The sequence below is a fragment of the Mucilaginibacter sp. CSA2-8R genome, from assembly GCF_038806765.1.
In the GTDB taxonomy this organism is placed as follows: Bacteria; Bacteroidota; Bacteroidia; order Sphingobacteriales; family Sphingobacteriaceae; genus Mucilaginibacter.
Genome location: NZ_CP152389.1, coordinates 5,186,486 through 5,301,828 on the forward strand (window position 1 = coordinate 5,186,486; position 115,343 = coordinate 5,301,828).

A 115,343-nucleotide genomic window follows, 5' to 3' on the forward strand; every position below is an offset into this window, starting at 1 on the left:
GCCTGCCTTGTTTTTTTGATAATATGACATGGATGAAAGCCAACGGCACCGTGGTATACATTAAGCTGATGCCTAAAGTACTGGCTAACCGCCTGGAACACGGTAAAGAAGAACGCCCCTTACTCCGCCACAAGCATGGCGATGAACTGGTAACTTTTATTACCGAAAAACTGGCCGAACGAGAAAACTTTTATTTGCAGGCCCAGGTTATTGCCGACGGGTTAAGCCTTACTGCCGATAAACTCGTGGATATCCTTAACGTTGATAAGGCTGCTGATACCAAGCTGTAATTATTGTAACAAAAATTACCCGAAGGCCTGCAATTATTAGAATACCGTTAAAAATTTTTAATCCTATAATAAAGCAGCTTTACAGTCGTATTATATCCAGTACTTCAATAAATATAGGGGCACCATTTTATAGGCTAAAATAGTGCCCCTAAACTAATCTCTCCCTTTTTCCTACTTACGTACATCTTTATCAGCGCTAACATTAACTAACTTTGTGCAATGATGTTAGCGAGAACTTATTTGATTAGCGGCGCCGGCAGCGGTATTGGCCGTGCTATGGCAATGCAACTGGCCGAGCAGGGCCATCAATGTATATTACTGGGGCGTACCCAGCATCACTTACAAGACACCTTGAAAACTTTGCCGGGTAGCGGCCATCAACTCCTGGTGGCTGATGTTAGGCACGCCGAAAGCCTGCAACAAGCAGCTGCAGTTTTAGGGGAGAGACCCTTGAACGGATTATTAGCCAACGCAGGCATTGGCGGCGAAAACTATTGGGGTGAGACCGACCGCTGGGATGACATCATCAGCACCAATCTTACCGGTACCTACAACTTTGTAAATACCTTTCTGCCGCATCTGCATAAAGCAGAAGGTATCAGGCATATTTTAATTACCTCATCAGTATTGGCACGTTTGGGCGTGGCTAATTATTCGGCTTATTGTGCATCTAAAGCGGGCCTGCTGGGTTTAATGCGCTCTTGGGCGGTGCAGTATGCTCCTGAAGAAATACTGGTAAATGCCATTTGCCCCGGCTGGGTCGACACCGAAATGTCGCAGGATGGTTTGCAGGGCATTGCCGACAGCATTGGCATCACCAAAAACGAGTTTTACAATATAGCCATGCAAAGCGTGCCCTTAAAACGCATGAGCAAACCCGAGGAAATTGCCGCTTTGGCCGCTTACTTACTCAGCCAGCGCTCCATCACCGGGCAAACGCTGGATATCAATTGCGGCGCTATCATGAACAGCTAAAATTACTGGTACGGCACTGTTATCGTAGCCGCCTCGCTTTCGTTTTTCATACGGTCGATGGCGGTTACATAATACACATAATGCTTGCCCTTTTGCACCGTCGTATCTTCGAAAGAGTTAGCCGTATTGTATTGGATATGAATGATGTGTTCCGGGTTAGATAAATCGGCCTGTTCGCCTTGGTAAAAGCGGTAAATTACATAACCGTAAACGGCCTCTTTATCTTTAGCCAATATGGGTATTTGCCAGCTCAGCATCAATCCGCGATCGGTACGGCCAGCCAGCAACTGGCGTGGTGCATTTGGCGCTACCGAGTCGAGCCATAGCATCAAAGGTGGCAATGCCGGCGTACGGTAATAATGATTGCGCAACGAGTCGTTTAGTCCGCCGTAATTGCGCCTTAACGAGGCTGAGCTAAAATAAACGCTGCCTTGTATTCGCGGATTGTTACGCAGGTAACGTATTTGTGCCGGTACCTGGTCCGGATTTTTAAATGCACTATTTCGTGGTTCGCCAATACGGTAGGCTCCCTGCCCTATGTATAAGTGATGGTTAAAGGCATTATCACTCCACCAGTCGGTTAGTTTTTCAAAAGCTGCCGCGCGGTTACCGAATTGCCAATAAATTTGCGGGTTAATATAATCCAGCCAGCCTTCTTCAATCCATTTACGGCTATCGGCAAACTGCTCATAATAAGATGAGCCACCACTGGTTTCAGAGCCTTCTTCATCCTGGCTTACATTTTTCCAGATACCAAACGGGCTGATACCAAATTTAACATGCGGTTTATACTTATGTATACTATCGGCCAGGGCATGGATAAGTGTATCCACGTTGTTGCGGCGCCAAGCGCGTATATCAGTAAATTTATCCTTCCCGTATTGCTCAAATGCAGCCTGGTCGTTAATGCGCTGACCGGCAATAGGGTAAGGGTAAAAATAATCGTCCATGTGTATGCCGTCCACATCATAGTTTTTTACCACGTCCAGTATCACCTGGATAATGTATTCGCGCACATCAGGCAAACCCGGATTAAACAGCTTGCGGCCGCCGTAAATAAAAAACCAGTCGGGGTGTATGCGGGTAACGTGCTGCGGGCTCAGGCTGGCATAATTGGCGTCCATGGTTGCCCGGTAAGGGTTAAACCAGGCATGCAATTCCATATTGCGACTATGAGCCTCATTGACGGCAAACTCCAGTGGGTCGTAAAACGGATTTGGAGGTGTGCCTTGCGGGCCGGTTAACCATTTAGACCACGGTTCGCGGCTTTTGGCATAAAAGGCATCGGCAGCAGGGCGTACCTGTAGCATAATAGCATTAATACCGGCTTGCTGATGAAAGTTAAAAATATTAATCAACTCAGATTTTTGCTTGTCTGATGACAGCTTAGGCGAACTCGGCCAGTCGATATTAGTAACGGTAGCTACCCAAACACCTCTAAACTCACGTTTAGGTGCAGGTCTAAGTTGCTTAATAGTATCGGTTTGTGCATGCAACTGTAAGCAAGTAAGCCATGCGGCAATCATCAGCACAAATCTGTAAGTCATAGGCGGCAATACACTTATTTGTTAAGGGTGGCAAAGATACATAACTTCAATTATCCCCAATTAGTATAACCTTAATTTGAATGCATATTTTGCGTTTTAAGGTTATTGTAATTAATTTTAGCGCATCGGCGTGTTTGGGTTAGTGTATACGCTAACCATAATAAAATGGTTTTATAAACTGTAAATCAATGGCTTGGTGGCGGTTGCAAAATGTTTTAGCGTCAATTATCACTTTTTTAAAAAAGCGGCGTTATAGAATGTACCCAAAGCCTGTAATTATTTTAAAGTATGGAAAACAAATCTGAACAAAATTCCAAAAAGAACTCGAATGTTATATACTTCCTCATTGTTGTGGTAGTGGCCTTGTTGGGTACAGACGTTTACCTGTACCTGCAAAAAAAGAAAGACGTAGCCAAAATTGTATACCAGAGTGAGGATGAAAAGCACCGTTTACAAACAGAACTGGATAGTTTAGAGGCACAAATTGAGCAGGTTAATACCGGTAAGGCTAAGCTTTCGGCAGAAATGCAGGCCCGTACCGACTCATTGCAGTCTAAAATTGTAGTGCTTAAAAGAGCATTAGCCAAAGGCCAGCTTACCGTTAGTGAACTAAAAAAAGCCCAGGAAGACATTAAACAACTACGTTACTTTGTAACTAAATATACAGCTGATATTGAAGAACTGCGTCAGCAAAACGAATCGTTAACTACCGAGCGTGATACCCTGAAGCATCAGGTAGCAACGGTATCTCAAAAAGCAACAACTTTAGAGCAACAAAACCAAGAACTGAGCGGCAAGGTAAAAGTAGCCTCAGCTTTAAAAATGGGCGCTGCAGAAGTAGTAGCCTATAAAGTAAAAGGTAGTGGTAAAGAAGTGGATGTAAGCCGCGCTGGTCCGGCTAAAAAAATAAAGGTAAATTTTACTATTGCCAGCAACCCAGTAGCCGAAAAAACAATGCATGACATTTATATGCGTGTAATAGACCCGGCCGGCAATTTATTGGTAATGAGCGATAGCGGCGTGTTTACTGCCGATGGCCAGGAGTTGCAGTATACCTACAAAACCTCGGTTGATTACAAAGACGACGGTACTACCTATACCATTGACTGGACAAACCCGAACAAGTTTGTTAAAGGTACTTATACCGTATTACTGTACTCTGATGGAGCTACTATGGGTAAAACAGAATTCAAATTAAAATAATTTAACCTGATTAATAGTTATCCCCGGTTGCTAAGCACAGCCGGGGATTTTTTATGCACAGTTGTTAACTAACGGCAGGCAAAAATTTATTATTGACCTTATCTTGCTGTAACTTAAACGCTGAATGATTTTACAGGTCAAAAACATACCAAAAAACAACAATGAAAAAATACAGCATCCTTATTATTACCTTATTCATGTTTACAGGTGCGTGGGCGCAGGTTAAACAAACCGTTTCCAAAGCATCGGTTACTTACGAGATTAAAAACATGGGCATTAAAACCAATGGGAAATTTGGCGGAGCACAGGCTGACATTAATTTTGACAAGGCCAACCTTGCCGGCAGCAGCATAGAAGCGAGTATTGATGTAAACACTATTGACTCTGACAATGCCATGCGCGACAACCATTTAAAGGGCGAAGATTACTTTGATGCAGCCAAATATCCACGCATTATCATGAAGTCAACATCCTTTAAACAGAAAGGTGGTAACAACTTTGTCGGAATGTTTAATATCACCATAAAAGGAAAAACAAAAGCTGTTGAAGTACCTTTTACTTATACCGATAGCGCTAACACCGCATTATTTAAAAGCATCTTTAAAATTAACCGTCAGGACTTTGGCGTTGGTGGTAAAAGCATGGTGCTGGCCGATGATGTTAACGTTATGCTTGCGGTAGAAACCAGCAAATAACGTTAACACCTTTTATGGGCAGTTGTATAAGTGCCATAGGCACTGCTAATCCAAATAAAAAAGTTACCCGGCACGAGGCCTACCAGTTTATGGTGGATGCATTTGGCTTAAGCCCCGACCATGCTCTACGGCTCAAAAGCATTTATGATAATTCGGGCATTGATTACCGGCATACCGTAATAGATGACTTTGGCGCAGACCGCGCCGACTACACTTTTTTTGAGCCAACACCCGATTTAGAACCCTTTGTAACTACAGAAAAGCGACTGCAGTTATACCAAGAAAAAGCAATACAAGTGGCCTTAAATGCCGTAAAGCATTGTTTGTCGGGTTTTGAGGCTGACATGACATCTCAAATAACCCACTTGGTAACGGTAAGTTGTACAGGTATGTATGCGCCGGGTATTGATATTGATTTGGTAGAACAACTGGGCTTACCACGTACCACCGAGCGTATTTGCATTAACTTTATGGGCTGCTACGGCGCCATTAACGGCTTAAAAACAGCCGACTATATTTGCAGGGCCAACCCCGAAGCTAAAGTATTGGTAGTGAGTGTTGAGCTTTGTACACTGCATTTTCAAAAACATAACACCTTGGATAATTGGGTGGCCAATTCGCTTTTTGCAGATGGTGCTGCCGCGGCATTGATAGAGAACACCACTCAAAAAACGGACGCAAGGCCGGGACTGGAGCTGTCAAGCTTTTACTCTGAGTTTATGCCCGAAAGCCGGAACGAGATGGGCTGGTTTGTGGGTAACACCGGGTTCGAGATGAAGTTAACCTCCAAAGTATCCAAGCAAATTAAAAAGCATATTAAAGGTGTAACCGATCGCTTGTTACAACACGCCGGTTTAACGGCTGCTCAGATCGGTACTTACGCCATTCACCCCGGAGGAAAAAAAATACTGGAGGCGGTTGAAGAAGCCCTGGAACTGCCCGAGGAAACCAATGCCTTTGCCTACGAGGTATTGCGCGAATATGGTAACATGTCATCAGCTACTATTTTATTTGTACTGCAAAAAATCATGCAGGCAGGTAAGCTTTCCGGCTCTAATATTTTAAGCTACGCCTTTGGGCCGGGGCTTACGGTTGAGGGAATGGCGCTTAAAATTCAGTAAAGCTATGATTGATGTGGTGATTGCAGGCGGGGGCTTGGCCGGGCTTTTTAATGCCCTATTGCTTAACCGCGCCGGTTTACAGGTCACTGTCATTGAAAAAAAATCCTACCCGTTTCACCGGGTTTGCGGTGAGTACCTGTCCAACGAAATCCTGCCTTTCTTAGATACTCTGGGTATTAATGTGTTTAGTTTAGGAGCTTCGAGGATTGACCGTTTAGAGGTTACTGCTACATCGGGTGCCCGGTTAACACAAAAGCTTGATTTAGGCGGCTTTGGCCTGAGCCGTTATAAGCTTGACCATTACCTTTATGAGCAATGCACTCAGCAAGGTGTCAAGTTTTTGTTAAATACGCAGGTTGATGATATTACTTTCGCTAACAATAAATTTACCGTTACCACACGTGATGCAGTTTTAGAAACACCGCTGGTAATTGGCGCTTTTGGTAAACGGTCTAATTTAGATAATAAACTGAATCGAGCCTTTTTTCATCAGCGGAGCCCTTATGTGGGCATCAAGATACACGCACGGCTAAACTTTCCGGATGATGTAATCCAGCTAAACAGTTTTAAGAATGGCTATTGCGGGGTATCAAAAATTGAGGATGACAAGTACTGCATCTGCTCACTGGCACACCGCAATGATTTACGCAGGCAGGGCAGCCTGGAGGCCTTGCAGGAAAACATAATTAATAAAAACCCCTACCAGAAAGAAATTTTTGACCAGGCCGAATGGTTAATGGACAAGCCGGAAGTAATAAACGAAATATCTTTCCGGAAAAAATTACCGGTTGAACAGCACATATTGATGAGCGGTGATACTGCCGGCATGATTGCGCCGCTGTGCGGTAATGGTATGACTATGGCCATTCATTCGGCCAAAATATTATCCAAAATAATTTTACAATACTACCGGCCCAAACGAGCGTTTCCATTGGAGCAGCGGCTGGCCTTAGAACAAGCTTACCGTAATGCCTGGAATGCACAGTTTGCCCGCCGGCTATGGGTAGGACGGCAGTTGCAGCGGGCATTTGGCAACAACCAGGTGATGCACTGGGCCGTTCAAACATTTAACCGGTTGCCACGCGCAACCAACTGGCTGGTGCAGCAAACACATGGGCAGGCCTGGGAATAATTGCAGCGTTAATCTGGAAGTAACAACTTAAAAAATGAAGAAAACGATAGCCATAGATATGGATGGCGTATTGGCCGATATAGAAATGCAGTTTTTAAACTGGTACGAGCGCGATTACGGCATTAAACATGGCCGCGATTACCTTGTTGGCCGCTCGTCTGACACATTTTTTCCGGAAGCCGGCCTGGTGAAAAAATATATTTATACGCCGGGCTTTTTTCAAACCATTCCTTTGATGGAAGGTGCAGTTGAGGCTGTACAGAAACTGATGGAAAACTTTGAAATTTATGTGGTATCTGCCGCTATGGAGTTTCCGTTGAGTTTGCCGGAAAAACTGCATTGGCTTAACGAGCATTTCCCTTTTATCAGTTGGCGTAACATTATTTTTTGCGGCGATAAAAGCATTATCAATACTGACTATATGATTGATGACTACCCTAAAAATCTCGACTATTTTAAGGGAAAGCCAATTATGTTCACCGCTTATCATAACACTACCCTTACCCATCATCAGCGGGTAAACAACTGGAACGAAGTTATTACTTTATTAGAAGCCGAAGCTTAAACCATGGCCAACCTGCGCAAACGCATTACCGGTGTAGACGAAATTATGGACGACTTTGCCCTGCCGGCCGATGAACTTGATCCGGTGCTGAAAGGTTTGGGCGATTTAAATGCATGGTTTGGCGGGCATAAGGCACTTATTAAAGCGTTACAGCAGTTTCCGGTTGCGGCAAACAACCATATCAGCGATTGGGGCTGCGGTGGTGGTGATGCCTTGCAGGCTATTGCCGATTGGGCACAACAAACGCGCTTACCTTTGCAGTTAACCGGTGTAGATGCAGCACCCGCTGCTGTAACTTATGCAAGGCGGGCAACGGCAGCCTATAAAAACATTGATTACGTGCAGACGGATGTGATGAGCCCGGACCTGCGGACCAACCAGTTCGACATTGTTTTGTCCAGCTTGTTCTCTCACCATTTTGAGGATGATGCCTGGATTGCGTTAGTACAAAAAATGCTCGACTGTTCCAGGCGCGGCGTTATCATCACCGATTTGCACCGGCATTGGTTGTTGTACTATTCTTTAAAGTTTATATTCAGGTTTATTATACCCAATCCTATGATGGCGCATGACGGGCCGTTGTCGGTAAAACGAAGTTTTAAGCGAAAAGAGCTTAAAGCATTACTGGAACGGGCCGGAGTTAAGCGTTACCACATCACCTGGAAATGGGCTTTCAGATGGCAGCTTATCATATATAAAGATTAACTTTGTGCTATGAAACTCAGTGTGCTGGTATTTATTAATGCACTGGCGGTAGCCTTAGCCTTATCAGGAGTCAATTTTTATTTCCAGCACAAATGGTATGATGTTACTATTACGTTTGTGGTAGGTTTTATTACCAGCTACATCGTTTTTTACTATCTCATCGAAAAATATCTTTATTCAAAAATCAAGCTCATTTACAAGCTCATTCACAACCTCAAACTGGGCCGCGATCTGCGCGATGCCCTGGGCGAGTCAACTAGTGTTGACCCGATTGGTGATGTGGAGAAAGAAGTAAAAGACTGGGCCCGTGAAAAAAAGGTAGAAATTGAAGAGCTGCGCCGGCAGGAAAAATTCCGCAAGGAATTTTTATCTAACATCTCCCACGAGTTTAAAACACCCCTGTTTGCTATACAAGGCTACATTGAAGCCATCTTAGATGACGAGGCCGATGATAAAGATATGACCCTGCAGTTTTTGAAAAAAGCACAGCGGAATGTTGACCGGCTTAGCTACCTGATAAACGACCTCAACGAAATCTCCAAGCTCGAAACCGGCGAAATTCCTATTAATTATACCAAATTCAGGATTAACGATTTGATTAAGGAGGTGTTTGAACAGTTGGAACTTAGAGCCAAACAGCACCAGATAAAGCTGATATTTAAGCAAAAATATGATGAGGCGTTTTTAGTAAGGGCCGACCGCGATAAAGTATGCCAGGTGCTTATTAACCTGATTGATAATTCTTTTAAATACGGTAAGCACGGCGGCAGCACTTCGGTTAGCTTGTTTGAACTACACGATCAGATTTTAGTGGAAGTGACCGATGACGGTGCCGGCATTAGCGAAAAATATTTATCCCGTTTGTTTGAGCGCTTTTTTAGGATAGACAGCAGCCGTTCGCGCGAGGTTGGGGGGTCGGGACTGGGACTGGCTATTGTTAAACACATTATTGAGGCCCACCAGCAAACTATTAATGTGCGCAGTACTGAGGGTGTAGGCTCCACATTTGGTTTTACTTTACAAAAAGTGAAACAGTTGCCGTTTCAAATGTTACCAGTGTTAAAGAGTTAACATTAATTTAACATAATCGAGTTACCTTTGCCTAAACTATTGAATCAAAATGTCATTAAATAGCATATTCCAGTATTTTGTTCCAAAAGACAAGAAAGTGTTCTTTCCGTTGTTTGAACAGGCTGCCAACAATGTGGTAGCTATGGGTGCGGTTTTGGTAGAAGCTGTTAACTCTAAAAACGTTACAGAGCGTACCGAAATGTTTAAACAAATAGACAGACTGGAAAGCAAAGGTGATGAGTTAACCCACCAGATTTATCTGGAATTAGGCAAAAACTTTATTACGCCTTTCGACCGCGAAGATATTCATGCTTTAGCAACTGCTATTGACGACGTTGCCGATTACATCCAAGGCTCGGCCAATCGTATGCTGTTGTACAATATTGAAGAATATACTGAACCTATTATTAAATTATCAGAACTGATTCATCAGGGTAGCGTTGACCTGGAAAAAGCGGTAAAAGAACTAAAAGATTTAAAAAACGTACGCAATATTGCCGATTCATGTATTCGCATCAATAGTGTTGAAAACCAGGCAGATTATATATTTGACCGTGCCGTTGCCGACTTGTTTTTGTATGAGAAAGATGCCTTGCGCCTAATCAAGTACAAAGAGATATTAGCAGCGTTAGAAACCGCAACCGATATGTGTGAGGACGCTGCCAACGTAATGGAATCTATCTTAGTTAAAAACGCTTAATTACTTTAACCCTCACCTACATGGTTACCACCCTGCTTGTTGTAGTAGTTTGTCTGGCGTTGATATTTGATTTCATAAACGGTTTTCATGATGCAGCCAACTCTATTGCCACCGTTGTATCTACTAAAGTACTCACTCCATTTCAAGCTGTAATTTGGGCAGCAGCCTTTAACTTCCTGGCTTTTTTCTTGATTAAAGAGCATAAGGTGGCTAACACCGTGGCCAAAACGGTGCATGAGCACTTCATCACTATGGACGTAATTTTGGCCGGTTTAGTTGCCGCCATTGCCTGGAACCTGCTTACCTGGTGGTTTGGTATACCCTCCAGCTCATCACATACCCTAATCGGAGGTTTTGCCGGCGCTGGTATGACCAACGCCTTATTTTTAGGCGTTAACCCGATTACTGCTGTTGATGCCAATTCGATATTAAGAATTGCAGCCTATATATTTTTAGCTCCGCTGATTGGCTTGTTTATAGCCTATGTCATTACCATCATCATACTGCACATATTTAAAAACTTCAGGCCGGCTGTTGCCGAACGCTGGTTCAAAAGTGTACAGTTAATCTCATCTGCAGCTTTGAGCTTTGCCCACGGTGGTAATGATGCGCAAAAGGTAATGGGTATTATTTATGTTGCGCTGTTTACATCAGGTAATATTACCAATGGCGATAAAATGCCCGACTGGATTCCGCTAGCTTGTTACAGCGCCATTGCACTGGGCACCATGTCGGGCGGTTGGAAAATTGTAAAAACCATGGGCAGCAAAATTACTAAGGTTACACCCCTTGAAGGGGTAAGTGCCGAAACTGCCGGTGCCATTACCCTGTTCATGACCGAGCGTTTGGGTATACCGGTATCTACTACACATACCATCACTGGTTCAATCATTGGTGTAGGCCTAACCAAAAGAGTATCTGCTGTACGCTGGGGTGTTACCATTAACCTGGTTTGGGCATGGATCATTACCATTCCTATCTCGGCACTGGTGGCTGCACTGGTATTTACTATCATGCATTACGTATAGGTTTTAAACTTTTGGGCCTCCCGGTTGTCCTATCTGTACTTATGAAAAAGCTTGTGTTATTAACTCCGTTGCTGTTAGTATTTACTGCCAATGCCGGTTGTGATACCTTAACTGCAGCAACCAGTAATCAGGGTAGTATTTATAGTAACAGCCCTGCGCAAACTATACCATCTAACTTAGAAATGGTAAGCGGCCTTAAACAGGCTTTAGAGTTAGGTACCGACAAAAGCACAAGCCAGCTTTCGGCCGTTAACGGATTTTTCGGCAATGCAGCCATAAAACTGTTGTTTCCGCCCGAGGCACAAAAAGCCGAGAATACATTGCGCAAACTTGGCTTTAATAAGTTGTGTGATGATGTAATTCTTTCGCTCAACCGCGCTGCCGAAGATGCCGCCGGTAAGGCAAAACCGATATTTATCTCGGCCATTAAGCAGATGAGCGTACAAGACGTCACTAATATTTTGTTAGGCAGCAGTAAGGATGCTGCTACCCAATATTTCAGACGTGCAACTACCGATCAGTTAACTGCAGAGTTTGTACCTGTAGTGCACAACAGCTTATCAAAAGTTGGTGCCACACGTTATTACAGCCAGCTGGCTACACAGTATAACCGGATACCGCTAACATTTAACAAGATAAATCCCGATTTGGATGCTTACGTAACACAAAAAGCTATTGAGGGCTTGTTTTACCGTATAGCGCTCGAAGAGTTAAATATCCGCAGCAACTTCTCATCACGTACTACACCACTGCTGCAAAAGGTATTTGGTTACGTACAGAAAAAAACGAACAGCTAACCACTTTGTATATAAAGCAGAAAAGTCCGGTTGTGCCGGACTTTTCTGCTTTATTGGATATCACTAACATAAAAGGCGGCAAAAAGATTTGCTCAATACCCGTCATAATTATTCGAAGCCAGACTACTGAAGCGTGTTAACTCCCGGTCCAGAAAATGTACCCATGCCGCTTGTTGTTTGCGGTTTTGCATGTGCTGCGTGTCTTCATCATAGTCTTCGTTCATTTGCCGGTACTTATCATCAATGCGTTTAAAAATAGCATTAGCCTGCCGCTGGTAGTCGCCCGTATAACGATAAGCATTCAATTCCCTGATCATCTCTTGTTGCATGAGGTAAGCAATCTGGTAATGGCCTTGCTCGTGCCTCAACACTTGCGCCATAGCCTCGGGCGTGTTGGCCACTTTACGGTTAAGCCATGAGCGGTCACGGTTAAGTTTAAGCTGAATGTCGAAAGTAAGATAATAATTGCTGCGCGAATTACGCACATTATAATTCATGAACACATTGCAACTGGTATGAGCAACATAAAAGCCGCTGTTAGGCGGGATGTCTCCGGTAAAATCATCGGCTGTGAGCTGCCGGTAAGATTGTGCATTTACCACACTACTGCCCAGCATTAATCCTACCAAAGCAATTATCAATCGCACGTATCGGTATTTCATCAAAAGGAATATAATTGTAATTTTTCTTTTGATGACAATGCACCCTTAAGGTTTAATTAAACACGGCAAATATTTAACTATTGTTTGTATTTTATTTCGTCAGTTTTCAGTTGTTGCAAACTCATCATTTCTTTCATGGTTTTCTGCATACTGTCTGCCGAACCATCCAGGAAAATAACATTACCCTTAGAGTTTTCAGAAAAGTGCTTAATGGCCTCAGTCCACATGGTAAACAAAATTACAGAGGTATCCATATCAGCCTTGTGCATTTCGTTGGCAGCAACGGTCATGCCTTTAGCTACTTCTGCACGAAACAGTGCTACACCCTGACCGCGTAATTGCGATGCCTGCCGCTCGGCCTCAGCTGCAATCTTGATAGCGTTACCTTCAGCTTCGGCTGCTTTAGTCTTTGTAATCAGCAAAGCCTGGCCTTCATTCTCAGCAGCAGCTTTAAGGTTGTTTGAGGCTACTACTTGGCTCATTGATTTCATAATCACGTCATCGAAGGTTATGTCGTTAAGCTGCAGGTCCTGCAGGTGGTACCCCCATCCTTCCAGAATATTGTCAATCTGGTCTTTTACATGCTCTACAATTTCGCGGCGCAATATCAGTACATCACTTTGGCGTTTGGTAGCTACGTAAGCCCGGATGGAGCCCTCAACTGTACGTACCAGTGCCTGCATCAGGTTGCGCTCGTCAACAAACTTAAACGCTACGGCTTTAATAGCTTCTTCGCTTTGGTTAAGCACCGAGTAAAGCAGCATGGCTTTAAAGTATACATTGGCCTGGTCAACCGTTACCGCCTGAAATTCGAGCTCGACAGAGCGGTTTTGAATTGAAATACGTGAATGTAAAACTTCGATTAGCGGAAGCTTAAAATTAAGCCCTGGAAGCAAAATACGGCGGTATTTGCCAAATACAGTAACAACGCCAATGGTGCCTTGCTTAATAGTGACAAACGAAGAAAATAAAATAATTAGAAAAATCAGCAGAATAATCCAAACGGCAATCATAAAATAATGTTAAGTGATTAAATATATCACTTATTACAAACTCTTAGTCAACCTCTAAATAAATTGTTATGAATTTAAAAAGGACTTTCGGATTTATACTTACCGTATTGGGTATTATCGGATTAATTTACACTGGCTTGCAGGTAATACAGCGCAGCGGTAACACCACTAATTTGCTGGTGATTGGCGTTATTGCGTTATTATTCTTCTTTTCGGGTATTGGCTTGGTAAAAAACACCAAAGACGCCGAGTAAGCGCATAAAAAAAGCTCCCTTTTGCAAGGGAGCTTTTAAAAGAACTTTTATATGTTAGTTATTTTGAGGGACATCTGCTAATAAACGACCGCCTTTATAATAGTAACGTGTCCAATAAGGATCGGCCAGGTAACTAATCATTACGCCTTTGCTCGACGAGGCATGGGCAAATTTACCATTGCCGATATATACACCCACGTGGGTAATAGCACGGCTGTGAATCTTAAAGAAAACCAAATCGCCTTCTTTCAATTCTTCTTTGCCAACCGGGTTAACCATGCTAAAAATATTACGGCTGTTATTACCAATGGCAGTGTTAAATACTTTAGTATATAACTGATAAGCGAAGCCCGAGCAATCAACGCCACTTTTGTTATCGCCACCTAAATGGTAAGGGGTGCCAATCCAATCATACACAAACTGGAATAATTTTACGTTTGAGGTAGCGGACATTGCTACACCCATAATTTGAGAAAAGTAATCTTTAGCTAAACTCTTATCTTCATCACTTTCCACCTCTGCCTGGTTTGGAACACTTTTTGTTTGAGCTTGCGAGCTCAAAACACTCAAAAACAAGGCAGTAGCTAAAAACAGTTTCTTCATCTAATTAACAGTTATCAGGGTATAATTTCAGTACTTGTTTATTAAAATGGACACTGGTGTCTATTGTTAAAGACAAAGCTATATAAACTTTCTATATATCCAAGCCAGCAAACAAATTATTTTTAAATTAACTGTTGTACGCCAGAAGCAAATAAAAGTTTCTTTTGCGGTGCGCAAGATAAAATATTTCTAAAGATTGTGTCCTACAATCCTTTTTTTTCAAGGATATAATTAGATTTGCGAATCCTAAAAACAGAAATTGATTGTTTAATAAATGAGTTCAATCGCAATAACTAAAGACACCTACCTGATGTGGTACGAACTGATGCTTTTAATGCGTAAGTTCGAAGAAAAGACAGGACAGTTATACGGACAGCAAAAAATCAGAGGATTTTGTCATTTATACATCGGTCAAGAGGCCGTATTGGCCGGGGCCGTATCTGTATTAAAGCATGAAGACAGTTTGATTACTGCATACCGCGATCACGCTCATGCATTGGCTAAAGGAACGACTCCAAAATCAATCATGGCCGAAATGTATGGTAAAGCAACCGGTTGCTCTAAAGGCAAAGGCGGCTCTATGCACATGTTTGATAAAGAAAATAATTTTTACGGCGGACACGGTATTGTAGGCGGCCAGATACCACTGGGTGCCGGTATTGCTTTTGCCGAAAAATATAAAGGTACCGACCACGTTTGTGTTTGTTACATGGGTGATGGTGCCGTGCGCCAGGGTGCCTTAAACGAAACCTTTAACATGGCTGCTTTATGGAAGCTACCCGTAATTTTTGTTTGCGAAAACAACGGTTACGCCATGGGTACTTCAGTAGCACGTACTACTGCCGAGGTTGATATCTATAAATTAGGTATTCCTTATGGTATTCCGTCATCACCAGTTGATGGTATGGATCCGGTAGCTGTACATAATGCAATGGACGAGGCCGTACAACGTGCCCGTTCAGGCGAAGGCCCAACTTTCCTGGAAGCGCGCACTTATCGTTTTAAAGGTCACTCCATGTCTGACCCGCAAAAATACCGTACTAAAGAAGAAGTAGAAAGCTACAAACTAAAAGACCCTATTGAGATAGTAAAACAAGCTATTGAAAAAGAGGGTTATGCTGATGAAAAATGGTTTGAAGATATTGCAGCTAAAGTAAAAGCTCAGGTTGACGAAGCTGTACAATTTGCAGAAGAGTCGCCATGGCCGGAAGCTTCTGAACTATACACTGACGTATATGTACAGAACGATTATCCTTACATCCGCGACTAACCTATTATAAACATATTTAAACCAAACTATTCATCAATACAATATGGCTGAAGTAGTTAAAATGCCCAAAATGAGCGATACTATGACCGAAGGGGTTATCGCTAAATGGCATAAAAAAGTTGGCGATAAGGTAAAATCTGGCGACTTGCTTGCCGAGGTTGAAACCGACAAAGCCACAATGGATTTTGAATCGTACCAAGACGGCACTTTACTGTATGTTGGTATTGAGGAAGGTAAAGCTGCTCCTGTTGACGCTGTTATTGCCGTTATTGGTAAAGAAGGCGAAGATTATAAATCAGTATTAGAAGGCGGTGACGCTCCTGCTACTGCATCAAAACCTGCTGAAGACAAAGCACCTGCTGCTCCAAAAGAAGAAAAAGCTGCCGAACCAGCTGTTGATACCTCAAACATTCCTGCCGCTGTTATCCGGATGCCGCTATTAAGCGATACCATGACTGAGGGCGTGATTAATAAATGGAACTTTAAAGTAGGCGATAAAGTTAAAGCCGACGACTCGCTGGCTGACGTGGATACCGATAAAGCTACCATGGAAGTGGTAGGTTATGAAGATGGTACTTTACTTTACATTGGTGTTGAAGAAGGCCAGGCTGCTAAAGTAAACGATATTATTGCCATTGTTGGTAAAGAAGGTACTGATGTTACTCCTTTATTAAAAGGTGGCTCGGGCGCTCCTGCCGCTAAAACAGAAGATAAACCTGCCGAAGAAACTAAAGCAACTGAAGAAAGTGCATCTGCCTCATCATCATCTGATGATGACAGCCGCGTAAAAGCTTCTCCTTTAGCCCGTAAAATTGCTAAAGATAAAGGCATTAACCTTAACGAAGTTAAAGGCAGTGCCGAAGGTGGCCGTATTGTAAAGAAAGATGTAGAAGGCTTTACACCATCTGCTAAATCTGCTGATAAAGGTGCTACTGCAACTACTGAGCAAGTACAAGCTGAACAGGCTGCAAGTGCCAACGCTAAAGAAGGTGCAGCTAAAGCCGGCCCAACCATCACTTTGGCTCCGTTTGTAGGCGAAGAGAAATTTGCCGAGAAACCGGTAACACAAATGCGTAAGGTAATTGCCAAACGCTTAAGCGAGAGCTTGTTTACAGCACCGCATTTCTTTGTAACCGTTTCTATTGATATGGATGCTGCTATTGTAGCCCGTACCAAAATGAACGAGGTTGCTCCGGTTAAAATATCATTTAACGACTTAGTGGTTAAAGCTTGTGCTGTTGCCTTAAAACAACACCCTGCCATTAACTCATCCTGGTTAGGCGATAAAATCCGCTTTAATGAGCATGTTAACATCGGTATTGCCGTTGCAGTAGACGAAGGTTTGCTGGTACCTGTAGTACGTTTTGCCGACGGTAAATCATTAAGCCGCATCAGCGCTGAGGTTAAAGATTTTGCCAAGAAAGCGAAAGACAAAAAACTGCAGCCATCTGATTGGGAAGGTTCAACCTTTACTATCTCTAACTTAGGTATGTTTGGTGTAGATGATTTTACTGCTATCATCAACACGCCTGACTCTTGTATTCTGGCAGTTGCCGGTATACAACAAGTGCCTGTTGTTAAAAACGGCGCCGTAGTACCTGGCAATGTTATGAAAGTTACTCTGAGTGCCGATCACCGCACTGTTGATGGTGCAACTGCAGCAGCTTTCTTAAACACTGTAAAATCATTGCTGGAAGAACCGGTAAGATTATTGATATAATAAGATAAGCTCTTAGTATGGAGAAGCCCTTTAGTGAAAACTAAAGGGCTTTTCTTATCAGCAAAAAATTTAGCCAATGAGAACATTTATAACCTATCTGCTGATATTCTGTTTTGCCTGGTGTGCCTTTGGGCAGGCGCAGGATCCGCAACTTAAAAAGCTGCTGGAACGTAATGTGCCCTGTACGTTTGAAGGAGACAGCATTAAGTTAGATAGTTCTTATTATGCGCTTAACCGTAATGTATCTTACAGCTACTCTTATTACTACCCTAAGTATTTTAAAGAAATCTGGCCTAAAGAAGAAGTGATAAGTGAGATGCGCAAAGTAACCAATGCTTACATAGATACTTTAACTTACATCAGCCCTGATAAGCAGGCCTCATTTAAGCTGTTTGCAGGGCAGGTAGTACCCTTTCCGTTGGGTAAACGGCGCGGTGTTAAGGCTGGCGATATCATGGCAGTAGAGAAAGCGATTGACGATTACATCAAAGTTATTAAGGCCGGTAAAGACAAAGAACTGCGTAAGGTTAATATTACCTCACTTTGCAAGGGTGTAAAGGGATATAATTTCAGCATCGGTGTTAGGGCCAACAAAGGCAACCTGCAATACCTGTACAAAATCGTAGTAGCCGAACTACCGGCCACCGGCGAACTCATCTTTTCACATTTTTTGTATCAATACCCGGCAGCAGCTAAAGAAAAGTATGCGGCCTTGGGTACGACGCTGGCCAACGCATTTAAGGCCGACGAGTAGATAAAAGCCTGCCGACTCATTTTATTTAATTATAATAGGTAGCATTTTATTAGAGGATATGTTAACGGCGGTTAACTATTGCGGCTGGTGGCGCTTTAACGATTAATATTATTGATAAAGTTATTTATTTCACTTTGCTAGGACGATCTTGTACAAAATACGGTAACACGGTTGTCTGCCCCACATATGGTCAGTTAACTTCTGAAACCATTGTTAGAGTCTTCTTCATTTAGCATTCGGTTTTCACAAGCAATTAAGAGGATCGGCTATGCTTGTTGGCTTAACTTCAAGTTGCAGCTTTACATCATTATTTACAGAAAACAGTGTACTACCAAACTCACTTACCAATTTCCATAAACCGGATAAAAAAATTATTTTAATGGCCTTGCATGGGGTGGTTCAACAAAAAGCATAAGGCCGACACAACAGACGACGATGCGCTGTTGCAGCAATATCGCCAAACAGGCGATTTAGCTGTGCTTGGCCGTTTGTATGAGCCGTATATACCCCTGGTGTTTGGTGTATGCCTTAAATACCTGCAGGATGAAGAGCAGAGCAAGGATGCCGTAATGCAGATATTTGAAGAGCTGGTTGTAAAGGCCACCCGGCACGACATCAAACAGTTTAAAAGCTGGTTATATGTACTGAGCCGTAATTTTTGCCTAATGCAGCAGCGCGCCAATAAAAAAACGGAAGTTATCAGCATTGATGAGTTTATGGAATTACCGTTTGTTTTGCATCATGAAGAAGTGAGCAATGAACAAAGCCTTACGGCGTTAGAAAAATGCATGCAAACGCTATCGGCCGAGCAGCAGCGCAGCGTGGAGTTGTTCTACATCAGAGAAAAATGTTACAAAGAAGTAGCCGAGCTAACCGGCTACAGTTTAAACGAGGTAAAAAGTTATATACAGAACGGTAAACGAAATTTAAAAATTTGTTTAGAAAAGCAAGGTGAGCGTTAACAAGCCCGACATATCGCTGATTGAAAAGTACCTGAATGGCGAACTGGATGCCCGTGCCATGCACGAGCTGGAGCGCCAGGCACTTGACGACCCGTTTTTAGCGGACGCGTTGGAGGGCTATGCTCAAAAGCCAGTATCGTCAGCGGCTCATTTAAATGATTTACATAAACGCTTACAGCAGCGTATACAACCTGAAAGAAAACGTTTAGAATTATTCGCCAAGCTAAGCATCGCCGCTACCGTGTTAATTGTTATTGGGGTGGGCAGCTGGTATTGGTTGTTTAATCAACCTTTGGCCTCTGTAAAAGATATGCCTGTTGCCGATAAGACTGCCGTAGTGAAAACACCGCCAGCGCGCATAGCAAAGCCTGCTCCACAAGTTATACAACCGGAGCTTAAGCCGACTACACCCCAATGGGGAGCAACTAAACTGAGTTTAAAAACTAAACGGGCGAAGACCCATTTATTGGCTGATGCAAAAATGGATAGTACAAGCGCGGTTTTGGCAAAACTTAAAGCTGATTCAGGAAATAATGTTTTACCCGGCCGTGCTAACTTGGTTGCTGCTAATAGTAAAGTTAAACAGAAGGACAAAACAAATTTGGGCCGCCGCTTAGACGAGGTGGTTGTAGTGGGATATGGCACGCAACGCAAACAAACTATAACGGGTGCAGTATCGACGGTGCAATCGGAAACGATGAATGCTTCTGTGGCATCAATGGAACCCCAAAATATTGAGGCGGCGCTGGCAGGCAAAGTTGCTGGCGTAGCAATATCACCTTCCCGGAAGCGGAATTCACCCGAAAAGATTCAAATTCGTGGGCTATCTTCAATTAATAAAAACCAGCCGCCGCTGTACATAGTGGACGGAAAACTGGTTGATAAAATTGATGACATCAACCCGGATCATGTTGCTTCTATAAACGTTATAAAAGATTCGTCCGCAACAGCCATCTATGGTTCCAGAGCTACAAACGGCGTAGTCATCATTAAAACGAAATCAACAAGCTTAATTAGGGGGCAGGTAGTATCGGCAGATGACCAATTGCCTTTACCCGGCGTAATGGTAAAAGTTAAAGGCACGAATAAGGCCGTTGCTACAGATATTGAGGGTAAGTTTAAAATTGATGCGGATAAAAATGCAGCATTGGTTTTTACCTACATCGGTTTTGACACCCAGGAACAAAAGGTAAAGGAAGCTAAAAACCTAAAAGTAGCGTTGAAGGCCAATACCAAGACATTGAGTGAAGTAGTTATAACCACTAACGAAAACAATACAGAAAGATACGAGAAAGCGCAACCCGTGAACGGCTGGAAAGCATTTCATAATTACTTAAAAGAGAAAGCACAAAGCCCCGATAGCAAAACCGGCGTGGTTAAGGTTAGCTTTACCGTGAATGCTGATGAGACAGCTTCTGACATCAAAATCACCAAAAGTCTGAGTGCTGAGGCCGATGCAAAAGCGATAGAACTAATTAAAAATTATCAGGGTTGGACCGCTAACAGTGATGGCAAACCGGAAACCGTTAAAGTAAAAGTACGCTTTAACAAACCGTGAGGTCTTTTTGGTTAATCATGCTCAAAATGCTGTCAACATATTCGCGGTTATTGGCCAGGCGTGGTACCTTATGTTGACCGCCTAACTTTCCCCGAAGTTTCATCCATTTCACAAAGGTGTTTTCGGGCACGGCATGTACCTGCGGGCGGCGCAGGGCCATATCCTTAAAGCGCTTGGCATCATAGTCAGAATTTACCTTGCGCAGGGTTTCATCCAACAGGTCTATAAAGCGTTCAAACTCGTCAGGCTTTCTTTCAAATTCAATAATCCACTCGTGGCCTCCGCATTTGCTGTCGGTAAAGTAAATGGGGGCGGCTGTGTAGTCACGTATTACAGCCTCGGTTTGGCGACAGGCCTCAGCCAGGGCACGTTCGGCATTATCTATAATCACTTCTTCGCCAAAGGCGTTAATGTAATGGCGGGTACGGCCGGTAATTTGGATACGGTATGGGTTAAGCGAAGTAAATTTAACGGTATCGCCAATCATGTACCGCCATAAACCGGCATTGGTACTGATGATTAACGCATAGTTTTTATCTAACTCCACCTCATCCAAGGTAAGCGTTTCCGGATTTTCGTCGTTGAGGCGCTCCAAAGGCAAAAATTCGTAAAAAATGCCGTAATCAAGCATCAGCAGCATATCACCGGGCTCTTCCCGGTCCTGTATCCCAAAAAAGCCTTCTGATGCATTGTAGGTTTCCAGGTAATACATGTCATCCTTAGGAATGAGCTTTTTAAACTGCTCGCGGTATGGCGTAAAATTCACCGCACCATGAAAATATAGTTCCAGGTTGGGCCATATCTCGAGCAGGTTATTTTTGCCGGTAATTTCTAACAGGCGTTTAAATAGTAAAAGGTTCCAGGTAGGCACGCCGCTAATACAGGTTACATTAACATTTTTGGTAGCGTGCGCCATCTTCTCAATCTTTTCCTCAAAGTTCTCGAGCAGGGCAATAGTCAGGTCGGGCGTGCGGTAAAACTCAGCCCACAAAGGCAGGTTTTTCATAATCACGGCCGATAGGTCTCCAAAAGAAATATCTGTGTTAAGCTGGCCGATTTGATGGCTGCCCCCTAGGGTAAGGCTCTTGCCAGTAAACAGCAGGGCATCAGGCCGGTTATTGCAATAAATAGTCAGCATATCTTTGCCGCCCTTAAAATGGCATTCTTCCAGGGCTTCTTCGCTTACCGGGATAAACTTGCTGCGGTCGCTGGTGGTGCCTGATGATTTAGCAAACCAACGAATTTCTGACGGCCACAGCACATTTTGTTCGCCTTTAAGCATCCGCTCAATATAGGGCTTAAGCGTATCGTAATTTTGTAAGGGAACGTGTTGCTTAAAATCGGCAAGGGTATTAATACTGCGGTAATGGTGCTTGCGGCCCCACTCGGTATCCTGTGCGTTGTTGATGAGCTGATTAAACCATTCATCCTGAACTTCATTGGGATATTTCATGAAAAGCTCAATCTGATGAATGCGCTTTTTCATGAGCCAGGTAGCAACAGAATTTATAATGGTCATATTGTTGCTCCGAAATTAAACAAAAGTTTTTCTTTTAAGTACAAAGTTTGCGCCCAAGTATACTTTGCGTACCATCTCGTTAGCGGCCAGTACTTCGGGCACACCCGACTCTAAAATTTTACCTTCAAATAAAAGATAAGCCCGGTCAGTAATAGATAAGGTTTCTTGTACGTTGTGGTCAGTGATCAGGATGCCGATGTTGCGGTGTTTAAGCTTAGCAACCATGCTTTGAATTTCTTCAACAGCAATAGGGTCTACACCGGCAAAAGGTTCATCCAGCAAAATAAAGTTAGGCTCTGCAGCCAGTGCACGCGCTATCTCTGTACGCCGGCGCTCACCGCCCGACAGTAAATCACCTCGATTTTTACGCACTTTATGCAAACTGAATTCATCAATTAGTTCTTCCAGCTTGTCTTTTTGCTGTTGCTTAGCCATACCGCCCATCTCGAGTACGGCTTTGATATTGTCTTCTACCGTAAGTTTCCGAAAAACAGAGGCTTCCTGCGCCAGGTAGCCGATACCTTTTTGCGCCCGGCGGTACATGGCATCGGTTGTAATTTCTTCGTCGTCTAAAAAAATACGGCCTTCGTTGGGCTTAATCAGGCCCACAATCATGTAAAACGATGTAGTTTTACCGGCACCGTTAGGCCCTAATAAACCTACAATCTCACCTTGCGATACATTGAACGACACATCATTAACAACGGTACGTTGCTTGTACTTTTTTACCAGATGATCGGCGCGTAGATTCATAGTGTATTTGTTAATTGACAGGTATATAATGAGCGTAAATTATAATCCCATCCTGCTGCCTGGCGATCTCTCGCTTAGCATCTAATTCCTTTAATATTTAATTGTATAGAGCGTTTATCGCGCCAAATGTTTTCTTCAATAGTGTAACAAATATCAAATGGTTTGCCCTGGCGTATCTCGTTAATACACTCGCCCTGGTTAAAGGCAATGCAATCAAACCAGGTAGAATTATTTTGGTACACCGACATTTTAATATGGTTGCTGCCTACCAGATTAATGCCACCATAAGCCTGTACATTGCGGCTCACAAATACCGGCGACATGTTTTCGGGACCAAACGGGCCAAACTGATTAAGCACCCTGAAAAATTTTGGCGTAATATCAGCCAGTTGTAATTCGGCGTCGATGCAAATTTCCTGCACCAGTTGCTGCTCGGTAATAGAAGCGCTCACCACCTCTTCAAACCTTTCCATAAAAGCCTCTACCTTTTCGGGCTGCATAGTAAGGCCTGCTGCATATTTGTGACCGCCAAACTGTAAAAGCAGGTCACTGCATCCACTCAAAGCCTCATACAAATCAAAGCCTACCACAGAGCGGGCCGAGCCAGCCACATGTCCGTTAGAGCGGGTAAGCACAATGGTAGGCCGGTAATATTTTTCGGTAAGCCGCGAAGCTACAATACCAATTACACCTTTATGCCATTTTTCATTAAATACCACGGTCGATTTACGATTGAGCCCCATGGTATCATCTGCAATCATGGCCAGCGCCTGGTCTGTAATGCTTAAATCGTGCTCTTTGCGTTCGTTATTTTTTAAACTAATAAGTTGCCCTTTTTCATGGGCAACATCAACGTCATTAGCAAGTAATAGCTCAACGGCATGTTTGGCATCGTCAATACGGCCGGCGGCATTGATGCGGGGCCCTATTAAAAAAACAATATCGGCAATAGAGTAAGCGGTGGTTTTACCCGCTATCTCTTTCAAAATTTGAAGTCCTGTGCTTGGCTCGGTATTTAGCTTTTGTAAACCATAAGCCGCCAGTACACGGTTTTCGCCGGTAATATGTACAATATCGCAAGCTATACTGGTAACTACCAGGTCAAGGTACTGCGCTACTTCGTCAAAAGGCAAATCGTGCTTTTGGCCATAAGCTTGTATCAGTTTAAAGCCTATACCACATCCAGATAATTCTTTGTACGGGTAAGTGCAATCTAAACGTTTAGGGTCGAGCACGGCGACAGCATCAGGTAAGGTTTCGCCAGGCATGTGGTGGTCGCAAATAACAAAATCAATTCCTTTGGTATTTGCATACTCAATTTTATCAACCGCCTTAATACCACAATCGAGCGCAATAATGAGCGAAAAGCCGTTGGCTGCTGCATAATCAATACCTTGGGTAGAGATGCCATAGCCTTCAAGGTAACGGTCGGGGATGTAGTATTCCAGGTGTTGGTAGCGGCTGCTCAAAAAGCTGTAAACCAAGGTTACGGCAGTAGTACCATCTACATCATAATCACCAAAAATTAAGATTTTTTCACCCTTGTTAATGGCCTGGTCAATCCGTTCAATGGCCTTTTCCATATCGGCCATCAAAAAAGGATCATGCAGGTGCCGCAGGTCGGGCCTGAAAAAATAATGCGCCTGCTCAAAGCTACAAATACCTCTTTGCAGCAATAAAGTACTTAAAACAGGGTCAATACCCAGTTCGGCAGCCAGTTGCTGTACTGCTTTTATATCCGGGCTATGCTTTACCGACCACCGTTTTTGCATACTTTTGCGTTTTGGAAACCTTTAATGAATTTTAAGGGTTAATAACCAACAAAGTTACATTTCTGTTAACACGCGTACATTATAAATATGGAAATTTTTGCACTGGGCGAAGGCTCCTATTCGGTTGATGCTACCAAAAAGTTTATTCCGTTTAACCCATTAACCGATAATGCCAAAGACAGACTGGGCTCTTTATTTATACATGTAAATCCATTTTTGGTTAAAACTGAGCGCGATCTGATTTTGTTCGACAGCGGCTTAGGTTATAAAGACGATAAGGACGAACTTTTATTGCACCAGCACATCCGCAATGCAGGCTTTGCCCCCGGTGAGGTAACACTGGTATTGCAATCGCACCTGCATTACGATCATACCGGCGGATTAGTTGTAGAACGTAGTGGCAAGTTAGAGCTTAGCTTTCCGCAGGCTACACATATTATTCAACAAGGCGAATGGGACTACGCCTGGTCGGGCAAATCATCATCATACCGGTTGCCTATCCTGGAAACGCTAAAAAACGCAGCCCGGATTGAATTTGTAGAGGGCGATGGTGAGGTAAGGCCGGGAATACATTATGAATTATCGGGTGGACATACCCAATTTCATCAGGTGTTTTTAGTAGAAGATAATGGCGAAAAATGTTTTTTTGGAGGAGATGAATTGCCAGAGCCTGAGCAACTATTGCGGAAGTTTGCAGCTAAGTATGACTATGATGGTCGCAAAGCGATGAATCTGCGCGAAGAGTATGGCAAAAAAGCTGCCTACGAGCAATGGGCATGCTTATTTTATCATGCCAAAAGCGTACCGGTGGGTAATGTAAGCTATGATGGCGAGATTTTTACCATAACGCCGATTTAAGCAGTTTTTTCTACCGTAAAAAGTTCTTTTATTTTGTCGACGTTAAGTGGCTTTGAAATGAAGTTTTTAACCAGTGGATATGACTTAGCTTTGTTGATATCGTTGCTAAAAACAGAGGAAGAAATAATATAAATTTTTGACTTCTTGAGCGGATCAATTTCTAAACGCTTAAAATCTTCTAAAAACTCCCATCCGTTCATGATAGGCATGTTAATATCAAGCAGTATATAATCGGGTAAACTGTTTGGGTCTTTAGCCTGCAAATCTAACAACTTCTTAATTGCATAACTCCCGTCCAAACAAGCGGTTATCTCGGTATATTCCAAAGCTTTCTTTATTAACTTTATAGATATAAAGTTATTTATCTCATCATCGTCAACCAACAATATACTTATAGGTTTGGAGTTGCTAATCATATTCTAACTATACGAAAAATAAATGTAAAAAGTTTCATTCCTAAAAGTTCTGAAACAAAAAAATCCCAGCTTAAGCGCTGGGATTTTCTTATACGGAAAAAAATATGATTAGTTATCGGGTAGCAACTAAATTTATATTTAATAAAAATTCGTCATCAATCGCTTTGTCACCAAGGCTTTCAAAAAAGCTTTTAGAGCCGTAACGGATATCGTATTTGGTACGGTCAACTTTTACGCCGTTAGCTACAACGTTCACAGTGTTACCGGCCATGGTATAAGTTGCAGGGAAAGTTACTACGTTGGTTTTACCTTTAATAGTTAAGTTACCTGTAATGTTAACTTTGCCTGCACCGGCAGGAGTAATTTTAGTAGCCTGGAAAGTTGCAGTAGGATATTTTTCAACACCAAAAAAATCTTCAGATTTTAAGTGCCCCATTAGTTTACCTCTGCTATCGCCATCTAAGTCTGTATTTTCCATGCTGGTCATGTCAATAACGAATTTACCGCCGGTTGGTACTTTGCCATTAGTAGCAACTTCGCCAGATGCAATTTTAATGGTACCTACATGCTGGCCGGTAACCTTTTTACCAGTCCATTCAATTTTGCTTTTTTGAGCATCAACTTTAAAAGTCACCGGAGCAACTGGTTTAAAAGCAACCAGGGCTACCGCCATAATTGCTACAAATAATGTTGTAATCTTTTTCATGTTCTTGTGATTTCTGATGTAAAGATATATGAAAAAATTACATGTTTAAACATCTATTTTATAATTTGCTTTTTCATGACAAATAGAGCCGTTATTAGTTAATATAAAAGCATGAAGACATTTCGCCTTTTTTTTATTTTAAGCGGGCTGCTGTTAACAACTAACGTATTTGCACAGCTTCAGTCACCGGCCCAAATATATCCGGGTTTGTTTGAGCAAGTACAGATGCAACAGGTTTATACCGACGGAAAAACTTTTGTTGACGCCCGGCCCAAAGCAAGACCAACCGCTATTATGCAGGCCTACCGTATCGAGCATATCAAAAAAGGATTCAATATCCAAGATTTTGCGCATAAATACTTTGATGTGCCGGCAGTTAGCAGCACCGTTTACCGCAGCAATGTATCAGCTGGCGTACGTAAACATATTGATACTTTATGGACGGTACTGCAACACGTAGCCGATACCGTTAAAGGCACTTCACTGTTACCTCTACCTTACAACTACGTAGTACCCGGCGGACGCTTTAGAGAAATTTATTATTGGGACTCTTATTTTACCATGCTGGGTTTAGCCGAAAGCAAGCGATATGATTTGATAGAAAGCATGGTAAAAAACTTTGCTTACCTGATTGATAGATACGGGCATATTCCTAATGGCAACCGTACCTATTATTTGAGCCGGTCGCAGCCACCATTTTTTTCGCTGATGGTTGAGCTGCTGGCAAAATATAAAGGCAAGGAGATTTTAGTTACTTACCGCCCGCAGTTAATTAAAGAGTACCAGTACTGGATGCATGGCGCTGTCGCATTAAAACCGGGTGCCGCCGTTGAGCATACCATACGCTTGGCCGATGGTAGTTTGTTAAACCGCTATTGGGACAGCAATAATACGCCTCGCGAGGAATCGTACCGGGAAGATGTGTTGGCTGGCCGACAAACCACTCAAAAACCGCCCGACTTTTATCGCAACATACGCGCCGCTGCCGAGTCGGGATGGGATTTTAGCAGCCGGTGGATGGCCGATGGTAAAACGCTGGCCACCATACAAACCACCAGTTTAGCCGCGGTTGATTTAAACAGCCTGATTTATCATCTAGAAACGGTTATTGCCCGCTCGTATACCATAAGCGTTAATACTAAAATGGCAGCGTTTTACCAGCGCAAAGCTGCCTTACGCAAAGTAGCTGTATTAAAATATTGCTGGGATAAGCAGAACGGTTGTTTTAAGGACTACCAATGGCAGCGTAAAAAATTATCTAACCAGATAAGTATCGCTATGGCTTATCCTTTATTTTTTAACCTCGCAGATAAAGAACAGGCCGAAAAAGTGGCGGCCCTGATACAGAAACGCTTTTTACAGCAAGGTGGCGTGGCTACAACCGCGGTTAACACCGGGCAGCAGTGGGATGCCCCCAATGGCTGGGCGCCTTTGCAGTATATTACTATCAAAGGCCTGCAAAATTATGGCTACTCGTTATTGGCCAAAACTATTGCCCAGCGCTGGATGCAGCTCAACATCGCCTCGTTTAAGCAAACCGGTAAGCTGCTCGAAAAGTACGATGTGCAAAACGGCAGCGCCAAAGCAGGTGGCGGCGAGTACCCCTTGCAGGATGGCTTTGGATGGACCAACGGCGTGTTGCTGAAGTTGATGAATGAGTTTAAGTAAAATGTAATATAAAAGCTTACCTGATTTTGCCAATTACAATCAGCCGGAGAAATTTGTATCTTTGCGCCTCATTTCACGCTGTTTGCAGCAGTATCAATGTTTTATGACAAAGTATAACACCCTACTGTATTATTGTTACTCAACAATAACCGAGGCGGAGCAATTTGCTGCCGACCATCTTAAATTTTGTAAAAGCTTAGGCTTAACCGGTCGGATCATAGTGGCCGACGAAGGGCTAAACGGCACCGTTTCGGGCACGCCTGAGGCCTGTAAAGCGTACATGGACGCGATTCATGCCGACGAGCGCTTTACCGCAACCGATTTTAAAATAGATGAGGTTGATGAACCGTCGTTTGTAAAAATGCATGTGCGCTATAAATCAGAGATTGTTCACTCCGGCCTGCGCGACCCGCATGTCATCAATCCGCAAAAACAAACCGGTAAACATCTGGAGCCTGCTGATTTTTTGGCGATGAAGGATGATGAAGATGTGGTGATTCTGGATGTACGTTCAAACTATGAACATTCGGTTGGCCGTTTTAAAAACGCAGTAACGCTTGACATCGAAAATTTCCGCGATTTTCCGGCCAAGATTAATGAACTGGCTCAATACAAGGATAAAAAAATATTAACCTACTGTACCGGTGGTATCAAGTGCGAAAAAGCTTCAGCTTTATTACTGCACGAGGGCTTTGAAAATGTTTACCAGTTACATGGTGGCATCATCAAGTACGGTAAAGAAGTAGGCGGTCAGGATTTTGAAGGCAAATGCTATGTATTTGATAACCGCTTAACTGTTGATGTTAACCAGGTTAATCCAACGGTAGTTTCTACCTGCTACAACTGCGGCAAAACTACCGACAAAATGATTAACTGCGCCAACCCCGAGTGTAACGAGCACTTTACCCAGTGCGACGATTGTGGTACACAAACAGACGGCTGCTGTTCGACAGCTTGCCAAAGCCATCCTCGCAAAAGGGTGTATGATGGTACCGGATATTATGTAAAAGTTCCGCAGCCTGTTAACATTACCAAGAAAAGCAAAATCTCTATAATTTAACATCCGGCACTGTGATGTGGCTGTAGTTGTCTTTATGCAATCCTTTTAATTATTTTAATGTTGACTAGTATACTCACTAAAATAATTAAAGGGTATGACTTTACTAAAAAATACATTATCAAAATTTATCGGAGCTGAAGCTGTTGGTGCCGAAGGAATTGGCGCCCGGGCGATAGGTGCTTCGGCTACCGGTGCCTCTGCCCTTGGTGCGGCCGCTTTAGGTGCCTGGGCTGCCGGCGCTTTAGCTATAGGTGCTGTAGCTATTGGCGCTTTAGCCATTGGACGCGTGGCCATTAAGCGTATGGTAATTAAAGAGCTGCAAGTAGTAGGAACATTAACTGTAGATAAGCTCATTATTAAAGAGCAACAGGAATAACCCTGTTTGAACTTACTTATTGGCTTAAGCTTGCCTGAGTTGAGCGCAAAAAAAGAGCGCACAAGCCCCCTCGCGGGGCTTGTGCGCTTAACAAACACACTTAACCAAAACCATATTACATGGTCAGGATCTTATAGCACCGATTTTGCTAAGCAATTTCCGGTTTTCACGACGGTGTATCAGGTTGTACACCATGGCGTATATGATAGGCAGTATTAGTAGGGTAAGTACGGTTGATGTAACCAACCCCCCGATTACTACAATAGCTAATGGTTTTTGCGTTTCAGAACCAATACCGGTTGAGATTGCTGCCGGCATCAAGCCTATAGCTGCCATTAAAGCAGTCATTACCACAGGCCTAACGCGCGATATTACCCCATTTAATATGGCTTCGTGCAGATGCATTTTTTCTTCCAGATTTTTTCGGAATACTGATATTAAAATTACGCCGTTTTGTATACAAACACCAAATAAAGCAATAAAACCAATACCGGCAGATATACTAAAATTGGTACGGGTAATATGCAGAGCAAGTATACCGCCTATTAACGCAAACGGCACATTTAATATTACTAATACCGCATCTTTTGCATTACCAAAAGTTACAAATAATATCAGGAAAATAACTACTAAACAGGCCGGAACTACGTGAGCCAAAGTATTGGATGCTCTGATCTGGTTTTCGAACTCACCGTTCCAGGTGAAGCTGTACCCTTGATCCAGTTTAACGTCTTTACCTACTTTTTGCTGCGCTTCGGCAATAGTACTACCCAAGTCGCGGCCCCGCACCGAAAACTTAACTGCAATATAACGGCTGTTGTTATCTCTAAAAATGAATGCCGGTCCGGTTACTTCTTTGATGCTCGAAATTTCTTTGATAGAGATTTTAGAACCATTTAAGGTAGGCACCATCAGGTTTTCAATTTTTTCCTGAGTATCGCGGAAAGGTTTTTGGTAGCGTATACGAATATCAAATTTACGCTCACCTTCATATAACTGCGAAGCTGCTTTACCACCAATGGCCATCTCAATTACCGCATTAGCATCTGCAGTTGCTACGCCATAACGAGCCATTTTTTTCTGGTCAAGCTCAATACGGAACTCCGGCTGGCCCAGGTTACGTAGCACGCCTAAATCTTCAACACCTTGAATATGTTTAAGAACTCCCAATACTGCATCAGCCTTATGATCAAGCACGGTAAAATCTGGGCCAAATATTTTTACCGCCATTGATGCCGGTACACCTGCTACAGCCTCGGCCACATTATCTATAATAGGCTGCGAATAGTTGTAAATGATACCCGGAAACTGGCTTAATTTTTTATCCATCTGAGCAATCAGCTCTTCTTGGGTAATATGGCGTTTCCACTCTTTTTTAGGCAGCAAATCCACCTGTATTTGTACGTTAAAGAAGCCTTTAGGGTCGGTACCATCATTGGTGCGGCCAACTTGCGACAGTGTTTGTTTCACTTCAGGGAAGCTCATCAGGATGTCGCGCATTTTGTTGGTCACATTCACCGAGCTTTCGAGCGATGTGCTCATAGGCATTTGCGCCGTAACCCAAAGTGCACCCTCGTTTAACTGCGGTAAAAATTCGGTACCCAAAAACTTGGCTGATATAAATGTGAGCGTCATGAAAACTATCGATACTATCAGGCTCAGTTTTTGGTTGCGGAAAGTAAGATTGAACATGCGGCGCACCCCATTTTCAAAAAATATGACTACCGGGTTATGTTTTTCTTTAACGTTTTTGCGCAACAGTATGCTGGATAGTGCCGGCACCAATGTTAACGTAAATAACAACGCACCCAATAAGGCAAAACCTAAGGTATAAGCCAATGGTGAAAACATCTTACCTTCTACCTTTTGGAAGGCGAAAATCGGAATCAAACAGGTTAAGATGATCAGCTTTGAAAAGAAAATAGCTTTACCCATTTCGGCACCTACGTTTTTGAACAGACCTAGTTTAGCCAGCTTGTTAAAACGCTCCATGCCGACCTCGTGCGCCTTATGGTCGAGGGCCACAAATATACCCTCTACCATTACCACTGCTCCGTCAATGATGATACCGAAATCGACAGCACCCATAGAGAGCAGGTTGGCACTCATGCCTTTTAAGCGTAAACAGATAAAAGCAAACAGTAACGCCAGCGGAATAATAATGGCCACCGTAAGCGTAGTACGCCAGTCGGCCATAAACAGAAACACAATTACAGTTACCAGTACAATACCCTCAATCAGGTTGTGGATAACAGTTTCTGTACAAAAATCAATTAGTGTAGTACGGTCATAAAAAGTTGATATTTTAACGTCTTTAGGTAAAATGTTGTTATTAAGGTCAGTTACCTTATCACGGATGCGCTGCAATACATCAGCTGGGTTTTCGCCTTTACGCATCACCACAATACCTTCAATAACGTCGTCCTTTTTATCGCGGCCTACCTGGCCCAAACGTGGCAAACCCGACTCTCTGATTTCGGCAACGTTTTTAGCCAGTATCGGCACGTTATTAACATTTTTAATGATGATGTTTTCAATCTCGCCAATGTTATTAATCAAACCAATGCCCCGCACCACAAACGCTTGATCGTTTTTGTTAATTACATCGCCACCTACGTTGATGTTGCTACGGTTAATGGCGTTGTATACGTCGGGCGAGGTAAGGCCGTACTTTTGAAGTAGGGCTGGATTTACGCTCACTTCGTAAGTTTTTTCTTCGCCGCCAAAGCTATTTACGTCGGCTACACCGGGAATGGCTTTAAACTGGCGGTCAAGTACCCAATCCTGAATAGCAGTAAGTTCATGCAAAGATTTGGTACGGCTTTTCAGTGTGTACCTAAAGATCTCACCGGTTGGGCCGTATGGAGGTTCAATTTCGGGTTTTACGCCATCAGGCAATTCGGCGTTAATAATGCGGCTCATCACCTGCTGACGGGCAAAGGAGTCATCTACATCATCATCAAATATAATGCGTACATAAGATAAACCGAATGAGGATGTAGTACGCAGGTTTGACTTTTTTTGTACCGAGTTAAGCACGGTTTCCATAGGGATGGTTACCAGCTTTTCCATTTCTTCGGCGCTGTGGCCCGGCCACTGTGCTATGATAATAATTTGGGTGTTGGTTACGTCCGGAAAGGTTTCTATGGGCGTATTTAAGTAACTCCATACACCCCACACGGCTAGTATTCCTGTCATAAAGAATACCATAGCCCGGTGGCGAAGGGAGAAATATATAATGTTTTTAATGAGCTTGTTCATTATAAGGGTATTTGTACAGCAGCTGTGTGCTGTTAATGACTATCAGAATATCAAGGTAAAAAACGATGCTAACCCTTGCAGATTAATCTTCGGTAAGTGCATTATACAGCAGCAGCTGGTTTTTAGAGATCACTTTATCGCCGGCCTTTAAGCCAGAACCAACATAAGTTGTGTTCTCTACCGTTTTAATCACGTTCACTTCACGTACAGCCAGGTTACATTTGCCATTGTAAACCACTACATAGTTTTTACCACTGTCAAACACTACTGCCTGGCTGGGTATGGCCAGTGCCTTAGCCGCTTCGTCATTTGATACCATTACGTTGGTAAACATTTCTGGTTTTAGCAGCATATCGGTGTTAGGTAAAGTGATACGTATAGTTAACACTTTGCTGTCCGGGTCAAGTACCGAGCCTACGTTGTTTACCTTGCCGATAAACACTTTATCAGGATAAGCCAGTGTAGTAATTTTAGCCTGGTAACCGGTTTTTACCTTGGCAATGTCGCTTTCAAACACGTTGGCTTTAATCCAAACATCTTTCATATCCGAAATAGTGAACAAGCTATTGCTGTTATCCTGGCGGATAAAGTTACCCTGGGTAATGTTTTTTTCTACAATGTAGCCGCTGCGGGGCGCTTTAACTAATAAGGTACCTGATGCATTGGTGTTACCGCCGCCGTTAATGGCTATTTGCTCTTGCACCTTACGGTTGGCAGATACCGCTTTAGTGTAATTTCCTTTAGCTTCGGTGTAGTCGCGCTCGCTTGATATACCGTTTTTGTAAAGGTATTCGGCCTGTTGCATTTGGCGTTTGGCAACCGAAAGGTCAGCATTGGCCGAGGTAAGGTCAGAATAATTACCGGCCACATCCGCACTGCGTATTACTGCTAAAAGCTGTCCCTTGCTTACCTTATCACCTAAGGATACATTAACATTCATCACTTGGCCACTGGCAAATGGAAACACCTTTACTACATTGTTTTCATCAAACGATACTTCGCCGGTTAGTTTCAGCTCGTTTTTTATATCTGTTTCTTTGGCGGTATCAATGGTTATCATTTTTGCCAGCGAGTCGCTAACGCAAACCTGCTTGTTTTCCATCGTACCGGTCTTTTTTTCTTCGCACGAGGTAAGGCCTGCAATGCCGGCTACCATCATATATAAGATTGCTTTTCTCATTTTCTTTTTTGGTTATTGCGGTGTTGTTTTGTCACCGTTATGGTGTGCTTGTTTGTTCAGTATTTTATTGTGCCGGAATTACTGTTGTGCCTACGGCATAATTTAAATCGGCAATAGATTTTTGCAGGTTAAGCTGTAGTTGTAAAATCTTGATTTTAGTTTCTTTGTAAGAATCAAAAAAGTCGACAAACTCTGGCAGGCTTATTTGTCTTTGCTGGAAGCTTTTAAGCATAGCGTTAAAGATCTGGTCGTAACGCTCATAAAAATCTGTTTGATTTTTATCCAGTAACTGCTCACTCAAACGGTATTGCTGTACGGCGTTGTAAACCTGGTTGGTTACCTGCAGTTCAACATTTTTGACAATGTATTCCTGGCTTTGTGCTGCTAACTGGGCTGATTTAATGTTGCCCTGGTTACGATTTAACAACGGCAGCGGAACGCTGATTTGTAAGCCCACATAATGAGGAGCGTAACTGCTGTTTTGGTCGTAGCTGGCACCAATATTAACATCGGGTTTAGCCAAAGCTTTTTGCAAGGTCAGGTTATCCTGATTTTGCAAGAGCGTATATTGGTTTAAGCGATAATCGGCCCTCGTGTTTTTAGCCTGTTCGGCAAGTGTAGCCGGGTTAAGCACCAGATCTTCGGGAGCTGGTTTAATTTGCGGAATGATAAACTGAGTTTCTTTCACCGCCAAAATAGTTTTTAACTCTGTTTCCAGATCGTTTAACTGGCGCTCGTTTTCAACCAGTTCATTTTGCAGATTAAACAGCAAGGCCTTTAAGCGCACCAAATCTTTAAGTGATGTGTTACCTGCCTGGTAAGCTTTGTCGGTTGCATTTACCAATGCGGTAGCTGAGGTAATTTCGGTGGTATAAACCTGGCGCTGGGCAATCAGGTTGGCGGCCTGGGCAAAATCGAGCTGCAGGTTATAACGCAGGTTGCGCATCAAATCATTAAAAGCGGCCTGCTGAATTTTAGTGCCGTCTTCGGCTACCCTGATTTGTTTGCCACGTTTGCCGGCAGTACGTATTAATTGAGATAACTGAACAAACACCTGTCCCATGTTACCATTGTGGTAAAAAAACTTTTTTGAGTTATCAGTAATATTTTGGTCGGTTGATAACACGGGGTTATCCCATAAACCGGCTTGTTGTACTAAGGCTTGTGTAGCGTTTACGTTATATCTCTGGGCTAACAGACTTAAGTTATTTTCCAGAAAAAGCTTTTCTGCGTCCTTAAAGCTTATGCGCAAACTATCAGTTTGGCTAAAAGCACTTGAGGTACCAAAACAGAAAAGTATCAAAAGCAGGGTTTTAAAGCCCTTGTGTGTGTTTGTCATTATACTTTGAACTTTGAAGATAATTCAAAGCTAATGAGGCAGAATTAGACCTGCATTAAACCTACATTAGAACAACATTAGATTTTAAAACAACTATTGTGTAGTTAAAATTTACCTGCAAACAGAATTCAATTAAGCTCAAAACGGCAGGTTGCCCTATACATAAAGACCGCCAAACGGCAGCTGGCTTAACGGAGGCCAAAGGCCATATTAAAAAAGCTTCATTAAGCCGTTTTTTTGAATTTAATAATGAAAGAAGTGCCGGTTGAGCCATCAGATTCTACCTGGATGGAGCCATGGCATAGATCAATGATTTTGTGGGCAATGAACAGGCCGACACCAGTACCCTGGATGTTGCGGGTACTTTCGGCCCGGTAGAACGATTTGAAGATGTTGTCTATATCCCCGGGCTTGATTCCCGGTCCTGAGTCGGTTACTGTAATGGTAATGTATTTATCCTGCACCTCAAAATATATACTTACCGGGGCATCATTAGAGTATTTGTAAGCATTGTCAACAATATTGTTCAGGGCAATCAACAACAGTGGTTTATTGCCTTGTATAACCAGCCTATCCTCATCTTCGGGGAAATCGCCAAAGCGGATGTTAAGCTTGTTTTCGCCTTTTTTTTCAACCCAATAATCATGCATCTCCCAAATTAATTCGTCCATGCGGGTGGGTTGTAGTACGGCTTTGGTATAGTTAAAGTCCACTTGGGCCAGCTCCATTAAACTGGATATGGTTAATTGCAGGTGCATGGCATCGGCAGATACTGATTGCAGTACGCGTTCATATTCCTGACTGGTACGGGGCTGCTCTAAGGCAACGTCGGCCTCGCCCATAATACTGGTGAGCGGTGTGCGTAACTCGTGCGAGGCATTAGAAACAAAACTTTGCTGCAATTCGAACGAATTTTCGAGCCGCTCGAGCAGGCTGTTAAAGTTGCTTACCAGTTCGGCTATCTCATCTTTATTTTTCACCGGTTCAATACGCAGGTGTAAATTACTGGAGCGTATCTGGGTAATTTGGGTGATGATGTTTTGTATAGGCGCCAGCATTTTTTTAGCAAACCATTGCCCCACAAAAAATAATATAGAGCTGAAGCATAAAAATAAAATCAGCGTAATTTTAGATAAGACGGCTATGCGTGGCCAAAAATTGCGATCAACGGCCGAGGCCAGAATCACAAAGTTGCCCTGGTTATCTTTAACATAACGGCCAACTACCTGCCGGTCACCTTCTTCGTATTCAATAAAGTCGTCTTTACGAACCTGCTCAATAATTTTATCACTCCAAACCAAGTTGCTTGTAGTGTTGAACGCGGCTTTGTTATTATCACTGTACACCCGGATGACCTCATTAGGCAGACGTTCCAAGTAGCGCTGCTGTACTTGTACCAACGAGTCGGCACCAATTTCATCTGCCTTTAAGTATAACTGTGTAGCAACGTTAATACGGTCGGACAGGCGTTTGTTGAAATCGGTTTGCAGAAACCCAAACACGGCAAAAAACAGAGCTATCAGCACCAGCAGCAGTGCGCCGCAACTAATTAGGGTAAAGTATAAAGAAAGCCGTGTTTTTATTTTCATAGCAGGGCTGTTACTGCTCTCTTAAAATATAGCCCATGCCAATTACCGTATTGATAAGTTTTTTATCAAAGCCTTTTTGAATTTTATTACGCAGGTAATTCACATAAACATCAACCATGTTGGTGCCGGTATCAAAGTGCAGCCCCCAAACTTTTTCGGTAATATATTCGCGCGATAACAACTTGTTTGGGTTTCTCATAAACAGCTCGAGCAGCACATACTCTTTGGCCGTTAATGTTATTTTTTTACCTGCGCGCTCGGCCGTTTTATCCCAGGTATCCAGGTTAAGATCACTAAAAGTAAGCAGGTGATTGGAGGTTTCATTTAAATTTCGGCGGCGCAATAAAGCCTCTATACGGGCCAATAATTCATTAAAATGAAAAGGCTTAATGAGGTAATCATCCGCACCGGCGTGTAACCCGTTAACCTTATCATCAATAGTACCCAGGGCGCTTAGCATCAATATAGGTACCTGCGCCTGCTTTTGTCTGATTTGCTTACACAAATCAATACCGCTAATTAGCGGCAACATTACATCTAAAATTATAAGGTCGTAGGTTTGTTGCAGCACTTCGGTTAATCCGGCCACACCATCGCGGGCAACGTCAACAGTATATTGATGCTCGTTTAAGCCTTTTTTTATAAAAGAAGATACTTTGTCTTCGTCCTCAACCAACAGGATACGTGCCATGCTTTACCAGTATATGCTTGTAGAATTTAATGAACAAACTTAATCACAAAAATGATACATTAAAATCAAACCTTGTGCTTATTGCCCTTGCCCACTGCTTTTTACATAAAAAGGGATATTAGCCGTAGCTACTTTGCCCCGGCCATCGCTTGCATATATAAACAAACGGTACGCACCTTCTTTATCTGGCGCTTTTAAGGTTGCTTGTTTGTTGTTAGCGCTGCTCACAAATCCGTTCAGTGGTTGAGGCCTGTTCTCGCGATCGCCGCCCTCTTTTAAATCGGTACTCTCGGGCAATAACTCATATCGTACAGCAAGCTTATTGTTGTCGGGGTCGGTTATCTTTAAGGCTATGGGGTAACTTTGGGCAGAATTGAGGTAGATGTTATCTGTCGCTTTTTGGTTATTCAATAAAAATGAGCTCAACTCAGGAGCGCGGTTTTTAGGCCAATGGCCTGTCCAAAGGTATTGCATTACATCTACTACACCGGTTTCTTCACCATTTTCGGTAAATAGTCCATACCAGGTAGGAGTGCGTTCCTGCTTTTGCCCCCACAAAAATACATACGACCCCAAACAATGCTTATCTGCTTTAATGGAAGCCTCATACCGGCTTTTGTAAACGGCAGCCTTTTGAGTACTGGTTTCTTCTACTGATGCCTTCCATGGCGTTTGCGGACCTTCCCAGTGCCCGGTTGGCCCCCATTCGGTAACCAAGTATGGCCCATCCCATCCTGCACTCCTGATTTGCTGCGGAACACCCGGCAAACCACCATATACCTGCACCGATATAAAATCCAGATCAGGACAGCGGTCTGTTATGTAATCAATTTCTCTTTTATTAATCCCGGCCAGCATGGTGGTAGCCGGGTGGTTGGGATCTTCTTCATGAATCATTTTAGCAATGCCATTTACAGCATCCCATACGTTCGGGTTAGTATACTGCAGGTTTAGCTCATTGCCAATGCCCCAGGCCAGCAAAGCCGGATGATTTTTGTATTTACGTACTTCGAGCCTTAAGGTTTCTAACTGCTTGTGCACGGCAGCACTATCATTATAATCAAAGCCGTGGCGTTCGCGGGCTACGTTTAAGCCCATTGTTACCGTGAGGCCTAATTGCTGGGCTTTATTCAGGATATCCTGCCCGTTACGGGTGTCCCAGCTACGTAAAGAGTTGCCGCCATAACGAGCCAACTGCTCGCTGTAGCTACTACCGCCAGCACCCTTTACAAAATAAGGTTTCCCGCCTCTGGTTAATAGAAAGCCTTGCTCTTGCTTTACAACCTTTACCGGTATTGGATGCAAAGACTCTTGCGCGTAGCTGCCAAAGCTGCTACACCATAATAATAAGATAGACAAGTGCCGATAGTTTAATGCAGGCATATTAAGTAAAAACAGATAGTTAAACGGTTTATTGCAGTTGGTGAATTTAATTGAAATAAACCCGAAACTCAAATTATACCGTACGTGAGTAATAACATAATTAAACAGTAATGCCCTGTAAGTATCACTCACAGGGCATTACATTGCCTAGCAAAATAAAACTAATCAGGCTTTAATGTTTCCAACCGCCTCCTACAGAACGGTATAAATTAATTGCGCCAATAAAAATGCTTTTTTTAGTATTGGCCAGTTCCAGCTCGGCATCAAGTACATTACGTTGGGCGGTGATAACCTCCAGATAATTGGCGCGGCCTACCAGGTATAAATCGTTGGCAACAGCTACTGCATTGTTCAGAGCCTGTACTTCTTGCTGCTTTTGGCTGTAGGCCTGGCTGTAGTTTTCAATGCTTTTCATACTGTTCAACACTTCCTGGTAACTGGTTAAAACGGTTTTTTGGTAGCCGTATAAAGCCTGTTTGCCTTGGGCAACTGTGCGTTCATAATCGGCCTTAATTAAATTACGACTAAAAATAGGAGCTGCAACACCGCCTAACAGGCCGTAAGCTAACGAACCCGAGTTAAACAGCAATGAACTGCTGAAAGCATTGAAGCCCACGTAAGGTGATAGCGTAAGCGACGGAAAAAAAGCAGCATGTACCGCCTTTATATCGGCGTTCATTGCCCGCAATTCAAATTCAGCCTCTTGTATATCTGGCCTGTTTAATAATAGCTGTGAGGGAATGCCCGCCGTTAGTACGGATGGCAGTTTAAGTGTATTAATCGAAGTATCACGACTAATGGCTTTAGGATACTTGCCGGTTAAAAAGTTGAGCTGGTTTTCGGTTTCGGTTATTTGTTGTAAAACCTGGTATTCTAAACCTTTGGTGCGTTTAAGTTGCGCCAAAAACTGCTGTACAGCCAGCTCAGTAGCCCGTCCACCTAATTTTTGCACTTTAATAATTTCAAGCGCATTATTTTGCAGCTCCAGGTTTTTACGGATTACCCGCAGCTCGTTATCTAAGGCCAGCAAAGTATAGTAGGCAGTAGCAATTTGTGCGGTAAGTGAAGTAGCCACCATTTTATAGCCGCTCTGGCTGGCTAAAAAGCGATTAAACGCCGCCTTTTTACGGTTGCGCAATTTACCCCACAAATCCACTTCCCAGGCACTACGGAAACCCAGAAAATAATCGGGCGTAGGGTTAGGAATACGTTGGTCGCCATTAATATTGGGTGATAAGTTAGTATCATAATTACCAACACCATTCATGGTATAATCACCGTATTTTTCTAAACCTGCATTGGCATTGAGCGTAACGGCAGGTAATATAGATATCCGGTTGTAACGCAGGTTTGCGTTAGCTACTTCGATGCGTTGCAAGGCTGATAATATATCAGGATTAGCATTAAAAGCGGTATCAATCAGTTTGATTAAATAACTGTCAGAAAAAAAACTTGATATAGGTAAGCTTGCTACGTTAGCCGTGTCGGTTTTACCGGTAAAAGAGCCCGGCATATCGGCAGGCGGAGCAACGGTTATAGTTTTTAGCCGGCTGCAGGCGGTAGTTAAGCACACCAGAAGCAGGCTATATAGAAATAATTTATATTTATACATGGATGTTATCAATTAATGGTAAGTGCTGAGTTCTTCGGTTTCCAACACTGGTACAGCCTCTTGTTGTTTCTGCTTAGGCTTGGCTAACCCCGAGAATATGACATATAGACCCGGAATTAATACTAACCCAAACAGGGTTCCCAGTAACATACCTCCGGCAGCAGCGGTACCGATTGAACGATTACCCATGGCACCTGCTCCGCTGGCTATACATAAAGGCACTAGGCCTGCAATAAATGCAAATGAGGTCATTAAAATAGGGCGTAACCTGGATACTGCCCCCTCAATAGCCGCCTGCAACACGGTAGCACCTTCGCGCTCGCGCTGCACGGCAAACTCAACAATCAAAATGGCATTTTTCCCCAGCAAACCAATCAGCATCACCAAAGCCACCTGGGCGTAAATATTGTTTTCGAGGCCGGTAATCTTTAAAAAGAAGAATGCTCCTAAAATACCTGTAGGCAGCGACAGAATAACCGCTAATGGCAATAACAAACTTTCGTATTGTGCGGCCAACAGCAGGTACACAAACACCAAACAAATAATGAAAATATAGATAGCTTGGTTACCCGACAATATCTGCTCGCGCGTCATACCCGACCATTCGAACGAGTAGCCTTTTGGTAATTTCTGAGCAGCAATGCGCTGGATGGCAGCAATAGCATCGCCACTACTGTAGCCCGGCGCGGCATCGCCATTAATCATAGCTGAGGTATACATATTATAACGGGTAAGCTGCTCCGGCCCGTAAACACGCTCCATCCTGATAAAGGCAGAGAAAGGCACCATCTCGCCTTTATTGTTTTTTACATACAGTTGCAGTACGTCCTCAGGTTTAGTCCTGAACTCGGGCGATGCCTGCACCATCACTTTATACATCTGCCCAAAGCGGATAAAGTTAGAGGCGTAGTAACTACCCATCAGCGTTTGCAGGGTAGACATTGCTTTATCTATAGTAACGCCTTTTTTGGCCGCCATACGCTGGTCTACACTGATAAGGTATTGCGGAAAGTTAGGGTCGAAGCTGGAGAAGGCGTTATTAATCTCGGGCGACTCGTTAAGTGCTTTGATAAAGCCGTTAGACACTTCGGCCGTTTCTTGCAAATCGCCCGTTCCGCTTTTGTCCAGCATACGTATCTCAAAACCGCTGGAGTTACCAAAGCCCGGAACCGTAGGCGGCGGAAAGAATTGTATGGAAGCATCGCCAATGTTACGGGTGCGTTTCTGTAGCTCGTCAATAATATCGTTTAATGATTCTTTGCGCTCGTCCCAGCTTTTCAGGTTAATCATGGCCATACCGTATGATGCACCCGCCACCTCATTTACCAGGCTGTAACCTGATAAGGTTGATATTGACTCAATAGCCTTGATACTTTTGGTTTGCCGCTGTATTTCGCTCAGCACCTCCTCAGTACGTTCTACTGTAGCACCGGCCGGGGTGGTTACATTCACATAAATCATCCCCTGATCTTCGGTTGGGATAAAGCCTGTGGGCAATATGGCACTTATACCCCAGGTGGCAGCAAAAAACACTGCTAATGCAACTAAAGTGATGACGCGGCGACCGGCAATTTTACCGATAAAACCAGCATATTTATTCTGTACCGCATCATATTTGTTATTGAAGCCTTTAAAGAACCGGTCTATAATACCTTTTTTAGCCCCATGGCCTGGCTTAAGCATAATAGCACACAAAGCAGGGGTAAGCGTAACCGCGTTAATACCCGAAATAACGATGGAGATAGCCATGGTTAGCGAGAACTGCCGGTAAAATACCCCAACAGGACCCGACATAAAAGCTACCGGCACAAACACTGCCGACATAACGAGTGTAATAGCCACAATGGCCCCACTGATATCTTTCATGGCGCTGATGGTGGCATCCATTGGGCTCAGGTGCTCTTCGTGCATTTTTACGTGTACGGCTTCTACCACTACAATGGCATTATCTACCACAATACCTATAGCTAACACCAGCGCAAACAACGTAAGGAGGTTGATGGAGAAGCCCAGCAACTGCATAAAAAACAAGGAGCCCACCAACGCCACCGGCACTGCCAACGCCGGGATAAGCGTAGAGCGAAAGTCCTGCAAAAAGATGTACACCACAATAAACACCAGGATAAAAGCCTCTACCAGTGTACGCAGCACCTCGTGAATAGAGGCATCTAAAAAGCGGGAAACATCATAATTTACGTTATAAGTCATGCCGCTTGGAAAAGAGCTTTCTTTAAGCTCAGCCATACGGGTTTTAATATTACTGATTACTTCGCGCGCGTTTGAGCCGGGGCGCTGTTTAATCATGATGGATGCTGATGGCCGGCCGTCAGTTTTAGAAACCATGCCGTAAGTAAGCGAACCAAACTCCACATCCGCCACTTCTTTAAGCGTAAGTATAGTTCCGGCTTCGTCAGAACGCAGTACAATATTTTCGTATTGTTTAGGCTCAAAAAACTTACCCGGATAGCGTAATACATATTGCAGCATCTGTGGCGATTTATCAGAACTCTGCCCTGTTTTGCCCGGTGCAGCTTCTACGTTTTGAGCGCGGATGGCTTCAATCACATCATCAGTAGATACTTTGTAGGCCATCATGCGGTCGGGTTTTAACCATACCCGCATCGAGTATTCTTTAGCACCCATAATTTCGGCACGGCCAACGCCGTCAATACGTTTAAGCTCTTGCAATACATTAATGTCGGTAAAGTTGTAGATGAATTTTTCGTCCATCGCTTTATCATCGCTCATAATGTTGAGGTACATCAGCATACTGTTTACCTCCTTTTCGGTAGTTACGCCGGCCTTAATTACCTCTTCGGGCATCTCATCGATAATGGTAGCCACGCGGTTCTGCACGTTAACGGCTGCTTGGTCGGGGTCGGTACCTACGTTAAAGTAAATCTGGATGACGGTTAAACCATCGTTACTGCATACCGACGACATATAGGTCATGCCGGGCACACCATTAATAGCCCGCTCGAGCGGGGTGGCTACGGCTTTGGCACAAACCTCGGCATTGGCACCGGTGTAGTTGGCGGTTACGGTTACCGATGGTGGCACAATATCTGGAAACTGGGTTACGGGCAAAGTAATTAATGCCAGCACGCCCAATAAGGTTATTATTACGGATATAACAAGCGACAGAATAGGCCGCTTTATAAAAACATTGAACATAAGATTTTCACGTGTTTGATATCAAACAATGACCGCCTTGCTCATCAAAGCACGGCAAGGCAGCATTAAGAAAAATGCAGACTGTTTATTTGGCAGCCAGTACAGGGGCGCTTTTAAGCAGATTAGGCTTAATTACCATACCATCTCGGGCATTTTGCGCACCCTCAAACAGTATTTTGTCGCCTGCTTTGATACCCTCTTTTACCACGTAATACTGCGAAAAGCGGGTAAGTGGTGTAAAGGCCGTCATGTGCAGTTTATTATCCGGACCAACCAAGTATACATAGCTTTTATCCTGAACCTCGAAAACAGATTTTTGCGGAATCATAATCGCATCATCCATTTCGGAGGTAATGTAAACCTTACCGCTGGCCCCGTGGCGGAGCAACTTATGCGGATTAGGAAATTTTGCCCGCAGGGCTATAGAGCCGGTAGTTTGTTCAATTTCACCTTCGATGGTTTCGATAGTACCGGTATGGGTGTAACTGCTGCCGTCAGAGAGTTTGAGCTTTACCTCGTTGCTGCTCCCAGTATCACCATTGTTAATGCTGCGCTGATATTTCAAGTATTCATTTTCGGGAAAACTGAAATAAGCATAAATAGAGCTGATGTCTGATATGCTGGTTAGTAGGGTGCCTTCTTCAATCAAACTACCGGCCTTGAGCGGAATACGATCTATGATGCCGTCATACGGCGCACGTATTACAGTATAGGCAATGTGGTTTTGGGCACTTAGCACACTGGTACGCGCCTCGGCAATGGTAGCCTGATCAGCCTTTAACTTAGATTCGGCTACTTTAAGTTCCGACTCAGAAATTACTTTTTTATTAACCAGCATTTTTACGCGGTCAACTTCCAGGTGAGTAGCTACGGCGTCAGCCTCAGCATTACTCAGGGCTGCTTTGGCACGTGATAATGCTACACGGTATTCTTCGTCGTTTAATTTAAACAGTACCTGACCTTTACGTACTGGTTTGCCTTCGTCTACATAAATATGTTCTAAAAAGCCTTTCAGCCGCGATCTTATTTCAACGTTTTTCAGGGCTTGTATATCGGCTACGTAAGAGGTTTGTAATACCGTGTCTTTAGTTTTAACAGTTAATACGGGTAGTTCCAGGGTATCTTGTGTTGCATTTTCCTGGTTTTTTTTGGATGAGCAACTGGCCATAAAAATAGCAGCAGTCAATAGCAGTAAGCTATGCCCACACTTAAATTTCGTCATGATTATCTTATGTTCTTGAATAAAGTTTTAACAAATGCCCATACGGCAATAGGGTATGAAGCCATTAAGCCCATACCTATAGAAAACAGTAAAAAAGAATTAAGAATTAAAAAGGACAGAGCCGGAACAGGAAGTTGTAATAGGCCGGGCGAAGGGCTACACCTATTGTGTAGTTACTCACGGTATGAGCTAACGCGCGCTTAAACTGCTGAAATTGCAACCGAAAATCGGGTACCGGAACAAAAACGTTATCGTTTGAGCTGCTTCGGCGTACGTAGCGGCGCTGGTATTTTATGCTATGTGCTTTACCCGGCGCATTGTCGTCGGCATCGGTTATGGCCGCCGTAATACAATCAATCCAGGTATTGGTATGAAAGCAGGACTCATCTTCTGCATTGGCATCTGTATGGATATTACCAAACAGGTCAGCAGGGGTACTTGCATTAGAGTAAGTAACCGCGTTGATTAGCCAAAGCGACAGAAAGATATGTATCCACTTTTTCATTAAGCTGATGCAAAATTAACAAACATTGAGCTTAGTTGTCAATGTTTTAATAATAAAGACATGTTTATATCAACAACGTTGCTTAACGGATAACATTATAAAAAAAATTAAATAGCTGTTTACGCTTACACTCAATAAGAAGCAAATTCAGGCTGATTGACTTTAAGATTAACCACAGTGCGGTTTATGTAAGGATACAGCGCAATGAGCAAAATTACAACTAAGATAAGACAGCTGACGAGCTGATCATAATCCATTGCGTAGCGCATTTGTGCCTGAGCGTGTACCGAGCGCGACAACAAGCCGTTTACTACTTTACCGGCCTGGTCGGGTGCCATACCCCGGCTAATAAGTAACTGCCGGTAGCCGTTTAGCTTTTGTGTAACTGCCGGGTTAAGATCGGTAATAGTTTGCCGAAAACGGGTAACATGCTCGCTTTGCCCCGAAAGTGAAAAGTAATTGACGAGGGCAATGCTGGTGCAAAAACCCGTAAACCTAAAAAATACACCTGTAGCCGAAGCTGCCCCGCCCAATTGCAGCGGCACCGACGATACTATGAACACGATAATCGGCGTCATCAGTAAACCTGAACAAACAGCGGGACAAAAAAGGTAGATGGATTAGCCTGCATGCTGAACAAAAAATACATCCATAGGTGAAACAGCAGCAAAAAGGCAAAGCCCGACATCTACACAAAACGCATAGGCCTGCGCATAACAATTAATCTGGAGGACACTATTACTCTTAAAATGATACCTGCCATGTTGATGAGTAGCATATAAGCAATATGTATAGGATCCAATACCCAAAACGGAAGCAAAGTAACCCGACGTAACGTTGAATGCCCCACGACAGATGTATAGTATAAATACCAACAGTGCCCCCATGCGGTAATTATGGTAGCTAAACACTTTTAAACTGAGGTAAGCCCGCTTTTATTTAGCCTGCCGCAATAAATGAATGCCCAGTAAAAAAAATTGCAATTACACTGGCCAGTATGCGGCTATCCTGCAGCCAATAGAACAGCTGCCCGTCATTATATCTGGTTCCCAAGCGATACCGACCATTTTATACAGGTAGGGCACACGGCAACCGCCATCCGCAGTGTGTACTTTCACACGTATGATGACCACCTGAACGATTTTTATACCCAAATGGATATTTACCCGGTTACCAACCTGCTGCACGAAATGATACTTTATGCCGGGCAATGGCGTGGCATTATAGAACCGGGCAGCACAGCGTTTACTTTTTGCAGGCGCTTAAAAATATACTGCCCAATTTAGGGGCGCAACACTTGCCCATTGTTTTACCCACTACACAAAACGAACGTTTAAGGCCGGTAATCAAATATTTAAGTGTGCATTTTGCCTCGCCTTTAATATACACTCGGTAAGTGAAAAATTTGGTTTAAGCGAGCGTACGTTATTCAGGCTATTTCAATCAGTACTAAGTATTTCCTTTTTACAGCACCTAAAGCCATTGCGTGTGGTACGTGCGGCAGAAATGATGCTGCAAACCCGTTTAACGCTCAGCCAGATTGCCTATGCTACGGATTATAACAGCTTATCGGCTTTTAGTAATACTTTTTATCAAACCACGCTTACCTGGCAGTCTGATTTTGCGGGTACAATACGTTAGTACCTAAAGAAATTACCCTTTTTTATTAATAAGTTATTAAGATTTGAACAGAATACCGCTGCTAATTGGTGTTTTGTTAATTAACTTATAAGTTTGTTAGCCGCCTTATCTTAACATAGGTATAAATCAGCAAGTAAACTTACTGTTAGCATTAAATTTTATATAACGTATGGCCATTTTAATAGTAGAAGACGAACCAAGTGTTGCATCAGTGATTAAACGCGGACTGGCTGATTATGGATTTGATACAACCATTGCCCCGAATGGGTTATCGGGCTTGCAGCTGGCAGGCGAGCGCCCTTACGAATTGATTATTCTGGATGTAATGCTGCCCGATCTGGATGGTGTACAGGTGTGCAAGCAAATCAGGCAGCAAAATACCAATGTACCTATATTAATGCTTACCGCGCTCGACTCGACCGAAAACGTGGTAACTGGCTTAGACAGCGGTGCCGACGACTATATGGCCAAGCCGTTTAAAATGATGGAACTGGCAGCCCGGGTAAGATCGCTGTTGCGCCGTCGCGGTAACGAGGCCAACGCTAACAGCGTTTATAAAATTGCCGGCATTGAATTAGATACTGAGGCTAAAGTTGCTACCAATAACCAGGTGCCTTTAGTGTTAACGCCTACCGAGTATCGTTTGCTCGAGTATTTTATCAAAAATCAGAAAAAGGTTTTAACGCGTATCCAGATTTTAGAAAACGTTTGGGATATTGATTTTAATTTAGGTACCAACGTAGTTGACGTGTATGTGAACTACCTGCGTAAAAAATTGGATAGAGATAATCCGAATAAACTAATACATACCATCTTTGGTATGGGCTACATGATGAAGGATGTAGAAGAAAATGAAAATTCAAAATAAGATAACGCTTCTTTTCCTGGTATTGTCTACCGGAATATTGGTGCTGCTTAATGCCTTTATCTTTTATTTTGAATACAAGTTTAATTACGAGGACTTTTTTAAACGTCTCGAAACCCGGGTAAATATTATGTCGAGGGTGCGTTTGCATCCTGATGCCGAAAGCCGGGCTTATGAGGAGGTGCGAAACCGTTATCTCGAAAGACTTGATCATGAAAAGGAACAGTTACTTCAGGCAGATTCCAGCGGGCATTTTAAAGACGAGGGATTGCCTAAAACTTTTCTGAAAGAAATTATACGCAACGGAACTGCCCGGTATCGAAGTAAAAGTCAATTTTTTGCCGGTAAACTTGTTTCACAGGGAAGTAATCAATTTATTATTGTAGTATCTGCCTCCAACCCGTACGGTTTGCGCGAAATTAATGAACTGCGACGAATATTATTACTGGGTTTTATTGGTGCCATCCTAGTCGCGTTTTTGGTAGGAAAGGCGTTTTCGTACTATACCTTTATGCCCGTGCGTAAGCTAACCGACGAAGTTAACCTGATTACGTCAGACAACCTGCATTCGCGTTTAGAAACCACGAAAAGCAAGGATGAAATTGCCGAACTGGTACGCACTTTTAACAGCATGATTAACCGGCTGGAAACAGCTTTTACCACTCAAACTAACTTTGTAAGCAATGCCTCGCATGAGCTGCGAACACCCCTAACCATTATAAACGGGGAGGTTGAACTGGCGCTTAACCAGCCCGACCCAACCGGCAAGCAACATGAGGTTTTACAAACCATCCGCACCGAAACAGATAAATTGATACAGATTATCAACAATCTGCTGTTGCTGGCTCAATCCGGATTTGATGGCAAAAAGCAAAATTGGCAAAAGGTACGGATGGACGAATTGCTTTGGCTGGCCATTGCATCAAGCAAAAAAATATACCCGGATAGTTATGTAGAGGTAGATCATCTTCACCTTCCTGATAACGAGCAGCTACTGTATGTACTGGGTAACGATAATTTATTACGCTTAGCGATCACTAATATCATCACTAACGCTTGTAAGTATTCTAAAAATAAACTAGTAACCATCCGGCTCGTGGCAGAACAAAATCAGCTACTAATTGATGTAGCCGACCAGGGTATCGGTATCCCGGAGGCTGATCTGAAACATATTTTTGAACCGTTCTTTAGGGCATCAAACACATACGCTTATGAGGGTCATGGGGTGGGGCTGGCTTTAACCTATAATATTATACGTCAGCACAGCGGTACAATCAACATCCATTCTGAGGTAGGCACCGGTACTAAAATGCAAATTGTGCTGCCTATTGCCGAACCCGGGTAACTTCTAACCAGATTTTAACAAATTATTTAATAGTTGCTAATAAGTTAAACCCACCTTGCGTTACAGGTTTTGCCGAATCAGCTTGTTAACCCTGAATAACAAGTTGATTCAGCACCTGCCCAATGGCAGGTAAGCGGTTGCCTGCTTTTTATTGCAACTACGGGCTCATGAGGCCAATGTTTTATACACTGTAGTTTTGTTTAGTGTTTGTTTTTTAAGAGTGAAGCCGCAACGTGCAATACGAAGCGGCTTCTTAGTTTTACATTATTGACGGTGCTGTCTGTGCTATAATCAATTCTTCATCATCACGGCGCTATCATTCACTTCGAAAACATGCTTCTTTAATAAATTAATCACTTCTGCACCTGCCAGCAATACGGGCCCGTAGCCATGTGCCGCATAAACATTTACGGGGCGGTAATAATAAAACGCCGGGTCAAAAGCCATGCCTGTGCCTACGCAGGTACCTTCTACCTGCCCCTGGCTGTTTACTTTGGTGGCCACTGCATTCCAGGCCAGCAAAGTAGCCGGGCCGAACGCTTTACCGTTGAGCCAGCCCTGGTTAATGCCCCTCGCAAAACAATAGGCATAAATAGCCGTAGCCGAAGTTTCCAGGTAACTGTCATTCCGGTCCAGTAACTGGTGCCAAAAGCCTTGGCTCGACTGATAGGCGGCCAGGCCTTTGGCTAAGGCCTGGTATTGCTGCAAAACCGCCTTACGGCCAGGGTGTTGTTCGGGCAGCACATCAAGCAGTTCGGTCATGGCCATCAGCGCCCAGCCATTGGCGCGGCCCCAATGAAATTGTGGGTGCACATCCATCTCCTCTACCCAACCGTGCATGTAAACTCCTTTTTCGCGGTTAAACATACGGGCGCTAAACTGCAGCACTTGCTTTACGGCATCATCATAATATTTGTTATCACCGGTAAGCTTGCCCATTTGTGCCAAGGCAGGTACGCTCATAAACATATCATCCAGCCATAAAGTATTTTTTTGCGGGCGGTTACGCGCCAACGTACCGTCAGCCAAACGTTGCTGCTTGGTGCTGATAAAATTGATAAAGTTATCAGCCATCGGGCGCAAATTGGGCGATGAATTGCCCAAACGTATAGTTTTAATAGTAGCGGCACACAGTGCACCGGCATCATCTAAAGCGCCGGGGTACAGTACCGGATGCAAAGGGCTGCGGCGCTCAGGTGTTTTAGCATCCAGCTTTTTAAACATCGGTGCTGCATCTGCCAAAAAATTTAAACGGGTTTGGGTGTAATTGATATACCGAGCATCACCGGCAGCCTGTCCGGCCAGTAACATGCCTGCATAGGTTACGCCCCACTCATAACTCGTCAGCCTGAAATCGCCGGGTTTAAAAACGGTGCCTGTATCAATAGCGTTTAATGCAACCGGCGCACCTGTTTTACGGTTAACCAGCTGCGCCGGTGTGTTTTTTTCTAAATAAGCCAGTATGCGATCGAGCGTTTGTTTTACCTGCGCCGGGTTCGTAATATCATAAGGCACCGGGTAGTTTACCTTCATAGCATGCAGTGGCGTAACTACGTCATTCACTTTCTGGCTAAAGGATATATGACTAATGAGTAATCCGCAGCAAAGCAGCAGGCCGGCTTTTCTAGTTTTCATGTGCAAAATATTGGGGTTGTTACCAAGGCCCATTAAGCTGGCAATGGCAACAGGTTATAATTATTGGTTACAGGTGCTTATATTTAAGCCCTAACAAATTAAAGTCATATAATAATAACTGCCAACTTTGTACAGACAGTGTAGGATAGTTAAACCATAAGTTGAGTAACTCATCTGATTATATTTGACCGTTAGCCCATACCTATTTAACCCATTATAAATGAGAAGAAGCTTTTACCTGATTTTGCTATTGCTGCTATCTGCTAATGTTTTTGCGCAAAAGGCAGCCAAAGAAGTTTATTTGTTCTGTTATTTTAAGGGCAGTAGCAGCGACGGTTTGCACTTGGCAGCCAGCACCGACGGCCTGAAATGGGAAGCGTTAAAAGACGATAGTTCTTTTTTAAAACCAATGGTGGCCAAAGACCGGCTGATGCGTGACCCTTGTATTATTAGAGGTGCCGACGGCTTGTTTCATATGGTATGGACGGTAAGCTGGGCTGATAAGGGTATTGGTTATGCCAGCTCTAAAGATTTAATGCATTGGTCAGAGCAGCAGTTTCTGCCTTTAATGGCTGCCGAAGCAGGGGCACGCAATACCTGGGCACCCGAAATTACTTATGATGCTAAAACTAAACAGTATATGATTTACTGGGCCAGCACCATCACCGGCCGCTATCCGGCGGTTGATTCCACTGCCGAAGCCGGGTATAACCATCGCCTGTATTACACCCTCACTAAAGATTTTAAAAAGTTTACAGATACCAAATTACTGTACGACCCCGGCTTTAATGCCATTGATGCTACGATACTGCCTTATGGCAAACAATTCATCATGTTTTTTAAAGACGAAACTTTAAAGCCTGTACAAAAGAACATTAAGATTGCCTACGCCGAACAATTGACCGGCCTGTACAAACAAGCAGGCACACCTGTTACCGGCAATTACTGGGCTGAGGGACCTACCGCTATGCAGATAGGCAATAAATGGTTTTTGTATTTTGATAAGTACCGCGACCATAAATACGGTGTGCTCACCTCCACCGATTTAAAAAACTGGACCGATGTATCCGACCAGGTTCAGTTACCTCCGGGCATCCGCCACGGCAGTGTGTTTAAGGTAACTACCGCCGAGTACGAAAAATTAAAATCGTTTAAATAACATACCATGTGCCGGCAGGATGGTCCTTAGTTTCCGACATCTGGTCACTTATCCAAAGCAGAATGATGGCAAAGCCCTATCAAATATTATTATTGTTGATTGTTGTTTTAGCGCTCGGCAATGGTGCTTGTGCGCAAGGTAACCGACTGGGCAAACCGGCACCCAAACCCTTGTTTCGCGACCCGGTGTATGATGGTGCTGCCGACCCGGTGGTTATTTGGAATAAAGCCAAAAAGCGGTGGTTTATGTTTTATACCAACCGCCGGGCTAAAGATACCACCGGCGGCGTAGCCTGGGTGCATGGCACGCGTATAGGCATAGCCGAATCAAAAGATGGCGCCAACTGGAAATATGTGGATACAGCCGACATTCAGTATCGGCCTACCGCCGGGTACACCCACTGGGCGCCCGAAATTATTGAGCATAACGGGCTTTATCATATGTATTTGACCTATGTGCCCGGTGTATTTACCGACTGGAACCATCCGCGCAGCATCCTCCATCTCACCAGTAAAAACCTTTTAAACTGGCATTACGAATCTACGCTCAAGCTGTCATCCGAAAGGGTTATTGACGCCTGCGTGTATCATATGCCGGATGGCACATGGCGCATGTGGTATAACAACGAGCGCGACCATAAATCTATTTATTATGCCGACAGTAAAGATTTATATACCTGGACAGACGGAAAAAAGGCAGTTTACGACCAAAGCGGCGAGGGACCGAAAGTATTTGACTGGAAAGGCAAGCACTGGATGATTACCGATGTATGGCGTGGTTTAGCCATTTACAGTTCTGACGATTTGCAAAACTGGACCAGGCAGCCAGATAATATATTACAAGCGCCCGGCACCGGTACTGATGATGGCGTAATAGGCGGCCATGCCGATATTGTAATAAACAACGATCGGGCATATGTTTTTTACTTCACCCATCCCGGCCGCACAACCCCACCTGCTGCCAGTTTATATAACCGCCAGCGCAGCAGCATACAAGTAGCCGAATTGCATTACGAAGACGGCAAAATTAACTGCGACCGTGATGCACCCACTTATATTAGCTTAAAAGCCCCAGCAAAGGGCCGCTAAATGAAAACATTGTATCAATGCTGTTATAAAAGGCGTTTAGCCAGACACCTTTAGTGCCTAACAGGATGGAACAGGATACGCTTTCATCCCGCAAAAAATAAATTTGACGAACAGTAAACCACCAGTCTGCGCCATTGCAGTTATAAACCGCTGTTTCTAAAATTTATAGATGAAGATGAGGCTACATTCTGTAAAATGCATTGCCATATCATTAGCTGCCGCAGCTTCTGTTTGGGGTACAAATGCCCTTGCTCAAAATAAGCAAACCAATTATAAGTTTAATTTTGGCAGCGGTAAACCCAAAGCCGGCTTTACACAGGTGGCCGCCTCAAAAGTATATACTGATAGCTACGGGTTTGATTTTGGCACTTCGGCCAAGTCTGTTATCCGTACCGGCAAAACGGGCGGCTTTATCACCAGCGATAAGCCCTTCTACTTTTCGGTAGCCGTACCCGAAGGTAATTATAAAGTTACCCTTACCCTGGGCGACCCGCAAGGCACCAGTCAAACCATGGTTAAAGCCGAATCGCGCCGGTTAATGCTGGAGAGCACAGATACTAAGCCTAACGAAATAAAAAAAGTAAGCTTTGTAGTTAATGTGCGTGTGCCCGAAATAAGTACCGGAGGCCAGGTTAAACTTAAACCACGCGAGGTTGGCAAACTGGATTGGGACGACCGCCTTACCCTCGAATTTACCGGTGCAAAGCCTTGCATTGATGCCATGGAAATTGAAAAGGCAGACGACCAGATTACCGTTTACCTGGCTGGCAACTCTACCGTGGTTGACCAGGACGACGAGCCCTGGGCGGCCTGGGGGCAAATGATACCCCGCTTTTTTAAACCGGGCGTTTCTATTGCCAACCATGCCGAATCGGGCTTAACACTGGGCAGCTTTATGGGCAGCAACCGTTTAGACAAGGTGATGAGCCTAATTAAGCCCGGCGATTACTTGTTTATTGAGTTTGGCCACAACGACCAGAAAGAAAAAGGCCCTAATGATGGCGCCTATAAATCATATACCGAGCGGCTAAAGCTTTTTGTAAACCGCGCCCGCGAGCATAAGGCCATTCCGGTCATTGTTACTTCTACGGCCCGCCGTTCTTTTGATGATAACGGTAAAACGGTAAACACGCTGGGAGATTATCCGGACGCCGCCCGTAAAGTGGCCCGGGAAGAAAATGTACCACTGATTGACCTGAATAAAATGGTTACCCAGTTTTATGATGCGCTGGGGGTAGATAAGTCCAAAAAAGCATTAGTGCATTATCCGGCCAATACTTTTCCGGGGCAAACCAAAGCTTTAGAAGATAACACTCACTTTAACCCTTATGGCGCTTACGAGTTAGCTAAATGTATTGTAGAAGGCATTAAGGCCAATAATTTAGGCCTTAAAAAGTACTTAGTTGATACCAAACCTTTCGACCCGGCACATCCAGACCCTATTGAAAGTTTTAATTGGCCGTTAAGCCCTAAAAACTCCACCATTAAACCCGACGGTAATTAAACCAGCAAAACACCCCGTTATGAAGAAGAGAATATTACCCCTGCTGTTTGCTTTAGGATGCTGTACCATATTACATGCACAGCCGGTACTGGTTACCGGGTCGCAAAAGCCTATGCCGGTAAACGAATGGATTGATAAAGATACCGGGCATAAAGTAGTGCGTTTAGCAAACCGTCCGGGCGGCAATACCAGCTTTTATTTTAACAATAACTGCTTTGTGCCGCAGCGCGGTACCGAGGGCGATTTAATGGTGTTTTCGGGCGGAACACCGCAGGGCAGGCAATTATTCACAGTTAACTTAAAAACCAAGGCAGTTGCGCAGCTAACCAACCGGGCCAAAGTAAGCGGCGAAATGGTATGTGCTAAAACCCGAGAGGCTTATTACCAGTGCGGCGATAGTATTTATGCCGCCAATGTAGACACCCGCAAAGAACGTTTTATCTACGCGTTTGACCCAGCCTTTAAAGGCCGGGTAGGCACGGTAAATGCCGATGGCACCTATATGGCCTGTGTGAAAGCTGTGGGCAACCAGGAGCGCGAAATTTATCAGCAGTATCCTGAAAAGAAAGACTATTTTCAGCGTATCTACAACGCGCATATCGAACATGTGCTGTATGTGCTCAATACCCAAACCAAAGAACTTAAAGAAGTAAACCGCGAAAACGAGTGGACAAACCACTTGCTGTTTTCACCTACTGACCCCAACATTCTTTCTTACTGCCACGAAGGGCCTTGGGAAAAGGTAGACAGGATATGGAATTACAATATCAAAACCAATAAGTCAACCCTTTTGCATAAGCGTACCATGCCTATGGAAATTGCCGGCCACGAGTTTTGGTCGCCCAGGGGCAATACCGAATGGTTTGACCTGCAAAAGCCTAAAGGTCAAACTTTTTACCTGGCCGGTTATGATATGAAAACTGGTAAAGAAAAAGCCTACCAAATGGACCGCAACGAATGGTCGATCCATTTTAACGTAACTGCCGACGAAAAACTGTTTTGCGGCGACGGCGGTGATGCCGGACAGGTAGCCAAAGCTCCTGATGGTATGTGGATTTACCTGTTTAGGCCGGATGGAGATCGCTTTAAATCTGAAAAGCTGGTGAACATGAAAAACCACTATTACAAACAAGAGCCTAACGTACATTTTTCACCAGATGAGAAGTGGGTGATTTTCCGTGCCAACTTTGAAGGCCATGATGAAACTTATGCTGTTGAGGTGGCAAAATCTGCTAAAGCGGAATAATTCAACATACATCAATTTATTTAAACTGCTTAGCCAGCGTTCATTCAACACTCATGAAATCCAAATTTGTACTGCTCATACTTTCTCTGTTATGTTCTGCTATTGAGGTTAATGCACAACCGGCCGAGCGTGTTATCACTCCTTTTGATGACAATTGGTCATTTTACAAAGGCGATGCTGCCGGAGCTGATAAAGCCGATTATAACGACAAAGCATGGCGCAAAGTAAATGTACCGCATGATTGGAGTATTGAGGGGCCGTATGACCAGAATAATCCTACCGGCCGTGGCGGTGGTTACTTGCCAGCCGGTATAGGCTGGTATCGTAAGCAGTTTACCCTGGGTAAAAATTTTACAGGCAAACAGGTTACCGTAGAGTTTGATGGGGTAATGGCCTACAGTGAGGTATGGATTAACGGCCATTACCTGGGTAAAAGGCCTTACGGTTACATCAGCTTTGTATATGATTTAACACCCTACATTTATTACGACAAGCCTAATGTTATTGCTGTTAAGGCCGATAACAGTAATCAGCCTGCATCTCGCTACTACACCGGGGCGGGTATTTACCGGCATGTACGTTTAGTGGGTACTAATCCTGTGCATTTTACGCCCTGGAGTGTTTATATTAAAACGCCGGTAGCCAATGCTCAAAAAGCAACCGTTAAAATACAGGCACAAATAGTTAACAGCACTAAGGCAGGCAGCGAGTACAAAGTAACTACCACTATTATTGATGCATTGGGTAAAACTGTCAGCGCTGCTGGTGGCGTAAAAAAGGTAGCAGCCGGGCAAACTGCTGACTATAGCTACGAAGCACAAGTTAGCAACCCTGAATTATGGGGTATTGACAAACCTGTTTTATACACTGCCATTACCCGGATTATGCAGGGCAACAAAGTGGTTGATGATGTTAAAACAACTTTTGGTATTCGTGATGCTAAATTTGAGGCCGCTACCGGTTTCTGGCTTAATGGCAAAAACATCAAAATAAAAGGTGTTTGCCTGCACCATGATGGCGGAGCTGTTGGTGCAGCTGTGCCTTTAGGTATTTGGGAGCAACGCTTTAAGCAATTAAAAGAAGTAGGCGTAAATGGCATACGTACATCGCACAACCCGGTAGCACCTGAATTTTTAGACTTGTGCGACCGCATGGGCTTTTTGGTAATGGACGAAACTTTTGATACCTGGACGGCCGCTAAAAACAACGGCGAAAAAGGCTATAACCTCAACTTTACCCAATGGTGGGAGCGTGATACCCACGATATGGTAATGCGCGACCGTAACCACCCATCCATCGTTATTTACAGCGTGGGCAACGAAATTCATGACAGCCTGAAAGACTCGGCCGGGTTTAAAAAGTACCGCGATCAGCAAAACCTGATCCATCAGCTTGACCCGGGTCGTCCGGTAACTATGGCGCTTTTCCGTCCTAACGTTTCGGGCGTTTACGCCAATGGCTTTGCCGATATGATGGATGTGGTTGGGCAAAATTACCGCGAAAACGAACTGATTGCCGCCCATGAGGCTCATCCTAACTGGAAAGTAATTGGTACCGAAAACACCCATGTATTAAATATGTGGCTGGCTCTGCGTGATAAACCTTACATGGCTGGGCAATTTTTATGGACAGGCTTTGATTACCTGGGCGAGGCCGACTGGCCCGAAACGACAAATAACCAGGGCCTGTTTGACCGGGCCGGCAACTGGAAACAGCAAAGTCTGCAACGCCAAAGCTGGTGGAGCGATAAGCCTGTCGTGCACCTGGTACGTAAATCGGGCAACGCCGGGGCCGGTAACTGGGTTGCCGACTGGACTCCCGAAGACATAAGCACATATCATGAATCTAAAGTACAGGTTTACAGTAATTGCGATGAGGTAGAGCTGTTCTTGAATGGTAAATCGCAAGGCGTAAAGGCCAAACCTGCCAATGATGCGCCCCGCGAGTGGGACCTGACTTTTGAAAAAGGAACCATTAAGGCCATTGGGCGTAACAAAGGTAAAGAAGCAGCTGCCGAGGAATTTAAAACAGCCGGCACACCCGCCAAGCTGTTATTAACTGCCAGCCAAAATAAACTAAGCCACAATTGGGATGATGTTGCGATTGTAAGAGCCACTTTGCTTGATGCTGCGGGCAATATTTGTACCAATGCCGATAACCTGGTAAAATTTGCCATTAGTGGTGCCGGTTTTATACAGGCGGTGGATAACGGAAACATCATCAGCCACGAGCCTTACCAGGCTTCGGAGCGCAAGGTGTCCCGGGGTAGTTGCGTAGCTATCCTGAAAGCTGGTGACGGTGCGGGTAATACAACGCTTAAAGCCAGCGTAGTAGGTTTGCCTGATGCATCTATTAATCTACAGGTTAATAAATAACGTTTAAACCATATAGCTATTTGTCACTCCTAATCATACCAACTGTTTTTAAATGAAGAAGATTTTTAAGTTCGCAGGTTTAGCATGCATTGCCTTAATAGCAGGCTTGGCTTTTAAGCAGCCTACTAAACCGGTTATTTACCTCATCGGCGATTCTACCGTGCATAATTCTGATAAGGTGCAGTGGGGCTGGGGTTCTATTTTGCCCGACTACTTTGATTTGAGCAAAATCAGCATCAATAACCAGGCAATGGCCGGGCGCAGTACCCGTACCTTTATTAAAGAAAACCGCTGGCACCGGGTAGATTCGATGCTGCGCCCAGGCGATTACGTGCTTATGCAGTTTGGCCACAATGAAGGCAGCAAACCCGACACCAACAAGGCAGGCTATCGCGGTGTGCTGAAAGGCACCGGCGAAGAAACCGTAGATTTAACCTGGCCCAACGGCAGTAAAGAAACTGTACATACTTATGGCTGGTACCTGCGTAAGTTTATTCGTGAAACCAAAGCTAAAGGTGCTACGCCCATTGTTTTGTCTATGATTCCGCGCAACGAGTTTAGAGACGGCAAGGTATTGCGCGCCGATAATGATTATGGCAAGTGGGCTAAAGAAATAGCCGAACAGGAAAAAGTAGTCTTTATTAACTTAAACGGCATCACTGCGGATAAGTATGACACCTGGGGCGCCGATTCGGTTAAAAAGTTTTTCCCCGGCGATCATACACATCCTAATAAAATGGGGGCTACCGTAAATGCCGAATCGGTAGTGGCGGGCATCAGGGCTAATCCATCTATCGCACTAAATAAATACCTCAAAAAATAAGATGAAACTTTCGCAAAATATTAAGGCTGTACTTGCAGCATTATTACTGGTTGGAGCGGCCGGTATATTATTCTCCTTTGTGCAAAAGCCAAAACCGGTATTATATCTGGTAGGCGACTCTACCGTAAAAAACGGCAAAGGCAAAGGAGACGGTGGCTTGTGGGGATGGGGTAGTTACCTGGGCAACTATTTTGATACTACCCGCATCACAGTAGAAAATGATGCCCTGGGCGGTACCAGCAGCCGTACATTTCAAACCAAAGGATTATGGGACCAGGTAGTTGCTAAGATTAAGCCCGGCGACTATGTAGTTATGCAGTTCGGTCATAATGACTCGAGCCCGCTGGTAGATACCTCGCGTGCCCGAGGCACCATCAAAAGTAACGGCGACGAACAGCAGGAGCTTTATAACCCGCTCACCAAACAGCAGGAAGTAATACATAGTTATGGCTGGTACCTGCGTAAAATGATTGGCGAGGCTAAAGCCAAAGGTGCCACTGTAGCAGTTTGCTCACTTATACCACGTAATAGCTGGAAAGATGGTAAGGTAAACCGCAATACCAATGACTATGTTTTGTGGGCAAGCCAGGCAGCTAAACAGGCCGGCGCTACTTTTATTGAACTGAACCAGCTGGTGTCTGACGTTTATGATAAAGAAGGAGAAGAAAAAGTAAAGACAGCTTATTTTACCACTACCGACCATACACATACCAGTTTAGATGGTGCTAAGCTAAACGCGCAGTTAGTAGCCGGAGGCATTCGTAGCAGCAAAGGCTTTTCGCTCAGTAAATATTTACTGAAGAAATAGTCAAGAACATTCCACAAATGTTTTGTGGTTGAGCATTGCAAATTAACCGGTTTCTAATATAGAAATACTTAATTGCGGCGCTCCCGAAGCAAACATCATTAAAAAACAGATTGACAATAAAACACACTTTATGTTAAAAGCTAAACTAAGTTCATCTATCATGATAGCCGGTTTGATGCTGGTTGCTCCCTTTAAGGATTTGCATGCACAAAAACTGCCTGCAAAATCTAAAATTGTGAGTGATATGGAACTGGCCAACTCTTATTTTATGAAGAAATGGCCTGATCCGGGTACGCCTACTAATGTTAATGGTAAGGTGCGCACCAGTAATTTATGGACACGTGCCGTTTATTATGAAGGATTGATGGCCTTACATAAAATAGACCCTAAGAAAGAATACTATCAGTATGCTATAGATTGGGCCAACCATCATAAATGGGAACCGCGCGATGGGATGAACACCCGCAATGCCGACAACCAGTGTTGCGGACAAACTTATATTGAGCTTTACCAACTGGATAAAAAGCCGGAGTACATTGAGCCCATCAAGAAAAACATTGACCTGATGCTGGCCAGCGATAAAATTGACGATTGGCACTGGATTGATGCACTGCAAATGGCCATGCCCATATTTGCCAAGTTAGGAACGATTTATAAAGATGACCGCTATTTTGAAAAGATGTATGAGATATACAATTATTCAAAAACAGTGCACGGAGGCAAAGGGCTCTATAACACACAGGAACGTTTATGGTGGCGTGATAAAGATTTTGTGCCACCTTATAAAGAACCTAACGGAGCCAATTGTTACTGGTCGCGCGGTAATGGTTGGGTAGTGGCAGCTATGGTACGCGTGCTTGAGGTGATGCCTAAAAATGCACCGCACCGTGCCGAGTACCTGCAAATGTACAAAGACATGATTGCTGCGCTGGTACCACTACAGCGTACTGACGGATATTGGAACGTAAGCTTAATGGATCCTACTAACTACGGCGGTAAGGAGCTAACCGGTACTTCGCTGTTTATTTACGGTATGGCTTGGGGCGTTAATAACGGCATACTAAAAAAGGCAACCTATCAGCCTATTATTGCCAAAGCCTGGAATGCTATGGCTAAAGACTGTTTGCACCCCGATGGCATGCTGGGTTACGTACAAGGCACCGGTAAAGAACCGAAGGATGGCCAGCCTGTTAGCTACGACCACATCCCCGATTTTGAAGATTACGGCTTGGGTTGCTACCTGTTAGCAGGCAGCGAAATAGCCCGCTTAAGCAAATAAATAAGTTATAAAACAACCAACAATAGCCGCAAATGCGGCTATTGTTGGTTAAAAGGATTACGAACAAGTATCAAGTGCTCCTCTTCGAGGTTTTTTTCATTATTCAATTTACAAGATCAGCATCCTTTACTTCGGCTTATTAATCTCGACCCGCTGCTTTTCTTTTTTGGCTTTAGCTTTCAGGTTGAGTAACTCTACAAGTACGGCAAAAGCCATCGCGAAATAGATATAGCCTTTGGGTATTTCCTGGTCGAATGACTCGGCCAGCAACGATACACCGATGAGCAGCAGGAAAGAAAGGGCCAGCATTTTTACGGTAGGATGCCTGTTTACAAAACCGGCAATGGGCGACGAAGCCCACAACATGATGCCAACCGAAATTACCACGGCGGCAATCATCACTTCTACATGGTCGGCCAAACCAACCGCCGTAATTACCGAATCGAGCGAAAACACGATATCCAGCAACATAATCTGCACAATGGCTGCCCAAAAAGATTGTGGCTTGGTATCATGCTCATCTTCCTCAGCGTGGTCAATATTTTCGTGAATTTCGTGGCTGCTTTTATAAATCAAAAACAAACCGCCCACCAGTAAAATCAAATCGCGGCCCGAAAAGGCCAGACGTTCGGCCCAGTCATGATTACTGATACTGAGTACCTCGCCCAGGTTGATGAAAGGCTTGGTAAGCTTCATGATCCAGCTGATAGATAACAGCAATAAAATCCGGGTAAGCATGGCACCAGCCAAACCTAATTTGCGGGCTCTATCTTGCTGGTTTCCGGGCAGCTTACCGGCTTGTATCGAAACAAAAATGATATTGTCGATGCCCAGTACAATCTCAAGCAAGGTTAAGGTAGCCAGCGATATCCAGGCTTCGGGATTATTGAGTAACTCCATCTTACAGGATTAATATGCCCATAAAACAGCAAAACCCTTGCCGAATAACAGCAAGGGTTTATATTTATATGAACAGAGCGAGAATTATTATTAATCGAATTTAACCTGCGAATAAGTTGATTTAATAGTAATGGCTTTATCCGGGTTGCCCTTATTTACCTGGCCTTTAAAAGTACGTGTTGTAGAGTAGTGACGCGTATTTTCTTCGGGTGTAGTGTTAATTACTTTTACCACATTTTTGTCGTAATCAAAACTTCCGAGTGTGGTAGTTACGTCAAAGTCGTAATCATCTTTTACACCAAGGTTTACTTTGGTATAGGTGGCTTTTATATTTAAATTTTTACAGTTTTTATCTACCTCTAACACCTTAATTCCATTGCCATAAACGGCAGCTAAATCACCATTGGTTTTAAGTCTGTCTACATTCATTCCGCCGTATACTACTCTTGCTTTAATGTTATTAGCGGTACCTAAATCAAGACTGCCGTAGGTTATATTCACTGCGCCATTATTCATAGTGCTTATTTTAGCATCACCATTGGTAAGCCTTATTTCAGGATTATTTAATTCCTGTGAAATAAGAGCTCCTGAGGTAAGCGCAATATTCACTTTTCCGGATAAGTTAGGCAAAATCACGTTTCCAAACTTATTAGTAACATCTAACTGGCTTTTAGCCGGCATGTAAACGGTATAGTTAATCACCATTTTACGGGTGTAGCTTTTACCCGAACTAAACCAGGCACCTATCACATTGGTATTGGTATTTTTTACCATAGTTGGTGCAATGCTGGTTTTAAAAGAAATTACTGAGTTTTCTTTACTGTCCTGGATAGAAATATTATCCAGCAGTTTCTGAGCATCTTCTTCCTCATTGGCATAAGCCATCATTTGCACATCAACTTTCACTTCATTTTTAGACCAGGTGTTTACCGTAACCTTGCCATAGGCATTGTTAATGGTTAGCTTATCATCAGCATCTACGTTGTAGCTTTTGCTGTAAATTTTAGTTTTCTCTTTGATTTCGCCATTTTGTACTTTCTCCTGCAGCGATTTCTCGTCGAATTTAAAATTATAAACATTAGGTGACAGCCTTAGACTATTCAACTGCGTGTAAACATGAGGTGTTATTTTGCCCAAACCCTCTAAATTAGGCACAACAGTTATACCCAGGCCTTTATCGGCACCGGAAATGTTGAAATCATCAACATGCGCCAGGGCACGAGTAGTTAACTCTTTGGAAAGCTTTTGCAGTTCGGCAGATTTTTCCTTCAGTTTTTTCATCTGCAATTTTTGCACTTGTTTTTGCAAGTCGCGCATCTGGCCTTGCAGCTTTTGCATCTGCTTGTCAAAGTCCTTGTCGCTGTCGGCTTTGTTTTGTTGTGCAAAGCTTCCCTGCACGGCAACCAGCAAGCTGCATAACAAAAGTGCTTTTATATTAAATATTTTTAGTTTCATGGGTGGGTTCACTTTTACTGTCTCTAAACTGTTCTATCACTTGTAATTGCTGATTAAGCACCTCGGCTTGTATTTGCAAGTTCCGGATCATTGCACGTAAAACTCGTTCCTGATTAGGACTGGTGGCTAAATCATGTTTAAGCTTTTTATAAGATGCTTCCATCTTGTTAATCTCACCGTTAAACTCCCGGTATAATTGCGGGTCGTTTTTGGCAAGTTCTTTTAATTCGTTGCGTTTACTTTCAATCAGCGATGCATATTGCACCTGCTGTTTAGCATATTCGGGGTTAATGGCTGCTAAATCAACACCTGTACTTTTCTGACTTTGCAGATAAGCGCCAAAGCCCACCGCCATTACTACAATAATGATAGCGGCTACCCGCAATACAAAACCTAAAGAAAAGGTTTTAGCCTCAGGCTTTTTTGGCAGCTCTACTACATCGGGTTCCATTTGCTGCGCTATCTTGTTCCATAAGCCTGCTCCCGGCTCCAGGTCATCAAACTCTTCGCGGTTATCAATAATAAATTTTTCTAATCGCTTGCTCATTAGGCTACTCCTCTTACTTTCAGTACTTCGCTAAGTTTTCTTTTAGCTCTCAAAAACTGGGTTCTTGAGGTATTTTCGGTTATATTTAAAATCTGTCCTATCTCTTCGTGGTCATATCCTTCTAACAAGTAGAGTGATAACACCACCCGGTACCCTTCGGGTAAAAGCTTCATGGCTTCTTTAATCTGCTCCACCCGGTATTGTATATCTTCATCATCACTTTCCTCCTCATCGGGTATGTTTTCTAATTGTTCGCTTTCCATTTCTACCCATTCTAACTTGCGCTTGCGGAGCAGGTTAATGGAGCGGTTAACCACAATTTGCTTTAACCACAAACCAAAAGTAGTTTCCTGCCTAAAATCTTTTACCTTATTAAAGGCATCCAAAAAAGATTCCTGCAGCACGTCCTGGGCCTCGTCCACATTATTCAATATCCGAAACGCCACGTTTAACATGGCCTTCGAGTACAGGCGATACAACTCATAGCAGGCTTTTTTACTTCCCTGCTTGCACTCAACCACCAGTTGATAGTGCTTGTCTATGTATAAGGCTTCCAATCGTGATTAGCTTTCAAGTTACAAGACGCAGCATTTTCTGCAGCGTTGCACCAACGCTAAAAAATTATGAATTATTTTTTAAGAAATGGTCAACTGCCTCAACAGCTGCATCATACCGGGGTTGCCCCTGGCCCGATATAACTACGTAGTTAGCTTGCAAGTCCTGTAGTTCATGGTGCCAAACAGTCATAAAATGCTCACGCATGTTAGGGAAATTGCGCAGCGGGTCATCTTGCCAGGGCAGGTCAATATTTAGGAGTAAATAAAAATCGTAAGTATGTTGGGGCAGTTTTTCCAGTACCTCGGGTGGTGCCTGGCCAAACATCTGGTCGCTCCAGATTTTGATGGTAATAAAGGTAGTATCGCAAATTAACAGGCGGTTGGCCTGCGGCAGCATTTCTTGCTCCAGGGCCAGCTGACCATGATACATATTAATTTCGTCTTGCCAGGTGCACTCGGCGGTAAGCTTTTCGCAATATTCGCGGGCATACTCGGGCACCCAAACCGTTTGGTAATGCTTTGCCAGATATGCAGACATTGCCGACTTTCCCGTACTTTCGGGACCAACAACGGCTATTTTGATAATATCTTGCGGCATAGATTACTTCCGGCCATTACCGGTTAGGCAAATATAGCAAAGTGTTGTGATATGATTATATTTACCGCGTGGCCTTGTTGTTTATTCTTCGCGGATGAGTTTATAAAATTCGTCACGATAGGTTTCGCCTATCGGAATGGCCTGATCTTGTATATAAATCGTATGTCCATCAATCATACGTATCTGATCGATGGAGACAATGTAGGATTTATGTACCCTGAAAAATGGAGGCTTGGGCAGCTGTTCTTCTAAATCGCGCAGGGTTTGGTAGGTTACCATCCGCTGACCCGGTGTAAATACCGATACATAGTTTTTTAAGCCTTCGATGTATAGTACATCATCATAACTTACCTTTAAAAACTTGTTCTTGCTGTCGCCCTTAATAAACATGTAGTCCGCCTCGGGAGCAGGCGCTGCAATTGCCGGCACCTGATTTAATAAAGGCGGTGTCGCTGCTACGGCAGGCTGCAATTGGTTGTAAGCCTTTTGTGCCGCTTTTAAAAACCGGTCGAACGGGATGGGTTTAAGCAGGTAATCAATTACGTCGTGCTCATACCCCTCTAAGGCGTATTCGGGATAGGCCGTAGTTAATATCACTTTGCACTTACTGCCGCAAAGCTTTAAAAACTGTATGCCGGTTAAGTCGGGCATCTGTATATCTAGAAAAACCAAATCTACACCGCCCTGCTGCACCAGCGAAAGCGCCTCAATGGCGCTGGTAGTAGTACCCACCAGCGTTAAAAAAGGAACTTTACTAATGTAATCGGCAATAATTTTAACGGCGTAAGCTTCGTCATCAACGGCAAGGCAGCGAATCATGGAGGTAAAGATAAAGGATAATTATAATTACTTTTTGGCCAGATAAGTATTTGCTTCAATCACCTCAAAGTCAGAATTATCTTTAAACAGCTGCTTCAATATATGGATATGTCCCGATCCAAACACAACCAACAAGCGGCGATCATCAGGAGTCACATTTTTCAGAATATTAGCATAAATTTTCACGTTACGCTTATACCATTCACCTACCAGTTCGGCACCGATATAGTTGTCGCCGGCGCCAATGCGGGCAAAAACATAGTTATACATTATGTGGTTGTGGTTAAGTAAATCTTCTGGCCGGTTCAGGTAAATTAAATTCTCTTTAACAGTATGCGTAAGCATGTATTGGTTGTAGTAACTAATGTATTCGCCAAAGCTTTTTTCAAACGGCGTTAAATATTTAATATGCATGCTATCAGCGTAATGCTCTACCTCGTTTTTTAGCCATTTACCATCAGCATCAACGGCATAAATTCTTTTATTATTAAGCTGCTTTGCTAGTTTCATACCTATTTGCAAACGCTCATTAACAGCATTGGCCGGTATTTGAATTTTCCCTGCTTTGTAAGCTGTAAAAAAGCTATCAGCTTGCGTCTGATATTTGATATTGCTCTCAGTAAAAATCTTTTCAGGGTTAAACCGAGCCAAGGCATTATTAACATCCTGTATTTGCCTTTGCCGCTCCGGTTGAATATAATCGTCAACTTTAACATTAAACTTATCGGCACCAGGGTTAGCAAAATGATAAGTACCCAGCAATATAATCTGTATCCTTTGCTTTGGATGAATCAAGGTGTCTTGTGCCTGCAAACGGCTGGTGCATAACATAGCCAGGCTTACTAAAAAGCTGCAATAAAACATCATAATAGATAAGTTTAAAGTATAATATTTAAGGTTGCCTTGTAGGTTTGCCCGTTGTCACCAATTAATAACTCGTGGCGGTTGGGGTAAATCAGCTCCAGCCGGCGGCGTATGTTAGGTAAGCCCACACCGGTAGATTGATCTTTTTGACCGCGGCTAATCTGGTTGCTTACGGTAAACATCAGGCGGTTTCCAGTTACTTTTAAACGAATGCGGATAGGACGGTCGGGGTCGTTTACGACGCCATGCTTAAAGGCATTTTCTACAAACGGAACCAGCAGCAAAGCAGATACGCGCTTACCGGCAATGTCGCCCTCGGTTTTAAAATCCACAAAAAAGCTATCTTCAAACCGCAACTGGTAAATGCTGATGTAGTTTTCTATATAGTCCACTTCGCGTTGCAGGTCAACGTCACCGCTTGCGCTTTCGGTTAGCATGTAACGCATCAGTTGCGAAAGCTTGATGACGGCGTTGCCCAACTTATCAGAAACGGGATAAGCCAGTGAGTAGATATAGTTTAACGTATTATATAAAAAGTGCGGATTAATCTGCGTTTTTAAAAAGGCAAGTTCGGCTTGTGTCTTTTCTTCGCGTAATGATTTATTTTCCTGTTCTTTATAAATAGCGTTGAATGCACTGTAAATAGCCAGACTTAAAATAACCGCAGAGCTGCCCCAATAAATGTTATCTAATGTATAGGACAAAAAGGTATAACCCCAATAGTTAGCAATACCAAAAATATGCAGGCATAAAACCTGCTCTACCAAATACCGCATCGCGACAAAGCTTGCCAAAGCAGCAATAATGCCCCCAGCCAGTAGCAGCGGCCTGCCCTTATAAAGAAATTTAGGATATACCCATAAATAGCAGAAATAAAATTCGGCGAATCTGACTATCCAGATAGTATAGTTAAATATAGAAACTGGTTTACCCTTGGCTTGTATAAAATACCCGATTACCAGATACAGAGTATAAAGTAACCAGCCAGCAATGTGGTAGTAAATTTCCTTTTTCCGCATAATGGATAAAAGTAGGGCAAAACCTGCAACCCGGTAAAAATTTTATACCAACCCCCTGTTTTTTACTCCCAACTCCGCAAAATAGCTTTTTCGGGCAGTTCATCTGCTATTACTTGCCTTCGGATAATAAAAACCGGCGTTGGTATCATAATATTTAAGAGGCGTTTTTGCTGCTGCACCTTTGGAGCATCAACAAAAAGATATGAAAATTACGCTCGCCTCCTTATTATTATTCTTTATCAGTTTCGGTGCATTTGCTCAAACCGCAACTATTAACGGTCGTGTTACCGATGCCCAGCAACAGCCATTACCCGGCGCTACCATAGTATTGCTTCATCTGCCCGATTCGGTCCAGGTAAGTGCACAGGCGGCCAACAACAATGGGGCTTACAGCTTCGCCCAACCTGCTGCCGGTAATTACATAATAAAAGCGGCAATGGTTAGCTTTACTACAACATACAGCAAACCAATTAATGTAAGCGGGGCGACTATTGAGTTACCAACCATCATTCTCAATCAACAAAAAAACACCTTAAAAGAAGTTACTGTTGCAGCTACCGTACCGCAATTGCAGCAAAAAAGCGACCGGCTGGTAGTTAACGTAGAGAAAATGAACACCACTGGCGATAACGCCTTAGACATGATTAAAAAAGCGCCCGGTATCCGGTTAGATAAAGACGATAACATTTTGTACCGCAACAATGCAGGTGTGGTGGTAATGATTGATGGCCGCCGTACTTACATGAGCGGCACCGAGCTGAGCAATTACCTGAAATCATTACCCGGCAATGCCGTAAGTAAAGTTGAACTAATTCCTAATCCGCCGGGCAATTACGATGCCGAGGGCACCGCGGGCGTAGTTAACATTATTATGAAACGTAATAAAGTACAAGGCTACAACGGTACAGCTAATGCCAATGTGGCCTATGGCAAATATGGCAAGGTTTATGGCGGTTTCAATCTAAATTACAATACCGGCAAAGTAAGTATGTTTGCCAGGGCAAACTCCGGTTATTTTGACTCTTATAACAAACTGACCCTGAGCCGGCAGATTGGAAGCGAGGTTTACAACCAGTATAACTACTGGCACCCAAAAACCACGGCTACCGGTTACAGCGCCGGCGCAGACTACTACATCAACCAAAATCATACCTTGGGCTTTTTGTTTAAAGGGTATAATTCACCACTCACGGCCGATGTAACCAGCCAGTCGTACACCTTAAACAGCATGGGCCAGCAAACCGGCAGTGTTACCGGCAACAACCCGCGCAAGGCTGATAACAATACGTATAACTTTAATTTAAACTATAGCTATGCCATTGACACTTTGGGCCAAAAGTTAAGCGTAGATGCCGATTACGTACACAGCACATCAGTAAATAACCAGCAGTATACCAATATTTATTTTGACGGTCAGGGCAATCAAACCGGTAACCCTGTACAGTTACGCAATGCTATGCCGGTTAACTACAACATACAATCTATTAAAGCCGATTATACATACCCTTTTGCTAAAGGCTGGATATTTGAAGCCGGATTAAAAAGCAGCATTGTAAATACCCACAGCAACGTACAGTTCGACTCGTTAAAAACGGCCGGATGGATACAAGACCCTAACCGCAGCAACAACTTTAAGTATGATGAAAACATCAATGCGGCTTATGCAACGCTTAACAGAACCATTGGCAGCCAGTGGGAAGTAAAAGCCAGCCTGCGCACCGAGCAAACCATATCTACTGCTAACTCTATTACCCGTAACGAGGTGGTTAAACGTAACTACTGGCAGTTATTCCCAAGTGCATTTGTAACTTACAAAATTACTTCGGTACAGCAATTAAATGCCTCTTTCAGCCGTCGCATCAGTCGTCCGGGTTATAGTTCGCTAAATTCTGCTATTACCTATATTGACCCATATACTGCTACCCAAGGCAACCCTTACCTGCAGCCGTCCATCTCACAATCTTATGTGCTAAACTACACTTACAAAAGCTTCCAGGTGTTGAGCCTGAGCTACCTGAAAGTGAATGGCACTATTAATAATGTAATTGAGCAAAACGACCAGACTAAAGAAAGCATTTCGAGGTACCAAAATTTAGGCAGCACCAGCACCTTTACTGCCACCAGTGCAGGCAGCTTTAACGTAGTAAAATGGTGGAACGTAAGCGCCGAGCTAGATGGAAGCTATGACCGCGTAAACTCTGTGGTTCAGGGCAATCCATTTTTCAGCAGCCGTTTTTCATGGTCGGGCAATGTAGACCAGAGCTTCTTTTTACCTAATAATGTGAAGCTTCAATTAACCGCACAATACTATTCGCCATCTATATCAGGCTTGGCGCGCACTTTTTCGGGTTCGCAGATTGATGCCGGTATCAGCAAAACCTTTATGAACAAACGTGCCACCATCAGCTTTAAAGCACGCGACATATTTTTTGGTAATCGCTACCGCAGCATCCAACAATACAATAACGTAAACACCCGCTGGAACAACGAGTGGGAAAGCCGCCGCTTTACACTGGGCTTTACTTACAGCTTTGGCAACACCAAACTTAAGGCCGCCCGCAACCGCCAAACCGGCAGCAGTGCCGAAGAAGGCCGCATGTAATTTTAATGAGGCATTCGTAAACATTTAGTTATAACTTCAGCCTTTTAATCCATGAAAAAATATCTCATTATCGCACTGTTTGTTTTAAGCTGCCCGGCAATTAGCCTGGCACAACAAACACTTTCCGGAGCAGACAGTGCCCGTATGGTTATTGATAGTGTATTGACTTATGCCCGTCATCATTCTGTTTACCGCGATAAGGTTGACTGGGCAAAACTTACCGCTACCGTAAAAGAGCGTAGCGCACAAGCAAAATCTGTACAGGAAGCGATGCCCTCAGTAGCGCTGATTTATGAATTGCTGGGCGATTTTCATGGCTTTGCTGTATACAACCGTAAATATTACCGTTGGAAAGCGCCAAGAGCACCTTTTGATACCGTTAAATACCGCAGCCTGATTGCCAAGTCAAAACAAAAGCATAAGGTGGAGGCCCAATTGCTTAAAAAAGGATATGGTTATCTGCTCATCCCGGATAATAACCCAACGCACGAACATGAAACCGATACCTTATCACAGCAAATACAAGATTCGCTTGCCAAACTACAGCCCGAAAAGCTTAAAGGGCTGATTATTGATTTACGCACCAACGGTGGCGGTAATATGTACCCTATGATTTTGGGCGTAGCTAATTTGTTAGGCGATGGGCAGTTCGGCTCTTTTATTGACCCGGTTACTAAGCAAAAAGATGCGTGGGGCATTAAAGGCAAAGCTACTTATGCCGGAAAAGACACTGTTTGCCGCTTGCAAAGGATAGGCAAACCAGCTATCAAACTGAAAGTAGCTCTGCTTATTGGTCCTTATACCGCAAGTTCGGGCGAGGCAACGGCTATTACCTTTATGGGGCGCAAAAACACCCGCTTGTTTGGCAATAAAACAGCCGCCTACACAACTGCTAATCAGTCTTTCCAAGTGTTTAACATCAATGTGCTTATGGCTGTAGCGGTGGAGGCTGACAGGAATGGTAACACCTATTATGGCGCCGTCTCTCCGCAGCAAGAGGTAAACGGACTCGACAATTTTGAAAATTTAAACCGGGACAGTAAAGTAATTGCTGCCCTGCAATGGCTGGGTGCAAAGTAATCAGCTACAAAAAACAATTATGGTGCTTTACACTAACGCTTTACAAACTCATTTTAAACGCATTAACAATTTGTTAAACTTATATCATTATAAACACTACCGTACATTTCCACATTTCAAACTAAATTATTACTTTAAAAATCCGTAATTTTGCGCCTCTTAATTTTTGTGGAAAACACTGATGTACAAGGAATATAAGCAATTAAATTTATCACAAATAGGCAAGGACGTGCTGGAGTTCTGGCAGCAGAACAACATTTTCGAAAAAAGTATCAGCAGTCGTCCAGCCAGCAACCCTTATACTTTTTACGAAGGTCCGCCATCGGCTAACGGTATGCCCGGCATTCACCATGCCATGGCACGCTCTATTAAAGACATTTTTTGCCGTTACAAAACCCTTAAAGGTTACCAGGTAAAACGTAAAGGCGGCTGGGATACCCATGGTTTGCCTATTGAGCTGGCGGTCGAAAAATCGCTGGGTATTACCAAAGACGACATCGGTAAAAAAATCTCCATCGAAGATTATAACGAAGCCTGCCGCAAAGAGGTAATGCGCTATACCGACATCTGGAACGACCTTACCCTGAAAATGGGTTACTGGGTTGACCTGGAAAATCCGTATGTAACCTACGAAAACGAGTATATCGAAACCCTTTGGTGGATTTTAAAGCAGCTTTACAACAAAGGCTGGTTATACAAAGGCTACACCGTACAGCCATACTCGCCAAAATCGGGTACCGGTTTAAGTTCGCACGAATTAAACCAGCCGGGCACTTACAAAATGGTGAAAGATACCACCATAACGGCCCAGTTCTTTTTAAAGAATGACCAGCAGCACCCGCTGATGTCGACCCTATTCAGCGAACCTGGCGAAGAAACCGCCATTTTAGCCTGGACTACTACGCCGTGGACTTTACCATCTAACTGTGCGCTGGCCATTGGCGAGGACATTGAATATGTAAAAATCAGCACGCTTAACCCATACACCTTTAAACCGGTTAGCGTAGTGCTGGCTAAGGCTTTAGTAAACAAATACTTTAAAGCCGAAGGCGAGAATGTTCCTTTTGAAGATTACAAAGAAGGCGACAAGGTTATCCCGTGGATGGTTAAAGCTTCCATCAAAGGTGCCGACCTGGTGGGTTTACGCTATCATCAGTTAATGCCGTATGTGATTAACGACGACCTGGAGAAAAATGCGTTCCGCGTTATCCCTGCTGACTTTGTGACTACCGGCGATGGTACAGGTATCGTGCATACCGCATCCGTTTTTGGTGCGGATGACTTTAGAGCCTGTAAAGAAAATAACGTACCATCAGTAATGGTGCTGGACGAAACAGGCAAAGAAGTGCCGCTGGTAAACAAGCAGGGCCGCTTTGTTGACGAGGTGACCGATTTTGCCGGTCGTTATGTTAAAGAAGAATACTATACCCCTGCCGAGCGCGAAGAGGCTGGTTTTAAAGCTACCGATGTATTAATTTCCATCAAGCTTAAAGAAGATAACAAAGCCTTTAACGTTCAGCGTTACGAGCACAGTTACCCGCACTCGTGGCGTACGGATGAGCCTATTTTATATTATCCGCTGGACAGCTGGTTTATCAAAACCACAGCTGTTAAGGATAAACTGATTGAGCTGAACAAAACCATCAACTGGAAACCCGAAGCTACCGGCACCGGCCGTTTTGGTAACTGGTTGGAGAATTTGGTGGACTGGAACCTGTCGCGCTCGCGTTACTGGGGTACACCACTGCCTATCTGGCGCGAAGAACATGGCAGCGAAGAAAAATGTATTGGCTCTATTGAGGAGTTAAATCAGGAAATTGCACGCTCTATTGAAGCCGGTTTTATGCCGCAGGGCTTTAAGCTGGACGATATGCACCGCCCTTATGTGGATGATGTAGTGTTAACCTCATCAACCGGCAAAAAAATGTTCCGCGAGCCTGACCTGATTGACGTTTGGTTTGACTCGGGTGCTATGCCTTATGCACAATGGCACTTCCCGTTCGAGAATAAAGAAGAGTTTGCCAATGCTTATCCGGCCGATTTTATTGCCGAGGGTGTTGACCAAACGCGCGGCTGGTTTTTTACCCTGCATGCCATAGCGGTAATGCTGAGCGAAGCCAGCGACGAGGTTAAAGCCGTAAACCAGCAGGTAGGCAACCAGGGCATTGCGTTTAAAAACGTAGTATCTAACGGTTTGGTGCTCGATAAAAACGGCAACAAAATGTCTAAACGTTTAGGCAATGCCGTTGACCCGTTTGATACCATTGAACAGTACGGTGCTGATGCCGCCCGCTGGTACATGATTAGCAATGCATCGCCCTGGGATAACCTTAAATTTAATATTGAAGGACTGGATGAAGTACGCCGCAAGTTTTTTGGTACGTTGTATAACACCTACTCATTCTTTTCGTTGTATGCCAACATTGATCAATTCGATTACAGCAGTCCCGAAGTTGAGTTGAGTCAACGCCCGGAAATTGACCGCTGGATTTTGTCATTACTGAATACCTTAACCCAAGAGGTTGACGCGTTTTATGCAGATTTTGAGCCAACCAAAGCAGCCCGCGCTATTCAGGATTTTGTGGATGCACACCTGAGCAACTGGTACGTACGCCTGAGCCGCCGCCGTTTCTGGAAATCTGATAATTCTGAAGATAAAACATCGGCTTACCAAACTTTATACACCTGTTTGGTAACCATCGCCAAGCTGATGTCGCCTATAGCACCGTTTTTTGCCGAGCGTTTATACAATGACTTAAACACCGCTACCGGCAAAGAGCAGTTTGAGTCTGTTCATTTGGCCGATTTCCCGGTTTACCAAACCGAACTGGTGGATAAAGCGCTGGAAGAGCGCATGCAGTTAGCGCAGGATATTTCGTCGCTTACCTTGTCGTTGCGTAAAAAGGTAGGCATCAACGTACGCCAGCCGTTGAGCAAAATATTATTGCCGATACTGGATAAAAACTTTGAGCACAAGGTAGAGCAGGTTAAAGAGTTAATCCTGTCAGAAACCAACATCAAAGCTATTGAGTACATTACCGATACTGCCGGCTTTATTAAGCGCAGGATTAAACCAAACTTTAAAGCTTTAGGTCAAAAGGTGGGTAAAGACATGAAAGCCGTAGCCCAGGCCATCACCGAGTTTACCCAAGAAGATATTGCAAGCCTGGAAAGCCAGGGAAGCTTTACGCTTAAGGGTACCGGCCACACTATTTCGACTACCGATGTTGAGATTAGTGCCGAAGACGTACCCGGATGGCAGGTGGCAAACTTAGGCAAACTAACCGTTGCTTTAGATGTTACCTTAACCGAAGAACTGAAACAGGAGGGCATATCACGCGAGTTGATTAACCGCATCCAGAACTTGCGTAAAGGAAATAACTTTGAAGTAACCGATAAAATTAATGTACGCCTGAGCAACCATCCGTTGATCAGCGAGGCGGTTAAAAACAATTTATCCTATATTTGCGCCGAAATTTTAGCGGCTGACATCCAGTTAGATAACGAACTGACCGAGGGTGAAAAAACCGTTATTGACGATAACGAAATATTAATATCTATCAGTAAAATATAATGAGCACACCACAACAGGAAAAAACAAGATATTCAGACGCAGAACTGCAAGAGTTTAAAGAACTTCTTTTAGACAAAATCCGCATTGCACGCGAAGAACTGAATGCACTGGCTTCATCATTAAGCAACCCTAACCTAAACGGCACTGATGACACCGCCGGCACTTATAAAACTTTAGAAGACGGTTCTGCCACTTTAGAAAAAGAGCAGATTAACCAGTTAGCTGCTCGTCAAAAAAAGTTTATAGAACAGTTAGAGGCTGCTTTGGTACGCATTGAAACCAAAACGTATGGTGTTTGCCGCGTAACCGGTAAGCTGATACCCAAAGAACGCCTGCGTGCCGTGCCGCATACCACGATGAGCATGGAAGCCAAACTGAAGCAGTAATACATGAAGGCATCTTACATAAAACCTTTTTTATTAGCTTTTTTAGTTATCCTGGCAGACCAAGCCATTAAAATTTGGGTACGCAGCAATATGTACCTTGGACAGGAAATACATTTTCTGGGCGACCGAGGTATGCTACTGTATACCGAAAATAATGGGATGGCCTTTGGCTGGGAATTAGGCGGCGTGGCTGGTAAACTGGCCTTGTCGTTGTTTAGGGTATTTGCCGTAATTGGCATTGGCGTGGCGCTGGTTTATTTAATTAAGCATAAACATCCGCGTGGCCTTATCCTTAACGTAGCACTTATTTTTGCCGGAGCTTTGGGCAACATTATAGATTCTACCTTTTATGGGATAATTTATAAATATGCTCCTATATTTCAGGGCCGGGTAGTAGATATGTTTTACTTCCCTATTATACAGGGCACATTTCCGGCATGGTTACCGGTTTGGGGCGGCGAAGAATTTAAGTTTTTCAGGCCCATCTTTAACCTGGCCGATGCTGCCATCTCTGTAGGCGTAATTCTGATCTTAATTTATCAAAACCGCTATTTTAAAAAGCAGGAAGAAGAAGTAAGCAGCCCGCATAACGAGGTTGTTGAAGAATAGATGCTTTTAACCTATATAAAAGCAAAACGGCCGCTTGAATAAATTCAGCGGCCATTTTGCTTTACCAATGTTTATCTGTTTTTGTTGATTACTGATTATTAGTTTAAAGCGGCTTCGGCTTTAGATATAGCCAAATCATTTTGATTAATGATGCGGTAATACCACTCATTTCCCCATTTAAAACGGGCGCCTTGTGCTTTCAGTAACAGCTTCATATAATTTTTAGCCAAGGCAATTTCATGCGAGTCCATCTCTTTAAGCATTCCGGCAGCATACACAATAAAGCGGGTCAGTTCATCATCCGTTACACTGTAATACTGCACATATTCGCTAGGCGTTTTATAGTTTTTTAATATTCCCTGCATGTGGTCAATTACGTAAGCTGTAAATAGCTGGCTACGGCTCAACTCATTAATTAAAGGCACATTAATGGCTGCATCCTCCGGTACAAATACATCGGGCATAATACCGCCGCCACCATATACCTTTTTACCGGCGCTGGTATGGTAAGTAACTGAAGTATTAAAGGTGCTGTCGTCTGCATTATTTTGCGCTACATACAGCTCCCCTTTTTGCAAGCGCTCGCTTAACTCGTTCCGGTAACTCTCGGTACCCTTTTTATAAGATTTTTGTATGCTTCGGCCCGACGGTGTAAAATACCTGGCCACCGTTAAATTTAAAGCCGACCCATCATCAAACGAAAACTGCTCCTGCACTAACCCTTTACCAAATGAACGGCGGCCTACAATTACGGCCCGGTCCAAATCTTGCAATGCGCCGGCCAATATTTCGCTGGCAGATGCCGAATGTTCATCAATCAATACAGCCAGTTTACCGTTCTCATATACGCCCGAATCGGTAGCAAAATAATCGGTACGCGGTTCGTGCTGTCCCTGGGTATAAACAATCAGTTTGTTTTTAGGTAAAAACTCATCGGCCAGTGCGGTTGCGGTATTTAAATAGCCACCGCCGTTACCCCTTAAATCAAGCACCAGCTTTTGCATGCCATTGGCTTTAAAACGCTTTAAGGCAGTCCTGAAATCGGCATCAGTAGTAGCACCAAACTTTCCAATCTTAATATAGCCTGTCCCCGGCGAGATCATGTACGAAGCGTCCAGGCTGCTCATGTTGACGTGGCTATGTTTGATATGGTAATTTTTAACCGTTTGCTCGCCATAAGCAATCACCCCAAAATCCAATCCGGTATCTTTTTTATCGGTAAAGGCTTCGCTTACTTTTCCGGGATCCAAATGAGTACCTGCAAATGGCCGGTCGTTTAAGGTAACCACCTTGGCCCCATTAGGTAAACCGGCCTTAGCCGCCGGCGACCCTTGAATTACCTGCGCAATAAACAGCGTATCGCGCAGTATTTGCGATTCCACGCCAATGCCATCAAAACCGCCTTCCAGTTTTTCTGACAATGACTCTGCTTGTCTTTTGTGGAGGTAAACTGAATGCGGGTCTAGCTTTTGGAGCAGGTTGTTAATAGCCACCCCCTCAACACTGTCAATATTAAGCGAGTCGACGTACTTTTTACGAACTAATTTCATTACCCGGTCCATCTTATCGTTACCGGTCATTTGGTATGGCTCGTCAACGTCAGCCGTACGCCTATTTAGTAGCAAACCAATAGCAATGCCGGCAAGTAACAAGATTACCGATCTGAAAATAATAACTGCTGTTTGCTTCATAAATCCCCGTAACAAAAATACGTATTTGAATGTGTATGCGTTGCTGTAGTTGACGGAATTTTGCCGAATTTTGTTACAGATTTGTAAGAAAGAAATGATAAATACTACAGAGCAAGACTCACATTATACCCACTTGGAGCAACTACCGGTTGCCGAGTTACTCCAGCACATTAACGAGGAAGACAGAACCGTACCCGAGGCAGTAGCCAAAGCCATGCCCCAGATAGAAAAACTGGTACAGGCCGTAACCGAAAAGATGAAAACCGGTGGCCGCCTGTTTTACATTGGCGCCGGCACCAGCGGCCGTTTAGGTGTAGTTGATGCCTCGGAGTGCCCACCAACCTTTGGTGTGCCTTTTGATTGGGTAGTAGGCATTATTGCCGGCGGCGATGGTGCCATACGCAAAGCTGTGGAGTTTGCCGAAGATGACGACCAGCAGGCCTGGAAAGATTTACAGGAATTTGATATTACTGCTAATGATGTGGTAGTAGGCATTGCTGCCTCGGGCCGTACGCCTTATGTAATTGGCGGTTTACGTAAAGCTAACGAAGAAGGCTTGACTACAGGTTGCATTGTTTGCAATGCCGGCAGCCCGGTAGCCGCCGAAGCCCGATACCCTGTTGAAGTAGTAACCGGCCCCGAGTTTGTAACCGGCTCTACCCGCATGAAAGCCGGTACCGCCCAAAAGCTGGTACTAAACATGCTGACTACAGCGGTAATGATACAACTGGGCAGGGTAAAAGGTAATAAAATGGTGGATATGCAGTTAACTAACCATAAGCTGGTTGACCGCGCAAACCGCATGGTTATGCAGGAAATTGGTGTTGATGAACAAACGGCAGCCCAACTTTTAAACGAGCACGGCAGCGTTCGTAAAGCGGTTGATGCGTACAAAAAATAATATGCAGATATGCTAATGTGCGTATGTGCAAATGAATAAAAGAGAACTATAATTTAAAAGAAAAAGCAGGTAGGCACAACGTACAAGCAAAACATTTGCACATACGCACATTAGCATATCTGCATATTTATAACACATGCACGAAATAGAGCCATACTACAGGTGGAGAGATGATTATGTAGCGGCAGAGGATGAGTATTCGCCTTTTTATGCTACGGTGTATAATGAGTTTGAGTTTGATAAGCAGGTTTATAATTATTTGCTGCACCCGCAATGGGATTCGTTTGGCTCTAATACATTATATTTAAAAGTATTGTATGCCGATTATGATCGCGGCTATGTGATCATAGAGTTTATTGGCGAATGGAACGATGCCATCAATAATGACATCATGACGCTGAAACGAGAGATTATGGAGTTAATGATTGATAACGGCATTAACAAGTTTATACTGATAGGCGAAAACGTATTAAACTTTCACTCGTCTGACGATTGTTATTACGAAGAGTGGTTTCAGGATGTGGAAGATGGATGGATTGCGGGTATCAATTTCAGGGAACATGTGATTGAAGAATTCAAACAAAACAATATTGATTACTACATCAATTTTGGTGGAGGCCTTGATGAATTAAACTGGCGCTCATTGAAACCCTTACAGGTATTTAAACTGGTAGAAGAGCAATTAATGCGCCGCCTTACTTAAACTTTAAAGCTGTTTAAGTGTCTAAAATATGTTATACCTTTAACCTGATTAATTTATAAAAATGGAAAGTAATAATTTTGATTATCAATACAAGAATGTAATACAACTGGACGACCAGGCTTCATCGCGCAAGTTTATCGCCAATGTATTTATGTGGATGTTTGTTGCGCTGGGCATATCTGCCTTTTGTGCTTACTTATTTGCTACCGACATTAATTTATTAAGCAAACTGATTGACCTGAGCACCGGTCGCAGAACCGGCCTGGGCACTGTAGTAATGTTTGCGCCTTTAGCATTTGTTATGCTGATGTCGTTTGGCTTAAATAAAATATCAGCGCCGGTACTCACGGTTTTATTCATCTTGTTTGCAGCGCTGATGGGTACAAGCTTAAGCTTTGTGCTATTAGTTTATACGGCATCATCAGTATTAGGTGTGTTCATCACGGCTTCGGTAGTTTTTGGTATTATGGCCATAGCCGGTTATACCACCACACAAGATTTAACTAATTTTGGTTCGTTGATGGTGATGTTGCTGTTGGGCATCATCGTAGCATCAGTAGTAAACATGTTTATTGCCAGTCCGGGTTTAAGCAAGGCTATTAGCTATATTGGTGTAGCTGTGTTTGTGGGCTTAACCGCTTATGACGTACAAAAATTAAAACGCATAGGCGCGGGTTTGGAATACGGCCTGGCCGATACCAAAAAAATGGCTATCATGGGTGCACTGAGTCTGTATATGGACTTCATCAACCTGTTTTTATCTTTGTTAAGGATATTTGGCAGCCGTAAATAAGTGCTGTTTCATTTAAATTTTAAGCATGGGCTGCCCGCAAAGGCGGCCCTTTTTATTGGGGCCGATTGTAAGGTTTAGCATTTGGATTTGACGGCCCTATTTTGCAACTTTGTACTGCTTATAGAGAAAGACGGAGGGACTGGACCCTGCGAAGTCTTAGCAACCTGTGCTTACAAGGTGCTACATTCTACTTAAAACGGTTAACTATCAGGTTTTAAGACAGATAAGCGAGAGTCAAGATTCCAAACCGCCGACTTTTCGACATAAGCTATTTTAATATTAAGTACCTAAGATTAGGCATTCAAAAACGTGATGCAACTACCTCTTAATACTTGATACTCAATACCTGATACTAAAGAATGAATATATACGAACAATTACAAAAACGCATATTGGTAATTGACGGCGCCATGGGAACCATGATACAGCGCTATCAATTAACGGAAGACGATTTTCGCGGGGAGCGTTTTAAAAATCATCCGTCGGATTTAAAGGGCAACAACGATTTGCTTAACCTTACCCGTCCGGATGTTATCAAAGCTATTCATGCCGAATATCTGGATGCCGGGGCCGATATTATTGAAACCAATACTTTCAGCACCCAACGCATTAGTTTGGCCGACTACCATATGGAAGAACTGGCTTACGAGTTAAGCTACGAAGGTGCACGACTGGCCCGCGAAGCGGCTGATGAATACAACCTGAAAACACCTGATAAGCCCCGTTTTGTAGCCGGAGCTGTTGGCCCTACCAACCGTACCGCCTCATTATCTCCCGATGTAAATGACCCGGGCTATCGTGCCGTAACGTTTGATGACCTGGCTGAGGCTTATTATGAGCAGGTTCGCGGTTTAGTTGATGGAGGTTCGGACCTTTTATTGATTGAAACCATTTTTGATACGCTGAACGCCAAAGCAGCCTTGTTTGCCGTGCAGCGGTACGAGCACGAGTCGGGCAAAAGGCTACCCATCATGATTTCGGGTACCATTACTGATGCATCAGGACGTACCCTGTCGGGGCAAACCGTAGAGGCGTTCTGGAACTCCGTCCGCCATGCCAACCTGCTTTCGGTAGGTTTAAATTGTGCTTTGGGTGCCCGCGAAATGCGTCCGTATCTCGAAGAATTATCAGAAAAAGCAGATGTGTTTATTTCTGCCTATCCTAATGCCGGCTTACCTAACGAATTTGGCGCATACGACGAAACACCGCATGAAACGGCCCACCAGGTTGATGATTTTACTAAAGCCGGTCTGGTCAATATCGTAGGTGGTTGTTGCGGTACCACGCCCGACCACATCAAATGCATTGCCGATAAAGCCGCTAAACACGCACCCCGTCAAAAACCGGAGGTAGCGCCATACATGCGCCTAAGTGGCCTGGAAGCCGTCACCATTACGCCTGAGGCTAACTTTGTAAACGTAGGCGAGCGTACCAACATCACCGGTTCGCCTAAATTTTCAAAACTCATCCTGGCCGAAAACTATGAGGAGGCGCTTACCGTAGCTCGCCAGCAGGTAGAAGGCGGTGCCCAGGTCATCGACATTAACATGGACGAGGGCATGATTGATTCGGAAGCCGTGATGGTGAAATTTTTAAACCTCGTAGCCTCCGAACCCGATATTGCCAAACTGCCCATCATGGTCGATTCGTCTAAATGGACGGTGATTGAAGCCGGTTTAAAATGCCTGCAGGGCAAAGGTATTGTAAACTCCATTTCGCTTAAAGAAGGCGAAGAAAAGTTTAGAGAACAAGCCCAAAAAATATTAAGCTATGGAGCCGCTACGGTGGTGATGGCTTTTGATGAACAAGGCCAGGCCGACAATTACGAACGCCGTGTCGAAATTTGCAAGCGCTCATACGACATCCTAGTGAACGAAATTGGTTTCCCGCCGCAGGATATTATTTTCGACCCGAATATCCTTACCGTTGCCACCGGTTTGGAGGAACATAATAACTACGCGGTCGACTTTATCAACGCCACCCGCTGGATTAAAGAAAACTTACCTCATGCCAAAGTAAGCGGCGGGGTGAGTAATATTTCCTTCTCTTTTAGAGGAAACAACGTAGTACGCGAGGCCATGCACTCGGCGTTCCTGTACCATGCCATTAAAGCCGGTATGGATATGGGCATTGTAAATGCCGGTATGCTCGAAGTTTACGAAGAAATACCCAAGCCACTTTTAGAACGGGTAGAAGACGTACTGCTTAACCGCCGGCCCGATGCTACCGAACGTTTGGTAGAGTACGCCGAAACAGTAAAAGCTAAAGGCAAAGAAATAGTAAAAGACGAGGCCTGGCGTAACGAACCGGTTGAAAAGCGATTATCGCATGCCTTGGTTAAAGGTATTGTAGAGTACCTGGACAATGATGTGGAAGAAGCACGTCAAAAATATGCTCGTCCGCTCGAAGTGATTGAAGGCCCATTAATGGATGGCATGAACATCGTGGGCGACCTATTTGGGTCGGGTAAAATGTTTTTACCTCAAGTGGTAAAATCAGCCCGGGTAATGAAAAAGGCTGTAGCTTATTTGCTTCCGTTTATTGAAGAAGAAAAGCTAAAAAATGCTGATGCCAGTCAGCGCAGCAATGCCGGTAAAATATTGCTGGCTACGGTTAAAGGCGATGTACACGACATTGGTAAAAACATTGTTGGCGTAGTTCTGGCCTGTAATAACTTCGAAATTATAGACATGGGCGTTATGGTGCCCGCTCAAAAAATTATTGAAGAAGCCAAAAAGCAGCAGGTTGATATTATCGGCCTAAGTGGCCTCATCACGCCATCTTTGGATGAGATGGTGCATTTTGCCAAAGAGATGGAGCGCGAAGGCTTTACCGTTCCGCTGATTGTTGGCGGTGCTACCACATCACGTATCCATGCTGCCGTAAAAATTGCGCCTAATTACTCTGGTCCTGCTATTCACGTACTGGATGCATCGCGCAGTGTTACTGTGTGCAGCACACTAATGAGTAAAGACAACCGCGACGAGTATATTCAAAACATTAAGCTGGAATACGAAAAAGCACGCGAGGCGCATTTAAACAAACGGTCAGACAAGCGCTTTTTAAGCATTGACGAGGCACGGTCAAACAAATACCAGATTGACTTTAAAACCTTCGCCCCGGTTAAACCATCCTTTACCGGCACTAAAGTTTTTGAAGCTTTCTCCTTAAAAGAACTGGTGCCTTATATTGATTGGACACCATTTTTCCATACTTGGGAACTGCGCGGCAGCTACCCCAAAATATTTGATGATAAAAACGTAGGTATCGAGGCTAAAAAGCTTTTCGATGATGCGCAGCAAATGCTGCAGAAAGTAATCGACCAAAATCTTTTACAAGCCAGTGGCGTGATCGGATTTTGGCCGGCCAACAGCGTGGGTGATGATATTGAGTTGTATAGCGACGAAAGCCGCACGCAATTGCGTACCCGTATCCACACCCTGCGCCAGCAAGCCGAAAAAGCGGCCGGTGAACCTTACTATGCTTTGTCGGATTTTATTGCGCCTAAAAAAAGCGGTATCCCCGATTATTTTGGCGGCTTTGCCGTAACTACCGGCATTGGCTGCGACGAATTGGTAGCCCAATACGACGCCGACCATGACGACTATAACAGCATCATGATTAAAGCCATAGCCGACCGCTTGGCCGAAGCCTTTGCCGAAAAAATGCACGAACTGGTCCGTCGTAACTATTGGGGCTATGCACAAGATGAAGAATTAACCAACCAGCAGCTGATTAAAGAAGAGTACCAGGGCATCCGCCCGGCACCCGGTTACCCGGCCTGCCCAGAGCATACCGAAAAAGTGACGCTGTTTGATTTGCTGAAAGCTACGGATAATGCACATATCCATTTAACCGAAAGCATGGCCATGTTGCCCACCGCGGCTGTTAGCGGTTTTTACTTTGCCCACCCGCAATCACGCTACTTCGGCTTAGGCAAAATAGGTAAGGACCAGGTAGAAGACTACGCCAAACGCAAAAACATGTCCGTCGAAACCGCAGAACGATGGTTAGGGCCAAATTTAAATTATTAATTAATTTGTTGCGGGTTTTGAGTTGCGAGTATCGAGTGTTAAAACCTTAATTTGGAGCAATGATTTTTACAAATTTAGATGTATGGAAAGAAGCACGAACCTTAGTTAAGATGGTATACGCAACAACATCTCTTTTTCCAAAAGAAGAACGTTTTGGCCTACAATCGCAAATCAAACGTTCGGTTATATCAATCCCATCAAATATTGCCGAAGGTTGCGGGCGAAACTCTTTGAAAGAAACTTTGCAGTTTTTCTTTATAGCACGAGGGTCAGCTTACGAATTAGAGGCACAATTATATCTTTCTTTTGATTTGAATTTCATAACAGAAGAACAATTAAGTTCTTTGCTGAAACAACTTGAAACAGTTAGAAAATTACTTGGGGGACTTGTAAATTATTTTAGAGCACAATTAAAAAGTCAAGTCACGCAACCCGCAACAAAGAACCCGCAACTGAACAAACCATGAAGATTACTGAGCACATAAACAACGCCAATGGCAAAACACTTTTTTCTTTTGAGCTGCTGCCGCCAATTAAGGGGCAGAGCTTGCAGGGTATTTATAACGCCATCGACCCGTTGATGGAGTTTAACCCGCCATTTATTGATGTTACGTCTTCGCGTGAGGATTTGGTTTATAAAGAACTGCCTAACGGACTGCTCGAAAAGGTAACCTATCGCAGGCGTCCCGGTACGGTGGCGGTTTGTGCCGCCATCATGAACAAGTACAAAGTAGATGCGGTACCTCACCTGCTTTGCGGTGGTTTTACCAAAGAAGAAACGGAGTATGCACTGATTGACCTACAGTTTTTGGGTATAGACAACGTTTTAGTGTTGCGTGGTGATGCCCGTAAAACCGATTCGGGCTTTATTCCTACACAAGGCGGCCATTGCTATGCAACGGAATTGCTGGAGCAGGTGACCAATATGAATAACGGTATTTATCTGCACGAGTACCAGGATTCATCGTACAAAACGGATTTTTGTATTGGCGTGGCGGCATACCCCGAAAAACATTTTGAGGCACCTAACCTGAAAACAGACTTTAAATACCTAAAAAAGAAGGTAGAGGGAGGTGCGCAGTTTATTGTAACGCAAATGTTTTTTGATGTAAGTAAGTACAAAGCTTTTGTTAACCAATGCCGGGCCGAGGGAATCAACATTCCAATCATCCCTGGATTAAAACCGTTGACTACAGCCAAGCAGCTCATCAACCTGCCTAAAATATTTCATATCGATATTCCGGAAGATTTATGCGATGCGGTGCATGCCTGCAAAAGCGATAAAGAGGTAAAAGAAGTAGGCATTGAGTGGATGATTAACCAGTGTAAAGAACTGGTTGAATTTGGCGCCCCGGTACTTCACTTTTATACCATGGGTAACGCCGAGCCTACCAAAAGAATTGCACGGGAGATTTTCTAATTAACCTTAGAAATATTATAAAATAAGAAAGCGGCCTTTGTACAAGCCGCTTTCTTATTTTAATACGTCTGTATGTTTAACTATAAAACATCCCGCTTTACCAGCTCATCTTTCAACGCCTCTGCTGAGGTAAAATGAATGCTTTGAATACCTAAGGCTTCGGCAGCTAAAATGTTGCGGTAGTTATCGTCAATAAATAAAGCTTCTTCGGGTTTTACCTGGTAGCGGTCTAACAATAACTGATAAAAGGCAGGGTCGGGCTTGCGGATTTTTTCGTGGCCCGACACTACCATGCCGTCAAACCAGCTTAAAAACTCGAATTTTTGCTGAGCAATCTCAAACGTTTCGGCCGACCAGTTGCTTAAGGCGTATATTTTATACTTGCCGCTCTCTTTAAGCGCTTTAAAAACGTCAACTGTACCTTGTATGGGTCCGGCCAGCATTTCGTCCCAGCGACCATAAAAAGCGCGGATATTTTCTTCGTGTTCCGGATGCTTACTTATCAGTGCCTCAGTACCTTCTTTCAAAGAGCGCCCTGCATCCTGCTCCTCGTTCCAGTCTGATGTACAAATAGTATCTAAAAAGTGTTGCCGCTGCTCATCATCGGTTATCAGCTTGCGGTACAGGTGGTGCGGGTTCCAGTCTATTAACACTGCACCTAAATCAAATATGATAGTATTTATCATTGGTCTGCCTTCTAATTATTATGCTGCAAAAGAATGGCTTTTAACCGTTACTCAGCAAATAGTTTTTAAACGATGCAAAATCCTTATTCAAAGATACGGCATGCTTCTCGCGGCTGGCCAAAGCACGTACCTGCTCGGGCACATCTACTTTAGATGCGATAGGCTCGGAGAAAACATCCGGAAATTTACATGGATGTGCAGTAGACAAAAACACGCCGGTAATACCCGGATGGTTTTGCTGCCAATCGGTAAGCGCACGCCAGGCAATAGCCGTGTGCGGACAAACTACATAATCGTAGCTATTGTATACGTCCTTAATAGCCTGGTGGGTTTGCTCATCAGTATAGCTATGGCTTTCTACCAGTTGCTTTAACGCCTCAGCATCCTCTTTAAACATATCGGCGATGCGGGCCCAGTTGCTGGGGTTACCTACATCCATCGCGTTGGCAATGGTTTGCACCGAGGGTTTAGGTTCATACATACCGGTTTTAAAATAGGCAGGTACGGTATCGTTAGCATTAGTAGCTGCAATAAATTTGGCCACCGGCAAACCCATTTTCCAGGCCAGCAAACCGGCACCAATATTACCAAAATTACCGCTGGGCACACAAAAAGCTACATTGCTTTTACCCTCACGCAGCAGTTGCGCATAAGCATTAAAATAGTAGAAGGTTTGCGGAATCAACCTAGCAATGTTGATAGAGTTTGCGGAGGTTAACCGGAAAGCTTCATTCAGTTCATCATCCACAAAAGCCTGCTTTACCAAAGCCTGGCAATCATCAAAAGTACCGTCAATTTGCAGGGCACGAATGTTTTGCCCGTTAGTGGTGAGTTGCAATTCCTGTATGTCGCTTACTTTGCCTTTAGGATATAAGATGGTTACCCGCGTGTTCGGCACCCCTAAAAAGCCTAAGGCTACGGCTCCGCCGGTATCGCCCGAGGTGGCTACTAGTACGTCTAACTGCTTCTCGCCTTCCTCTAAAAAGTAACTCATTACCCGGCTCATAAAGCGAGCACCAAAATCCTTAAAAGCCAGCGAAGGTCCGTGGAAAAGCTCGAGCACATATACGTCCTCTTGCAGCTTTACTACAGGGGCATCAAAATTAACGGCATCATTAATCAGGTTGCGCAAGTCATTTTCCGGAATGGCATCGCCTAACAGATGATGAGCTACCTCGAAGGCAATTTGCGGTAAGGTTAGCTTAGGCAGCTGTTCAAAAAAACTGTTAGGCAGGCAGTTAATTTGCACCGGCATGTATAAGCCTTTATCCTGCGGCATACTGTTAAATACAGCGTCTTTGAAAGACACCGCCGACGCCGGATTATTGGTACTATATAATTTCATGGAATGTTTCAGGTTAAATTTTTGGAATTAGCTTAAAGCACACGCGGCCCGGCATCGTTAATGGTTGATACATAAGCCTGCGAATCAATTTTGATTCCGGCCAGGTGCTGTTGCAGCTTTTGGGTAATCAGGCGGGCAGTAGCCTCGTCGCGGGTAAAGGCGAATACTGATGGTCCTGAGCCCGAAATACCAAAACTCACGGCACCGGCCTCCATAGCCAGCTGGCGCATGGTGTAAAAATCAGGAATGAGGATAGACCGCACCGGCTCCACCAGTACATCCTGCATGCTGCGGCCTATCAGGTCAATATCCTGCGTGTACAAACCGCTTACCAAACCAGCAATATTACCCCATTGGGTAACAGCATCTTTCATGGCTATCTTATTGCGGATAATTTGTCTGGCTTCGCGGGTAGGCACATCCACATCCGGAAAAACCACCGCACAATGTAATCCTGATGGGTGCGGCAAACGGATCACATCTAATGGCTCATAGCTGCGTATGAGTACAAACCCACCCAATAAGGCTGGTGCTACGTTATCGGCATGGCCATGCCCGCATGCCATTTCTTCGCCTTTTATGGCAAATGGTAACAGTTTGGCCATATCGCGCTCATCGCCTAACAGAGTTTTGGCAGCAAACAAACCAGCCACGGTACTGGCCGAACTTGAGCCTAAACCACTGCCGATAGGCATTTTTTTGTGCAGTTCAATATCCATCCCTAAATCGGTTCGGCCAATGCTTTGCAAATAATGCAGTACGCTTACACTTACGGTATTCTTAGCCGGGTCGAGCGGCAGCCGCCCATTATCGCCGGTTATTTTGCTGATGGTAATACCGGGCTGAGCAGTAACCCGCATTACCACCTCATCGCCGGGTTCGTTTACGGCAAAGCCCAATATATCAAAACCGCAAACCACGTTAGCAACGGTAGCCGGTGCAAAAACTTTTACTTCGGTGCCGGGTACCAGATGGTTTAGTACCAAATTATCACTAGCAGCATCAACGCTGGCAGGTATCGCCTCTTTTTGTATTTCCTGTTCCATTACAGTAGTATCTTCAATATAGATTGATCATGTTTTTATAACAAGCCTAATTAGCGCCTACGTTAATCAGGTCGGCAAATACACCGGCTGCGGTTACCTCGGCACCTGCTCCGGGGCCTTTAACCACCATAGGGCGCTCTCTATAACGGTCGGTAGTAAAGGCAATAATGTTATCACTGCCTGACATGCTGAAGAAAGGATGGCTTTCGTCCACCATTTGCAGGGTGATGGAAGCCTTACCATCATCCAGCTTGCCTATGTAGCGCAACACCTTTCCGCTGCTTTCGGCCTGTTGTTTGATGTTATTAAAATACTCGTCGTTAGCTTTGAGGGCCGCATAAAAATCAGGTACGTTTTGGGCATCCAGGCAAGCCTGCGGCAGCATGTTTTCAATCTGCACATCCTCGGCTTCCATGTGGTAACCGGCATCACGCGCCAAGATAAGTATTTTACGCATAAAGTCTTTACCGCTCAAATCATCGCGCGGGTCTGGCTCGGTGTAGCCTTTCTCCTGGGCCGACAGTACTACGTCGTGGAAGCTGGCATCACCTTTAAAATTGTTAAAGATGTAAGAGATGGTGCCCGACAAAATAGCTTCAATTTTTTGTACACGATCGCCGCTCACCATCAAATCTTTCAGTGTGCGGATGATAGGTAAACCTGCGCCCACGTTGGTTTCGTAAAAAAAGTCGACCCCGTGCTTACGGGCTGCATCTTTAAAACCTTTATACTGGCTGTACTCGCCCGAATTTCCAATTTTATTACAGGTAACGATAGATATAGTCGACTCAAAAATACCTTTGTAATAAGCAATGGGCTTAGGGCTGGCAGTATTATCTACAAAAACGCAGTTAGGCAGGTTCATGCGCTTCATGCGGTCGACAAACTCGTCCAAGTCAGCAGTTTCGCCGTCGGTATCCAAGTCTTGTTGCCAGGTGTTTAAGTCCAAACCTTCGGCGTTGAAAGTCATTTTACGGGTGTTGCTGATACCCGCAATTTTAACCTGTATACTGTTATTTTTTTCTAAAAACTCGGTGTGCTGCATTAGCTGCTTAAACATGGTTTTACCAATGTTACCGGTACCCAGACAGAACACATTGAGCGTTTTGTTAAACTGCACAAAAAAGGCATCGTGTACAGCGTTGACCGCTTTGGCTAAATCGTGTGCCGAGATAATTACAGAAATGTTGTACTCTGACGACCCCTGCGCAATAGCCCTGACGTTAATACCATTACGGCCCAATGCATGAAACAAGCGGCCCGACATACCAGGCGTTTGCTTCATATTTTCGCCCACAATGGCCAATACGGCCAGGCTCGACTCAATAACCGGGTTTTCCAGCTTGCGGGCACCCAGCTCCAATTCAAACTCCTGCTCTATTAGTCGGCAGGCCTTTTCGGCATCGGCAGGTTGTACAGCAAAGGTGATGCTATGCTCTGATGATGATTGGGTAATCAGCATCACGTTGATTTGCTCACGCGCCAGCAAGGAGAACAAGCGCCCGCTAAAGCCAGCTTTACCCACCATACCACTGCCTTGCAGGTTAATGATGCTGATGTTTTCGATAGAGGATATACCCTTGATAGGCAGGTTAGAGCCATTACAATCATGACGGATTACGGTCCCTGCAAACGCGGTATCAAACGTATTTTTGATGACGATTGGAATCCGTTTCAGGAAAGCCGGAGTCATGGTTGGCGGATAAATTACCTTGGCACCAAAATAAGACAGCTCCATAGCTTCGGTATAAGACAGCTCGGGTAAAGAGAAAGCCTTTTTCACGATGCGTGGGTCGGCCGTCATCATACCGTTTACATCCGTCCATATCTGTATTTCTGATGCGTTTAGCGCTGCACCAAAAATAGCCGCAGTGTAGTCGCTTCCGCCGCGGCCCAGGGTGGTTACCTGGCCGGCATCATTGCTGGCAATAAAACCGGTTACAAATAATACTTTGCCGGCATTTTCGCTGGCTAAACCCTGTATTAACAGTTCGGTTAGCTGCGTGTTTACCCGGGCCTGACCAAAGGCACTGTCAGTTTTAATTACTTCGGTAGCATCAACATATACGGCATCTGTAAAGTATTGTAAAGCCATCCGGCTAATTAACAATGTAGAGCAACGTTCACCGTAACTTAAAATCAGGTCGCGTGTTTTGGGTGTAAGCTCGCGCAACACCATAACTCCCTGCAGCAAATCTTCGAGCTGATTAAAGTATATTTTTAAGCGGGTATACACCGGGTTTTGATGCGGTATATCCAGCAATTGCTTAACTACTTCAAAATGCCTTATTTCGAGCGCGGCCAGGTATTTGGCAAAGTCATCACCGGCGGCAGCCCTGTCGGCCATCTCTACCAGTAAATTGGTTACGCCGCTCATGGCCGATAACACCACAACCAAACCTTTGCTGCTTCGGTGTTCCTGCCTAACAATGTTCATTACAGCTTCAATACTTTGCGCTGTACCTACTGATGTGCCTCCAAACTTTAAAACTTTCATAAATGCATATTAAAACAAAAGCGCCTTCCTGTGTGGAGGAAGGCGCTTTGCTGGTTTTTTATGTTTTGATTACACCATACAATTACCTTCCTCCGGGCGCTGTGCCGATGGTAATAATGGTAATAATAATAGTGCTGTTAAAAATCATGCTTTGTTATATAGTTGATCTACAGCCGTAAATTAAGGGCTTAATTTTTATAAAAACAAATGTTAACGGTTTTATTTTAGTTAGGGAAACAATCTTTTTAATTTTGCACACTTATGCAAGGCATCGTAACTAAATCAACCGGCAGCTGGTACCAGGTGCAAACACTTGATGGGCAAAGGTACGATTGTCGCATTAAAGGCAAATTCCGTATCAAAGGCCTTACCACTACCAACCCTGTTGCTGTGGGCGATAAGGTTGATTTTGATTTGGAGCCTGAGCAACAGCAAGGTGTAATTAATAAGCTTTACGAGCGTAAAAACTACATCATCCGTAAATCTATCAACCTGTCTAAACAGGCGCAGATTATTGCGGCTAATCTGGACCAGGCTTTTCTGGTGGTTACGCTGGCATCACCCCGTACCTCGTTAGGTTTTATAGACCGCTTTTTAGTAACGGCCGAAGCTTATGATATACCCGCCAGCCTGATTTTTAACAAGCTGGATATGTTTAGCGATGAAGGCCTGGAAATTTTAGCGGAGTATAAGAGTATTTACCAAAATTTGGGCTACCCCTGCCACGAAGTATCTGCTTTAAAAGGCACGAACATTCCACATTTGATTACACTGCTAAAAGATAAGATTACGCTCTTCTCGGGCCACTCGGGCGTTGGTAAATCCAGCTTGATGAACGCCATACTGCCCGATTTGGATATACGTACGATGGAAGTATCTGAATGGAGCGATAAAGGGATGCACACCACTACCTTTGCCGAAATGTATGACCTGCCAGGCGGTGGTTCAATTATTGATACGCCAGGTATCCGTGAGCTGGGCGTTATTGATATCGAAAAGCAGGAGCTTAGCCATTTTTTTCCGGAAATGCGCGACCGGATGCACAGTTGCCGCTTTCATAACTGCCGGCACATTAACGAGCCGGGATGCGCAGTATTGGATGCATTAGAAAACGGCGAAATTGAACCATCACGGTACGAAAGCTACCTAAGCATATATAACGGAAATGACACCCGGTCGTAGTCATTACCTCACTTAAATTCAATAATTAAATTATGCGGGCAGTATTACAGCGTGTAACCAGCGCATCATGCACAGTTGACGGACAGATAACCGGGCAAATTGACACCGGTTTTTTGGTATTATTAGGAGTTGAGGATACCGACACTGCCGAAGATGCACAATGGCTGTCTCAGAAAATTGTGGGCATGCGGGTATTTAGTGATGAAAACGGTCTGATGAATAAAGGACTGGCCGACGTTGACGGCAATATACTGCTGATATCGCAGTTTACGCTGTTTGCTCAAACCAAAAAGGGTAACCGCCCATCGTTTATCCGAGCCGCAAGACCAGATAAAGCCATACCACTTTACGAAAAGATGATTGAATTGCTGAATACACTCACCGGTAAAACTACAGCCACCGGGATTTTTGGTGCAGATATGAAAATAAGCCTGGTAAATGATGGGCCGGTCACTATTACCATGGATACCAAAAACCGCGAGTAATTTATTGGCTTAATCGTATTCGCTTTATATAAAACAACAAATGCAAGCTTTAACAGGCTTGCATTTGTTGTTTTATTGCTTTACTGAGCGTTTAGAAAATGTAATTCGTGCTCAGGAAATTGCTATCGTGATTGTTTACAATCTCGTTTAATAACTGCTTGTTGGCATCATTCATTTTAGTGGCTACCAGTGAACGGATAGAGAACGAGCGCAGGGCATCATGCACCGAAAGCGTACCTTCGGCACTATCTTTACGGCCGGTAAACGGAAACACATCCGGACCACGCTGGCACTGTGCGTTAATGTTAACGCGGCTTACCAGGTTTACAAACGGGTCAATCAGGTTAGCTGTTTCCTGTGCATCCGTACTAAATATACTAACCTGCATACCATGCGGCGAGTCAATCTGGTATTGTATCGGTTCCTCAATATTTTGAAAAGGAATAACCGGGATAACCGGACCGAACTGTTCCTCGCGGTACAACTTCATTTTTTCGTTAACCGGATAAACTACGGCAGGGAATACAAATGAAGCTAAATTTTCTCCGCCATTTTCGTTCACTACGTGTGCTCCATTGGCTGAGGCATCATCAATGCATTCTTTTAAGTAGGCTGGTTTTCCGGGCTCAGCTACCGGGGTAAGGCTTACACCTTTTGTCCACGGTAAGCCAAACTTCATTTTTGCTATGCCTTCACTCAATAACTTCAAAAACTCATCGGCTACATCTTTATGTACATGGATGATTTTGATAGCTGTACAGCGCTGTCCGTTAAAAGACAATGAACCTAAAATACACTCACTAACGGCAACATTAAGATCGGCACTCTTGGTTACAATGGCGGCATTTTTCGCATCTAAACTTAATACTGCACGTAGGCGGTTAATTTTTGGATGACGTTTTTTCAAATCATTAGCTACTTTGCTTGAGCCGATGAATGCCAGTACGTTGATACGACCGGTAGCCATTAAGCCCGGCGTTACATTAGCCCCACGGCCGTAAACTGTATTAACCACACCTTTAGGAAACGATTCCTGGAAGGCACGTAATAATGGATAATGTACTAAAGTACCATGCTTTGGTGGTTTAAATAAAATGGTATTACCCATAATGATGGCCGGAATCAGGGTAGTAAAGGTTTCGTTCAGCGGGTAATTGAACGGGCCCATACATAACACCACGCCTATAGGCGAACGGCGGGTTTGCGCCACTACCCCTTCAGCAATTTCAAACCGGGATGACTGGCGGTCGGTATCTTTCAAGGCATCAATGGTTAAATTGATGTAGTCAACCGTACGGTCAAACTCCTTGGTAGAGTCGGCCAGCGACTTACCAATTTCCCACATAATCAGTTTAATCACCAAATCGCGCTGCTCCACCATTTTGTACACAAACTTTTGCATGCACTTAATACGGTTGGCTACGCTCATGGTAGGCCACTCGCCGCGGCCGTTATTATAAGCTGTTTCGGCTGCCTCTAAGGCATCCATGGCTTCTTTTTCGGTACCCAGCGGATAACTGCCAATCAGCTTACGCTGCAAACCATCAGGACCGGGTATACAAATAGGCGAATAAACCTCGCTTACTTCACCGTCCCAAGGTTTCATTTCGCCGTTAACCAAATACTCACGCTGATGCAGTTCCTCAATCCGGTACTCGGCCGGAATCTGGCTTTCATCAACAAATAAGCTGTTAAGCTCGTCTTTGAAACTCATGATAATTGTTTAATGTTAATATCTGTGTTCAGGTTGTTTGTATTGCAGTAAACATATGCCGTGCCAATTCAGAGATATATGTTCTTCAGGAAAAACGATGACATTAATTACAGCTCAATCGGCTTCATTTTAGGTACCAGCGCTTTCATAACTACCCATGCAATTACGTAGGCTATGGCACAAATTACAAACATAATAGAGTAGCCCGTACTGATGTTACCTGAGGCCTTGTAATGGTCAAACAGCATACCACCGCCTTTACTCAGTAAAAACGAACCGATCCCCCCGGCCATACCGCCAATACCGGTAATAGTAGCAATGGCTTTTTTCGGAAACATATCGCCAACGGTAGTAAAAATATTGGCTGACCATGCCTGGTGAGCAGATGCACCGATAGCAATTAAAGCTACAGCCCACCAATAACTGTACTCGCTTAAGTAAGGGGTTAATAATACCACCAGCGGAAAAAGTGCAATAATAAACATAGCTTTCATACGACCGGTGTACGCATCATAGCCTCTGTTAATAAAATAGGCCGGAAAGGCGCCGCCGCCGATAGAGCCGAACATGGTAATGGTATATAAAATAGCAATAGGCAAAGAAATAGAAGTACCGGTCATGTGGTATCTGGAATCAAAGTATGCCGGCAGCCAGAACAGGTAAAACCACCATACACCATCAGTCATGAACTTACCAAAGGCAAACGCCCAGGTTTGTTTGTACTTTAAGCACTCACTATAAGTAAATTTTCTGCCCTCGTCTTCTTTTTCAACTTTGATAGGTTCGTGTTGCTGTATCTCATCACTATGAATGTACTTGTACTCAGCTTCATTAACTTTTTGGTTTTTTGAAGGTATTTCGTACATCACCAACCAAAAAATAAGCCAGATAAAGCCCAGCGCACCTATACTGATAAAAGCCCACTGCCAGCCCCAGTTAACAGCAATCCATGGCACTACAATGGGTGCTAAAATAGCACCAACATTGGCCCCGGAGTTAAATACACCCGTTGCCAGCGCCCGGTCTTTTTTAGGAAAATACTCGGCCGTTGTTTTAATAGCCGCCGGAAAGTTACCCGATTCGCCCGCGGCCAGCACGGTACGCCCTAATGAGAAACCCAAAATACTGTTTGGCACTAAATGAGCAAAAGCATGTATGATAGCACCAACAGACCAAAGAATGATAGACCATGCATAACCAGTTTTTGTACCCAAATAATCAACTATGCGGCCGGCAAACAGCATTGAAAATGCATAAGCCAGCGAAAACACCCCTACAATAGTACCGTAATCACTGTCGGTCCAGTTAAATTCTTTAGATAGTAAAGGCTTTAACAAGCTCAGCACCTGGCGGTCGAGGTAATTAATAGTAGTGGCAAAAAACAGCAGGGCACAAATGGTCCAGCGGTAATTGCTCATTTTCAGGTTACTCATAATGGTTATAGATAGTTACTACCGGCTGGTTTTTACCAGCTCCAAGGCTTTTTGTGTATCGGTGAATAATTGGTCGTATTGCTTTTCTTCGAGTACTTTTTTGCTTATTAGTTTGCTGCCCATCCCTACGGCACATACGCCGGCTTTAAACCAGGTAGATATATTGCCTGCTTCTAACTCTACACCACCGGTAGGCATAAACAATTGGTCGCGGAACAGTTCTTTAATGGCAGTTAAAAAGCCGGGGCCTAATATATTGGCCGGGAAAAGCTTAATCAGCGCGGCATCATTGCACTGCGCAGTATAAATTTCGGTAGGTGTCATACACCCAGGTATCCAAAGCATATTGCGGTCGTGCGCCATTTTTGCTACCTCGGGGTTAACAATGGGCGACACCAAGAAATCGGCACCGGCATTGATAAAAGCGTCAGCATCATTAACTGATTTAATGGTACCTATACCCAAGTGCAGGTCGGGCATTTCGTTTTGCTGCAGCTCTTTTAATTTTTTAAAATTTTCGAGCGCTGCGGCGCCGCGGTTGGTGTATTCAAATACACGCACACCGGCTTTATATAAAGTACGGGTTACCTCCACGCTGGTAGCTGCATCTTCGTAAAAAAACAAAGGCAGCATGCCCTGGGCAATAATGCTATCTAATACTTCCTGTTTCGTTTTCATTTACTTAATTTCTTTTTCGATTTCCTCAACGGTTTTGTTAGTGGCATCGCTGTTTACAAAAAGCTTAGTGAAAGCAGCCGCAGTAGCGAAATTTACGGTTTGCTGAGGATCCAAACCGTTGTAAAAGCCATAAATAAGGCCTGCCATATAGCAATCGCCGCTACCTACTTTATCAATAATGGTTGCGGCGGCATACTCGCCCGATAGGTAAGGTTTGCCATCAGTATACAACACCGTATAGTACTGTACATCCGTATTGTTAGCATCAAACCTAAATGTATTAGCTACGGCTTTACACTTAGGGAATTGCTTAATGATAGCCTCTGAACTATTTTGAGCTTCTTTAACATACAGGCTTTTTTGGCCCGACTCGGTAACATCCGGACTTACCGACGTACCCAACATACGTTCGGCGGCCCAAACGTTGCCCATAATTAGGTCGCAATACTGCGCCAGTTCGGGCATTACCTCAACCGGCTCTTTACCATACTTCCATAATTTTGCACGGTAGTTTAAATCCACCGAAATAGTAATGCCTTTTTTAGATGCGGCCTCTAATACTTCCTTGCAAACGTCGGCCGCGTTTTGACTGATGGCCGGACATATGGCACTGAAGTGAAACCAGGTTACGCCATCCAGCACGGCATCCCAATCAACCTGTCCGGGCGTTAACTCGGCAAAGGCCGAATAAGCGCGGTCGTAAATCAGGGCATCATGTTTTAAGTCCTGCCCTTTGGTTAAAAAGTACAATCCAACACGGTTGCCGTGGTAAAAGATAGAAGACGTATCAATATCTTTATCTTCTAAAAAGCTCACAATTTGCGCCGACATGCCATTTTTAGGCAGAGCCGTAAAATAGCGCGAAGGCACATCCCATAAGGCTAATGCCGTAGCCACATTTAGCTCGGCACCACCTACAAAAACAGGCAAGCTGTTTTGCTGCAGCCAATCGCCCTGAGCATCTGGTGTGATGCGCAACAGCAATTCGCCAAAGTTTAAAACAGCTCCTGTTGTATAATCTTTACTGGTTAATTCGCTCATCTAAAATCGCTAATTAAAACGGGAAGTAATTTTTAGCGTTATAATAACAAATGTCCTGGATAATTTTTCCGGTCCATGCTATATCGTTAGGTAATTCGCCGTTCTCAATATCTTCGGCAAACAAGTTACATACAATGCGGCGGAAATACTCATGACGCGGGAACGATAAGAAGCTACGCGAATCAGTAAGCATACCTATAAAGCGGCTGATTAAACCTAAGTTTGATAACGCATTCATCTGCCTGATCATGCCATCTTTTTGATCCAGGAACCACCAGCCCGAGCCAAATTGTACTTTACCAGCAACGGTACCATCGTTAAAGTTACCAATCATGGCAGCCATCATCTCGTTATCGGCCGGGTTAAGATTGTAGATGATGGTTTTAGTCAGTTTATCTTCGGTATCTAACTTGTTCAGGAATTTTGACAGGTTAGCGGCCTGGCTAAAATCGCCGATAGAGTCGAAACCGGTATCAGGACCCAACTTGGTTAACAAACGGGTATTGTTGTTACGTAACGCCCCCAGGTGAAATTGCTGAACCCATCCTTTTTCGTGATCCCAGATCGCGAACTGGATGAGTAAAGCCGATTTGATTTTTAAAATCTCGCCCGGAAGCAAAGCCTGGCCCGAACGGATTTTATCAAATATCGCTTTAACTTCTTCGTCTGTATAATTTTCAGCGTAGATATGCTCTAAACCATGGTCAGATACCTTACAACCATGGGCAGCGAAGAAATCATGACGGGTTTTTAATGCCGCCAGGTAGCTGTCATAATCACTGATGCTCACATTGGCAACCTCTTCCAGCTTATTAATGTAAGCGTTAAGCGCCTGCGTATCATCGGCGTTCATGGCTTTGTCCGGACGGAAAGTAGGTAATATCTTAGCTACATCGCTGCCCGCCATTTGCTGATGAAACTCCAGATTATCCAGCGGGTCATCGGTAGTACAAATGGTTTCTACCTTCATTTTTTTGATTAAGCTTTGCACCGCAAATTCTGGTGTTTGCAGTTTGGCTGAGCAATCATCATATATTTTCGTAGCGGTATCAGGCGACAAAATTTCGTCGGTATCAAAATAACGCTGCAACTCTAAATGTGTCCAGTGGTACAATGGGTTGCGCAGGGTGTATGGAACCGTAGCTGCCCACTTTTCAAACTTCTCGGCATCACTTTTGGTCCCTGTAATATAGCTTTCGTCTACCCCATTGGTACGCAACGCACGCCATTTATAGTGGTCGCCGTATAACCAGGCATGAGTTAAATTTTTAAAATTGAGGTTTGCTGCAATTTCGTTGGGCGGGAGGTGACAGTGATAGTCTATGATTGGCAGCCCTTTAGCATACTCGTGGTACAAGCGCTGCGCGGTTTCGGTTTGCAGCAAAAAATTCTCATCTAAAAACTTTTTCATAACAAATGTGGTACAGGCAACTTATAGCGGTTGCTTTAACGTTAGTGGCTGATTTGAACAGCTGGGTTTATATTTTTTTAATAATATGCTTTGCCGGATGCCTTATTGGCAACCATAGGTAAAACACAAACTAAATAATAATTATTGAGTATCTGAAAGATTTTACCTTTAAACGTTAGCAATACGTTTAAAAAGTTACGCAATCGTTTGCTCTGGGTTGCAGGGCCATAATACGTGTAAAAAGTACACTGAAGCGTGTTTTTGGGAAGTGAGCTGCAGAGCAGCTATGGGTTAATCAGCCCTTAATCAAATGGTAAAGTAAACTTAACAATTTCACAGCCAGGAAGAGTACTAACCCCATAAATACCACCAGGAATATGAATATCATAATTAGTGTTCCGGTCCCGCGGCCCTGGTGTTTGCCTTCTTCGTAATGCTCTTTAAGCAGCTTAATGTTTCGGGTATTGGATTTATAGTAAAAATCAAAAAGCTGCCCAATGAGTGGGATTGAACCTATCAAGCCATCAATCATTAAATTAAGCATCATTAAAATAAGCACCTTACGGCTTACCCCATGTTTAGCCATAGTAAGCACCAAAGCAGCGCCCACCATAAAACCTGCTGCATCACCGGCCACCGGCAATAAATTGATGATTGGATCGAGGCCAAATTTAAATTTAGTGCCCGGTATCCTAAACTGCTCATCAAATAAATAAGCAATCCGCTCCACCCATTTAAGGCGGCCGGTAAGATTTACAGTCGGTTTATTATTTGAAAGATTAGCCACAATAAATCAACAACCTATTTTAAAGGTAATGGTTTGAATAGTACACGTAAGTTATGGCCTTGCTGGCCGGGCCGGCAACCATCAATCATGTAGTCCAAAAAACTCTTTCGGTAACCGCTTGTATACAAAACTGGCATTATTTGCCTTTTTTGTTAATAATACTTCTGTACTATGCGCTATTCACAGCAACAAGTTAAGCTTAAACATTACCGCAAATGCTCACTATGGTTATGGGTAATTACTTTATGCAGTTTAATTTACACCCTGCCTGCCCATGCGCAAGACAGCACGCAGGTAAAGACCGATTCGGCCCAAACCATTCCCGACACTTTACTTTTCAGGATACAAAAAGCACAGGCGGCTATTACCGAAATTAATGCTACCAATAAACGGGGCTTCGGTATTCCGGCCATCAGTGACGGACTTGCTGCCGTAAAAAAAGATATAGCCCCGGTGAAGCGCGACCTGGACGCCGCCGGGAAACTTACCGATACCAAAAGCTTGTTGAGCTATAATCTGATTTTAAAAGATGCGTTAACTAAATTAACCGACTGGCGTAATACGCTTACCAAATACAACAATGATTTACAGCGCCTGGCTAATGAAGTAATTAAATTAAGCAACGACTCTGTGTTGATGGTAAATGCTGCTGATACTACCGAAAAGCGGCTTTATAATTCACAACTGGTTAATATTAAGCAAAGGCTGCAAAATGCAGGCAAAGGTACCACAGCTAAATTGGATACCGTGAGCCATTTACTGGCCGACGTTTCGGCTGAGTATATTACAGTTACAGATTTACAAAATTCTATTAACGACCACTTAAGGCAGTCAGGCCAAAGTGCGCTGAGCCGCGAGTCGCCTTACATATGGTCGGCACCAAGCACGGGCAATGGTAATAGTAGCGTGAGTGAGCTGATCCAGTCATCCTTTGAAGGGCAGAACAAAATACTGAGTTACTTTATCAGCAGTACTTGGGATAACCGCTTGCTGCTGCTGCTGATAGGCGTAGCCTTTTATGTATGGGTATACCGAAATTTTAAAAATGCCCGCAGGGCCGAACTGCAGCAAAGCATAGGCCCGCTCGATTTTACTTACATTAAGCCTTATCCGGTTATAGCAACCCTTATTGTGATGCTTAACCTTACCCCACTTTTTGAGCCGGATGCACCCTCAATGTATATTGAAATTACTCAGTTTTTGTTACTGGTAGTAATTACCATACATTTTTGGAAAACACTGCCCAAATCTGATTTAAATTACTGGTTGATTATTGTAGCCCTTTACATCGTCATCATTTTAACCAACATGGTAGTGCATGATGCCCTTTGGATGCGCTTGTGGCTGATAGCACTTAATTTAGGGTCGTTGTATATTGGTTATTACTTTTACAAAAAGCTGCTGCGAGCTAATATTACCGAGCGGTTAATTAAACCCATATTATTTATTTTTTGGGGACTTAATTTATTGTCGGTCGCGCTTAACATTTTTGGGCGCATTAGCCTGGCCAAGGTATTTAGCACTACGGCAATTATAGGACTTACCCAAATTATTGCGCTCGCCATATTTGTACAGGTACTTACCGACGCTCTTGAATTACAAATAAAAGTAGGCGCTAATAGCACCGGGCTTTTTTCGCGCATTAACTTAAGTACTACACGCAAATCCTTTAAGCGCATCTTATCTGTTGTTGCAGTAATACTCTGGCTATTGGTATTTCTGATTAACTTAAGTATTGCCGGTGGCGTATTTGCGCTTTTGCATACCCTGTTAAATAAAACACGAACTTTTGGCAGTGTAAGCTTTACACTGGGCAATGTGCTGTTCTTTGGGGTAATTATTTATGTAGCCAACATGCTGCAAAAACACATTGGCGTACTGTTTGGCGAAAACAATAACCTTAAGTTTGATGATAAAATAGAGCACAAAGGCTCTAAACTGGTGCTGGTACGGCTTGTCATCTTCATCATTGGTTTGCTGCTGGCCGTAACCGCATCAGGTATTGGTATTGATAAACTGACTGTTGTAGTAGGAGCGCTTAGTGTGGGGATTGGTTTGGGTATGCAAAACATCGTCAACAACTTTGTATCGGGCATTATCCTCATTTTTGAAAAACCGTTTCGCATTGGCGATTATATTGAACTGGCCGATAAAAAAGGCAAGGTTCAGGATATTGGTATCCGGTCCAGCAAAATGCTTACGCCGCAGGGCTCTGAAGTGATTATCCCCAACGGCGACCTCCTATCGGGCCGGTTAGTTAACTGGACTTTAAGCAACGACTACCTTAAAACGGAGCTGGTGTTTAAGGTAAATATTGCAACCGACCTGCAAGCCATCTTTAAAATTATTGAAGAAGAAGTAAGTAAAAGCGACAGCGTAGTTAGAAACCTTCCGCCCGAAATACTGGTGAATACTATTTTACTTGACGCCGTTGAACTTAAAGTACTGGTTTGGATTACCGATATTTACAGCGAAGCTTCCTTTAAAAGCGAACTTTATAAAAAACTACTGCTTAAGTTTGCTGAGTTACAAGTGAAGGTAATGTAGGCCGAAAGCTTATTATTCTGTTTTGCTTTCAGACAAAAACTCGGCCTCGCTGATGTATTTGCTTTCAATTTGCTTATTGGCCTTGGCACCTAACTTCTTAATTTTTTCGGCGGTGATAGTAAGGTTGCCACGGCCATCGCTGAGTTTATTGATAGCTTTGTCATAAGCATCCTGGCTGAGTTTAAGGTTACGGCCAATGCCGTCCATATCGGTTAAAAAGCCTACAAACTTGTCGTACATCTCGCCGCTCAATCGCGCTATTTCCATCACGTTTCGGTTTTGGCGTTCTTGTTTCCACATGCTGGCAATGGTGCGCAGGGTGGCCAGCAGTGTAGACGGGCTTACAATTACTACGCGCTTGTCCCAGGCATCATTAAACAAATCGGCATCTAATTGCACGGCAAAACTAAATGATGATTCGATTGGGACGAACAACATTACAAAATCGGGCGAGTTGATTTTTTGTAAATCATGGTAGTTTTTAGCGGACAGCCCCTGCACATGGCTGCGCAACGACTCAACGTGTGCCCGTGCATGCAGTTTACGCTCATCTTCGGTTTCGCAGTTCACCAGACGCTCGTAGGCAATCAGTGATACTTTAGAGTCGATGATTAAGTGTTTATCATCCGGTAAATCAATCACCACATCGGGCTGAAAGCGGGTGCCATCCTGCGCCTGGTGACTGGCCTGTAAACGGTACTCGCGATCTTTCACCAAACCCGAGCGTTCCAGTACTTTTTCTAAAATAAACTCGCCCCAGTTACCCTGCTTTTTGGTGTCGCCTTTTAGGGCTTTGGTCAGGTTTTGTGCTTCGCTGCTGATTTGCTTATTCAGCTCCATCAATTGCGTAATAACACCTTTTAAAGTGTTACGGTCGGCGGCCTCCATGTTGTATACCTTGTCTACCTTATCTTCAAAAGCCTTGATGTTCTCTTTCAGCGGACTCAGAATATAGTCGAGGTTATTTTTGTTGACATCCAGAAACTCGCGCGATTTTTCTTTGAGCAGCTTCTCGGCCACGTTCTCAAATTCGCGCTGAAAATGCTGGCGGGTTTGCTCAATTTCTACCTTTTGCTCCTGTAATTTTTCTTGCTGAGCCTTATAGTAAGCGCGGGTACTTTCGAGGGCTTGGCTTACCTGGGCCAACTCCTGACGTTCGAACATCAGCTGGTCGGCCAGTTTTATATTTTCTTCTTTCAGTAGCAGGGTAATACTTTCTTTTTCGGCATGGGCGCTTTTAACTCTCTCTTCGGCAACCCGCAGGTTTATAGTCAGTTGCTCGTTGTCTGTTTTAAGCTGGTTAAATTCGCCTGCCGAAATACCGTCAGAACTATTTTTATTCTTACTGACAAATAAAAAAACAGCAATCAATAATATCACTACGGCGATAGCCAAAACCCCTACACTCATCCGATAAAATTTTTAGCAAATGAAAGAAGGATTTTTGAATAATGCTAATTTTATTTGATTACGGCTTAGCCGACGTGTTGTCTGTTTGCGGTGTAGCAACGCCTTTGCCAATAGTACTGGTATCAGTGCCACCGGTTGAGTTTCCCATCGTGGTGCCCGATCCGGCCGCTTTTCCGGTATCTACCGGACCCGAACTGCCATGAAATCCTGAATCGGCTACATCACCACCAGTTTTGCTGGTCGAGCTTTTACAAGCTGCTAAAGAAGCGGCGCCCATCACAATTATAAAGAGTAGCTTTTTCATGATCTCTGTTTACATTTCAACAGGGCAAACATAAAACTGTTTGGTGGTATGTTCGGCTCGTAGCTATTCTGCTTTTTCTACCCGCAAGCCTACATCACTTACCGAGCGCAACGGGTTGTCGCGCATATTCTGTTCAATTTCAAAGTGATATTTGCCTGCAGCCGGGAAACGGTATTGCTGTTTAAAAGGAATTTGATAACTATACATACTGCCTGAGCCTTTACCTAACCACTCGCCGGTTGGGCTGGCCAGTTTTAACTCGTACCGGGTAGTGGTAGCTTTTTTAGTTGGCCCCTGGCTTTGATATACCAGTACAAACATGTTAGAGTAACGGTAAGCAGAAGTTACCCTAACGTTCAGATACAAATTATAAGATACCTGGGTATCTTTAATATCTACATCAAACTTTATTTTGTTACCGTAAATCCAATTATGGTTGGCAATAGACACACTCTCGTCCATTACCCGACTGGGGTCTGAACAACTTGTAAAGGCAAACAGCAAAGCAATAATAAAACAGGGAAATCTGTAACATAAAAACCACCTGTTGCCAGGTATAATGGCAACAGATGGTTGTAAAAATGCTTTATTGCAGGCTGCTAACTTCATGCTTGCGGAGCGTTAGGCTGCTGGTTATTGTTACTACGGTTACGGTTAGCCCTGTGCCTGCGATTGTTGCGCTTAGCGCCTTCGCCGCCTGCTTTTGCGTTTTCGGCTGTCCCATCTACCAGCTTTGCATCATTAGCCATGGCAGCAGTTACAGGCGTATTTTGGCGTGGCGCATTATTAGGTTTACCCTGGCTGTCCGGCCTTTGCTGATTATTTTGCTTAGGCTGATTTTTAGGCCTTGGCTGGTTGCTTTGAGGCTTTTTATCGGCAACAGGTTGCTGATTATTATTACTATTGTTATTGCCTTGCGGCTTTCTTTCAGCAGCTTGTGCTGGTTGCGGCTGCCCATTGCCCTGTGGTGCACCAGGCTTTTTATTTTTTTTCTTTTTGTTGTTATTGTTACGGTTCTGGCTGCGCTCGTCTAAACGGGTCAGGCTATCTTGTCCAACTACGTTTTCGTAGTCCAGTACTTTTACCGGTGCCTCTTTAGTCTCTATTACATCATCCAGCTCTTCCGGGGTGATGCCTTCCTTGTTTAAACGCTGTACTTCTTTAACGCGAGCAATGGTAAGCGGTATCCAGTTTTCGGCACCGGGTAAGCTAAACCACATCATGCGTTTAAAAATATCCGTTTTTTGCAGCCTGGCGTCGCCCTTTTCGGTACGTAAAACGTTCACGTTATCGGGTATATGCTTCAGCGCATCCATGTAGCCGTCCAACTCGTAATTTAAACAGCATTTGAGCTTACCGCACTGTCCGGCCAGTTTTAGTGTGTTTAATGATAAGTTCTGGTAACGTGCAGCCGAGGTAGAAACCGTTTTAAAATCGGTTAACCAGGTTGAGCAGCATAACTCGCGCCCGCAGGAACCTATACCTCCTAAACGACTGGCCTCCTGGCGCATACCAATCTGCCGCATCTCAATACGGATACGGAAAGCTTCGGCCATCTTTTTAATCAGTTCCCTAAAATCTACCCTGCCTTCGGCAGTGTAATAAAAGGTAGCTTTGGTTTTATCGCCCTGGTAGTCTACGTCACTTATCTTCATAGATAAATTAAGGTCGAGCGCCAGTTTACGGGCACGGTGCATGGTTTCCCATTCCAGCTCTTTGGCCATCTTCCATTTATCCACATCGGTGGGCGTAGCACGTCGGTATATCTTTTTGGTAACGTCCGCCTCTTTAACGTGGCGTTTTACCATCTGCATTCGTACCAGCTCGCCCGTTAACGATACGTGACCAATGTCGTACCCGCCGGTTGCGGTTTCAACAGCCACCAATTCGCCCGATTCGAGGTATATATTGTCGGCGTTAAGGTAAAAATCCTTACGCGATCCTTTAAATTTTATCTCAACTACCTGGAAAGGCTTATAGCTCGACGGCATATCCATATGCGCCAGCCAATCATATACATCAAGCTTGCTGCAGCCATTGGTCATGCATGACCCATTGCTTTTACAGCCTGCCGGTGTACATCCGCCCCCGGTAGAGCAACTTCCACATCCCATTTTCAGTTATATATATTGGTTCCCTTTCGGGATAATTTTAAAGTGTAATATTTTAATAATCTGCAAAGATACATCTAAAAACAAAATTTTAGGATTTGCATTTCGTTCAACTGCATAGTGTGCTTTTTCGAGCACTTCGCTAATGGCTTCGGCCATTTCCATATTCATCACTCCCGCCATTTTTTGCGCAGTTTCCTTTTCGGCCGCAGGCAAATGCACCAGGCTGCCGGCACCACCCAATAGCAAACAGCACTCCCTGATGTAGCTGATGCCGTAGCGTATAAAATTCTTTTGCGGTTCGCGTCCGGCTTTGGCAATACGCTCCACAAACTTCATTATATCCAATCCCTTATTACCATAGCACTTGCGCAGCCAGTCTACAAAATCGGCATGGAAGCTATTGGTTTCCTGTTGCAGCATGGCCAATGCTTCGGTTAAATTACCGTTACTTAGGTAAGCGGCTTCTTCTGCGGTTTGGGTAGGCACGCCACGTTCACTCACCAAATAATTACGCACAACATCGTATGTTAAGCCCGGTATTTTCACCAACTGTGTACGCGACAAAATGGTATTTAAAATCTGATCCTGATTTTGTGCAACCAGTAAGAAAACGGTATTAGGCTGCGGCTCTTCAATAATTTTAAGCAGTGTATTGCCTTCTTTATCCAGATATTCGGGCAGCCACAAAATCAAAATCTTATAAACCGACTCAAATGGCTTTAGGCTCAGCTTCTTGATAATCTGGTGGCACTCGGCAATATTGATATTGGCCTGTTTGTTTTCGGCTTCCAGGTAACCGCGCCATATATCAAGGCTGAGGTACGGATGCGTAAGCAGCGCCTCGCGCCATTGCTCAATAAAGCTCAAGGCCGTGTCGTTTTTATCAGAAGCAAAGAACGGGTACGAAAAATGCAGATCGGGGTGTACCAGTTTTTCATATTTACGACAGGAAGCACATACCCCGCATGAGTCGTCGGTTTTCCGGTCCTCGCACGATAAATACTGGGCATAAGCAACAGCCAGCGCTAATGACCCTGAACCCTCGGGCCCCAGAAATAATTGCGCATGACTTACCCTGTTCTCGTGAACTGTATTGAGTAAACGTTGCTTTACAGCTTGCTGCCCTACAATATCTTTAAACTGCATTGGTGCAAGATATAAATTTTTTATTAGTGCGTTGTCAATTGTAGTTTAGGAGGCAAGTAATGACAATAGTGTTAAATGCTAACCGAGCCAATAATGCCCGACAATTGGTAAGTTTGCATTTTATAACACTATAATAAAAAACACAATCACTATGGCCCGAGTAATGTCTTTTGATTATGGCACCAAGCGTATTGGCCTTGCTGTAACCGATCCGCTGCAAATGATTGCTACCGGGCTGGATAACATCCATCCGAAAGACATTATTGAGTACCTGAATAAGTATTTGCACTCCGAACAGGTAGAAACCTTTGTAGTAGGCGAACCTAAGCAAATGGACAATACGCCATCGCAATCGGCCATACACGTCAGAGGCTTTGTTAATTTGCTAAAAAAGACGTTCCCCGAAATACCTGTTGAAATGATGGACGAGCGCTTTACCTCAAAAATGGCGTCGGCTGCCATCTTAGCTGGCGGCGTAAAAAAGGCCGGCCGTCAAAATAAGGCACTGGTGGATACGGTTTCGGCGGTGATATTACTGCAATCGTGGATGGAGCAGCGATCGTTTGGGCGGTTTTGAGTTTGAGCCTTTTAACAAACCAACATTGAGCTTCATAACAAAGTGTAAGCTTCAATTTAACCTGACTTTTGTGTTGTACTTAATTATTAAAGAACATGACAAAAGTTTGGTTTATTACCGGTTCGGCCCGTGGATTAGGCCGAAGCATTACTAAAGCGGCATTGGCAGCAGGCCACCAGGTAGCAGCTACGGCTCGCAACCCCGAACATCTAAAAGAATTAACAAAAGATTACCCGGAGCAAATTTTAGTATTACCATTAGACGTAACCAGTCCGGATCAAATCAAGCAAGCGGTTGCACAAACCATAGACCGGTTTGGCCGGATTGATGTTTTGGTAAATAATGCCGGGTTTGGTATTACCGGAGCCGCCGAGGCTTTTACTGACCAGCAGGTGCGCAGCCAGTTAGAAACTAATTTATATGCCCCTATTGAACTTACACGCGCTGTATTACCCCATATGCGTAAGCAGCGCTCTGGCCGTATCATGCAGATCAGCTCAATAGGCGGACGCATTGGCACGCCAGGCGTTAGCATTTACCAGGCTGCCAAATTTGGCTTAAGCGGCTTTGCCGAAGCATTGTCGCGCGAGGTAGCGCCATTGGGCATCAGGGTTACCTCGGTAGAGCCTGGCGGTTTCCGAACCGATTGGTCAGGCGCCTCTATGAGTTATGCCCCCGTGGTTGAGGGATACGAGCAAACGGTTGGCTTTGTAATGCAATTTTTAAAAGGCGACGGATTTGTGCCCATGGGCGACCCTGACAAGGCGGCCAAAGTATTGGTTGACTTAGCCGAACACCCTGAACCGCCGGTACACTTAGTACTGGGCAGCGAAGCGGCAGCCATGCTGCAGCAAACGGATAAATTACGAAAAGCCGAATTTGAGCAATGGCTACCTATATCAACCTCGACAGATGCTGACGATGCGACAGACTTTTTAGAGACAGAAGCAGGTAAGGCTTATGCGAAAATAAAAGGTGTAGAATAAACATCACAACAAGTGCAAGCCGGAGCCTTGCACTTGTTGTATATTTGATTTTAAGATGAATGCCGCAAAACAGACTGCATTACCGCATATATTATACTCATGCTACCATACACGCAGCCGCGAGGGCGAACAGTTTGTACCCGAGCATATTTTAAGTTTTCAAATTGCAGGTTCTGTCGCCATCAGCGACGGTGAACAAAATTATCTTTTTAACGAGGGTGATATCCGGTTTCATCAGCGTAACCATTTGCTTAAATTCTCAAAACTTCCGCCGTCTGCCGGAGGCGAGTTCAAATCTTTATCTATTTATTTTGATCAGGATACATTACGTCAATTTAGTTATGAATATGATTATACAGCAAATAAGTTGCATATACACAAAGCCATAACTGTACTGCAGCACAACCCATTATATCAAAGCTTTCTGCACTCGCTTCAACCTTACGAACAATTATCAGGACATGCCTTCCATCAGGACCTTATTCAATTGAAAGTTAAAGAGGCCTTACTGATTTTGCTTAAAACTAATCCTGACCTTAAGGAGGTGCTGTTTGATTTTACTGACCCGGGTAAGATAGATTTAGAAGCCTTTATGATCAAAAATTACAAGTTTAATGTGAGCCTGCCGCGCTTTGCCTATTTAACGGGCCGCAGCCTGGCAACCTTTAAGCGCGATTTTGAAAAGCTCTTTCACACTACGCCCAGTAAGTGGCTGCAACAGCAACGCCTCAAAGAAGCCTATCATCTAATTAAAGAAAAAGGCCGGCGCCCTTCCGAAGTTTACCTGGAAGTAGGTTTTGAAGATTTGTCTCATTTTTCCTTTGTGTTTAAAAAGACGTATGGCATAGCCCCATCTTTATTGTGATATCAGGGCCTTAGTTATCATCAACCAACCGGCTATCAAAATACTTACCTTTACCGGATGGAAATTTTAGATCCGCAACTGCAGCTTTACCTGGAAACGCACTGTGATCCGGAGCCTGAAGCATTAAAAAAAATTAATCGCGAAACGCATTTAAAGCAGTTAAAACCTAATATGTTGTCGGGCCATTACCAGGGCCGCTTGCTAAGCATGCTGAGCAAACTGGTAAACCCAAAACTGATTTTGGAAATTGGTTCATTTACTGGTTATGCAACCATTTGCCTGGCCGAAGGACTAACCGAAGGCGGCAAAATACATACGATTGAAGTGAACCGCGAGCAGGAAGAAACCCTGCGCAGAAATTTTGAATTAGCTGGCTTTACCAACCGCATCGAACTGCATATAGGTGATGCTAAGCAAGTTATATTTGGATTTACCGATAAACTTTTTGATATTTGTTTTATTGACGCAGATAAGAAGAGCAATTTGACTTATTTTGAGTTGATGATCGACAAAATACGGCCGGGAGGTTTAATAATAATTGATAATGTTTTGTGGAAAGGTAAAGTGTACGGCGAAGCAACAGATGCCGATACCGAGCTTTTCAGAAAACTAAATGACGCCATTGCTGTTAACACACAGGTTGAAAAACTCATACTGCCTGTGCGAGACGGAGTGCTCGTCATCAGAAAAAAGTAAATTATGAAGAAAATCTTACTGTTTGCATGTTTGCTAACTTCCACCTTTGCTGCTTCAGCACAAACAAACAACGCTTCAGAATCATACATTGATAAGTTCAAAAGTAATGCCATTCGCATTATGCACGAGAGCGGAGTGCCTGCCAGCATCATTTTAGCGATCGCTATGCACGAATCGGCCAGCGGAAACAGCAAATTAGCACGTACCCAAAACAATCACTTCGGGATGAAAGGCAAAAGCCCGGTATCTTATTCAGGACAAAAGCGTACACATTCCTCCTATAAACAATACGATTCCGCCTCAGATTCTTTTCAGGATTTCGCCCGCATCATGACTGAGCGTAAGCAGTTTAGTCATTTAGCTCAAAGCCTTAGCCATTACGATTATAAAAGCTGGGTAAGAGGCATTCAGCACAGTGGTTACGCCAGCAGCCGTGCCTGGGGCAATCAGGTTTTAGGCCTTATCCGCAAATACGAATTGCATGCTTATGATGAGCAGCCCGACTCGGTAAAAGCAGAACCAAAACGTAATTAATCCGACGGGCATCCTGCCAAAATAACACTGTGATAAAGTAAGCTTTTACATTGCTTCCTAAAAAGCAATGCTTTAATTTTATAGCCTTAAAATTTTACTCGTGTTAAAAAATAAAGGTTACTGGCTTTTGTTGGTTGTAGTGCTGTCATCATGTGCTGCCCGTAAAAAAGTATTAAGCCCTACTGATGTAGCGCACGAAAACAACAAGCGCATACAAAATGAAAACCGGCAGACTATTGGTGCCTATTCTGCCTACACGGTAAACTCTTACATTGACCGGTTTAAAGACATTGCTGTAAAAGAAATGAACCTTTACGGTATTCCGGCCAGTATTACACTGGCACAGGGACTATTTGAATCAGGCTTTGGCAATGGCGAACTGGCCAAAGTAGCTAATAACCATTTTGGTATCAAATGCACCTCTGACTGGAAAGGCCGGAGTTATTTTAAAGATGATGACAATTTGAATGATTGCTTTAGAGTATACAATAATCCCGAAGACTCGTACCGCGATCATTCAGAATTTTTAAAACGTAAACGGTACGCCCGGTTGTTTGAACTGGATAAAAATGATTATGTAGGCTGGGCCTATGGTTTAAAAGAAGCCGGCTACGCCACCAACCCTAAGTATCCCCAATTACTCATCAACACTATTCAAAAATATCACCTCGACCAGTATGACCGCCCGGAAGGTGAAATTCAGAAGATAAAACGCGAAGACCGTGTGCTGAGCCAGATTAACCAAAATATTGGCAAGGCCGTTAAAGACTCGATTATTAAGGCTACTCCTAACCATCAACTTTACACCGTTGTTACCGGCGATACACTATATTCGGTATCGCGGCGTTTTGGCCTTACGGTTGACGAACTAAGAGCGCTGAACAACTTGCCGGATAACAGTATCAAAATCGGTCAGCAAATAATAGTGAGCAAATAGTTTTAACCATTAGGTTAAACCCTAACTGTTAAAAACAGTTAAATTATTCAACAATCTTATTTAAATAGGGTAATTCTGCATCGTGAAATTAGGTTTTCTGATTGTTTTTTGGCTGATGGCAACGGTTGCATTTGCACAAGAAAAAACTGTGCAGGGCCTGGTGTTTGATAAAACCACAAAAGAACGTATAGCCCGGGTAAATCTGCGCAATTTGCGTAGTGGCCAGTCAGTTTATAACAACCTTAAAGCAGAATTTAAAATCAATATTAAAGTTGGTGACGCCTTGGTGGTAAGTAAATTCGGCTATTTTACAGACACCCTCAAAGTACAGAATTATAATGATTTGGCTGTTTATTTAAAAGCCAGCAGTATTGTACTTAAAGAAGTTAATGTACGCGATACGGTGCTTTCGGCAAAAAAGAAACTGGAGCAAACGCAGCGCGAATACAGCAAAATATACGGCTCCCTTAATCATCGCGACTTATTGAGCATATCGCCTGGCGCAGGAGCCGGAATCAGCATTGATGCCATCTGGAACATGATTAGTAAAAGCGGGCGCAATGCCGAACATCTGAGGCAAATTATTGAGCAGGATTACCGCACCAATGTAGTTGATCAGCGTTTTAACAAAACATTGGTGCAACAGGTTACTGGTTTTAAAGACCCTCAGCTTACCAGTTTTATGACGCGCTACCGCCCGAGTTATTATCTGGTTACTACAGCAAGCGATTATGAGTTTGTTACTTACATCAAATCAAACATAAAGCGCTTTATGCGTAACCCTAATGTGAGGGCGTTACCGCAGCTACAACCAGAATAAAATGAAGTATCTAGTTATTACAGCTCCATTTTTGAAGGTTGACGGCATGGCGTTGTTTCCATTCATCCTGGTGAAACGCCAAAGTATGAAGCAGGACCAGGTACTTATCAGGCACGAAACCATACACCTGAGGCAGGCAGCAGAGATGCTGGTCATACCTTTTTATGTACTTTATCTGGTAAATTACATCATTAACCGTTTTAAGTATAATAACCACCACCAGGCTTACATGCAAATAGTTTTTGAGCGCGAGGCTTACCAGCACGAAAAAAACGTTAACTACCTGCAAACACGCAAGTTGTACGCATGGATGAGCTACTTAAAATAAGGTTATGAGTATTTAATTAAAGATTGAATTTTTAAAGCAAGTTCATTTTCGTTTTATTTGCTGATAAATATGTTGCGAACGATATTAGGGATATTTCTGGCATTTATATTTTGCACTTCGGTAGCTGAGGCTCAACAAACAGATAGTTTGAAACGCGTTACCGATAGCCTGCTCCGTGTACAAAATATTCGCCTAGCTGACAGCTTGCGCCGTGCCGACAGCATCCGCCGCGAAAATATTAAAATAGACACTAACCTGCTTAATAGCTACCGGCTGGGTACGCCCCGTAATGCTTTACCGCAACGCCTGCGCCCTGTACAAATTGCACCCGAGCTCATCCCTATAACCATGCTCGATTATAAGGTAAGTTACTGGCATAAAACGGTCACCTTAGGTTTTAATTTTAATCAATCAGGTTTTAGTAATAACTGGGCCGGTGGCGGTGTTAACTCTTTTGCCCTGGGTGGTAACCTCGATTTTAAATTAGAGTATAACAAACAACCGTTTGTCTACACTACACAGCTTATTTTATTATACGGCCGCTCTAAAAACCGCAGCCAGCTTTCGCGCAAAACCAACGACCGCATTTTTTGGGATAATAAATTAGCTACACAGTTATCTAAAAGCTGGTTCTTTTACGGCTCGTTGAGCTTTGAATCGCAGTTTGATAAAGGTTTTAATTACGATGCTAATCGCGGCCCGTTACTGATCTCAAATTTTATGTCGCCGGGCTATGTCACCGAGTCGTTGGGTTTTGAGTATAAGCCAAATTCTTACTTCGATTTACGTATAGGTACAGGTACAGCACGCCAAACCTTTGTGTTGGATACTACCATTTATCGTAACCTGTCGGGCAATTACGGTGTAACGCCGGGCCGTACGTTTAAAAACGAGCTGGCATTTCAGGCTACTGCTTTGTTTGACAAAGACATTATGCAAAACCTGCATTTAACTACCCGTTATAACATATTCGTCCCCTATGGCAGGTCGCTGCAAAACGTCGACCATCGCCTGGATTTAACTTTAGCTGCACGTGTTAACCGTTTAATTGCAGTAACTATTACAGGTGTGGCTCTGTTTGATAAGGACACCTCACCGTCTATACAGGGCAACGAAAACCTTACATTGGGTGTAATTTATAAATTCCCGTAAGCAATAATCGTGTTGTTTAGTGGTTTGGCCTTACCACAACCGGAGGCGACTCAGGGCGTGGCGCAAAACCAGGTGCTTTTTGTACCAATAAATACGGCTTGTTATCTTTATCCAACTTTTTATCCACTTTGTAATCGCCTGTTTTAGTAAGCGCAATCATTTGATTGAATGTCAGGATTTTTCCGCTTTCGTCTTTGATAACCGGATTTGCGCCAATGGTTGAATGAATAGTATCTTTTTTAATGGGAGATTTTGATTGTGCCGTTGCAGCAAAAGATATTGCTGTAAGTATACAAGCTATTGCCGTGCTTTTACACTTGTGTTGGTATACTTTCATAAACTTAATTTAAATTTTTATAAAGTAAAAGCAAGATACCATTTACTTATGACAAATAACTAATTATTTAGTTATAAAATGTACTTGTTTTAATTTTAACCCACTTTGTTACCAAAGTATCACTGGTCAAATCTCAAACCCTCGTTCTCTGCAACTTACAAACACAACATACCGCAAAAATTAATACCTTTGTAACCTCAAATTAAAGCATTAGAAAAAGCATGTTTGAAAATCTTTCCGATAAGCTCGACAGGGC

At 43.8% G+C, this 115,343-nt stretch carries 104 protein-coding genes and 1 riboswitch (2 of these 105 running past the window's edge); of the genes, 58 read left to right on the forward strand and 46 right to left on the reverse strand.

The genetic code is table 11. From position 1 onward, the window contains the following. Both AAGR14_RS21995 and AAGR14_RS22000 read left to right on the forward strand, forming a co-directional pair. Positions 1-290: the 3' portion of a shikimate kinase gene (locus AAGR14_RS21995; protein WP_342646395.1), read on the forward strand. The gene continues 238 nt to the left of window position 1, outside the view; only the last 290 of its 528 coding nucleotides appear in the window; its start codon lies off the left edge, out of view; its stop codon occupies positions 288-290. 219 nt (positions 291-509) lie between these two features. Next, a complete protein-coding gene (locus AAGR14_RS22000) occupies positions 510-1,265 on the forward strand; it encodes an SDR family NAD(P)-dependent oxidoreductase (RefSeq protein ID WP_342646396.1) in 756 nt (251 codons plus the stop codon). Between the two features lie 2 nt (positions 1,266-1,267). Here AAGR14_RS22000 and AAGR14_RS22005 read toward each other — a convergent pair whose 3' ends face one another. After that, positions 1,268-2,812: a family 10 glycosylhydrolase gene (locus AAGR14_RS22005; RefSeq protein ID WP_342646397.1), complete on the reverse strand. Its 1,545-nt coding sequence runs from the start codon at positions 2,810-2,812 to the stop codon at positions 1,268-1,270. Positions 2,813-3,100: 288 nt separating this feature from the next. Here AAGR14_RS22005 and AAGR14_RS22010 point away from each other — a divergent pair, with 288 nt between their 5' ends. The 10 genes from AAGR14_RS22010 (at position 3,101) to AAGR14_RS22055 (ending at position 11,829) form a co-directional block, all read left to right on the forward strand. Continuing rightward, a complete protein-coding gene (locus tag AAGR14_RS22010) occupies positions 3,101-4,015 on the forward strand; it encodes a hypothetical protein (RefSeq protein WP_342646398.1) in 915 nt (304 codons plus the stop codon). Between the two features lie 161 nt (positions 4,016-4,176). After that, positions 4,177-4,710: a YceI family protein gene (locus tag AAGR14_RS22015; protein ID WP_342646399.1), complete on the forward strand. Its 534-nt coding sequence runs from the start codon at positions 4,177-4,179 to the stop codon at positions 4,708-4,710. A 14-nt stretch (positions 4,711-4,724) separates the two neighbouring features. After that, a complete protein-coding gene (locus AAGR14_RS22020; RefSeq protein ID WP_342646400.1) occupies positions 4,725-5,831 on the forward strand; it encodes a type III polyketide synthase in 1,107 nt (368 codons plus the stop codon). Between the two features lie 4 nt (positions 5,832-5,835). Beyond that, the gene (locus tag AAGR14_RS22025; protein ID WP_342646401.1) at positions 5,836-6,963 is read left to right on the forward strand and encodes an NAD(P)/FAD-dependent oxidoreductase; all 1,128 of its coding nucleotides are present in this window, start codon (positions 5,836-5,838) and stop codon (positions 6,961-6,963) included. 34 nt (positions 6,964-6,997) lie between these two features. Beyond that, positions 6,998-7,528 carry a 5'(3')-deoxyribonucleotidase gene (locus AAGR14_RS22030; RefSeq protein ID WP_342646402.1) on the forward strand — a complete coding sequence of 177 codons (531 nt, stop codon included), beginning with the start codon at positions 6,998-7,000 and terminating at the stop codon, positions 7,526-7,528. Positions 7,529-7,531: 3 nt separating this feature from the next. Further along, entirely contained in the window at positions 7,532-8,233 is a 702-nt protein-coding gene (locus tag AAGR14_RS22035) for a methyltransferase domain-containing protein (RefSeq protein WP_342646403.1), read from the forward strand. A gap of 9 nt (positions 8,234-8,242) precedes the next feature. Next, a complete protein-coding gene (locus tag AAGR14_RS22040; protein WP_342646404.1) occupies positions 8,243-9,304 on the forward strand; it encodes an ATP-binding protein in 1,062 nt (353 codons plus the stop codon). Positions 9,305-9,353: 49 nt separating this feature from the next. Continuing rightward, the gene (locus tag AAGR14_RS22045; RefSeq protein ID WP_342646405.1) at positions 9,354-10,004 is read left to right on the forward strand and encodes a DUF47 family protein; all 651 of its coding nucleotides are present in this window, start codon (positions 9,354-9,356) and stop codon (positions 10,002-10,004) included. 20 nt (positions 10,005-10,024) lie between these two features. Then, positions 10,025-11,032 carry an inorganic phosphate transporter gene (locus AAGR14_RS22050; protein ID WP_342646406.1) on the forward strand — a complete coding sequence of 336 codons (1,008 nt, stop codon included), beginning with the start codon at positions 10,025-10,027 and terminating at the stop codon, positions 11,030-11,032. A 41-nt stretch (positions 11,033-11,073) separates the two neighbouring features. Further along, a complete protein-coding gene (locus tag AAGR14_RS22055; RefSeq protein WP_342646407.1) occupies positions 11,074-11,829 on the forward strand; it encodes a DUF4197 domain-containing protein in 756 nt (251 codons plus the stop codon). A gap of 92 nt (positions 11,830-11,921) precedes the next feature. Here the strand turns inward: AAGR14_RS22055 and AAGR14_RS22060 are convergent, their stop codons facing one another. Further along, positions 11,922-12,491: a DUF922 domain-containing protein gene (locus AAGR14_RS22060; RefSeq protein WP_342646408.1), complete on the reverse strand. Its 570-nt coding sequence runs from the start codon at positions 12,489-12,491 to the stop codon at positions 11,922-11,924. Positions 12,492-12,568: 77 nt separating this feature from the next. Further along, positions 12,569-13,504: an SPFH domain-containing protein gene (locus AAGR14_RS22065; RefSeq protein ID WP_342646409.1), complete on the reverse strand. Its 936-nt coding sequence runs from the start codon at positions 13,502-13,504 to the stop codon at positions 12,569-12,571. A 68-nt stretch (positions 13,505-13,572) separates the two neighbouring features. Between AAGR14_RS22065 and AAGR14_RS22070 the strand changes: the two genes are divergently transcribed. Further along, on the forward strand, positions 13,573-13,758 hold the full coding sequence (locus tag AAGR14_RS22070) for a hypothetical protein (RefSeq protein ID WP_342646410.1): 186 nt from the start codon (positions 13,573-13,575) through the stop codon (positions 13,756-13,758). A 54-nt stretch (positions 13,759-13,812) separates the two neighbouring features. Here the strand turns inward: AAGR14_RS22070 and AAGR14_RS22075 are convergent, their stop codons facing one another. Next, complete coding sequence (locus AAGR14_RS22075; protein ID WP_342646411.1) at positions 13,813-14,361, reverse strand: NlpC/P60 family protein; 549 nt, start codon at positions 14,359-14,361, stop codon at positions 13,813-13,815. Positions 14,362-14,635: 274 nt separating this feature from the next. On the opposite strand from AAGR14_RS22075, the gene pdhA reads away from it, so the two are divergent. The 5 genes from pdhA to AAGR14_RS22100 all read left to right on the forward strand — a co-directional run bounded on the left by pdhA (position 14,636) and on the right by AAGR14_RS22100 (position 20,625). Continuing rightward, positions 14,636-15,631 (forward strand): pyruvate dehydrogenase (acetyl-transferring) E1 component subunit alpha, encoded by a 996-nt coding sequence (gene pdhA / locus AAGR14_RS22080; RefSeq protein ID WP_342646412.1) that lies wholly within the window; start codon positions 14,636-14,638, stop codon positions 15,629-15,631. Between the two features lie 43 nt (positions 15,632-15,674). After that, positions 15,675-17,351, forward strand: a complete 1,677-nt coding sequence (locus tag AAGR14_RS22085) for a 2-oxo acid dehydrogenase subunit E2 (protein WP_342646413.1) — start codon at positions 15,675-15,677, stop codon at positions 17,349-17,351. Positions 17,352-17,427: 76 nt separating this feature from the next. Next, positions 17,428-18,105 (forward strand): hypothetical protein, encoded by a 678-nt coding sequence (locus AAGR14_RS22090; RefSeq protein WP_342646414.1) that lies wholly within the window; start codon positions 17,428-17,430, stop codon positions 18,103-18,105. 389 nt (positions 18,106-18,494) lie between these two features. Next, positions 18,495-19,067, forward strand: a complete 573-nt coding sequence (locus AAGR14_RS22095) for a sigma-70 family RNA polymerase sigma factor (RefSeq protein WP_342646415.1) — start codon at positions 18,495-18,497, stop codon at positions 19,065-19,067. Further along, the gene (locus AAGR14_RS22100) at positions 19,057-20,625 is read left to right on the forward strand and encodes a carboxypeptidase-like regulatory domain-containing protein (protein WP_342646416.1); all 1,569 of its coding nucleotides are present in this window, start codon (positions 19,057-19,059) and stop codon (positions 20,623-20,625) included. Before AAGR14_RS22095 ends, AAGR14_RS22100 begins: the two co-directional genes overlap by 11 nt. On the opposite strand, the gene AAGR14_RS22105 is transcribed toward AAGR14_RS22100, so the two are convergent. The 3 genes from AAGR14_RS22105 to recJ all read right to left on the reverse strand — a co-directional run bounded on the left by AAGR14_RS22105 (position 20,612) and on the right by recJ (position 24,669). Continuing rightward, positions 20,612-22,144 carry a GH3 auxin-responsive promoter family protein gene (locus AAGR14_RS22105; protein WP_342646417.1) on the reverse strand — a complete coding sequence of 511 codons (1,533 nt, stop codon included), beginning with the start codon at positions 22,142-22,144 and terminating at the stop codon, positions 20,612-20,614. The two genes, AAGR14_RS22100 and AAGR14_RS22105, sit on opposite strands and share 14 nt — an antisense overlap. A gap of 15 nt (positions 22,145-22,159) precedes the next feature. After that, positions 22,160-22,897: an LPS export ABC transporter ATP-binding protein gene (gene lptB, locus AAGR14_RS22110; protein ID WP_342646418.1), complete on the reverse strand. Its 738-nt coding sequence runs from the start codon at positions 22,895-22,897 to the stop codon at positions 22,160-22,162. A gap of 74 nt (positions 22,898-22,971) precedes the next feature. Further along, the gene (gene recJ, locus AAGR14_RS22115) at positions 22,972-24,669 is read right to left on the reverse strand and encodes a single-stranded-DNA-specific exonuclease RecJ (protein ID WP_342646419.1); all 1,698 of its coding nucleotides are present in this window, start codon (positions 24,667-24,669) and stop codon (positions 22,972-22,974) included. Between the two features lie 87 nt (positions 24,670-24,756). Between recJ and AAGR14_RS22120 the strand changes: the two genes are divergently transcribed. After that, positions 24,757-25,527 carry an MBL fold metallo-hydrolase gene (locus AAGR14_RS22120; RefSeq protein ID WP_342646420.1) on the forward strand — a complete coding sequence of 257 codons (771 nt, stop codon included), beginning with the start codon at positions 24,757-24,759 and terminating at the stop codon, positions 25,525-25,527. On the opposite strand, the gene AAGR14_RS22125 is transcribed toward AAGR14_RS22120, so the two are convergent. After that, positions 25,524-25,943, reverse strand: a complete 420-nt coding sequence (locus AAGR14_RS22125) for a response regulator (protein WP_342646421.1) — start codon at positions 25,941-25,943, stop codon at positions 25,524-25,526. The genes AAGR14_RS22120 and AAGR14_RS22125 overlap by 4 nt on opposite strands. A 112-nt stretch (positions 25,944-26,055) precedes the next feature. Beyond that, a complete protein-coding gene (locus tag AAGR14_RS22130) occupies positions 26,056-26,649 on the reverse strand; it encodes a YceI family protein (RefSeq protein ID WP_342646422.1) in 594 nt (197 codons plus the stop codon). Positions 26,650-26,760: 111 nt separating this feature from the next. Here AAGR14_RS22130 and treA point away from each other — a divergent pair, with 111 nt between their 5' ends. From treA to AAGR14_RS22145, 3 genes are all read left to right on the forward strand, one after another. Then, positions 26,761-28,317, forward strand: coding sequence for an alpha,alpha-trehalase TreA (gene treA / locus AAGR14_RS22135; RefSeq protein ID WP_342646423.1), 1,557 nt, complete (start codon positions 26,761-26,763; stop codon positions 28,315-28,317). Between the two features lie 103 nt (positions 28,318-28,420). Further along, positions 28,421-29,377 (forward strand): rhodanese-related sulfurtransferase, encoded by a 957-nt coding sequence (locus tag AAGR14_RS22140; protein ID WP_342646424.1) that lies wholly within the window; start codon positions 28,421-28,423, stop codon positions 29,375-29,377. Positions 29,378-29,471: 94 nt separating this feature from the next. Further along, positions 29,472-29,753 carry a hypothetical protein gene (locus AAGR14_RS22145; RefSeq protein ID WP_342646425.1) on the forward strand — a complete coding sequence of 94 codons (282 nt, stop codon included), beginning with the start codon at positions 29,472-29,474 and terminating at the stop codon, positions 29,751-29,753. 123 nt (positions 29,754-29,876) lie between these two features. Here AAGR14_RS22145 and AAGR14_RS22150 read toward each other — a convergent pair whose 3' ends face one another. The 11 genes from AAGR14_RS22150 to AAGR14_RS22200 form a co-directional block, all read right to left on the reverse strand. Next, positions 29,877-33,014 carry a CusA/CzcA family heavy metal efflux RND transporter gene (locus AAGR14_RS22150; RefSeq protein WP_342646426.1) on the reverse strand — a complete coding sequence of 1,046 codons (3,138 nt, stop codon included), beginning with the start codon at positions 33,012-33,014 and terminating at the stop codon, positions 29,877-29,879. 82 nt (positions 33,015-33,096) lie between these two features. Then, complete coding sequence (locus tag AAGR14_RS22155) at positions 33,097-34,194, reverse strand: efflux RND transporter periplasmic adaptor subunit (protein WP_342646427.1); 1,098 nt, start codon at positions 34,192-34,194, stop codon at positions 33,097-33,099. 64 nt (positions 34,195-34,258) lie between these two features. After that, on the reverse strand, positions 34,259-35,533 hold the full coding sequence (locus AAGR14_RS22160; protein WP_342646428.1) for a TolC family protein: 1,275 nt from the start codon (positions 35,531-35,533) through the stop codon (positions 34,259-34,261). 224 nt (positions 35,534-35,757) lie between these two features. Next, positions 35,758-37,122, reverse strand: a complete 1,365-nt coding sequence (locus AAGR14_RS22165; RefSeq protein WP_342646429.1) for an ATP-binding protein — start codon at positions 37,120-37,122, stop codon at positions 35,758-35,760. A 10-nt stretch (positions 37,123-37,132) separates the two neighbouring features. Beyond that, positions 37,133-37,813, reverse strand: a complete 681-nt coding sequence (locus tag AAGR14_RS22170) for a response regulator transcription factor (RefSeq protein WP_342646430.1) — start codon at positions 37,811-37,813, stop codon at positions 37,133-37,135. A 78-nt stretch (positions 37,814-37,891) separates the two neighbouring features. Next, a complete protein-coding gene (locus AAGR14_RS22175; protein ID WP_342646431.1) occupies positions 37,892-39,172 on the reverse strand; it encodes a hypothetical protein in 1,281 nt (426 codons plus the stop codon). A gap of 196 nt (positions 39,173-39,368) precedes the next feature. Next, positions 39,369-40,808: a TolC family protein gene (locus tag AAGR14_RS22180; protein ID WP_342646432.1), complete on the reverse strand. Its 1,440-nt coding sequence runs from the start codon at positions 40,806-40,808 to the stop codon at positions 39,369-39,371. A gap of 12 nt (positions 40,809-40,820) precedes the next feature. After that, positions 40,821-43,982, reverse strand: coding sequence for an efflux RND transporter permease subunit (locus AAGR14_RS22185; protein WP_342646433.1), 3,162 nt, complete (start codon positions 43,980-43,982; stop codon positions 40,821-40,823). Positions 43,983-44,067: 85 nt separating this feature from the next. Continuing rightward, positions 44,068-45,204, reverse strand: coding sequence for an efflux RND transporter periplasmic adaptor subunit (locus tag AAGR14_RS22190; RefSeq protein WP_342646434.1), 1,137 nt, complete (start codon positions 45,202-45,204; stop codon positions 44,068-44,070). Positions 45,205-45,310: 106 nt separating this feature from the next. Continuing rightward, complete coding sequence (locus AAGR14_RS22195) at positions 45,311-45,709, reverse strand: hypothetical protein (RefSeq protein ID WP_342646435.1); 399 nt, start codon at positions 45,707-45,709, stop codon at positions 45,311-45,313. A 131-nt stretch (positions 45,710-45,840) separates the two neighbouring features. Continuing rightward, positions 45,841-46,287 carry a hypothetical protein gene (locus tag AAGR14_RS22200; protein ID WP_342646436.1) on the reverse strand — a complete coding sequence of 149 codons (447 nt, stop codon included), beginning with the start codon at positions 46,285-46,287 and terminating at the stop codon, positions 45,841-45,843. Positions 46,288-46,686: 399 nt separating this feature from the next. On the opposite strand from AAGR14_RS22200, the gene AAGR14_RS22205 reads away from it, so the two are divergent. The 4 genes from AAGR14_RS22205 to AAGR14_RS22220 all read left to right on the forward strand — a co-directional run bounded on the left by AAGR14_RS22205 (position 46,687) and on the right by AAGR14_RS22220 (position 49,560). Further along, entirely contained in the window at positions 46,687-46,995 is a 309-nt protein-coding gene (locus AAGR14_RS22205; protein ID WP_342646437.1) for a hypothetical protein, read from the forward strand. A 169-nt stretch (positions 46,996-47,164) separates the two neighbouring features. Then, positions 47,165-47,350, forward strand: a complete 186-nt coding sequence (locus AAGR14_RS22210; RefSeq protein WP_342648715.1) for a helix-turn-helix domain-containing protein — start codon at positions 47,165-47,167, stop codon at positions 47,348-47,350. Between the two features lie 169 nt (positions 47,351-47,519). Next, the gene (locus AAGR14_RS22215; RefSeq protein WP_342646438.1) at positions 47,520-48,218 is read left to right on the forward strand and encodes a response regulator transcription factor; all 699 of its coding nucleotides are present in this window, start codon (positions 47,520-47,522) and stop codon (positions 48,216-48,218) included. Further along, entirely contained in the window at positions 48,202-49,560 is a 1,359-nt protein-coding gene (locus AAGR14_RS22220) for a HAMP domain-containing sensor histidine kinase (RefSeq protein ID WP_342646439.1), read from the forward strand. The genes AAGR14_RS22215 and AAGR14_RS22220 overlap by 17 nt, the downstream gene beginning before the upstream one ends. A 291-nt stretch (positions 49,561-49,851) precedes the next feature. On the opposite strand, the gene AAGR14_RS22225 is transcribed toward AAGR14_RS22220, so the two are convergent. Continuing rightward, on the reverse strand, positions 49,852-51,195 hold the full coding sequence (locus AAGR14_RS22225) for a glycoside hydrolase family 88 protein (protein ID WP_342646440.1): 1,344 nt from the start codon (positions 51,193-51,195) through the stop codon (positions 49,852-49,854). Between the two features lie 220 nt (positions 51,196-51,415). Here AAGR14_RS22225 and AAGR14_RS22230 point away from each other — a divergent pair, with 220 nt between their 5' ends. The 8 genes from AAGR14_RS22230 to AAGR14_RS22265 all read left to right on the forward strand — a co-directional run bounded on the left by AAGR14_RS22230 (position 51,416) and on the right by AAGR14_RS22265 (position 61,477). Further along, a complete protein-coding gene (locus tag AAGR14_RS22230) occupies positions 51,416-52,354 on the forward strand; it encodes a glycoside hydrolase family 43 protein (RefSeq protein WP_342646441.1) in 939 nt (312 codons plus the stop codon). A 62-nt stretch (positions 52,355-52,416) separates the two neighbouring features. After that, a complete protein-coding gene (locus AAGR14_RS22235) occupies positions 52,417-53,442 on the forward strand; it encodes a family 43 glycosylhydrolase (RefSeq protein WP_342646442.1) in 1,026 nt (341 codons plus the stop codon). Between the two features lie 175 nt (positions 53,443-53,617). After that, a complete protein-coding gene (locus AAGR14_RS22240) occupies positions 53,618-54,946 on the forward strand; it encodes a rhamnogalacturonan acetylesterase (protein WP_342646443.1) in 1,329 nt (442 codons plus the stop codon). 19 nt (positions 54,947-54,965) lie between these two features. Continuing rightward, a complete protein-coding gene (locus AAGR14_RS22245; protein ID WP_342646444.1) occupies positions 54,966-56,192 on the forward strand; it encodes an oligogalacturonate lyase family protein in 1,227 nt (408 codons plus the stop codon). Positions 56,193-56,245: 53 nt separating this feature from the next. Then, a complete protein-coding gene (locus AAGR14_RS22250) occupies positions 56,246-58,567 on the forward strand; it encodes a glycoside hydrolase family 2 TIM barrel-domain containing protein (protein ID WP_342646445.1) in 2,322 nt (773 codons plus the stop codon). Positions 58,568-58,619: 52 nt separating this feature from the next. Beyond that, entirely contained in the window at positions 58,620-59,390 is a 771-nt protein-coding gene (locus AAGR14_RS22255) for a rhamnogalacturonan acetylesterase (RefSeq protein WP_342646446.1), read from the forward strand. A 1-nt stretch (position 59,391) separates the two neighbouring features. Next, positions 59,392-60,198: a rhamnogalacturonan acetylesterase gene (locus AAGR14_RS22260; RefSeq protein ID WP_342646447.1), complete on the forward strand. Its 807-nt coding sequence runs from the start codon at positions 59,392-59,394 to the stop codon at positions 60,196-60,198. A 130-nt stretch (positions 60,199-60,328) separates the two neighbouring features. Beyond that, the gene (locus AAGR14_RS22265) at positions 60,329-61,477 is read left to right on the forward strand and encodes a glycoside hydrolase family 88 protein (RefSeq protein WP_342646448.1); all 1,149 of its coding nucleotides are present in this window, start codon (positions 60,329-60,331) and stop codon (positions 61,475-61,477) included. Between the two features lie 126 nt (positions 61,478-61,603). On the opposite strand, the gene AAGR14_RS22270 is transcribed toward AAGR14_RS22265, so the two are convergent. From AAGR14_RS22270 to AAGR14_RS22305, 8 genes are all read right to left on the reverse strand, one after another. After that, positions 61,604-62,377 carry a TerC family protein gene (locus AAGR14_RS22270; protein ID WP_342646449.1) on the reverse strand — a complete coding sequence of 258 codons (774 nt, stop codon included), beginning with the start codon at positions 62,375-62,377 and terminating at the stop codon, positions 61,604-61,606. A gap of 90 nt (positions 62,378-62,467) precedes the next feature. Beyond that, positions 62,468-63,832, reverse strand: a complete 1,365-nt coding sequence (locus tag AAGR14_RS22275) for a hypothetical protein (protein ID WP_342646450.1) — start codon at positions 63,830-63,832, stop codon at positions 62,468-62,470. Then, entirely contained in the window at positions 63,813-64,379 is a 567-nt protein-coding gene (locus tag AAGR14_RS22280; RefSeq protein ID WP_342646451.1) for a hypothetical protein, read from the reverse strand. The genes AAGR14_RS22275 and AAGR14_RS22280 overlap by 20 nt, the downstream gene beginning before the upstream one ends. Next, positions 64,379-64,936, reverse strand: a complete 558-nt coding sequence (locus AAGR14_RS22285) for a sigma-70 family RNA polymerase sigma factor (protein ID WP_342646452.1) — start codon at positions 64,934-64,936, stop codon at positions 64,379-64,381. The genes AAGR14_RS22280 and AAGR14_RS22285 overlap by 1 nt, the downstream gene beginning before the upstream one ends. A 64-nt stretch (positions 64,937-65,000) precedes the next feature. Further along, entirely contained in the window at positions 65,001-65,534 is a 534-nt protein-coding gene (locus tag AAGR14_RS22290) for an ATP-binding protein (protein WP_342646453.1), read from the reverse strand. 81 nt (positions 65,535-65,615) lie between these two features. Next, on the reverse strand, positions 65,616-66,353 hold the full coding sequence (locus AAGR14_RS22295) for a LytTR family DNA-binding domain-containing protein (RefSeq protein ID WP_342646454.1): 738 nt from the start codon (positions 66,351-66,353) through the stop codon (positions 65,616-65,618). 27 nt (positions 66,354-66,380) lie between these two features. After that, positions 66,381-67,220 (reverse strand): DUF5694 domain-containing protein, encoded by an 840-nt coding sequence (locus AAGR14_RS22300; RefSeq protein ID WP_342646455.1) that lies wholly within the window; start codon positions 67,218-67,220, stop codon positions 66,381-66,383. An 11-nt stretch (positions 67,221-67,231) separates the two neighbouring features. Then, a complete protein-coding gene (locus AAGR14_RS22305) occupies positions 67,232-68,236 on the reverse strand; it encodes a histidine kinase (protein WP_342646456.1) in 1,005 nt (334 codons plus the stop codon). Between the two features lie 202 nt (positions 68,237-68,438). Here AAGR14_RS22305 and AAGR14_RS22310 point away from each other — a divergent pair, with 202 nt between their 5' ends. From AAGR14_RS22310 to AAGR14_RS22330, 5 genes are all read left to right on the forward strand, one after another. Beyond that, positions 68,439-70,838, forward strand: a complete 2,400-nt coding sequence (locus AAGR14_RS22310) for an outer membrane beta-barrel family protein (RefSeq protein WP_342646457.1) — start codon at positions 68,439-68,441, stop codon at positions 70,836-70,838. 51 nt (positions 70,839-70,889) lie between these two features. Continuing rightward, on the forward strand, positions 70,890-71,918 hold the full coding sequence (locus AAGR14_RS22315; protein ID WP_342646458.1) for a S41 family peptidase: 1,029 nt from the start codon (positions 70,890-70,892) through the stop codon (positions 71,916-71,918). 181 nt (positions 71,919-72,099) lie between these two features. Beyond that, positions 72,100-75,492: an isoleucine--tRNA ligase gene (gene ileS, locus AAGR14_RS22320; RefSeq protein ID WP_342646459.1), complete on the forward strand. Its 3,393-nt coding sequence runs from the start codon at positions 72,100-72,102 to the stop codon at positions 75,490-75,492. After that, entirely contained in the window at positions 75,492-75,878 is a 387-nt protein-coding gene (locus AAGR14_RS22325; RefSeq protein WP_342646460.1) for a TraR/DksA C4-type zinc finger protein, read from the forward strand. Before ileS ends, AAGR14_RS22325 begins: the two co-directional genes overlap by 1 nt. Before the next feature lie 3 nt (positions 75,879-75,881). Then, positions 75,882-76,487: a lipoprotein signal peptidase gene (locus AAGR14_RS22330; RefSeq protein WP_342646461.1), complete on the forward strand. Its 606-nt coding sequence runs from the start codon at positions 75,882-75,884 to the stop codon at positions 76,485-76,487. A gap of 98 nt (positions 76,488-76,585) precedes the next feature. Here AAGR14_RS22330 and AAGR14_RS22335 read toward each other — a convergent pair whose 3' ends face one another. After that, on the reverse strand, positions 76,586-78,178 hold the full coding sequence (locus AAGR14_RS22335) for a S41 family peptidase (protein ID WP_342646462.1): 1,593 nt from the start codon (positions 78,176-78,178) through the stop codon (positions 76,586-76,588). A 94-nt stretch (positions 78,179-78,272) separates the two neighbouring features. Here AAGR14_RS22335 and murQ point away from each other — a divergent pair, with 94 nt between their 5' ends. The 6 genes from murQ (at position 78,273) to metF (ending at position 86,029) form a co-directional block, all read left to right on the forward strand. Then, complete coding sequence (murQ, locus tag AAGR14_RS22340) at positions 78,273-79,079, forward strand: N-acetylmuramic acid 6-phosphate etherase (protein ID WP_342646463.1); 807 nt, start codon at positions 78,273-78,275, stop codon at positions 79,077-79,079. A gap of 136 nt (positions 79,080-79,215) precedes the next feature. Continuing rightward, entirely contained in the window at positions 79,216-79,782 is a 567-nt protein-coding gene (locus tag AAGR14_RS22345) for a hypothetical protein (protein ID WP_342646464.1), read from the forward strand. 61 nt (positions 79,783-79,843) lie between these two features. Further along, positions 79,844-80,575, forward strand: a complete 732-nt coding sequence (locus AAGR14_RS22350) for a Bax inhibitor-1/YccA family protein (protein ID WP_342646465.1) — start codon at positions 79,844-79,846, stop codon at positions 80,573-80,575. Positions 80,576-80,690: 115 nt separating this feature from the next. Continuing rightward, a riboswitch (SAM riboswitch) is annotated at positions 80,691-80,805 on the forward strand. Between the two features lie 129 nt (positions 80,806-80,934). Further along, positions 80,935-84,609 carry a methionine synthase gene (gene metH / locus AAGR14_RS22355; RefSeq protein ID WP_342646466.1) on the forward strand — a complete coding sequence of 1,225 codons (3,675 nt, stop codon included), beginning with the start codon at positions 80,935-80,937 and terminating at the stop codon, positions 84,607-84,609. A 59-nt stretch (positions 84,610-84,668) separates the two neighbouring features. Next, complete coding sequence (locus AAGR14_RS22360; RefSeq protein WP_342646467.1) at positions 84,669-85,076, forward strand: four helix bundle protein; 408 nt, start codon at positions 84,669-84,671, stop codon at positions 85,074-85,076. Next, complete coding sequence (metF, locus tag AAGR14_RS22365; RefSeq protein ID WP_342646468.1) at positions 85,073-86,029, forward strand: methylenetetrahydrofolate reductase [NAD(P)H]; 957 nt, start codon at positions 85,073-85,075, stop codon at positions 86,027-86,029. Before AAGR14_RS22360 ends, metF begins: the two co-directional genes overlap by 4 nt. Positions 86,030-86,109: 80 nt before the next feature. Here metF and AAGR14_RS22370 read toward each other — a convergent pair whose 3' ends face one another. From AAGR14_RS22370 to thrA, 4 genes are read right to left on the reverse strand one after another with little or no spacing between them, the layout of a single operon-like run. Then, the gene (locus AAGR14_RS22370; protein ID WP_342646469.1) at positions 86,110-86,715 is read right to left on the reverse strand and encodes an HAD family phosphatase; all 606 of its coding nucleotides are present in this window, start codon (positions 86,713-86,715) and stop codon (positions 86,110-86,112) included. A gap of 40 nt (positions 86,716-86,755) precedes the next feature. Next, complete coding sequence (gene thrC / locus AAGR14_RS22375) at positions 86,756-88,060, reverse strand: threonine synthase (RefSeq protein ID WP_342646470.1); 1,305 nt, start codon at positions 88,058-88,060, stop codon at positions 86,756-86,758. A 32-nt stretch (positions 88,061-88,092) separates the two neighbouring features. Then, the gene (locus AAGR14_RS22380; protein WP_342646471.1) at positions 88,093-89,106 is read right to left on the reverse strand and encodes a homoserine kinase; all 1,014 of its coding nucleotides are present in this window, start codon (positions 89,104-89,106) and stop codon (positions 88,093-88,095) included. A gap of 46 nt (positions 89,107-89,152) precedes the next feature. After that, on the reverse strand, positions 89,153-91,603 hold the full coding sequence (gene thrA / locus AAGR14_RS22385) for a bifunctional aspartate kinase/homoserine dehydrogenase I (protein WP_342646472.1): 2,451 nt from the start codon (positions 91,601-91,603) through the stop codon (positions 89,153-89,155). Between the two features lie 261 nt (positions 91,604-91,864). Between thrA and rsgA the strand changes: the two genes are divergently transcribed. Both rsgA and dtd read left to right on the forward strand, forming a co-directional pair. Beyond that, complete coding sequence (gene rsgA, locus AAGR14_RS22390) at positions 91,865-92,785, forward strand: ribosome small subunit-dependent GTPase A (protein ID WP_342646473.1); 921 nt, start codon at positions 91,865-91,867, stop codon at positions 92,783-92,785. Positions 92,786-92,817: 32 nt separating this feature from the next. After that, entirely contained in the window at positions 92,818-93,270 is a 453-nt protein-coding gene (gene dtd, locus AAGR14_RS22395; protein WP_342646474.1) for a D-aminoacyl-tRNA deacylase, read from the forward strand. 91 nt (positions 93,271-93,361) lie between these two features. On the opposite strand, the gene AAGR14_RS22400 is transcribed toward dtd, so the two are convergent. The 6 genes from AAGR14_RS22400 to AAGR14_RS22425 form a co-directional block, all read right to left on the reverse strand. Further along, a complete protein-coding gene (locus AAGR14_RS22400) occupies positions 93,362-94,984 on the reverse strand; it encodes an NADP-dependent glyceraldehyde-3-phosphate dehydrogenase (protein WP_342646475.1) in 1,623 nt (540 codons plus the stop codon). 107 nt (positions 94,985-95,091) lie between these two features. Beyond that, positions 95,092-96,417, reverse strand: coding sequence for an MFS transporter (locus AAGR14_RS22405; protein WP_342646476.1), 1,326 nt, complete (start codon positions 96,415-96,417; stop codon positions 95,092-95,094). A gap of 18 nt (positions 96,418-96,435) precedes the next feature. Then, entirely contained in the window at positions 96,436-97,095 is a 660-nt protein-coding gene (locus tag AAGR14_RS22410; protein WP_342646477.1) for a bifunctional 4-hydroxy-2-oxoglutarate aldolase/2-dehydro-3-deoxy-phosphogluconate aldolase, read from the reverse strand. Further along, entirely contained in the window at positions 97,096-98,136 is a 1,041-nt protein-coding gene (locus AAGR14_RS22415; RefSeq protein WP_342646478.1) for a sugar kinase, read from the reverse strand. A 13-nt stretch (positions 98,137-98,149) separates the two neighbouring features. Further along, a complete protein-coding gene (uxaC, locus tag AAGR14_RS22420; RefSeq protein WP_342646479.1) occupies positions 98,150-99,547 on the reverse strand; it encodes a glucuronate isomerase in 1,398 nt (465 codons plus the stop codon). A gap of 295 nt (positions 99,548-99,842) precedes the next feature. Beyond that, a complete protein-coding gene (locus tag AAGR14_RS22425; protein WP_342646480.1) occupies positions 99,843-100,334 on the reverse strand; it encodes a DUF4112 domain-containing protein in 492 nt (163 codons plus the stop codon). A gap of 171 nt (positions 100,335-100,505) precedes the next feature. Here AAGR14_RS22425 and AAGR14_RS22430 point away from each other — a divergent pair, with 171 nt between their 5' ends. After that, entirely contained in the window at positions 100,506-102,881 is a 2,376-nt protein-coding gene (locus AAGR14_RS22430; RefSeq protein ID WP_342646481.1) for a mechanosensitive ion channel domain-containing protein, read from the forward strand. Between the two features lie 12 nt (positions 102,882-102,893). On the opposite strand, the gene rmuC is transcribed toward AAGR14_RS22430, so the two are convergent. The 5 genes from rmuC to AAGR14_RS22455 form a co-directional block, all read right to left on the reverse strand. Next, positions 102,894-104,291, reverse strand: a complete 1,398-nt coding sequence (gene rmuC, locus AAGR14_RS22435) for a DNA recombination protein RmuC (RefSeq protein WP_342646482.1) — start codon at positions 104,289-104,291, stop codon at positions 102,894-102,896. Positions 104,292-104,349: 58 nt separating this feature from the next. Then, positions 104,350-104,595 carry a hypothetical protein gene (locus AAGR14_RS22440; protein ID WP_342646483.1) on the reverse strand — a complete coding sequence of 82 codons (246 nt, stop codon included), beginning with the start codon at positions 104,593-104,595 and terminating at the stop codon, positions 104,350-104,352. 63 nt (positions 104,596-104,658) lie between these two features. Further along, positions 104,659-105,057 carry a gliding motility lipoprotein GldH gene (locus AAGR14_RS22445; protein ID WP_342646484.1) on the reverse strand — a complete coding sequence of 133 codons (399 nt, stop codon included), beginning with the start codon at positions 105,055-105,057 and terminating at the stop codon, positions 104,659-104,661. Between the two features lie 143 nt (positions 105,058-105,200). Next, complete coding sequence (gene ricT / locus AAGR14_RS22450) at positions 105,201-106,709, reverse strand: regulatory iron-sulfur-containing complex subunit RicT (protein ID WP_342646485.1); 1,509 nt, start codon at positions 106,707-106,709, stop codon at positions 105,201-105,203. Between the two features lie 6 nt (positions 106,710-106,715). Further along, complete coding sequence (locus AAGR14_RS22455) at positions 106,716-107,855, reverse strand: hypothetical protein (protein WP_342646486.1); 1,140 nt, start codon at positions 107,853-107,855, stop codon at positions 106,716-106,718. Between the two features lie 151 nt (positions 107,856-108,006). On the opposite strand from AAGR14_RS22455, the gene ruvX reads away from it, so the two are divergent. From ruvX to AAGR14_RS22500, 9 genes are all read left to right on the forward strand, one after another. Next, positions 108,007-108,432, forward strand: a complete 426-nt coding sequence (ruvX, locus tag AAGR14_RS22460) for a Holliday junction resolvase RuvX (protein WP_342646487.1) — start codon at positions 108,007-108,009, stop codon at positions 108,430-108,432. Between the two features lie 95 nt (positions 108,433-108,527). Continuing rightward, positions 108,528-109,418 (forward strand): SDR family oxidoreductase, encoded by an 891-nt coding sequence (locus AAGR14_RS22465; RefSeq protein WP_342646488.1) that lies wholly within the window; start codon positions 108,528-108,530, stop codon positions 109,416-109,418. Positions 109,419-109,473: 55 nt separating this feature from the next. Beyond that, positions 109,474-110,283, forward strand: a complete 810-nt coding sequence (locus tag AAGR14_RS22470) for an AraC family transcriptional regulator (RefSeq protein ID WP_342646489.1) — start codon at positions 109,474-109,476, stop codon at positions 110,281-110,283. Positions 110,284-110,340: 57 nt separating this feature from the next. Further along, entirely contained in the window at positions 110,341-110,979 is a 639-nt protein-coding gene (locus AAGR14_RS22475) for an O-methyltransferase (RefSeq protein WP_342646490.1), read from the forward strand. Positions 110,980-110,982: 3 nt separating this feature from the next. Further along, positions 110,983-111,513 (forward strand): glucosaminidase domain-containing protein, encoded by a 531-nt coding sequence (locus tag AAGR14_RS22480; protein WP_342646491.1) that lies wholly within the window; start codon positions 110,983-110,985, stop codon positions 111,511-111,513. Between the two features lie 100 nt (positions 111,514-111,613). Beyond that, a complete protein-coding gene (locus AAGR14_RS22485; RefSeq protein WP_342646492.1) occupies positions 111,614-112,450 on the forward strand; it encodes a glucosaminidase domain-containing protein in 837 nt (278 codons plus the stop codon). A gap of 82 nt (positions 112,451-112,532) precedes the next feature. Beyond that, positions 112,533-113,270: a hypothetical protein gene (locus tag AAGR14_RS22490; protein ID WP_342646493.1), complete on the forward strand. Its 738-nt coding sequence runs from the start codon at positions 112,533-112,535 to the stop codon at positions 113,268-113,270. 1 nt (position 113,271) lies between these two features. Beyond that, positions 113,272-113,598 carry a hypothetical protein gene (locus AAGR14_RS22495; RefSeq protein ID WP_342646494.1) on the forward strand — a complete coding sequence of 109 codons (327 nt, stop codon included), beginning with the start codon at positions 113,272-113,274 and terminating at the stop codon, positions 113,596-113,598. A gap of 69 nt (positions 113,599-113,667) precedes the next feature. Next, on the forward strand, positions 113,668-114,750 hold the full coding sequence (locus AAGR14_RS22500; RefSeq protein WP_342646495.1) for a DUF3078 domain-containing protein: 1,083 nt from the start codon (positions 113,668-113,670) through the stop codon (positions 114,748-114,750). Between the two features lie 16 nt (positions 114,751-114,766). On the opposite strand, the gene AAGR14_RS22505 is transcribed toward AAGR14_RS22500, so the two are convergent. After that, on the reverse strand, positions 114,767-115,087 hold the full coding sequence (locus tag AAGR14_RS22505) for a hypothetical protein (RefSeq protein WP_342646496.1): 321 nt from the start codon (positions 115,085-115,087) through the stop codon (positions 114,767-114,769). A gap of 221 nt (positions 115,088-115,308) precedes the next feature. Here AAGR14_RS22505 and ffh point away from each other — a divergent pair, with 221 nt between their 5' ends. After that, a protein-coding gene (ffh, locus tag AAGR14_RS22510; RefSeq protein ID WP_342646497.1) for a signal recognition particle protein crosses the window boundary here: on the forward strand, positions 115,309-115,343 show its start. Its footprint extends 1,294 nt past the window's final position; 35 of the gene's 1,329 nt are visible here — the first part of the coding sequence; the start codon lies at positions 115,309-115,311; the stop codon falls past the right edge of the window.

Bases quoted from the DNA above. Each gene is read 5' to 3' on its own strand.
- AAGR14_RS22280 (WP_342646451.1), bottom strand. From the start codon at position 64,379: ATGAGCAAGCGATTAGAAAAATTTATTATTGATAACCGCGAAGAGTTT.
- AAGR14_RS22380 (WP_342646471.1), bottom strand. From the start codon at position 89,106: ATGGAACAGGAAATACAAAAAGAGGCGATACCTGCCAGCGTTGATGCT.
- AAGR14_RS22150 (WP_342646426.1), bottom strand. From the start codon at position 33,014: ATGAACAAGCTCATTAAAAACATTATATATTTCTCCCTTCGCCACCGG.
- AAGR14_RS22030 (WP_342646402.1), top strand. From the start codon at position 6,998: ATGAAGAAAACGATAGCCATAGATATGGATGGCGTATTGGCCGATATA.
- AAGR14_RS22370 (WP_342646469.1), bottom strand. From the start codon at position 86,715: ATGATAAATACTATCATATTTGATTTAGGTGCAGTGTTAATAGACTGG.
- AAGR14_RS22055 (WP_342646407.1), top strand. From the start codon at position 11,074: ATGAAAAAGCTTGTGTTATTAACTCCGTTGCTGTTAGTATTTACTGCC.
- AAGR14_RS22270 (WP_342646449.1), bottom strand. From the start codon at position 62,377: ATGGAGTTACTCAATAATCCCGAAGCCTGGATATCGCTGGCTACCTTA.
- AAGR14_RS22500 (WP_342646495.1), top strand. From the start codon at position 113,668: ATGTTGCGAACGATATTAGGGATATTTCTGGCATTTATATTTTGCACT.
- AAGR14_RS22315 (WP_342646458.1), top strand. From the start codon at position 70,890: ATGAAAAAATATCTCATTATCGCACTGTTTGTTTTAAGCTGCCCGGCA.
- AAGR14_RS22235 (WP_342646442.1), top strand. From the start codon at position 52,417: ATGATGGCAAAGCCCTATCAAATATTATTATTGTTGATTGTTGTTTTA.
- AAGR14_RS22065 (WP_342646409.1), bottom strand. From the start codon at position 13,504: ATGATTGCCGTTTGGATTATTCTGCTGATTTTTCTAATTATTTTATTT.
- AAGR14_RS22145 (WP_342646425.1), top strand. From the start codon at position 29,472: ATGACTTTACTAAAAAATACATTATCAAAATTTATCGGAGCTGAAGCT.
- AAGR14_RS22350 (WP_342646465.1), top strand. From the start codon at position 79,844: ATGGAAAGTAATAATTTTGATTATCAATACAAGAATGTAATACAACTG.
- AAGR14_RS22240 (WP_342646443.1), top strand. From the start codon at position 53,618: ATGAGGCTACATTCTGTAAAATGCATTGCCATATCATTAGCTGCCGCA.
- AAGR14_RS22470 (WP_342646489.1), top strand. From the start codon at position 109,474: ATGAATGCCGCAAAACAGACTGCATTACCGCATATATTATACTCATGC.
- AAGR14_RS22255 (WP_342646446.1), top strand. From the start codon at position 58,620: ATGAAGAAGATTTTTAAGTTCGCAGGTTTAGCATGCATTGCCTTAATA.
- AAGR14_RS22200 (WP_342646436.1), bottom strand. From the start codon at position 46,287: ATGACGCCGATTATCGTGTTCATAGTATCGTCGGTGCCGCTGCAATTG.
- recJ (WP_342646419.1), bottom strand. From the start codon at position 24,669: ATGCAAAAACGGTGGTCGGTAAAGCATAGCCCGGATATAAAAGCAGTA.
- AAGR14_RS22230 (WP_342646441.1), top strand. From the start codon at position 51,416: ATGAGAAGAAGCTTTTACCTGATTTTGCTATTGCTGCTATCTGCTAAT.
- AAGR14_RS22085 (WP_342646413.1), top strand. From the start codon at position 15,675: ATGGCTGAAGTAGTTAAAATGCCCAAAATGAGCGATACTATGACCGAA.
- AAGR14_RS22260 (WP_342646447.1), top strand. From the start codon at position 59,392: ATGAAACTTTCGCAAAATATTAAGGCTGTACTTGCAGCATTATTACTG.
- AAGR14_RS22410 (WP_342646477.1), bottom strand. From the start codon at position 97,095: ATGAAAACGAAACAGGAAGTATTAGATAGCATTATTGCCCAGGGCATG.
- rmuC (WP_342646482.1), bottom strand. From the start codon at position 104,291: ATGAGTGTAGGGGTTTTGGCTATCGCCGTAGTGATATTATTGATTGCT.
- AAGR14_RS22155 (WP_342646427.1), bottom strand. From the start codon at position 34,194: ATGAGAAAAGCAATCTTATATATGATGGTAGCCGGCATTGCAGGCCTT.
- AAGR14_RS22310 (WP_342646457.1), top strand. From the start codon at position 68,439: ATGAAAATTACGCTCGCCTCCTTATTATTATTCTTTATCAGTTTCGGT.
- AAGR14_RS22020 (WP_342646400.1), top strand. From the start codon at position 4,725: ATGGGCAGTTGTATAAGTGCCATAGGCACTGCTAATCCAAATAAAAAA.
- AAGR14_RS22010 (WP_342646398.1), top strand. From the start codon at position 3,101: ATGGAAAACAAATCTGAACAAAATTCCAAAAAGAACTCGAATGTTATA.
- AAGR14_RS22430 (WP_342646481.1), top strand. From the start codon at position 100,506: ATGCGCTATTCACAGCAACAAGTTAAGCTTAAACATTACCGCAAATGC.
- AAGR14_RS22300 (WP_342646455.1), bottom strand. From the start codon at position 67,220: ATGATGTTTTATTGCAGCTTTTTAGTAAGCCTGGCTATGTTATGCACC.
- thrC (WP_342646470.1), bottom strand. From the start codon at position 88,060: ATGAAATTATATAGTACCAATAATCCGGCGTCGGCGGTGTCTTTCAAA.
- lptB (WP_342646418.1), bottom strand. From the start codon at position 22,897: ATGAATCTACGCGCCGATCATCTGGTAAAAAAGTACAAGCAACGTACC.
- AAGR14_RS22330 (WP_342646461.1), top strand. From the start codon at position 75,882: ATGAAGGCATCTTACATAAAACCTTTTTTATTAGCTTTTTTAGTTATC.
- AAGR14_RS22225 (WP_342646440.1), bottom strand. From the start codon at position 51,195: ATGAAAACTAGAAAAGCCGGCCTGCTGCTTTGCTGCGGATTACTCATT.
- AAGR14_RS22040 (WP_342646404.1), top strand. From the start codon at position 8,243: ATGAAACTCAGTGTGCTGGTATTTATTAATGCACTGGCGGTAGCCTTA.
- AAGR14_RS22400 (WP_342646475.1), bottom strand. From the start codon at position 94,984: ATGAGTTTCAAAGACGAGCTTAACAGCTTATTTGTTGATGAAAGCCAG.
- AAGR14_RS22360 (WP_342646467.1), top strand. From the start codon at position 84,669: ATGATTTTTACAAATTTAGATGTATGGAAAGAAGCACGAACCTTAGTT.
- ruvX (WP_342646487.1), top strand. From the start codon at position 108,007: ATGGCCCGAGTAATGTCTTTTGATTATGGCACCAAGCGTATTGGCCTT.
- AAGR14_RS22505 (WP_342646496.1), bottom strand. From the start codon at position 115,087: ATGAAAGTATACCAACACAAGTGTAAAAGCACGGCAATAGCTTGTATA.
- AAGR14_RS22275 (WP_342646450.1), bottom strand. From the start codon at position 63,832: ATGAAACTAAAAATATTTAATATAAAAGCACTTTTGTTATGCAGCTTG.
- AAGR14_RS22095 (WP_342646415.1), top strand. From the start codon at position 18,495: ATGGGGTGGTTCAACAAAAAGCATAAGGCCGACACAACAGACGACGAT.
- AAGR14_RS22220 (WP_342646439.1), top strand. From the start codon at position 48,202: ATGAAAATTCAAAATAAGATAACGCTTCTTTTCCTGGTATTGTCTACC.
- AAGR14_RS22405 (WP_342646476.1), bottom strand. From the start codon at position 96,417: ATGAGTAACCTGAAAATGAGCAATTACCGCTGGACCATTTGTGCCCTG.
- AAGR14_RS22445 (WP_342646484.1), bottom strand. From the start codon at position 105,057: ATGGACGAGAGTGTGTCTATTGCCAACCATAATTGGATTTACGGTAAC.
- pdhA (WP_342646412.1), top strand. From the start codon at position 14,636: ATGAGTTCAATCGCAATAACTAAAGACACCTACCTGATGTGGTACGAA.
- AAGR14_RS22305 (WP_342646456.1), bottom strand. From the start codon at position 68,236: ATGCGGAAAAAGGAAATTTACTACCACATTGCTGGCTGGTTACTTTAT.
- AAGR14_RS22295 (WP_342646454.1), bottom strand. From the start codon at position 66,353: ATGATTCGCTGCCTTGCCGTTGATGACGAAGCTTACGCCGTTAAAATT.
- AAGR14_RS22475 (WP_342646490.1), top strand. From the start codon at position 110,341: ATGGAAATTTTAGATCCGCAACTGCAGCTTTACCTGGAAACGCACTGT.
- AAGR14_RS22105 (WP_342646417.1), bottom strand. From the start codon at position 22,144: ATGACCATTATAAATTCTGTTGCTACCTGGCTCATGAAAAAGCGCATT.
- AAGR14_RS22165 (WP_342646429.1), bottom strand. From the start codon at position 37,122: ATGAAAATAAAAACACGGCTTTCTTTATACTTTACCCTAATTAGTTGC.
- uxaC (WP_342646479.1), bottom strand. From the start codon at position 99,547: ATGAAAAAGTTTTTAGATGAGAATTTTTTGCTGCAAACCGAAACCGCG.
- AAGR14_RS22070 (WP_342646410.1), top strand. From the start codon at position 13,573: ATGAATTTAAAAAGGACTTTCGGATTTATACTTACCGTATTGGGTATT.
- AAGR14_RS22215 (WP_342646438.1), top strand. From the start codon at position 47,520: ATGGCCATTTTAATAGTAGAAGACGAACCAAGTGTTGCATCAGTGATT.
- AAGR14_RS22185 (WP_342646433.1), bottom strand. From the start codon at position 43,982: ATGTTCAATGTTTTTATAAAGCGGCCTATTCTGTCGCTTGTTATATCC.
- AAGR14_RS22480 (WP_342646491.1), top strand. From the start codon at position 110,983: ATGAAGAAAATCTTACTGTTTGCATGTTTGCTAACTTCCACCTTTGCT.
- AAGR14_RS22415 (WP_342646478.1), bottom strand. From the start codon at position 98,136: ATGAGCGAATTAACCAGTAAAGATTATACAACAGGAGCTGTTTTAAAC.
- AAGR14_RS22290 (WP_342646453.1), bottom strand. From the start codon at position 65,534: ATGCCGCAAGATATTATCAAAATAGCCGTTGTTGGTCCCGAAAGTACG.
- AAGR14_RS22090 (WP_342646414.1), top strand. From the start codon at position 17,428: ATGAGAACATTTATAACCTATCTGCTGATATTCTGTTTTGCCTGGTGT.
- AAGR14_RS22130 (WP_342646422.1), bottom strand. From the start codon at position 26,649: ATGAAAAAGATTACAACATTATTTGTAGCAATTATGGCGGTAGCCCTG.
- treA (WP_342646423.1), top strand. From the start codon at position 26,761: ATGAAGACATTTCGCCTTTTTTTTATTTTAAGCGGGCTGCTGTTAACA.
- AAGR14_RS22190 (WP_342646434.1), bottom strand. From the start codon at position 45,204: ATGACGAAATTTAAGTGTGGGCATAGCTTACTGCTATTGACTGCTGCT.
- AAGR14_RS22075 (WP_342646411.1), bottom strand. From the start codon at position 14,361: ATGAAGAAACTGTTTTTAGCTACTGCCTTGTTTTTGAGTGTTTTGAGC.
- AAGR14_RS22160 (WP_342646428.1), bottom strand. From the start codon at position 35,533: ATGACAAACACACACAAGGGCTTTAAAACCCTGCTTTTGATACTTTTC.
- metF (WP_342646468.1), top strand. From the start codon at position 85,073: ATGAAGATTACTGAGCACATAAACAACGCCAATGGCAAAACACTTTTT.
- AAGR14_RS22140 (WP_342646424.1), top strand. From the start codon at position 28,421: ATGACAAAGTATAACACCCTACTGTATTATTGTTACTCAACAATAACC.
- thrA (WP_342646472.1), bottom strand. From the start codon at position 91,603: ATGAAAGTTTTAAAGTTTGGAGGCACATCAGTAGGTACAGCGCAAAGT.
- AAGR14_RS22170 (WP_342646430.1), bottom strand. From the start codon at position 37,813: ATGGCACGTATCCTGTTGGTTGAGGACGAAGACAAAGTATCTTCTTTT.
- AAGR14_RS22245 (WP_342646444.1), top strand. From the start codon at position 54,966: ATGAAGAAGAGAATATTACCCCTGCTGTTTGCTTTAGGATGCTGTACC.
- AAGR14_RS22465 (WP_342646488.1), top strand. From the start codon at position 108,528: ATGACAAAAGTTTGGTTTATTACCGGTTCGGCCCGTGGATTAGGCCGA.
- AAGR14_RS22015 (WP_342646399.1), top strand. From the start codon at position 4,177: ATGAAAAAATACAGCATCCTTATTATTACCTTATTCATGTTTACAGGT.
- rsgA (WP_342646473.1), top strand. From the start codon at position 91,865: ATGCAAGGCATCGTAACTAAATCAACCGGCAGCTGGTACCAGGTGCAA.
- AAGR14_RS22325 (WP_342646460.1), top strand. From the start codon at position 75,492: ATGAGCACACCACAACAGGAAAAAACAAGATATTCAGACGCAGAACTG.
- AAGR14_RS22060 (WP_342646408.1), bottom strand. From the start codon at position 12,491: ATGAAATACCGATACGTGCGATTGATAATTGCTTTGGTAGGATTAATG.
- AAGR14_RS22250 (WP_342646445.1), top strand. From the start codon at position 56,246: ATGAAATCCAAATTTGTACTGCTCATACTTTCTCTGTTATGTTCTGCT.
- AAGR14_RS22050 (WP_342646406.1), top strand. From the start codon at position 10,025: ATGGTTACCACCCTGCTTGTTGTAGTAGTTTGTCTGGCGTTGATATTT.
- AAGR14_RS22195 (WP_342646435.1), bottom strand. From the start codon at position 45,709: ATGAAAAAGTGGATACATATCTTTCTGTCGCTTTGGCTAATCAACGCG.
- AAGR14_RS22440 (WP_342646483.1), bottom strand. From the start codon at position 104,595: ATGAAAAAGCTACTCTTTATAATTGTGATGGGCGCCGCTTCTTTAGCA.
- AAGR14_RS22455 (WP_342646486.1), bottom strand. From the start codon at position 107,855: ATGCAGTTTAAAGATATTGTAGGGCAGCAAGCTGTAAAGCAACGTTTA.
- AAGR14_RS22125 (WP_342646421.1), bottom strand. From the start codon at position 25,943: ATGATTAGCAACTCCAAACCTATAAGTATATTGTTGGTTGACGATGAT.
- ileS (WP_342646459.1), top strand. From the start codon at position 72,100: ATGTACAAGGAATATAAGCAATTAAATTTATCACAAATAGGCAAGGAC.
- AAGR14_RS22035 (WP_342646403.1), top strand. From the start codon at position 7,532: ATGGCCAACCTGCGCAAACGCATTACCGGTGTAGACGAAATTATGGAC.
- AAGR14_RS22000 (WP_342646396.1), top strand. From the start codon at position 510: ATGATGTTAGCGAGAACTTATTTGATTAGCGGCGCCGGCAGCGGTATT.
- murQ (WP_342646463.1), top strand. From the start codon at position 78,273: ATGATAAATACTACAGAGCAAGACTCACATTATACCCACTTGGAGCAA.
- AAGR14_RS22120 (WP_342646420.1), top strand. From the start codon at position 24,757: ATGGAAATTTTTGCACTGGGCGAAGGCTCCTATTCGGTTGATGCTACC.
- AAGR14_RS22335 (WP_342646462.1), bottom strand. From the start codon at position 78,178: ATGAAGCAAACAGCAGTTATTATTTTCAGATCGGTAATCTTGTTACTT.
- ricT (WP_342646485.1), bottom strand. From the start codon at position 106,709: ATGGGATGTGGAAGTTGCTCTACCGGGGGCGGATGTACACCGGCAGGC.
- AAGR14_RS22180 (WP_342646432.1), bottom strand. From the start codon at position 40,808: ATGTATAAATATAAATTATTTCTATATAGCCTGCTTCTGGTGTGCTTA.
- AAGR14_RS22345 (WP_342646464.1), top strand. From the start codon at position 79,216: ATGCACGAAATAGAGCCATACTACAGGTGGAGAGATGATTATGTAGCG.
- metH (WP_342646466.1), top strand. From the start codon at position 80,935: ATGAATATATACGAACAATTACAAAAACGCATATTGGTAATTGACGGC.
- AAGR14_RS22045 (WP_342646405.1), top strand. From the start codon at position 9,354: ATGTCATTAAATAGCATATTCCAGTATTTTGTTCCAAAAGACAAGAAA.
- AAGR14_RS22265 (WP_342646448.1), top strand. From the start codon at position 60,329: ATGTTAAAAGCTAAACTAAGTTCATCTATCATGATAGCCGGTTTGATG.
- AAGR14_RS22025 (WP_342646401.1), top strand. From the start codon at position 5,836: ATGATTGATGTGGTGATTGCAGGCGGGGGCTTGGCCGGGCTTTTTAAT.
- dtd (WP_342646474.1), top strand. From the start codon at position 92,818: ATGCGGGCAGTATTACAGCGTGTAACCAGCGCATCATGCACAGTTGAC.
- AAGR14_RS22495 (WP_342646494.1), top strand. From the start codon at position 113,272: ATGAAGTATCTAGTTATTACAGCTCCATTTTTGAAGGTTGACGGCATG.
- AAGR14_RS22005 (WP_342646397.1), bottom strand. From the start codon at position 2,812: ATGACTTACAGATTTGTGCTGATGATTGCCGCATGGCTTACTTGCTTA.